Origin of the sequence: Streptomyces sp. NPDC057445, from assembly GCF_042802855.1 — a bacterium.
GTDB lineage: Bacteria > Actinomycetota > Actinomycetes > Streptomycetales > Streptomycetaceae > Streptomyces.
The window spans coordinates 56,902-172,244 of record NZ_JBHVDH010000001.1 but is presented as its reverse complement, the minus strand read 5'-3'; the positions used below and the strand labels follow the sequence as shown (position 1 = coordinate 172,244).

Annotated in this window: 94 protein-coding genes, 3 pseudogenes and 1 riboswitch (2 of these 98 only partly in view); of the genes and pseudogenes, 49 read left to right on the top strand and 48 right to left on the bottom strand. The window is 71.0% G+C overall.

Features of this window, described 5'->3' with window-relative positions; all coding sequences use genetic code 11:
* On the top strand, positions 1-1,416 hold the end of the coding sequence (gene pulA, locus ACFU5O_RS00750) for a pullulanase-type alpha-1,6-glucosidase (RefSeq protein WP_384234680.1). The gene continues 3,978 nt to the left of window position 1, outside the view; 1,416 of the gene's 5,394 nt are visible here — the last part of the coding sequence; the start codon falls outside the window, past its left edge; its stop codon occupies positions 1,414-1,416.
* A 45-nt stretch (positions 1,417-1,461) separates the two neighbouring features.
* Here the strand turns inward: pulA and ACFU5O_RS00745 are convergent, their stop codons facing one another.
* Complete coding sequence (locus ACFU5O_RS00745) at positions 1,462-2,208, bottom strand: TetR/AcrR family transcriptional regulator (RefSeq protein WP_384234677.1); 747 nt, start codon at positions 2,206-2,208, stop codon at positions 1,462-1,464.
* Between the two features lie 52 nt (positions 2,209-2,260).
* On the opposite strand from ACFU5O_RS00745, the gene ACFU5O_RS00740 reads away from it, so the two are divergent.
* Positions 2,261-2,689, top strand: coding sequence for a hypothetical protein (locus ACFU5O_RS00740; RefSeq protein ID WP_384234675.1), 429 nt, complete (start codon positions 2,261-2,263; stop codon positions 2,687-2,689).
* A gap of 217 nt (positions 2,690-2,906) precedes the next feature.
* Here ACFU5O_RS00740 and ACFU5O_RS00735 read toward each other — a convergent pair whose 3' ends face one another.
* Both ACFU5O_RS00735 and ACFU5O_RS00730 read right to left on the bottom strand, forming a co-directional pair.
* Positions 2,907-4,853 carry a hypothetical protein gene (locus ACFU5O_RS00735; RefSeq protein WP_384236328.1) on the bottom strand — a complete coding sequence of 649 codons (1,947 nt, stop codon included), beginning with the start codon at positions 4,851-4,853 and terminating at the stop codon, positions 2,907-2,909.
* Positions 4,854-5,006: 153 nt separating this feature from the next.
* Entirely contained in the window at positions 5,007-8,171 is a 3,165-nt protein-coding gene (locus tag ACFU5O_RS00730; RefSeq protein ID WP_384234672.1) for an alpha-N-acetylglucosaminidase, read from the bottom strand.
* A gap of 168 nt (positions 8,172-8,339) precedes the next feature.
* Here ACFU5O_RS00730 and ACFU5O_RS00725 point away from each other — a divergent pair, with 168 nt between their 5' ends.
* On the top strand, positions 8,340-8,756 hold the full coding sequence (locus ACFU5O_RS00725; protein WP_384236325.1) for a hypothetical protein: 417 nt from the start codon (positions 8,340-8,342) through the stop codon (positions 8,754-8,756).
* 230 nt (positions 8,757-8,986) lie between these two features.
* Here the strand turns inward: ACFU5O_RS00725 and ACFU5O_RS00720 are convergent, their stop codons facing one another.
* Entirely contained in the window at positions 8,987-10,558 is a 1,572-nt protein-coding gene (locus tag ACFU5O_RS00720; RefSeq protein ID WP_384236323.1) for a DUF1996 domain-containing protein, read from the bottom strand.
* A 313-nt stretch (positions 10,559-10,871) separates the two neighbouring features.
* Entirely contained in the window at positions 10,872-11,870 is a 999-nt protein-coding gene (locus tag ACFU5O_RS00715; protein WP_384234669.1) for an NAD-dependent epimerase/dehydratase family protein, read from the bottom strand.
* Positions 11,871-11,984: 114 nt separating this feature from the next.
* Here ACFU5O_RS00715 and ACFU5O_RS00710 point away from each other — a divergent pair, with 114 nt between their 5' ends.
* Both ACFU5O_RS00710 and ACFU5O_RS00705 read left to right on the top strand, forming a co-directional pair.
* Positions 11,985-12,644, top strand: a complete 660-nt coding sequence (locus tag ACFU5O_RS00710) for a hypothetical protein (protein ID WP_384234667.1) — start codon at positions 11,985-11,987, stop codon at positions 12,642-12,644.
* 51 nt (positions 12,645-12,695) lie between these two features.
* On the top strand, positions 12,696-14,153 hold the full coding sequence (locus ACFU5O_RS00705) for a PepSY-associated TM helix domain-containing protein (protein WP_384234665.1): 1,458 nt from the start codon (positions 12,696-12,698) through the stop codon (positions 14,151-14,153).
* Here ACFU5O_RS00705 and ACFU5O_RS00700 read toward each other — a convergent pair.
* The 4 genes from ACFU5O_RS00700 to glnII all read right to left on the bottom strand — a co-directional run bounded on the left by ACFU5O_RS00700 (position 14,135) and on the right by glnII (position 17,127).
* Positions 14,135-14,755: a winged helix-turn-helix domain-containing protein gene (locus ACFU5O_RS00700; protein ID WP_384234662.1), complete on the bottom strand. Its 621-nt coding sequence runs from the start codon at positions 14,753-14,755 to the stop codon at positions 14,135-14,137. The genes ACFU5O_RS00705 and ACFU5O_RS00700 overlap by 19 nt on opposite strands.
* Before the next feature lie 99 nt (positions 14,756-14,854).
* Positions 14,855-15,034 carry a hypothetical protein gene (locus ACFU5O_RS00695; RefSeq protein ID WP_384234659.1) on the bottom strand — a complete coding sequence of 60 codons (180 nt, stop codon included), beginning with the start codon at positions 15,032-15,034 and terminating at the stop codon, positions 14,855-14,857.
* Positions 15,035-15,088: 54 nt separating this feature from the next.
* Positions 15,089-16,003, bottom strand: a complete 915-nt coding sequence (locus ACFU5O_RS00690) for a DUF6891 domain-containing protein (RefSeq protein WP_384234656.1) — start codon at positions 16,001-16,003, stop codon at positions 15,089-15,091.
* A gap of 83 nt (positions 16,004-16,086) precedes the next feature.
* On the bottom strand, positions 16,087-17,127 hold the full coding sequence (gene glnII, locus ACFU5O_RS00685; RefSeq protein WP_384234653.1) for a glutamine synthetase: 1,041 nt from the start codon (positions 17,125-17,127) through the stop codon (positions 16,087-16,089).
* 536 nt (positions 17,128-17,663) lie between these two features.
* Between glnII and ACFU5O_RS00680 the strand changes: the two genes are divergently transcribed.
* Positions 17,664-18,587 (top strand): Gfo/Idh/MocA family protein, encoded by a 924-nt coding sequence (locus tag ACFU5O_RS00680; protein ID WP_384234650.1) that lies wholly within the window; start codon positions 17,664-17,666, stop codon positions 18,585-18,587.
* Between the two features lie 28 nt (positions 18,588-18,615).
* On the opposite strand, the pseudogene ACFU5O_RS00675 reads toward ACFU5O_RS00680, so the two are convergent.
* The 3 genes and pseudogenes from ACFU5O_RS00675 to ACFU5O_RS00665 form a co-directional block, all read right to left on the bottom strand.
* A pseudogene (locus ACFU5O_RS00675) lies at positions 18,616-18,948 on the bottom strand (hypothetical protein); the annotation flags it as partial.
* Positions 18,949-18,966: 18 nt separating this feature from the next.
* Positions 18,967-19,581 (bottom strand): annotated as a pseudogene (locus ACFU5O_RS00670) (hypothetical protein); the annotation flags it as partial.
* A 479-nt stretch (positions 19,582-20,060) separates the two neighbouring features.
* Positions 20,061-20,420 (bottom strand): arsenate reductase family protein, encoded by a 360-nt coding sequence (locus tag ACFU5O_RS00665; protein WP_384234647.1) that lies wholly within the window; start codon positions 20,418-20,420, stop codon positions 20,061-20,063.
* Positions 20,421-20,539: 119 nt separating this feature from the next.
* On the opposite strand from ACFU5O_RS00665, the gene ACFU5O_RS00660 reads away from it, so the two are divergent.
* Complete coding sequence (locus ACFU5O_RS00660) at positions 20,540-20,875, top strand: hypothetical protein (RefSeq protein WP_384234645.1); 336 nt, start codon at positions 20,540-20,542, stop codon at positions 20,873-20,875.
* A gap of 101 nt (positions 20,876-20,976) precedes the next feature.
* On the opposite strand, the gene ACFU5O_RS00655 is transcribed toward ACFU5O_RS00660, so the two are convergent.
* Both ACFU5O_RS00655 and ACFU5O_RS00650 read right to left on the bottom strand, forming a co-directional pair.
* Complete coding sequence (locus ACFU5O_RS00655) at positions 20,977-22,329, bottom strand: DUF1254 domain-containing protein (protein WP_384234642.1); 1,353 nt, start codon at positions 22,327-22,329, stop codon at positions 20,977-20,979.
* 384 nt (positions 22,330-22,713) lie between these two features.
* Positions 22,714-24,717, bottom strand: a complete 2,004-nt coding sequence (locus ACFU5O_RS00650) for an ABC transporter ATP-binding protein (protein ID WP_384234639.1) — start codon at positions 24,715-24,717, stop codon at positions 22,714-22,716.
* Between the two features lie 215 nt (positions 24,718-24,932).
* Here ACFU5O_RS00650 and ACFU5O_RS00645 point away from each other — a divergent pair, with 215 nt between their 5' ends.
* The 4 genes from ACFU5O_RS00645 (at position 24,933) to ACFU5O_RS00630 (ending at position 30,045) form a co-directional block, all read left to right on the top strand.
* Entirely contained in the window at positions 24,933-26,087 is a 1,155-nt protein-coding gene (locus tag ACFU5O_RS00645; RefSeq protein WP_384234636.1) for a S1 family peptidase, read from the top strand.
* A gap of 352 nt (positions 26,088-26,439) precedes the next feature.
* Entirely contained in the window at positions 26,440-27,309 is an 870-nt protein-coding gene (locus tag ACFU5O_RS00640) for an arpA protein (protein WP_384234634.1), read from the top strand.
* A gap of 64 nt (positions 27,310-27,373) precedes the next feature.
* Positions 27,374-28,219, top strand: coding sequence for a class I SAM-dependent methyltransferase (locus ACFU5O_RS00635; RefSeq protein WP_384234631.1), 846 nt, complete (start codon positions 27,374-27,376; stop codon positions 28,217-28,219).
* Positions 28,216-30,045, top strand: a complete 1,830-nt coding sequence (locus tag ACFU5O_RS00630) for a choline/carnitine O-acyltransferase (protein ID WP_384234628.1) — start codon at positions 28,216-28,218, stop codon at positions 30,043-30,045. The genes ACFU5O_RS00635 and ACFU5O_RS00630 overlap by 4 nt, the downstream gene beginning before the upstream one ends.
* 282 nt (positions 30,046-30,327) lie before the next feature.
* On the opposite strand, the gene ACFU5O_RS00625 is transcribed toward ACFU5O_RS00630, so the two are convergent.
* On the bottom strand, positions 30,328-31,068 hold the full coding sequence (locus ACFU5O_RS00625; RefSeq protein ID WP_384234625.1) for a DJ-1/PfpI family protein: 741 nt from the start codon (positions 31,066-31,068) through the stop codon (positions 30,328-30,330).
* Between the two features lie 402 nt (positions 31,069-31,470).
* Positions 31,471-32,880: a type I glutamate--ammonia ligase gene (gene glnA, locus ACFU5O_RS00620; protein WP_384234622.1), complete on the bottom strand. Its 1,410-nt coding sequence runs from the start codon at positions 32,878-32,880 to the stop codon at positions 31,471-31,473.
* Between the two features lie 220 nt (positions 32,881-33,100).
* On the opposite strand from glnA, the gene ACFU5O_RS00615 reads away from it, so the two are divergent.
* Positions 33,101-33,568, top strand: a complete 468-nt coding sequence (locus tag ACFU5O_RS00615) for an RDD family protein (protein WP_384234619.1) — start codon at positions 33,101-33,103, stop codon at positions 33,566-33,568.
* Between the two features lie 289 nt (positions 33,569-33,857).
* On the opposite strand, the gene ACFU5O_RS00610 is transcribed toward ACFU5O_RS00615, so the two are convergent.
* The 4 genes from ACFU5O_RS00610 to lipB all read right to left on the bottom strand — a co-directional run bounded on the left by ACFU5O_RS00610 (position 33,858) and on the right by lipB (position 36,929).
* On the bottom strand, positions 33,858-34,562 hold the full coding sequence (locus ACFU5O_RS00610; protein ID WP_384234616.1) for a DUF4191 domain-containing protein: 705 nt from the start codon (positions 34,560-34,562) through the stop codon (positions 33,858-33,860).
* Positions 34,563-34,581: 19 nt separating this feature from the next.
* The gene (locus tag ACFU5O_RS00605; protein ID WP_384234614.1) at positions 34,582-34,785 is read right to left on the bottom strand and encodes a hypothetical protein; all 204 of its coding nucleotides are present in this window, start codon (positions 34,783-34,785) and stop codon (positions 34,582-34,584) included.
* 232 nt (positions 34,786-35,017) lie between these two features.
* Positions 35,018-35,995, bottom strand: a complete 978-nt coding sequence (lipA, locus tag ACFU5O_RS00600) for a lipoyl synthase (protein ID WP_384234611.1) — start codon at positions 35,993-35,995, stop codon at positions 35,018-35,020.
* 103 nt (positions 35,996-36,098) lie between these two features.
* On the bottom strand, positions 36,099-36,929 hold the full coding sequence (lipB, locus tag ACFU5O_RS00595; protein ID WP_384234610.1) for a lipoyl(octanoyl) transferase LipB: 831 nt from the start codon (positions 36,927-36,929) through the stop codon (positions 36,099-36,101).
* A 208-nt stretch (positions 36,930-37,137) separates the two neighbouring features.
* Between lipB and ACFU5O_RS00590 the strand changes: the two genes are divergently transcribed.
* Complete coding sequence (locus tag ACFU5O_RS00590) at positions 37,138-38,589, top strand: regulator (protein WP_384234608.1); 1,452 nt, start codon at positions 37,138-37,140, stop codon at positions 38,587-38,589.
* A 504-nt stretch (positions 38,590-39,093) separates the two neighbouring features.
* Here the strand turns inward: ACFU5O_RS00590 and ACFU5O_RS00585 are convergent.
* Both ACFU5O_RS00585 and ACFU5O_RS00580 read right to left on the bottom strand, forming a co-directional pair.
* Positions 39,094-40,458, bottom strand: coding sequence for an FAD-dependent oxidoreductase (locus ACFU5O_RS00585; protein WP_384234606.1), 1,365 nt, complete (start codon positions 40,456-40,458; stop codon positions 39,094-39,096).
* Between the two features lie 165 nt (positions 40,459-40,623).
* Positions 40,624-41,523 (bottom strand): TIGR01777 family oxidoreductase, encoded by a 900-nt coding sequence (locus ACFU5O_RS00580; protein WP_384234604.1) that lies wholly within the window; start codon positions 41,521-41,523, stop codon positions 40,624-40,626.
* A gap of 25 nt (positions 41,524-41,548) precedes the next feature.
* Between ACFU5O_RS00580 and ACFU5O_RS00575 the strand changes: the two genes are divergently transcribed.
* Positions 41,549-42,058: a GNAT family N-acetyltransferase gene (locus ACFU5O_RS00575; RefSeq protein ID WP_384234601.1), complete on the top strand. Its 510-nt coding sequence runs from the start codon at positions 41,549-41,551 to the stop codon at positions 42,056-42,058.
* 63 nt (positions 42,059-42,121) lie between these two features.
* Here the strand turns inward: ACFU5O_RS00575 and ACFU5O_RS00570 are convergent, their stop codons facing one another.
* Positions 42,122-42,640, bottom strand: a complete 519-nt coding sequence (locus ACFU5O_RS00570) for a DUF4240 domain-containing protein (RefSeq protein ID WP_384236321.1) — start codon at positions 42,638-42,640, stop codon at positions 42,122-42,124.
* A gap of 110 nt (positions 42,641-42,750) precedes the next feature.
* Between ACFU5O_RS00570 and ACFU5O_RS00565 the strand changes: the two are divergent.
* Positions 42,751-43,670 (top strand): annotated as a pseudogene (locus ACFU5O_RS00565) (SDR family oxidoreductase).
* Here ACFU5O_RS00565 and ACFU5O_RS00560 read toward each other — a convergent pair.
* From ACFU5O_RS00560 to ACFU5O_RS00535, 6 genes are all read right to left on the bottom strand, one after another.
* Positions 43,661-44,641, bottom strand: coding sequence for a helix-turn-helix transcriptional regulator (locus ACFU5O_RS00560; protein ID WP_384234599.1), 981 nt, complete (start codon positions 44,639-44,641; stop codon positions 43,661-43,663). The pseudogene ACFU5O_RS00565 and the gene ACFU5O_RS00560 overlap by 10 nt on opposite strands.
* A gap of 106 nt (positions 44,642-44,747) precedes the next feature.
* A complete protein-coding gene (aceE, locus tag ACFU5O_RS00555; RefSeq protein ID WP_384234597.1) occupies positions 44,748-47,420 on the bottom strand; it encodes a pyruvate dehydrogenase (acetyl-transferring), homodimeric type in 2,673 nt (890 codons plus the stop codon).
* A 967-nt stretch (positions 47,421-48,387) separates the two neighbouring features.
* A complete protein-coding gene (locus ACFU5O_RS00550) occupies positions 48,388-49,011 on the bottom strand; it encodes a GntR family transcriptional regulator (protein ID WP_384234594.1) in 624 nt (207 codons plus the stop codon).
* Positions 49,012-49,120: 109 nt separating this feature from the next.
* Complete coding sequence (gene sucB, locus ACFU5O_RS00545) at positions 49,121-50,944, bottom strand: 2-oxoglutarate dehydrogenase, E2 component, dihydrolipoamide succinyltransferase (RefSeq protein ID WP_384234591.1); 1,824 nt, start codon at positions 50,942-50,944, stop codon at positions 49,121-49,123.
* Positions 50,945-51,000: 56 nt separating this feature from the next.
* Entirely contained in the window at positions 51,001-52,389 is a 1,389-nt protein-coding gene (gene lpdA, locus ACFU5O_RS00540) for a dihydrolipoyl dehydrogenase (protein WP_384234588.1), read from the bottom strand.
* Positions 52,390-52,794: 405 nt separating this feature from the next.
* Positions 52,795-54,345, bottom strand: a complete 1,551-nt coding sequence (locus ACFU5O_RS00535; RefSeq protein WP_384234585.1) for a leucyl aminopeptidase — start codon at positions 54,343-54,345, stop codon at positions 52,795-52,797.
* A 435-nt stretch (positions 54,346-54,780) separates the two neighbouring features.
* Between ACFU5O_RS00535 and ACFU5O_RS00530 the strand changes: the two genes are divergently transcribed.
* The gene (locus ACFU5O_RS00530; protein ID WP_384234583.1) at positions 54,781-56,844 is read left to right on the top strand and encodes a hypothetical protein; all 2,064 of its coding nucleotides are present in this window, start codon (positions 54,781-54,783) and stop codon (positions 56,842-56,844) included.
* Between the two features lie 110 nt (positions 56,845-56,954).
* Here the strand turns inward: ACFU5O_RS00530 and ACFU5O_RS00525 are convergent, their stop codons facing one another.
* On the bottom strand, positions 56,955-57,740 hold the full coding sequence (locus ACFU5O_RS00525) for an adenosylcobinamide-GDP ribazoletransferase (protein WP_384236319.1): 786 nt from the start codon (positions 57,738-57,740) through the stop codon (positions 56,955-56,957).
* A gap of 77 nt (positions 57,741-57,817) precedes the next feature.
* Here ACFU5O_RS00525 and ACFU5O_RS00520 point away from each other — a divergent pair, with 77 nt between their 5' ends.
* On the top strand, positions 57,818-58,588 hold the full coding sequence (locus ACFU5O_RS00520; RefSeq protein ID WP_384234581.1) for a hypothetical protein: 771 nt from the start codon (positions 57,818-57,820) through the stop codon (positions 58,586-58,588).
* On the opposite strand, the gene ACFU5O_RS00515 is transcribed toward ACFU5O_RS00520, so the two are convergent.
* The 4 genes from ACFU5O_RS00515 to ACFU5O_RS00500 form a co-directional block, all read right to left on the bottom strand.
* Positions 58,525-59,226: a hypothetical protein gene (locus tag ACFU5O_RS00515; RefSeq protein ID WP_384234578.1), complete on the bottom strand. Its 702-nt coding sequence runs from the start codon at positions 59,224-59,226 to the stop codon at positions 58,525-58,527. The genes ACFU5O_RS00520 and ACFU5O_RS00515 overlap by 64 nt on opposite strands.
* Positions 59,223-60,959, bottom strand: coding sequence for a phosphatidylglycerol lysyltransferase domain-containing protein (locus ACFU5O_RS00510; RefSeq protein ID WP_384234576.1), 1,737 nt, complete (start codon positions 60,957-60,959; stop codon positions 59,223-59,225). The genes ACFU5O_RS00515 and ACFU5O_RS00510 overlap by 4 nt, the downstream gene beginning before the upstream one ends.
* Positions 60,960-61,037: 78 nt before the next feature.
* Positions 61,038-62,129: a nicotinate-nucleotide--dimethylbenzimidazole phosphoribosyltransferase gene (gene cobT, locus ACFU5O_RS00505; RefSeq protein ID WP_384234574.1), complete on the bottom strand. Its 1,092-nt coding sequence runs from the start codon at positions 62,127-62,129 to the stop codon at positions 61,038-61,040.
* Positions 62,130-62,314: 185 nt separating this feature from the next.
* Complete coding sequence (locus ACFU5O_RS00500) at positions 62,315-63,520, bottom strand: bifunctional adenosylcobinamide kinase/adenosylcobinamide-phosphate guanylyltransferase (RefSeq protein ID WP_384234572.1); 1,206 nt, start codon at positions 63,518-63,520, stop codon at positions 62,315-62,317.
* A gap of 97 nt (positions 63,521-63,617) precedes the next feature.
* Between ACFU5O_RS00500 and ACFU5O_RS00495 the strand changes: the two genes are divergently transcribed.
* Entirely contained in the window at positions 63,618-63,827 is a 210-nt protein-coding gene (locus ACFU5O_RS00495) for a hypothetical protein (RefSeq protein ID WP_384234570.1), read from the top strand.
* Positions 63,828-64,025: 198 nt separating this feature from the next.
* Here the strand turns inward: ACFU5O_RS00495 and ACFU5O_RS00490 are convergent, their stop codons facing one another.
* The 4 genes from ACFU5O_RS00490 to ACFU5O_RS00475 form a co-directional block, all read right to left on the bottom strand.
* Complete coding sequence (locus ACFU5O_RS00490) at positions 64,026-65,087, bottom strand: S1C family serine protease (RefSeq protein WP_384234568.1); 1,062 nt, start codon at positions 65,085-65,087, stop codon at positions 64,026-64,028.
* Between the two features lie 154 nt (positions 65,088-65,241).
* The gene (locus ACFU5O_RS00485; protein ID WP_384234567.1) at positions 65,242-67,035 is read right to left on the bottom strand and encodes an ABC transporter ATP-binding protein; all 1,794 of its coding nucleotides are present in this window, start codon (positions 67,033-67,035) and stop codon (positions 65,242-65,244) included.
* 63 nt (positions 67,036-67,098) lie between these two features.
* Positions 67,099-67,833 carry a class I SAM-dependent methyltransferase gene (locus tag ACFU5O_RS00480; protein ID WP_384236316.1) on the bottom strand — a complete coding sequence of 245 codons (735 nt, stop codon included), beginning with the start codon at positions 67,831-67,833 and terminating at the stop codon, positions 67,099-67,101.
* A 59-nt stretch (positions 67,834-67,892) separates the two neighbouring features.
* Positions 67,893-68,489, bottom strand: coding sequence for a DUF3043 domain-containing protein (locus ACFU5O_RS00475; RefSeq protein ID WP_384234565.1), 597 nt, complete (start codon positions 68,487-68,489; stop codon positions 67,893-67,895).
* Between the two features lie 323 nt (positions 68,490-68,812).
* Here ACFU5O_RS00475 and ACFU5O_RS00470 point away from each other — a divergent pair, with 323 nt between their 5' ends.
* The 5 genes from ACFU5O_RS00470 to ACFU5O_RS00450 all read left to right on the top strand — a co-directional run bounded on the left by ACFU5O_RS00470 (position 68,813) and on the right by ACFU5O_RS00450 (position 75,896).
* Positions 68,813-69,598: a PspA/IM30 family protein gene (locus ACFU5O_RS00470; RefSeq protein ID WP_384234563.1), complete on the top strand. Its 786-nt coding sequence runs from the start codon at positions 68,813-68,815 to the stop codon at positions 69,596-69,598.
* A gap of 12 nt (positions 69,599-69,610) precedes the next feature.
* Positions 69,611-69,889 carry a hypothetical protein gene (locus tag ACFU5O_RS00465; protein ID WP_384234562.1) on the top strand — a complete coding sequence of 93 codons (279 nt, stop codon included), beginning with the start codon at positions 69,611-69,613 and terminating at the stop codon, positions 69,887-69,889.
* Positions 69,890-70,646: 757 nt separating this feature from the next.
* A complete protein-coding gene (locus ACFU5O_RS00460; RefSeq protein ID WP_384234560.1) occupies positions 70,647-71,882 on the top strand; it encodes a sensor histidine kinase in 1,236 nt (411 codons plus the stop codon).
* Entirely contained in the window at positions 71,879-72,565 is a 687-nt protein-coding gene (locus ACFU5O_RS00455; protein ID WP_384234558.1) for a response regulator, read from the top strand. Before ACFU5O_RS00460 ends, ACFU5O_RS00455 begins: the two co-directional genes overlap by 4 nt.
* Before the next feature lie 178 nt (positions 72,566-72,743).
* Positions 72,744-75,896 (top strand): efflux RND transporter permease subunit, encoded by a 3,153-nt coding sequence (locus ACFU5O_RS00450; protein WP_384234556.1) that lies wholly within the window; start codon positions 72,744-72,746, stop codon positions 75,894-75,896.
* An 835-nt stretch (positions 75,897-76,731) separates the two neighbouring features.
* On the opposite strand, the gene nadA is transcribed toward ACFU5O_RS00450, so the two are convergent.
* Positions 76,732-77,919: a quinolinate synthase NadA gene (nadA, locus tag ACFU5O_RS00445; RefSeq protein WP_384234554.1), complete on the bottom strand. Its 1,188-nt coding sequence runs from the start codon at positions 77,917-77,919 to the stop codon at positions 76,732-76,734.
* 298 nt (positions 77,920-78,217) lie between these two features.
* Between nadA and ACFU5O_RS00440 the strand changes: the two genes are divergently transcribed.
* On the top strand, positions 78,218-78,574 hold the full coding sequence (locus ACFU5O_RS00440; protein ID WP_384234552.1) for an iron-sulfur cluster assembly accessory protein: 357 nt from the start codon (positions 78,218-78,220) through the stop codon (positions 78,572-78,574).
* 72 nt (positions 78,575-78,646) lie between these two features.
* Here the strand turns inward: ACFU5O_RS00440 and ACFU5O_RS00435 are convergent, their stop codons facing one another.
* Together ACFU5O_RS00435 and ACFU5O_RS00430 are read right to left on the bottom strand one after the other, a co-directional pair.
* Positions 78,647-80,080 carry a hypothetical protein gene (locus tag ACFU5O_RS00435; protein ID WP_384234550.1) on the bottom strand — a complete coding sequence of 478 codons (1,434 nt, stop codon included), beginning with the start codon at positions 80,078-80,080 and terminating at the stop codon, positions 78,647-78,649.
* Positions 80,081-80,176: 96 nt separating this feature from the next.
* Positions 80,177-80,383, bottom strand: a complete 207-nt coding sequence (locus ACFU5O_RS00430) for a hypothetical protein (protein WP_384234548.1) — start codon at positions 80,381-80,383, stop codon at positions 80,177-80,179.
* Between the two features lie 132 nt (positions 80,384-80,515).
* Here ACFU5O_RS00430 and ACFU5O_RS00425 point away from each other — a divergent pair, with 132 nt between their 5' ends.
* Positions 80,516-81,490 (top strand): carbohydrate kinase family protein, encoded by a 975-nt coding sequence (locus ACFU5O_RS00425; RefSeq protein ID WP_384234546.1) that lies wholly within the window; start codon positions 80,516-80,518, stop codon positions 81,488-81,490.
* Positions 81,491-81,550: 60 nt separating this feature from the next.
* On the opposite strand, the gene ACFU5O_RS00420 is transcribed toward ACFU5O_RS00425, so the two are convergent.
* A complete protein-coding gene (locus ACFU5O_RS00420) occupies positions 81,551-82,915 on the bottom strand; it encodes a cysteine desulfurase/sulfurtransferase TusA family protein (RefSeq protein WP_384234545.1) in 1,365 nt (454 codons plus the stop codon).
* Between the two features lie 271 nt (positions 82,916-83,186).
* Here ACFU5O_RS00420 and coxB point away from each other — a divergent pair, with 271 nt between their 5' ends.
* The 4 genes from coxB (at position 83,187) to ACFU5O_RS00400 (ending at position 87,702) form a co-directional block, all read left to right on the top strand.
* Positions 83,187-84,188, top strand: a complete 1,002-nt coding sequence (gene coxB / locus ACFU5O_RS00415) for a cytochrome c oxidase subunit II (protein WP_384234543.1) — start codon at positions 83,187-83,189, stop codon at positions 84,186-84,188.
* Positions 84,185-85,933, top strand: coding sequence for a cytochrome c oxidase subunit I (gene ctaD, locus ACFU5O_RS00410; RefSeq protein WP_384234541.1), 1,749 nt, complete (start codon positions 84,185-84,187; stop codon positions 85,931-85,933). Before coxB ends, ctaD begins: the two co-directional genes overlap by 4 nt.
* Positions 85,930-86,328: a cytochrome c oxidase subunit 4 gene (locus ACFU5O_RS00405; protein WP_384234539.1), complete on the top strand. Its 399-nt coding sequence runs from the start codon at positions 85,930-85,932 to the stop codon at positions 86,326-86,328. Before ctaD ends, ACFU5O_RS00405 begins: the two co-directional genes overlap by 4 nt.
* Positions 86,329-86,448: 120 nt before the next feature.
* On the top strand, positions 86,449-87,702 hold the full coding sequence (locus tag ACFU5O_RS00400; protein ID WP_384234537.1) for an Ig-like domain-containing protein: 1,254 nt from the start codon (positions 86,449-86,451) through the stop codon (positions 87,700-87,702).
* A 21-nt stretch (positions 87,703-87,723) separates the two neighbouring features.
* Here ACFU5O_RS00400 and ACFU5O_RS00395 read toward each other — a convergent pair whose 3' ends face one another.
* Complete coding sequence (locus tag ACFU5O_RS00395; protein ID WP_384234536.1) at positions 87,724-88,125, bottom strand: hypothetical protein; 402 nt, start codon at positions 88,123-88,125, stop codon at positions 87,724-87,726.
* A 192-nt stretch (positions 88,126-88,317) separates the two neighbouring features.
* On the opposite strand from ACFU5O_RS00395, the gene ACFU5O_RS00390 reads away from it, so the two are divergent.
* From ACFU5O_RS00390 to ACFU5O_RS00365, 6 genes are all read left to right on the top strand, one after another.
* Positions 88,318-88,938, top strand: coding sequence for a heme-copper oxidase subunit III (locus tag ACFU5O_RS00390; protein ID WP_384234535.1), 621 nt, complete (start codon positions 88,318-88,320; stop codon positions 88,936-88,938).
* Positions 88,939-89,003: 65 nt separating this feature from the next.
* The gene (locus ACFU5O_RS00385; protein WP_384234534.1) at positions 89,004-89,813 is read left to right on the top strand and encodes a c-type cytochrome; all 810 of its coding nucleotides are present in this window, start codon (positions 89,004-89,006) and stop codon (positions 89,811-89,813) included.
* A complete protein-coding gene (locus ACFU5O_RS00380; protein ID WP_384234532.1) occupies positions 89,810-90,862 on the top strand; it encodes a Rieske 2Fe-2S domain-containing protein in 1,053 nt (350 codons plus the stop codon). The genes ACFU5O_RS00385 and ACFU5O_RS00380 overlap by 4 nt, the downstream gene beginning before the upstream one ends.
* Complete coding sequence (locus ACFU5O_RS00375) at positions 90,859-92,484, top strand: cytochrome bc complex cytochrome b subunit (protein ID WP_384234530.1); 1,626 nt, start codon at positions 90,859-90,861, stop codon at positions 92,482-92,484. Before ACFU5O_RS00380 ends, ACFU5O_RS00375 begins: the two co-directional genes overlap by 4 nt.
* A 126-nt stretch (positions 92,485-92,610) precedes the next feature.
* Positions 92,611-93,675 (top strand): anthranilate phosphoribosyltransferase, encoded by a 1,065-nt coding sequence (gene trpD, locus ACFU5O_RS00370; protein ID WP_384234528.1) that lies wholly within the window; start codon positions 92,611-92,613, stop codon positions 93,673-93,675.
* A 109-nt stretch (positions 93,676-93,784) separates the two neighbouring features.
* A riboswitch (SAM riboswitch) is annotated at positions 93,785-93,902 on the top strand.
* A gap of 199 nt (positions 93,903-94,101) precedes the next feature.
* A complete protein-coding gene (locus ACFU5O_RS00365; RefSeq protein WP_384234527.1) occupies positions 94,102-95,589 on the top strand; it encodes an aminotransferase class V-fold PLP-dependent enzyme in 1,488 nt (495 codons plus the stop codon).
* Positions 95,590-95,945: 356 nt separating this feature from the next.
* Here the strand turns inward: ACFU5O_RS00365 and ACFU5O_RS00360 are convergent, their stop codons facing one another.
* Positions 95,946-96,227 carry an Lrp/AsnC family transcriptional regulator gene (locus tag ACFU5O_RS00360; protein ID WP_384234525.1) on the bottom strand — a complete coding sequence of 94 codons (282 nt, stop codon included), beginning with the start codon at positions 96,225-96,227 and terminating at the stop codon, positions 95,946-95,948.
* Positions 96,224-96,961, bottom strand: coding sequence for a rhomboid family intramembrane serine protease (locus ACFU5O_RS00355; protein WP_384234524.1), 738 nt, complete (start codon positions 96,959-96,961; stop codon positions 96,224-96,226). Before ACFU5O_RS00355 ends, ACFU5O_RS00360 begins: the two co-directional genes overlap by 4 nt.
* Before the next feature lie 113 nt (positions 96,962-97,074).
* Here ACFU5O_RS00355 and ACFU5O_RS00350 point away from each other — a divergent pair, with 113 nt between their 5' ends.
* From ACFU5O_RS00350 to ACFU5O_RS00330, 5 genes are all read left to right on the top strand, one after another.
* Positions 97,075-97,317 (top strand): hypothetical protein, encoded by a 243-nt coding sequence (locus ACFU5O_RS00350; RefSeq protein ID WP_384236314.1) that lies wholly within the window; start codon positions 97,075-97,077, stop codon positions 97,315-97,317.
* 43 nt (positions 97,318-97,360) lie between these two features.
* Positions 97,361-98,719: an NYN domain-containing protein gene (locus ACFU5O_RS00345; RefSeq protein ID WP_384234522.1), complete on the top strand. Its 1,359-nt coding sequence runs from the start codon at positions 97,361-97,363 to the stop codon at positions 98,717-98,719.
* A 331-nt stretch (positions 98,720-99,050) separates the two neighbouring features.
* The gene (locus ACFU5O_RS00340) at positions 99,051-100,079 is read left to right on the top strand and encodes an NlpC/P60 family protein (protein ID WP_384234520.1); all 1,029 of its coding nucleotides are present in this window, start codon (positions 99,051-99,053) and stop codon (positions 100,077-100,079) included.
* A gap of 213 nt (positions 100,080-100,292) precedes the next feature.
* Positions 100,293-101,339, top strand: coding sequence for an NlpC/P60 family protein (locus tag ACFU5O_RS00335; protein ID WP_384234518.1), 1,047 nt, complete (start codon positions 100,293-100,295; stop codon positions 101,337-101,339).
* A gap of 24 nt (positions 101,340-101,363) precedes the next feature.
* Positions 101,364-102,590, top strand: a complete 1,227-nt coding sequence (locus ACFU5O_RS00330; RefSeq protein ID WP_384234516.1) for a hypothetical protein — start codon at positions 101,364-101,366, stop codon at positions 102,588-102,590.
* A gap of 291 nt (positions 102,591-102,881) precedes the next feature.
* Here the strand turns inward: ACFU5O_RS00330 and ACFU5O_RS00325 are convergent, their stop codons facing one another.
* Positions 102,882-104,234, bottom strand: coding sequence for a glycosyltransferase 87 family protein (locus ACFU5O_RS00325; protein WP_384234514.1), 1,353 nt, complete (start codon positions 104,232-104,234; stop codon positions 102,882-102,884).
* Positions 104,235-104,345: 111 nt separating this feature from the next.
* On the opposite strand from ACFU5O_RS00325, the gene ACFU5O_RS00320 reads away from it, so the two are divergent.
* The 3 genes from ACFU5O_RS00320 to ACFU5O_RS00310 all read left to right on the top strand — a co-directional run bounded on the left by ACFU5O_RS00320 (position 104,346) and on the right by ACFU5O_RS00310 (position 107,741).
* Entirely contained in the window at positions 104,346-105,488 is a 1,143-nt protein-coding gene (locus ACFU5O_RS00320) for a glycosyltransferase family 4 protein (RefSeq protein WP_384234512.1), read from the top strand.
* A gap of 364 nt (positions 105,489-105,852) precedes the next feature.
* Positions 105,853-107,478 (top strand): GMC oxidoreductase, encoded by a 1,626-nt coding sequence (locus tag ACFU5O_RS00315; protein WP_384234510.1) that lies wholly within the window; start codon positions 105,853-105,855, stop codon positions 107,476-107,478.
* Complete coding sequence (locus ACFU5O_RS00310; protein ID WP_384234508.1) at positions 107,475-107,741, top strand: hypothetical protein; 267 nt, start codon at positions 107,475-107,477, stop codon at positions 107,739-107,741. The genes ACFU5O_RS00315 and ACFU5O_RS00310 overlap by 4 nt, the downstream gene beginning before the upstream one ends.
* A 3-nt stretch (positions 107,742-107,744) precedes the next feature.
* Here the strand turns inward: ACFU5O_RS00310 and ACFU5O_RS00305 are convergent, their stop codons facing one another.
* Positions 107,745-109,541 (bottom strand): AMP-dependent synthetase/ligase, encoded by a 1,797-nt coding sequence (locus ACFU5O_RS00305; RefSeq protein ID WP_384234506.1) that lies wholly within the window; start codon positions 109,539-109,541, stop codon positions 107,745-107,747.
* Between the two features lie 237 nt (positions 109,542-109,778).
* Between ACFU5O_RS00305 and ACFU5O_RS00300 the strand changes: the two genes are divergently transcribed.
* The 6 genes from ACFU5O_RS00300 to ACFU5O_RS00275 all read left to right on the top strand — a co-directional run bounded on the left by ACFU5O_RS00300 (position 109,779) and on the right by ACFU5O_RS00275 (position 115,162).
* The gene (locus ACFU5O_RS00300) at positions 109,779-110,540 is read left to right on the top strand and encodes a metallophosphoesterase (RefSeq protein ID WP_384234504.1); all 762 of its coding nucleotides are present in this window, start codon (positions 109,779-109,781) and stop codon (positions 110,538-110,540) included.
* A 64-nt stretch (positions 110,541-110,604) separates the two neighbouring features.
* Positions 110,605-111,060, top strand: a complete 456-nt coding sequence (locus ACFU5O_RS00295) for an SRPBCC family protein (RefSeq protein WP_384234502.1) — start codon at positions 110,605-110,607, stop codon at positions 111,058-111,060.
* 11 nt (positions 111,061-111,071) lie between these two features.
* On the top strand, positions 111,072-112,361 hold the full coding sequence (locus tag ACFU5O_RS00290; RefSeq protein WP_384234500.1) for an ArsA family ATPase: 1,290 nt from the start codon (positions 111,072-111,074) through the stop codon (positions 112,359-112,361).
* Positions 112,362-112,422: 61 nt separating this feature from the next.
* The gene (locus ACFU5O_RS00285; protein WP_384234498.1) at positions 112,423-112,851 is read left to right on the top strand and encodes a DUF5304 domain-containing protein; all 429 of its coding nucleotides are present in this window, start codon (positions 112,423-112,425) and stop codon (positions 112,849-112,851) included.
* A 61-nt stretch (positions 112,852-112,912) separates the two neighbouring features.
* Positions 112,913-113,854, top strand: a complete 942-nt coding sequence (locus ACFU5O_RS00280; protein WP_384234496.1) for an ROK family glucokinase — start codon at positions 112,913-112,915, stop codon at positions 113,852-113,854.
* 546 nt (positions 113,855-114,400) lie between these two features.
* A complete protein-coding gene (locus ACFU5O_RS00275) occupies positions 114,401-115,162 on the top strand; it encodes an endonuclease/exonuclease/phosphatase family protein (protein WP_384234495.1) in 762 nt (253 codons plus the stop codon).
* A 52-nt stretch (positions 115,163-115,214) separates the two neighbouring features.
* Here ACFU5O_RS00275 and ACFU5O_RS00270 read toward each other — a convergent pair whose 3' ends face one another.
* Positions 115,215-115,343 carry the final stretch of a hypothetical protein gene (locus ACFU5O_RS00270; RefSeq protein WP_384234493.1) on the bottom strand. It continues 465 nt past the right edge of the window, so the window shows 129 of its 594 coding nt (coding positions 466-594); its start codon lies off the right edge, out of view; its stop codon occupies positions 115,215-115,217.

The window sequence follows — 115,343 nt, the reverse complement described above, 5'->3', positions numbered from 1 at the left end:
GTCATGGACGTCGTCTACAACCACACCGTCGCGAGCGGACAGGCCGACAAGTCCGTCCTCGACCGGATCGTGCCCGGCTACTACCAGCGGCTCCTCGCCGACGGCTCCGTGGCCACCTCCACCTGCTGCGCCAACACCGCGCCCGAGAACGCCATGATGGGCAAACTCGTCGTGGACTCGGTCGTCACCTGGGCCAAGGAGTACAAGGTCGACGGCTTCCGCTTCGACCTCATGGGCCACCACCCGAAGGCCAACATCCTCGCGGTCCGCAAGGCTCTCGACGCGCTGACCGTGGAGAAGGACGGCGTGGACGGGAAGAGCATCGTCCTGTACGGGGAAGGCTGGAACTTCGGCGAGATCGCCGACGACGCCCGGTTCGTCCAGGCCACGCAGAAGAACATGGCGGGCACCGGTGTGGCCACCTTCTCCGACCGGGCGCGGGACGCGGTCCGCGGCGGCGGCCCCTTCGACGAGGACCCCGGCGTCCAGGGCTTCGCCTCGGGCCTCTACACCGCCCCCAACGCCTCCAAGGCGAACGGCACCCCGGACGAGCAGAAGGCCCGGCTGCTCCACTACCAGGACCTGATCAAGGTCGGGCTGTCCGGCAACCTGGCCTCTTACACCTTCACCGACACCCGCGGCCGCACGGTCAAGGGCTCGGAGGTGGACTACAACGGCTCCCCGGCGGGCTATGCGGCCGTCCCCGGTGACGCCCTCGCCTACGCCGACGCCCACGACAACGAGAGCCTGTACGACGCGCTCGCCTTCAAGCTGCCGCAGTCCGTGACGGCAGCCGACCGGGCACGTATGCAGGTGCTCGCGATGGCGACGGCCGCCCTCTCCCAGGGGCCCGCGCTCTCACAGGCGGGTTCTGACCTGCTCCGGTCCAAGTCGCTGGACCGCAACTCCTTCGACAGCGGCGACTGGTTCAACGCCATCCACTGGGACTGCCGGGACGGCAACGGCTTCGGCCGTGGCCTGCCGCCCGCCGCCGACAACAAGGCGAAGTGGCCCTACGCCAAGCCCCTGCTGGCCGCGGCCGCGCAGAAGCCCGGGTGCGCCGAGATCTCCGGGGCCTCCGCGGCGTACGGCGATCTGCTGAGGATCCGTACGACCGAGCCGGTGTTCGGCCTCGGCACGGCGGGCCAGGTGCAGTCCGCGCTGTCCTTCCCGCTCTCGGGCACGGACGAGACACCGGGCGTGATCACCATGCGCCTGGGCGACCTGGTCGTGGTCTTCAACGCCACACCGGAGCGGCGGAGCCAGCGCGTCGAGGCACTCGCCGGGACGGCGTACGCCCTGCACGCGGTGCAGGCGGGAGGCGCCGACGAGATCGTGAAGTCGGCGTCCTACGCGCGCGATTCCGGAACCTTCACGGTCCCCGCCCGCACGGTCGCGGTCTTCGGCCGGGGCTGACCGGCGCAGCTCGCGACGGGCAGCGTGCCTGGGCCTTCCTTCGGCTCAGGCACGCTGCTCCGGCACTCGCACCGCACGCGGTACGAGTGCCGCCATCCGGCCGACGAGGTCACCGAGGGGCCCGTTCGCCGGTTCGTTCTCGAGGATGCGCAGCAGTACGCCCGCCATCTCGCGGTCGTACGCCGCCGGCACCGCGACCAGCGCCGCGAAGTCGTGCACCAGCTGCAGCTCCAGCTCGGCGCGCGGAATCTCCCGTCCGTCCAGCCAGATGAGCGCGGTCGACTCGGCGAGCGACACCCAGGACCGTACGACCAGCCGCAGCCGCGCCGGGGGTTCCGTGATGCCGAGATGCGCCATGATCTGGTCGTACGCGGCCTGCCTGACCTCGTCGATCATGGCGTTGGCCGTGTTCGCTGTGCCCAATGAACAGGCTCCGCCCGCGGTGACGGCGGGACCGCCGCGCATCAGCGCAGAGAAACCCGGCCCGTGCTCGTCCACGAAGTCGAAGAACCGGCGCATGACGCGCAGCAGCCGTCCGCCGAGCGGCCCTTCGTGCTTCTCCATGAACCGTTCGGCCAGTTCGTCGGCGGCCCGGCGCAGCGCGGCCTCGTACAGGCTCTGCTTTCCGGGGAAGTAGTGATAGACGAGCGGGCGCGATATGCCCGCGGCAGCCGCGATCTCATCGATGGACACCTCGTCGGGGGAGCGGTGGCTGAACAGTTCCAGTGCCACTCCGATCAGCTGTTGCCTGCGCTCCTCGACGCCCATCCTGCGGCGAACCCCGGTCGTCATACGAACAGCGTAACGGGCGGCCCTCCGGCGGGGTCCGATACGCTCCGGGGATATGACCGCATCTGACCAGGAGACACCGGTACCGGAGCCGGCATCGGTACGGGCGCCGGTACCGGTACCCGAGTCGGCAACGGTGCCGGAACCGGTTCCGGCACCGGAGACGGCAACAGTTCCGGAGCCGGCTCCGGAGCTGCTCTCCGAGCCGGTGCAGGCACCGGAGCACGAGGGCATGACCCCGCGGCAGGCGAGGACGCTCCGGATCGTCGTCGCCTCGGTCCTGCTCGTGGCACTGGCGGCGGTTCTGGCGGTGCGGCTGGCCAGTCGCACGTCCGTCCTGGTGGTCGGGGTGTACGGACTGGCCATGATCCTGTGCGGAGTTGTCATCGAACTGAGCCGGCACGGCCGGACCAGGCTGGGCACCTGGCTGCTGGGCGCGGGCCTGGTGGCGGCGCTCGCGGCCGACTGGCTGCTGCTCCCCTGACGGGCTCGGAGGGCCGGACGGGCCGGTCGCCGGGGCCGTGAAGGGCTCCAACGGAAGCTCCCGCCCCTTCGGGCGGAGCCCGCGCCACCGCGTTCCATCAAGCCGTGGGGGCCCCAGCAGGGCACGGCTGTTCCGGTGGCATGGACTTGAGGAAGGCGAGGTCCGGCAGCCCCGACTCGTCCTGCGACGCGACGACGCTGCCCCCCTCGCCCGGGATTCAGCGCAGCGCCCCGAGTCTCGTGCCGTCGGCGAGGCGGCCGCCGAGTTCCGCCTGTGCGCCCTGCGACGCCCGCACGGCAAGGAGGTTGCCCCGGGCACTGCCCCGCACCCCGCCGGAGGCGATCAGCGAGGTGAACTGCTCACTGCCCGCCGCCAGGAGGTACCACTGTCCGGCCCGGGACTTCCACAGGGCCCCCGCCAGTACCCGGGGATCGCGGGGACCGCAGGCCGCTGAGCCCAGGGAACCGGCGGCGATCGCGGCGGGGGCGTCGGCCGGTTCGCGCGACGAAGGGGCCTGGAACTGGGCCAGGGTACGGCTGCCCGTGCCGCGCCACGTCTCCGCGCGGGTGCACAGCCAGGCGGCGGTGCCGTTCCTCTCCGGAAGGTCCTGGCGCGCGTACTCCCACGAGTTGACCGTGCGCACGCCGTGCGCGCTCATCGAGGGCAGCAGGCAGGCGGTGCGCGCCCAGGCGGCCCGGGCCTCCTTCGCCGCGCCCGGCACATCGGTCGGTGCCGACGGCGGGCCCCAGGTCAGCCGGGCCGGGGCGAGTTCGCCGAGATCGGCCACGAGCCGGGAGGCGTCGGCGTCCGTCAGCTCCAGCGCGTTCCAGGATCGGCAGTCCCCGTCCCGCGTCGCGGGGCTCGCCAGTGGATCGGTCACTCCCTGGGCGTCCCGCCGTAAGGCCCGCGGCGGCGCCGCCGGGTCAAGCAGATCGCTCGCCGAGACCCTGGTCACCCAAGGCGCCGTCAGATAACGGACGTTGCCCTGCCCCCGGCCCACGACCACCGCACCGGACGACGGCGCGTCCGCCCCGTCGACGCGCGCGAAGTCGAGGGCCGCGCCGCCCGTGGTGCCGTCTCCCGGCTCGGCGTACCGCACGATCCGCAGCCCGTCGTGGAACAGCACCACGTGCGACCGGTCGACGGCCCCGGCGAACAGCAGCTGCGGGGCGCCCATGGGCGGGCCCGGCGGGGTGCCGGGGGTCGCCGACACCTGCACCAGGCTGCCCGGCCGCGCCCAGACGGCGAGTGCCCGCCGCAGCAGGGCGCTGTCGCCGGTCAGCGTTCCGCGCGCCGGCCAGACCGAGAAGTCGGTTCTGGCGGAACTCTGCCAGGCCGCCGGCGCGACGCGGTGCAGCCTGCCCGGGTCCAGGGCGGCCTCGGCCGCCGGGTTGCGGGCGTACGGCGGGGCGGCCGCGCCGTCCGGGCTCCAGCCCTCGCCCGGCAGCCCGAGCAGGGTGCCGCACACCAGCAGCGCGGCGACCGCCGCGAGCGCCGCTTTGGCGTGCTGGCGGCGGCGCATCAGATCGGTCGGGCGCGCCTGCAGGGAACAGGGGTCGAACTCGGGGGAGTCGAGCAGTGCGGTCGTGCCCGCTCCCTCCGGCGCGGCGCCCTCCGCGTCGAGGAGCGCGGCACCGGGGTCCGCGACACCGGCCTCTGCGAGGACCTCCAGTACGTCCCCGTCGGGCAGCCGCTCGAGTCCGCGCAGGACGTACGCGGCCCGCGCAGGCCCGGAGAGCGCGGACAGCCGCTGGTCCAGGGCGAGTTCGTCGGCGCCGCCCGAACGCGGGAACAGCCGCAGCCCCCACACCTGAGGAAGCAGCGGCGGGAACCGGGCCCGTCCCGGCCAGGCCCACCGCCACAGCGGAAGCCCCGCCTCAAGCGTCTGCCGCAGCACTTGTCCCCGGACATACACATATCCGGGCGCGGCGGCTCCGCGCCCCACCGGCATCGGCCCTGCGACCATGGTTCCCGTCCGGCCGCGCGGCAGCGAGCGCTGCACGACGGAATGCGCCGTCAGCACCCGGCGGTTGCGGCCGAGGGACGGAGGCAGCACGAGATACGCGATCCGCACCAGGCGGGGGTAGTGCTCGACGAGCGCTGCTTCGGCCTGCTCGACATCGACAGAGACGGGGGCGAGTTCCTGGGTGCTCACGTTCAGCAGAACGAGGGAATCGTCGTATAGTCACCGGCCATCACGCCGGCGCCGCTGTCGGTTTGCGCCGCCCGGTCGCCCTGGCTCGCGCGCCCGGGCCTCAGCAGCCGGGCGGGCCCCGCGGCCCGCCCGCCGTACGCACGCTGCGCGACGACGCACGCCTCAGGCAGAGGGCCACCCCCGCAGCATGCCGAACTCGACCGTGCCCCGCGCCCCGGTCCCGCCGTGTGCGGCCGTCATGAACAGGCCCGCGTCCTGGACCGCAGAGACGCCCGGAACGGAGACCGTGGCGACCGGGCGCCAGGTGGTTCCGTCGTCCGTGGACAGCTCGCCGTCGAAGGAGGTGCCCGAGCGTCTCAGCCGCAGCAGCACAGGCGCCTTCACGCCCGCGACGCGCCGGTGGCTGTCGATCCTGCCGTCGCCGTCGCTGTCGTACGAGAGCGACACCCCGTTCGCCGGGGTGACCGCGAGGTTGAGGAACCCCGGTGAGCCGGCCGCCCCCAGGCTGTTGCGGACGGCGATGCCCGCCCGCGCCCAGGGCCCGGTCGCCGGCTGGGTGTCGACGCGGACCGTCAGGCTGCCGCCGTCGCCCAGCGCGGCCTGCCGGAAGACCGTGCCGAACTGCTCGGTCGTCCGCCACAGGTCCGCACCGCCGCCGTTGATGGAGAAACGCCCGCCCAGCTGTCCGAACAGGGCCGAGTTGCTCGCATACGTACGCCACTGCGCGTCCAGCGGTCCCGCCATGTGCAGGGCCCCCTGCTGGACGGCGGTGACCGCCTCCTCGCCCTGCGGGCCGTAGGAGGCGCGCAGTTCGTACGGGAGCGGCTGCAGCGGGGAGGTGAGCGGGCCGGACGGGGCCTGGAACGTCCAGCCCACGGCCGCGGAACCGGCCGCCGGCACGGACGCCAGCGACCGGCCGGGCTGCTCGCCGAGCCCGGCGACGGTGATGCCGACACGGCCGGTGGCCCGGAATCCGCTGGCGTTGCGGAAGGCCGCGGTGACCTCGGCGGTGCCGCCGGGCTGCACGGCCGGGGGCTCGGCCGTGACGGTGACCGTGCCCTGGTAGGGCGCGCGGGACAGTACGTCGTACACCCGGCGGGCGGTCCGGTACGGATCGTGCGGAGGCCGCAGCGGATACGCGTCACGCTCCCGGGTCCACGGCTCCTCCGTCGCGTACCAGTCGAAGGACTTCGGGGGCCGGCCCTGAGCCGACGCGTCCTCCAGCTCGTCGAGGAACGCCTGCCACTGCGGCAGATGGAAGTCCCCGATCAGCCCCTGCCAGTCGCGGTTCGCATAGTTGGCGAGCCGTCCGCCGTCCGCCGTGCCCCGGTCCGCCCAGGTCGTGACGAGGACACGGGCGGTGCGCTCCAGCTGCTCCCTCTCGGTTTCCGAGCCCACCATGCGCTTGGCGTCCTCCAGCCAGGGGCCGAGCAGGAACGCGCGATGCGACCCGGACATCTCGTCGCTCAGCCTCATCAGCCTCAGCCACAGCCGGGCCAGGGTGCGGAAGGTCTCCAGATCGCCGCGCCCATGGGCGGACTGCAGATGCGGCAGCAGCTGCCAGGACCGATTGGCGAGAACCTGCCGGCCGAGGTCGGTGAGGTCGTAGCGGTACGCGTCCGAGCCGCGCAGCGAGGGCCCCACGTCGAGCAGCGCCGCGAAGGCCCGGTCGACCGCCCCGGGGTTGTAGGCGGGGGTATGGGTCGCGTAGTACGTACCGGAGGCGGCGGTCAGCGACGGACGCGCGGCGAAGAGCGAGTCGTGCGGGCGGCCGTCACGACTGCTGATCCGGTAGACGGAGTCCCGCAGCGCGGCGAACGCCTCGCGTGCCGCCTCGTCCCGGCCGCCGTAGCGCAGGTCGGCGTACGACGCGAACCATTCCTCGCGGTCGACCGGCTCCGCCCGCCACGCCAGCTCGGAGAACAGCTCCAGCGCCACCGGGTCGCGCTCGGCCGCCTCTGGCATGTAGGCGGTGCCGGCGAGCGCCGAGCCCGGCTTGTCGCGCCAGGCCGTGAACCGTTCGGTCCAGGTGTGGGTCTTGGCACCGAGGGTGGTCCGGCCGCCGAAGTTGGGGATGGTGCCGAAGGCGTACGGCGCCCCTCCCCAGTCCTTCTCGCGGTCCTTGACGGTCTCGAGGTCGGAGAGGCCGTCGACGACGAGGACAAGCTCTCTGTCCAGGGCGTCGAGCAGATCACGGCGCGGGTTCGCCTGCCAGCCCAGGATCATCCAGAGTGCTCCTGGGCGTGCCGTCCGCAGGGCACGCTCGACGGCGCGGGCGGCGTCCGGCACGGGAACATCGCCGGGCGACCCGCCTTCGTGCAGCAGGTCCATCTTGAAGTGGTGGGCCTCGCCGAGCAGTTCCCGCTGGTGACGGTAGAACGCCGCCGCGACCTCCTGGAAGGCGTCGGTACGCGGATCGAGCCAGTCGGGGCGCCGCAGGCCCGACCAGCTGCCCTGGGGGACGGTGCGGGCGCCGGGGTTGCGGTCGGCGAACCCGTCGGGGACGGTCCCGAAGTAGCCGGGCATGACCGGGGACATACCGAGCTCACGCAGACGCCCGGCGATGCGGCGGCCCAGCCCGGCGCGCTCGCCGATCAGCCCGGGGCTCATCGGGCCGCCGTATCCGCTCATGTTCTGCAGAAGCCACCAGGGCTGGTGGGACGGGGCGGGCAGCCAGGCACGCGCCTCGGTGTCGGAGTAGCCGAAGTCGAGCAGCAGCCGGTGGTACACGGCCTCCTGGCCGGTCGTCACCAGCACTTCGTTGCAGCCGTGGAGGGCGAGGACGTCGATCATCCGCTCCCAGCGGGGCCAGTCGGCGTAGGGGGCGGTGTAGCCGTCGTGCGTGTCGTTGAAGGCGAACCGGTGCGGGACGGTGGCCGAGCGTTCCAGCGGGCGGTCAGGGGCGGGGAGCAGCAGTGGGAGGTCCAGCTGGGTTCCCGACCAGGAGATATGGGCTCTGCATACGTATTTGAGATACCAGTGGACGCCGGTGAGCAGAACGGCCGGGCCGGTGCCCTCGACCTCGATACGGCCCGGGGCGCCCGACACCCGGAAGCGCTCGGAGCCGTGGGGGTCGCGCCGGCCCGCTTCCCGGCCGCCGGGGAGAGCCGGAAGGACCGTGAGCCGGAACTGGGCGGCGTGGTGGGGGAGCAGCCGCCGCAGCGCCGCCCTGGCCGGGGCGGTGACTTCATACGGACCTTGATCCGGTTCCGTGCCGTTGCTCGCGCTCATCGAGGCTCCCGAGGCGGGGGACGGGACTGCGAAGGCCGCACCCGATCCGACGGCTCCCGCGGCGGCCAGCAGCGAACGTCTCGACAGTCCGGTCATCGGCGCTCCTCCATGTTGCTCGCGAGACAACAGGTGCGTGTGCGTCGCGGCGCACGTTACCGGGCGTTCCCGATGACACCGGGGTGCCGGGCGGGGCAGGATGGCCAGATGCGTACGGAACGACGGCGAACCACCCCGATAGCCCTGGCCGCGCTCGCCGTGACGGCCATGACGGCCCTCACGGCCTGCGGGGCCGGCGAAGAGAAGGCCCCCGATGTGCCGAAGACGGCGACGGGATCCCTGGAACAACTGGCGGCCAAGGCGGAGTGCGAGCCCAACGTCTCCACGGATGCGAAAGAGCTGCGGCAGGCCAACTGCAGGACGAAGGACGGCAAGTATGTGCTGACCACCTTCGCCACCGACCGCGGCCAGCGCGAGTGGATCAATGAGGCCAACGACTACGGCGGCTCCTATCTCGTCGGCCGGAAGTGGGTCGTGAGCGGCGAGGAGAAGGTGGTCTCGGCACTGCGCGGCCGGCTCGGCGGGACGGTGGAGACCGGCACGTCGCACGACGGGCATTCGGGCAGCCACAGTGGTGACGGAGGCGGCGAGACCGGGCATTCCGGCCACGACGGGCATCACTGATCCACGGTGTGACACCCGGACGTTCCGGGACCTGCGCGCGGGTCCTGGAACAGCCGGACCCGAACGATGCCCGGTAGCGGTAGCGGTAGCGGTAGCCGCAGGCGCAGGCGCGCCGCACGCGGTCGTAGCCGACGGTGGCGACGGACCGGCCGGGCCGCCGTCGGTCGCCGGAGACGCGAAACGGCCCGCCGGGGGAACCCGGCGGGCCGCTTTCTTCGGCTCTCTCTTGGTCAGCGGCACTTACGGCCGGTGTTGATGCAGTTCACCACCTTGTTCATCAGGTTGGCGTCGAAGACGTTGATGAAGTCGCCGTGATCGGTGACCGGCTTGTGCAGCTGCTCCGGGAAGGAGTCGACGGCGAACACACTGGGGTTGTCCCCGCCGAACTGGGGCGGCGGCACGTTGTAGACGATCCGCTGGACCAGCTGCGGAATGGCCTTGAAGCCGTTCTGGCAGCGGCCGTTCTGGTCGGCGAAGGCGACATGCGTGCGGTGGTTCGCGCTGTCCGTGTTCTGACCGTCCCAGCAGCTCTGGAACTTGAAGCTACGGACCACCTTGCTGCCCTGGGGGCAGATCGGGTACTTGTCCTTCAGTTGCCGGTTCTCGAAGCCCGTGCAGCTCCAGGAGGCATTGGCGTTCGCGTTGCCGTTGACGAAGGCCTTGGCGTCACCGGTGATGATGCGAAGGAGACGCGGCATGGCCGTGACCTTGCCGACAGGGCTTCCGACGAAATTCAGCGTGACCTGCGACGGAGTCTGGATCTCTCCGACGTTCTTGTCCTTGCCGCCGCCGTCGGCCTGGACGTCACCCTCGTCCTGACCGTTCTGCACTCGCAGCACGGGCCAGTAGTAGGTCGACTTGTCGCCCTGGTTACGGCACGTGGTGTCGCCGTTCGCAAGGTCGTCGTCGCTGGCGAAGGCGTCGTTGGCCTGGTTGCCGACGTAATCGTGCATATGGTGCGCGCCGTTGCTCACACCCGGTGCGACGATGACGTTGTCCGGATTGAACTTGCCGTTCGCGTTGACACCGCAGTCGGTGGTGAAGGTGCCCCGGGAGGCGCCCCGGAGCTTGCGCGGGTTCTGGACGTTCGGCTGGACCGACTGGATGTCGACGAAGTCACCCTGGTCGGGGCCGTTGCCGGCCTGACCGCCGGCGTTCTGGCCCTGGCCCTGATCCTGGCCCTGATCCTGGCCCTGACCTTGGTCCTGGCCCTGACCTTGGTCCTGGCCTTGGTCCTGACCCTGGCCGGCGTCCTGACCCTGACCGGCGTCCTGACCCTGTCCCTGGTTCTGACCGCCGTTCTGGCCCTGGTCCTGACCACCGTTCTGGTTGTCGTCGCCGCGCAGGGTGCACGGGGCCATCGCTTCGAGGCCTTGCGGTTTGGCGGCCTGCTGCTGGAGGAGCGCCACGATCCGCTGGATGATCACCTGCCGCTCGTTTCTCAGCGGCGTGAGGATCTGCTGCTCGCCGTAGGTGCGGCTGCTCTGGACCCGCTCCCGGTTGTCGGCGAACCGCTTGTAGGCCGTGGTGATCTGGGTGTCCAGCGTGGCCAGTTCGCGGTCGACGGATCCACGTACCCCCTGGGGCACCTGCGGGATTTCGTTGCCGACATCCGGGCAGTCGATCGTCGAGGCCGTCTGCCAGGCGTTCTTGGTCTGGGCGGGAGTCTGGGCCGTCCACCCTTCTCCTGCGGATGCGTAGTAATTGACCGCTACCAGCCCACCCCCGCCCAGAATGAGGGCAGCCGAGGCGGCGATCGCTCGGTTTGCCAGCGTTGAGCGTTTGCGTGATGTGCGTCCCATGGAACTCCAATCCCGGGGGGGCGTAGCGCCGTTCCATACGGGCACCGTCCGCACCGTGTTCAGCCGTCGTCGGAATTCGTAGAATTCTCCATCGGCAAAACGGGCGGACCGCGTGAGACCGTGCAAGATCGCGTGAGATCGTGCGAGAACGGCAATCGCGCGCTCGGGATGGGGCAGTTCGACAGGCTCCTGCCGGATCATGCCCGGCCGCGGCACGAGGTAACCGGGCCTTTTCGCGGAGCCCGGCACCTCGTATCGCCCGGACCGGCTGGACCGGCCGGAGGGGCCGGAGGGGCCGGGCCCGACGTGTCTGTCAGGAGTTGGGAAGCAGCGCCTTCTCCTGCTCGCGGGAGAGGCCCGCAGGGCTGCGGACCGCGCGCAGCGGGGGTTCGCCGTCGAGGGAGCGGAGCCATGCCCAGGTGTCCGCGACCGTCTCCGCCGCGGGGCGGCAACTCAGGCCCGCCGCGAGCGCCTTGGACACGTCCGCCTGGTGCATCGCGTCGTGCCCCTCGCCACGCGGGATCCAGATCGGCAGGTCCGTCCAGGGCTCGACCCCGGCGGCGGCGATCGTCTCCTCGTCCAACCAGCGCAGTTCCGCGTCCGCGCCGGTCACCCGGACGCATTCCTCCAGCAGTTCGCCCATGGTCGTGTGCCCGGGCGGACCGACCATGTTGTAGGCGCCGGCCAGTCCCTGCTCGGACGCGTGGAGGATCCACTCCGCCATGTCGCGTACGTCGATGTACTGCAGCGGCAGATCGTGCGGCCCCGGCGCGGGAACCGGACCACCCCGGGCCACCCGGTTCAGCCACCACGGCAGCCGGCCCACGTTCTCCCAGGGGCCGAGGATCAGGCCGGCCCTCACGAGCAGCGAGCGCTCCTCGCCGAAGGCCTCGACGGCGGCCAGCTCGCCGCCCAACTTGTCGCGGGCGTAGTCGGTGGCGGCGGCACCGGGCTGCGCGCCCTCCACGAGGGCGCCGTTCTCGTCCAGCCTCGCGCCCGCCGGCCACGCGTACACGGAGCGGCTGGACACATACGCATAGCGCCCCGCGCGCTGCGCGAGCAGCCGCGCGGCCTCCTGTACCGCGGAGGGCGCCGACGACCAGGTGTCGACGACGAGATCCCAGTCGCCGTCCGCTTCCGCGAGTGCCTTCAGCCCGCCGGGCGCCTCCCGGTCGCCGTGCAGAACGGACACGCCCTCCGGCGCCTTGTGCTGCCCACGATGAAAGACCGTCACCTGCCAGTCGCGCGCGAGCGCCGTGTCCACGACCGCCCGGCCCACGAATTCGGTCCCGCCCAGAATCAGAAGCTTCATGATCATGACTCTGCCTTCCCCGGGGCCGTGATGTCGTACTTTCCGCTGCTGGGGAAATCGGATTGTGCGGCCGTCTGCCGCCCCCGGCGCACGGGATGGCACCATGTTCCGGACATGACGGATGCCCGGTCGCCGATGCGCGCCCTGCGAGCCGCACTCTTCGCGGCGATATGCGCGGTGTTGGCCGCTGTGGGGCATTCCTCCCTGTCCGGGCATGATCTCCCGGCCGTCGTGGTCGTCCTCGCCTTCGCCGTGAGCGGGGCCGCGGCCTGGCTCGCGGGGACGAGGCGCAGGGGAGCGCTGTGCATCGGCACAGGACTCCTCACCGTCCAGGGCGCGCTGCATCTGCTGTTCGCGGGCGCCGATTCCCACACCGCACCGCCCCACGATGCCGACGGCCACCCCATGGGCACGGGCGCAATGGCGGCCGACCCCATGGGGCCCGAGGCCATGGAAGCGGGTGTCACTGCCGGCTCGGTCCACACCATCGGCATGCTGGCCGCGCATGTCCTCGGGGCCGTGCTGTGTGCGCTCTGGCTCGCGCACGGCGAAGCGGCCTTCTTCCGGCTCGCCCGCACGATCGGCACCCTCGCGTTCGCACCACTGCGACTGCTGCTCACGGCGGTACGGGTGCCGGAACCGCTCCCGCGCCCGGTGCGCCCCCGTCCGCACACCCGGCGCCTCCACGGCGCGGTCCTCACGCACGCACTGTCGCGCCGAGGGCCCCCAAGGCTGTCCTTCCCCCGCGCCACGGCCCCCGGAGCGAACGTCTGACCCGGGGACCGCCCCTCCCCATGTCAACGTGCATCAACACCTAGGACAGCCATGGCCATTGACGATTCCGTCAAGCCGGACGAGCCGGCGACCGGTTCGGGAACCGACTCCGGGCCCACCTCCACCTCCACCTCCACGTGGAGCGCGCTGCGCCCGCTCGTGCTGCGCATCCACTTCTACGCGGGCGTGCTCGTCGCCCCGCTCCTTCTCCTCGCCGCTGCCAGCGGACTGCTCTACGCGCTCTCCCTGCCGGCGGAGAAGGTCCTCTACAGCCACGAACTGACCACCGACTCCGGCGGCAGCACCATCCCGCTCGACACCCAGGTCGCCGCGGCCCGCGAGGCTCACCCGCAGGGCACGGTGTCCGCCGTGTGGCCCTCGTACGAGGACGGCGCCACCACCCGGGTCCTGATGGAGAGCCCCGAGGTCGCAGAGGAGAAGAACCTCACCGTCTTCGTCGACCCCTACACCGGGAAGGTGCGCGGACAGCTGGAGACCTCCGGCGACGCACTGCCGATCCGCACCTGGCTCTCGGGACTCCACTCCAACCTCCAGCTGGGGGAGACCGGCCGGATCTACAGCGAGATGGCCGCCAGCTGGATGTGGGTCGTCGCCCTCGGCGGCCTGCTGCTCTGGATCGGGCGCAGGCGGGCGGCCCGCAAGGCGCTGTTCCTGCCCGACCGCGCCGCGACCGGCCGCCGCAGGACCCTTTCCTGGCACGGTTCCGTCGGCCTGTGGGCCGTCGTCGGTCTCGTCGTGCTCTCCGCCACCGGTCTGACCTGGTCGACGTACGCCGGCGCGAACATCGACAAGATCCAGTCCCAGCTCGGCGGGGCCACTCCGTCCGTCACCGCCACGCTCGGCGGCGGTGAGCAGGGCGGTGGCCACGAGGGCCACGGCGGCGGCCACGGCAGCCCCAAGCCCGCCACCGGCCCGGACGTCGGCCTCGACAAGGTCGTCGAGGCGGCCCGCGCCAAGGGCGTCGACGACCAGATCCAGATCACCCTGCCCGCCGAGGGCGAGGGGTACGTGGTCAAGGAGCGCGACCGGCAGTTCCCTGTGCATCTCGACTCGGTGGCCGTCGACCCGGCCGACGGACGGGTCATGGACACCCTGAGGTTCGAGGACCATCCGCTGCTCGCCAAGCTGACCCGCTTCGGCATCGACGTCCACATGGGCTACCTCTTCGGTCTGCTCAATCAGCTCGCCCTCGCCGCCCTCGCGGTCGCGCTGATCCTCCTCGTCGTCTGGGGCTACCGCATGTGGTGGCTGCGCAGGCCGACGAAGGAACGCAGGCTGAGCGCCGGCCGGCCGATGCCACGCGGCGCCTGGCGCAAGGTGCCGGTCACCGCGCTGATGCCGCTGATGGCGGGGACGGTTCTGGTGGGCTGGTTCGTCCCTCTGCTGGGCATCAGCCTGCTCGTGTTCCTGGTCGCCGACATCGCCCTGGGCCTCGTGGCGCGGACCAGGGCCGGCTCCCGGGCGTCATCTCACGGGGCGTACTTGTAGCCGACCCGCCGCACGGTCTGGATCGTGTGGCGGTGCTCGGCGCCCAGCTTGCGGCGCAGCCGCGCCACATGGACGTCGACGGTGCGCCCGTCGCCCACGTGCCCGTAGCCCCACACCGTTGTCACCAACTGGTCGCGGGTGTGCACCCGGTGCGGGTGCCCCACCAGATGGGCGAGCAGCTCGAACTCGAGGTAGGTGAGATCGAGCGCCCGTCCGTCGACCTGGGCGGTCCGCCGGGACGAGTCGATCGTCACCGGCCCCGCGCCGTCCCCGCCCGGACCCTCGCCCTCCGCAGGGGACTCCTGGGGCAGGCCCGGTACGGAAGGGGCGAGCCGGGGCGGCTGCTGGTCCGCCGGAACGAGGACCAGGTATCCGACCATCGGCGGACGGCCCGGCAGGGTGGGCAGCGTGTGCTGGGGCGCGGGCAGCCAAGTGGCGCCCGGCGGGAGGAAGTCCGCGACGTGCACCACCTCGTCCGGGTCGACGGCCCGCAGCCGGTGCCTGTTCGGGCCGGTGACCGCGGGGGACGCGCTGGTGGTCGAGGTTGCGGCGCTCGCGGTGTTCCTGGCGGTCGCAGCGGAGAAGGATCGGGTGTTCGCCATGAGAGGTCAGCTCTTTCGCGCGGAGGAGTCGTCGGTGGTGACGGACGTTCGTCCTGCGCGTCGGCCGAAGGCCTGGGACCCCGGAAGGGGCGAGGGGCTTTAGAGGGCCGACGCGTTCCTCGCGCGGCAACACACCCGGTCGAAGTCGTGGTGCTGACGGGAAGGCCAGAACGGCTCGAGGTCGCTGCGACCTGTCGCGATGTTCCGAAGGCTGGCCATTGCCCCATTCAAGCAGATGAGGGGCCCTGGCAGCAGACCCCTCTCACAGGGCGGACGCATACTTGGCGTGATCTTGACGGCTCCTGGCGAACTCCGCCGCCCACCGGCGCCGTCTCACCCCACCAGGCGCTTGCGCCAGTCCAGGGACGTCACCGTGATGGCCTGACCGGGATCACCGTCCCACTCCGTGGCCAGTTCCACATCGGCGAGCGCCGCCACGACCTCCCGCCCGATGACCGCCGTGGTCTCGGCCGAGCCGTCGAACCCGCCGTACAGCAACATCAGTCCGTGCCCCGCCGCCGCCGAATCCGTGCACTGCATATGGAAGTAGACGAAGCCGCGGGCGTCGGGCGACCCGGCCGCGCCGATCTCGGATAGGCCGCAGCTGCGGCAGCAGGTGAAGTTCTCCCGGGCCGTGATGCCGCGGGCCTCCAGTGCGTCGAAGGCGCGGGTGATCCGCTCCGGGTCCGTCTCGCCCTCCCAGCCGCCCTGCTCGGCCACCCTCTCCAGCCACAGCCGGTCGACCAGCTGTCGCGCCTGCTCCGGCGAGACCGGTCGGTGGTCCCCGTCGACGAGATACTCCTCCGCCGTCTCGGCCAGTTGTCCGCGCGTGCCGTAGCCGCCGATCAGCAACTCGCGCACCCGCTCCTCGAGCTGCTCGCGATCACCGGGGTCGAGCTCGGGCGCGGGTTCCGGCGCAGGCCCCATGTCCAGCAGGGTCCAGTCCAGGGCGGCGTCCCAGCCGGCTTCGAGCCGCGCCCAGCCCAGCATCGCCTCCACCACGGCGTCCGGGGTGTCGAGCCGCACCTGGAAATGCCGGTCGTGCCCGCCGTCACGGTGCTCGAGCGTGTAGTCGCCGCCCGTCTCGTGCCACACCTGGATGAAGACATCGGGCAGGTCCGGTATCCGCTGGACCACGAGGAACTTGTCGCCCGCCGCACCGATCCTGTGCACGAGCTCGCGGAGCTGATCCGCCGTCGCCCGCGCATGCCTCTGCCAGTTCTCTGTCTTCACGGTGATCGCAAGCATGCGCATCACGATGACAGAGCCCTCTGACAGCGAAGGGGGGCGCCCCCGGTTCCGGCGGGCGCCCCCACGAGCGGTCGTGCGGATCAGACCTGGCCGGCCTTCTCCAGCGCGGTGCAGCAGGTGTCGACGATCAGGCGCGTCACCATGTACGGGTCCACGTTGGCGTTCGGACGGCGGTCCTCGATGTAGCCCTTGCCGTCCTTCTCGACCTGCCACGGGATACGGACCGACGCGCCGCGGTTCGAGACGCCGTACGAGTACTCGTTCCACGGAGCCGTCTCGTGCAGGCCGGTCAGCCGGTCGTCGATGCCCGCACCGTAGTTCTTGACGTGGTCGAGCGGCTTGGAGCCCTCACCGAGCGACTCGCACGCGGTGATGATGGCGGCGTAGCCCTCAGGTCCTTCGCGCATCGCCTTCGTCGAGAAGTTGGTGTGCGCCCCCGCGCCGTTCCAGTCGCCCTTCACCGGCTTGGGGTCGAGCGTCGCGGAGACGTTGAAGTCCTCGGCGGTGCGGTAGAGCAGCCAGCGGGCGATCCACAGCTGGTCGGCGACCTCCAGCGGCGCCAGCGGACCGACCTGGAACTCCCACTGGCCCGGCATGACCTCGGCGTTGATGCCGGAGATGCCCAGACCGGCCTGCAGGCAGTTCTCCAGGTGGGCCTCGACGACGTCACGACCGTGGATCTCGTCGGCGCCGACACCGCAGTAGTAGCCGCCCTGCGGAGCGGGGAAGCCACCGACCGGGAAGCCGAGCGGACGGTCGCCGTCGAAGAACGTGTACTCCTGCTCGATACCGAAGATCGGCTCCTGGTCCGCGAACTTCCCGGCGACCTCGACCAGCTGCGCGCGCGTGTTGGACGGGTGCGGGGTCATGTCCGTGTTCAGGACCTCGCACAGGACCAGTACGTTGTCGCCGCCGCGGATCGGGTCCGGACAGGTGAAGACCGGCTTCAGCACGCAGTCGGAGGCGTGGCCCTCGGCCTGGTTGGTGCTGGACCCGTCGAAGCCCCAGATGGGAAGGTCCGCGACGTCGGCGGCGGAGTCCGTCAGTATCTTCGTCTTCGAGCGAAGCTTCGCGGTCGGCTCGGTGCCGTCGATCCAGATGTACTCAGCCTTGAAGGTCACGGGGCCTCATCCTTTGCGGGTGCAGCGGGGTATGAGGCGCAGCTTCGCAACAGGGGATTTCCCGTCGGTTGCCCGGTTGTGAACCCCGTGTTACTCGGGTTTCCTTCGCTTGTCGTGATCTTCGGGAGACGGCGTGGGCGTCGAGCAGCGAACCGGATCCGGCATTCCGGATGCGCCGGACGAGCTCGTCGCAACTGCTCCCCGGCGCCTCCGTGGTGCGTTCCAGGCGCCGGCCGCCGTACGCCGAAACCGTCCGTGTCGTATACGGGGTTGCGCTGCACCCGGGTCCGGCGGTCCGGGACCTCTCCCGATGCCCGGTCCGCCTCCGGGGCGGCGTGCACGGGCGGTCGATCGTGTTCGGCGCCTCGTGCCTTGGGACCTCCGCGCGTCGTCCCTTTCGGCAGGGGCGCGTACTTCCGGCTCACGCGGCACCTCGCCCGCAGGCCCCGGGCCGGCGCCGTCGCGTACACCGGCCGGTGGTCGACCAGTACGTACTCGTGCGGAGAACTCTTCGGCCCGGGTGCACACTGGGCCGCATGACGAAGCTGCGCATCGGACTTCTCGGCACGGGCCCCTGGGCGGAGCGCACCCAGGCACCGGCGCTCGCCGCGCACCCGGATGTCGTCCTCTGCGGGGTGTGGGGGCGGCGCCCGGAGGCGGCGTCCGCGCTGGCCGCCGCCCACGGCGTCACCGCGTACGAGGACGTGGACGCCCTCATCGCGGCGAGCGACGCCGTCGCGTTCGCCCTGCCGCCCGACGTCCAGGCGCCGCTCGCGGCACGGGCGGCCGCCGCCGGACGCCACCTGCTGCTGGACAAGCCGGTGGCCACGACGGTCGCAGGCGCACACGAGGTCGTGGCGGCGGCCGAGGACACGGGCGTCGCGTCCGTCGTCTTCTGCACGCTGCGCTTCGCCCGGGAGACGGGCCCCTGGATCGCCGAACAGGCCGCGGCGGGGGGCTGGTTCACGGCCCGTGCGCAGTGGCTGGGCTCGCTCTACGCGGCGGGTTCGGCGAGCCCCTACGCGGCCTCGCCGTGGCGGCGTGAGAAGGGCGGACTGTGGGACGTGGGCCCGCACACGCTGTCCGTCGTGCTGCCGGTGCTCGGGGACGTCACGAGGATGACGGCGTTGCGCGGTCCGGGCGACACCGTGCATCTCGCGCTGCGGCACGCCTCCGGCGCGTCGAGCACCGCGACGCTGAGCCTGAGCGCGCCACCGGAGGCGTCCGGTACGAGCATCGAGTTCTACGGCGAGCGGGGGCGGGTGGGCATGCCGTCGTGGAGCGACGCGGTCGGCTCGTTCCGTTCGGCGGTCGACGCGCTGCTGGACTCGGTGCGTACCGGGGAAGCGCACGCGTGCGACGCACGGTTCGGGCTGCGGATCACGGAGATCCTCGCGGAGGCGGAGTCCCTGGCCGGAACGGACTCACCGGCGGACGTGGCGGAGGGGCGGCTGTCGTAGCCGCCCCTCCCTCACCCGGTCGCCCGGATCAGCCGACGCGCTCGATACGCGCCTTGCGGATCAGGAACTTGCCGGGCTCGCGTACCTGCTCGAACGCGGCGTTGTTGAGCAGGGCGCAGCTGCCGGAGGTCGAAGTGACCTCGACGGTGGTGGACTTGTTGTTGTCGAGGTTGGTCACCTTCAGCTTGGTGCCGATGGGGAACTGGCCGCTGGAGGCGGCCGGCGCGCCGGCCTCGCCGGAGAGGGTCACGGTCGAACCGGCACAGACGACCTCGCCGACGGCACCGCCCTGGTCACCGCCGTTTCCGGCACCGCCCGCGGGGGGCTGCTCGGCCGGCGGCGCCTGGTCGGCGGGGGGTGCCTGCTCGGCCGGCTGCCCGCCGACGCGCTCGATGCGCGCCTTGCGGATGAGGTTCTTGCCGGGTTCGCGTACCTGCTCGAACGCGGCGTTGTTGAGCAGGGCGCAGCTGCCGGAGGTCGAAGTGACCTCGACGGTGGTGGACTTGTTGTTGTCGAGGTTGGTCACCTTCAGCTTGGTGCCGATGGGGAACTGGTTGCTGGAGGCGGCCGGGGCGCCGGCCTCGCCGGAGAGGGTCACGGTCGAACCGGCGCAGACGACCTCGCCGGCCGCCTCACCGCCGCCCGCAGGGGGCTGTCCTGCCGCCGGGTCCTGGGCGGCCGGTGGCTGGGCCGGAGCCGCTGCCTGGTCTCCGCCGCCCGCGCCCTCCTCGCAGCCCGCCGCCTTCTGCTGGACGTTGATCTGCTTGATCACGGCTTCGCGGTTGGCGATCCGTGCTTCCGACTGGGCGTCGGGATTGGCCCGTTGACCGGCGATGAAGTTCTCGTTGTTCCGAATCGCCTGGGCGAGTCCGTCGCAGGCCACAGAGGCCTGACTTGTCCCGGTCATGACAATCGCGGTACCGCCTACCAGCGCCGCGGCGCTGACGAGCAGGGCGATCTTCTTCTTGCCGGTGAGGGTCTTCTTGCGGGACACGTCTGAGCTCCTGTCCCCGGCCGTGAACGGCGGCCGGATCGGTTCCGTGTGCCGTTACGTACGAGTAGGCCCGCGGCCGTGCTCAACCGTCTCAGGGTCACTTCCTTAACTGAGACTTAAGTTTTCGCAGGTGGGGGCCTACCTGGGGATTTATGGCAGGGCGAACGAAGTGCGCCGGGCGCCTCGGTGAACGGGCCCGCGGCGTCGGCCTCGCTCCTCGCGCACCGGGTCGTGCGGGCCGAGCCGCCGGGGCGGCCGACCGGCTCGTCGTGCCGGGGAGCCGGGCCCGAGGGCGGCGCCGGGACGGTCACGCACCACACACGTGTGCCGCCCGCGCCTGAGGTGACGCCCGGCCCGACCGCCGGTCACCCGGCGGCCGAAGGGCACGGCTCGGGGACGTCTCAGCGGCCCGCGCCTGAGGTGACGCCCGGCCCGACCGCCGGTCACCCGGCGGCCGAAGGGCACGGCTCGGGGACGTCTCAGCGGCCCATCGCGTCCCGGACCGCCTCGTCCGTGCGTGCCACCACCGCCGTGCCGTCCTCGGCCGTGATGATCGGACGCTGGATCAGCTTCGGGTGTTCCGCCAGCGCTGCGATCCAACGGTCGCGTGAGGCCTCGTCGCGCGGCCAGTCCTTCACACCGAGCTCTTTCGCGACCGCCTCCTGGGTGCGCGTGATGTCCCACGGCTCGAGTCCGAGCCGCCCGAGCACCTCGCGGATCTCGTCCGGGGTGGGCACCTCCTCCAGGTAGCGGCGGACGGTGTACGAAGCGCCCTCCTCGTCCAGAAGGTGCAGTGCGCTGCGGCACTTCGAGCACGCAGGATTGATCCAGATCTCCATCCCGCCACAGTACTCCCACCCGCCCCTCAAACACCCTCTGGCCAGCAGCGATTGTCAGTGGTCGGCGGTAAAATCGAACTAGTTCGTGAGGGTCCAACCACCGCGCCAGGAGGTCGCCGATGGCCGTTGCCGCAATCACGACGATGCCGCAGCAGAAGCAGAGGTCGAAGCAGGGTCCGAAGTCCGTGCCGGGGCCGGCGAAGGCGCCGGCGAAGGCGCCGGCGAAACTGAAGAAGCGTCCACTGCCCGCCGGTCTTCCGCGCGAGTGGTACGAGTCGCACAACCGCCGGCTCAAGGCCATGCGTCTCGCCATCGCCCTGCTCGACACGGGCATCTACCACCCCGCCAACGCCAGCAACCGGCGGATACGTACGACCGCCGAGCGCATCGGCATCCACCCGCCGTCCGACACCACGTGCAGCATGGTGCGATCGCTCATCCACTGCGCCGACTGACACCGCGAGCACCACAGGCGCCGGAGACGTGAGAGACGCCGGCGGCCTCCACGCACCGCGGGGGCCGGGCCCGGGGCCACCCCGGTCCCGGGCCGACGGCATCATCCACCGGGCGGCTGCCGCGGTTCGATCCGCGGCAGCCGGTAACTCCCGTCCAGTACGACGTCCTTGGGCTGGTAGAGGCGGGCGATCGGCCGGAAGTCGCCGGGCGGGGCGGGCAGCCAGTTCGCGGCCCGCCCCGCTTCCTCCGGCCGTTCATGCTGGATCCAGACCGTGAGGGAGCCGTCGTCGGCGTGGACGAGACCGGGGGTGCGATCGCCGATCGAGTACCGCCCGAGTGGATTGGGCACCAACTGGTGCTCCTGTGCGTCGTACATCGTCACCGACCAGAACGCATCGACCGGCGGCGGCTGTTCGAAACGCAGGGTGTACTCCTTCGAGCCGTTGAGCCGCTCGCCCCTGGAGTCCGTGGAGACATCCGCGTACACGGACTCGTAGCCGTGGACGCCCCACAGCCTGTGCCGCGCCGCCACGGCCCGAACGAGATACGACTCCTCCCGGTCGGCCACCTTCCACTGCGGGGAGTCCAGCGTGCCGGCCCCGAAGTGGTCAAGGTTGTAGTCGCAGGCGTGCGGATCGAGCTGCCACTCCCCGGCCGCGGATTCCCGGGGCCGGGCCGCCTCCTCGACCAGCGCACGGCCCTCGGCGAGCCCGTCCTCGAGCGCCATCGCGAGCCCGGGATCGGGATCCGCATAGGGCGATGGCCCCTCCTCCAGTAGCCCGAGCGGCTGGAACCGTTCCTGGTACGCGGCGTCCGCGGCCGCCGGCGGGAAGTCGGCCAGCCACACCCGCAGTTTCTCGAAGAACCCGAGTGATTCCTCGACCCCCGGTTCCGGCGTCGGCAGCCCCGTCCGGTGCACCTCCGCGTCCAGCCGCTCGATCGTGAGCCTTTCCTGAAGGGCCCTGACCCGAGGCAGGTCCGCGGGCCCGTCGCAGGCCCACCGCCCGACGACCGACACCACGGCGGTCGGTGCGTCGATGACCCCGCGCACTCCTTCCGGCTCCCTGCCTGCCCAGCCGGGCGGCGCGATCAGCCACCGGCCCTCCTCGGTGCCGGTCGCGCGGGTGCCGACGTACGCGAAGCTGTTGGTCCAGGCATCCACGAACTGCAGCACGTAGTACGCCCCGTCCGCGTTCGGCACATGCAGCACCAGCGGGCCGCCGGAGAGGTCGAGCTGGGCGACCGAGGGCACGATGTCGTTGTTGACCGAGGGGAAGCCGTCATGGGGCTCCGCGAGCTTCCTTACGTGCGCGAAGGTGTTGAACGGCGCGGGCGGCAGTGCCCGGAGGCCTTCGTCGACGCATGCCCCGGCGACCGTGAACTCGTACACCAGCGGATACCCGTACACGTACGCCTCGGCGGCGAGTGCACCCGTCACCGTCTCATCGGTCATCGAGCAGCCCTTCCGGACAGGGGCCTATGCCCCATTTGAGCGATTGATCCGCATCCGGAGTCTAGGGCCTCTCGTTCGGGTCTTGCCTGGTTCGCGCGCCCTGGCGCCGTATCTCGCTGCGTTGTCGTCGGTCGCCGACGTCCCCCGGCGGCCGCTGGGAGGTGCCCCGCCGGGATCGCCGCCGTCGGGCCCGCGCGTACGCCACGAAGGCGACCCTGGGACACGAACGGGGCGCCCCCGGCCCGGGCCGTCCGGACGGACGGCCCGCCCGGAGCCGCCCGCACGAGCAGACCGTGTCGAGGCCGGAGGTCCCGGTCCGCCCGGACGGGACCTCCGGCCTCCCCACCGGGCGGCGGCGCTCGCACGCCGGCCCGCACGTCCGCGTTACGTGCTGCCGTCGCGCGGCGCCGGGACGCCCCGGTCGTTCTGCAGCTGCCACAGCTCCTGGAACAACCCCGGGGCCTGCACGAGTTCGTCGAAGGTGCCCTGCTGGATCACTCGACCGTGGTCGAGCACGACGATCCGGTCCGCGACGGCCACGTTCGCGAGACGGTGGGTCACCAGGACGACGGCACGGTCCTGGGCGATCTTCCGGAGGCCGGTGAAGATACGGTGCTCCGCGCGCGGATCGAGTGCGCTGGTCGGTTCGTCCATGACGAGAAGCCCGGCGGGGCGGTGGAAGGCACGGGCGATGGCGATGCGCTGCCACTGGCCGCCGGACAGTTCGACGCCGCCGAACCACTCGCGGGCGAGGAGCGTGTCGAGGCCGCTGCGCAGCCCGTCCACGACCTCGGCGGCGCCGGACCGCTCGGCCGCGCGGGTCACGGCCTCGTCGCCGCCGTGGGGCTGGCCGAGGGTGATGTTCTCCCGGGCCGACATGGGCCAGCGGGCGAAGTCCTGGGGGACGACGGCGGTACCGGACCACAGGGCGTACGCGTCGAGGTCGCGGGTGTCCCTGCCGTCCCAGGACACCCGGCCCTCGCCCGGCAGATAGAGGCCGGAGAGGAGCTTGCTGAGCGTGGTCTTGCCCGACCCGTTCTCGCCGACCAGGGCGAGGACCTCCCCGCGGCGCACTTCGAGACTGACCTTCTCCAGGGCGGGGGCGTCGGACGCCGGGTAGGTGAAGGTGACCGCCTCCGCCCTGACGGTCGCCGGGGGCGGGGGCGCGACGGCTCCCCGGCTGATGCGGTGCCCCCCGGCCTCCTGGGTGAACTCGACCCAGTCGTCGAAGTAGAGGCCCGTACGGAACAGGCGGGTGCCGTAGCCGACGATGCCCTGGAGCGATGTACCGACCGTACGGAGCGCGAAGACGGCCGTACCCGCAGAGGCGACCGACATCCGGCCGGTCGCGAGCAGCAGTCCGAGGGAGACCCAGAGCAGACCGGAGGCGACACCCCCGGCGAGCGCGCCGACGACCGCGTACCGAGCGCCACGGTGCACGGCCTTGTCCGTGGCGGCGTCGACCCGCGCGCCGATGGAGCGGTAGCGGCCGAGCAGGAAGTCGGCCATCGTGCCGGACCTGAGCTGGTCGGCCGTGAGCTTGTCGGCGATGTACCAGCGCAGATGCGAGAGGGTACGGCGCTCGGCGGCCATGGCGCGGCTGGTCTCGTAGTGCACCCGGGCGCCCTTCATGCTGGCGATCCCCTGCGGGAGCACCGCGAGCGCGAGCAGCGGCAGCAGCACGGGGTGCAGCACGGTGATGACCCCGGCCGCCGCGACGACCGATGCCACGCACGCCATGACCTGCTGCGACTCGGTGATCAGATCCTGAGCCACCTCGGCGCCGCGATCGGCGTTCTCCCACTTGTCGTTGAAGCCGGGGTTGTCGTACGCGATCAGCTCCGTGTGCACGGCGGCGTCGAGCATCTCCAGCTCGGCCTCGCGTGAGATCCGTGGCGAGAGCCGGCTGGAGATACTCGTGACGGCGATCGCGAGCAGCGCACGGAGCCCGGCCGCCACCGCGAGCAGGGAGATGGCGGGGAGGGCGCCGACCAGCCGTTCCTTGATGTCGCCCGAGGAGATGAGGGCGGTGATGGTCTGTGTCGTGGCGATCAGCCCGAAGGCCTCAAGGGCCGCGGACAGCGCCTGACAGGTCAGCAGTGCCGCCACGGCCCTGCGGTCGATGCGCCAGGCGAGCGCGAGCGCCCGGCGCACCAACTGGGGGAGCCTTCGGGCCATCTCCCATGTGGTGACGGGTCGCCGCTCGACGGTGGCCGTACGGGACGAGCGGTAGCGGAATTCCTCGGCGGACAGGGGAGGAGGGGTGGGATTCGCGGTCGGCGCGGTGGGTTCGGTGGGCTGCGCGGGTTCGGTGGGCGCGGTGCCCTCGACGGGCTGCGCGGGTTCGGTGGGTTCTGCGGTCGGCCTGCTGGTGTCCTCGGCAGTCAACTCGGCCCCTTCCGGACGCTGTTCGGGCAGGTCAGCGTGCAGCTACGAGTATCCGTACGCGCCGTGAACGGATCCACACCACCCGATCGTGTCCCGGCACGGGCGGCGGATTCCGGCTCTGGGCAGCGGCCGAGGGAGCCCCTACGCTACTGAGAGCGCTCTCAGTACCTGATGTTCCACCCCCACGACACGGAACAACAGAAGGGATCACCGCCATGAGACGCGGAACGACCCGCTTACGCACCGCTCTCCCCGCCCTCTGCGCACTGCTCCTGCTCGCTGCCGGGGGCGGCGCCGTGTTCACCCCGTCCGCCGCAGCGGCCCAGAAGCCCGAACTCCCGGCGTCGGCCGGACTGGTCTCCGCCATGCAGAAGGATCTCGGCCTCACCGAGGATCAGGCGCGTGAGCGCCTCGCCCAGGAAAAGGCGGCGTTCGCCGTCCAGGGCAAGGCGGAGCGCGCGGCCGGCAGCGCGTTCGCCGGGACCTGGTTCGACGCGGACAGCGGAAAGCTGACCGTCGCCGTGACCAGCCGTCAGAAAGCGGACGCCGTACGGGCGACCGGGGCCGCCACCCGCATCGTCACCCACACCGCCGCGCGGCTCGACGCCGTGAAGCGGCGCATCGACCGTCAGGCGGCCCCTGCCGGTGTGAGCAGCTGGCACGTCGACCCCGTGTCCAACCGCGTCGTCATCAGAGTCGTCGCCGACCGGAGCGCCGACACCGAGGTCAGGGCCTTCGTCGACCGGGCCCGGCGCACCGGTCCCGTACACGTCGAAACCGCGAGCCAGGCCCCGGCCACCTACGCCGCGGGTGTCGTGGGCGGCGATCCGTACTACACCGGCAACGTCCGCTGCTCCATAGGCTTCTCGGTGTACGGCGGCTTCGTCACGGCCGGCCACTGCGGCGGGCCCGGAAGCTTCGTCCGCGGCTGGGACGGCTCCGACATGGGCTGGTTCCAGGGCTCGTCCTTCCCGGGCAACGACTACGCCTGGGTGAGCACGGGCTACGGCTGGTGGACCGTCCCTGTCGTCCTCGGCTGGGGCGCCACCCCCGACCGGCTCGTGCGCGGCTCCTGGGAGGCCCCGGTCGGTACGTCGATCTGCCGGTCGGGCTCGACGACCCACTGGCACTGCGGCACGGTGCTGGGCCGCAACGAGACCGTCCACTATGCCCAGGGCGATGTGTACGAGATGGTCAGGACGGACGTCTGCGCAGAGGGCGGCGACTCGGGCGGCTCGTTCATCAGCGGCGACCAGGCCCAGGGTGTGACCTCGGGCGGCTGGGGCAACTGCGGCTCCGGCGGCAACACCTGGTTCCAGCCGGTCAACGAGATCCTGGGCCGCTACGGGCTCACGCTCCACACGGCTTGACCTCTGCGCACGGCTTGACCTCTGCGCACGACCCGACCTCGCACCCGGTCCTACACCCCCACCCGCCTGACCCCGCGCACGGCCTGCCTCCTCGGCCCCGCGCATCGGCGGAAGCCGCGTCCGCGCACACCGCGGGCGCGGCTTCCGTTTCTGCCGGATCCGGCCCGCACGGCGCGAGTGAGCCGCTGTGAGTAAACAGTGCGCCTGGTCACAGACAACCCGGCGACGCTCGTGGGAGCTTCAACTGTGTTATTTCTCGGTTGAGTTGTGGAAGATCCGAGAGTGGCGGCCGGACGGCGGGGCGGAGCGCGTCGACGGCCGGACCGGTCTGCCCGCACGTGGAGAGGATCGAATGAGCGCTCTGGAAGCCATGACGCTCGACCAGGTGGTCGACACCGACCTGTACCCCCTGTCGGAGCCGGAGAGCGCCGAAGGGCAGGCCGTGCTCTCCCGCGCGCGGCACGAACTGCTGACCGTCGGCTGCACCGTACTGCCGGACTTCATCCGGCCCTCGCTCCGCGATGTCCTGCAGGAGGAATGCTCGGCCATCGCCCCCGGGGCGCACTTCGACGTGGAGACGGTCAACGTCTACAACATCGCCGTCGATGCGGACCTCCCCGAGGAACACCCCGGGAGGAAGACATTCCGGCGGGGCAACGCGTTCGTCGCGCGGGACCGCATCCCCGCGGACTCCCTGATCAGCCGGCTCTACGCCGACGACGTGTTCCAGCGCTTCATCGCCCGCTGCTTCGGGCTGCCGCAGCTGTACGAACTGGCCGACCCGCTCTCCGGGCTGGTCCTCAACGTCGTCGCCCCCGGCATGGAGCACCCCTGGCACTTCGACACCAACGAGTTCACGGTGAGCATGCTCACCCGGGGGGCCCGGCTCGGCGGCGACTTCGAGTACTGCCCGAACATCAGATCCGCGCACGACGAGAACTTCGGCGACGTCCGGGACGTGCTGGAGGGCCGGGGCGGGCGGTTGATCCGGCGGCTCCCGCTGCACCCGGGTGATCTGCAGCTTTTCAAAGGCCGCTACTCCCTGCACCGGGTGAGCCCCGTCCGGGGCGACGCCGCGCGCCACTCGGCGATATTCGCGTACAGCGAGCGCCCCGGCGTCATCGGGAGCGTGGCACGGACCCGGCAGCTCTTCGGCCGGGTGCTGCCCGAGCACCTGGCGGCCGAGGGCCGGGCCGTCAGAGGTGACCGGCTGCTGGACTAGCGCGCGGGGAGGGCGTGCAGCGTAGACCGTTTCCCACTCTGCGATCCACGGAGGAGCAACCCCTGTGCGTTTCGACGCGACCGGAAAAGTCTCGCTCGACGACATCTACACGCAGCCCGATCCGCGTACGTACTTCAACGTGCTGCGCCCGCTCGGCTACTGCGTCCCGCAGCAGGCCAAGCCCTACTTCGCGAAGCTCGTCAAGGAGTACCGGGAAGCCCGGCACATCGCCGAGCCGACCGTGCTGGACATCGGCTGCTCGTACGGGATCAACGCCGCGCTCGTGAAGTACGACACCACCATGGACGAGCTGTACGCGCGCTACGTGGACCAGGCGCGCGAGGGGGACAGCCGCGCCGACCTGCTGACCCGTGACCGGGAGCTGTCCCGGTCACGGCGGCCCGCGCAGCCCATCCGCTTCGTCGGTCTGGACGCCTCCGGCAGCGCCTTGTCGTACGCGCTCGAGGCCGGGTTCCTGGACGACGCGGTTCACGCCGACCTGGAGAACCACGAGCCCACGGCCCGGCAGCGGGACCAGCTCTCCGGGACCGACCTGGTGATCTCGACGGGCTGCCTCGGTTACGTCACCGAGCGGACGCTGACACGGGTCGTACAGGCCCAGGGCGGACGTCGGCCGTGGATGGCGCACTTCGTGCTGCGGATGTTCCCGTTCGACCCCATCGAGCGCGCGCTGGACGGGCTGGGGTACGAGACGGTCCGCGTCGACGAGGTGTTCAGACAGCGACGGTTCGCCTCCCCGGAGGAACAGACCCTCGTACTCGGCAACATGGCCGCGGCCGGAGTGGATGCGCGGGGCCTGGAAGCGGAAGGCTGGCTCTACGCACAGCTCCACCTTTCCCGTCCGTGTGACACCGCAGATCCCAACGATCCGAATCGAGAACAGAATTGAATGACAGTCAGGGTGCGGCAGGCGGCACGACCTTCTCCCGGGAGGACAGCCTGCCGCGCGTCCCGCTGCCGACGCTGGAGGCGAGCTGCGAGCGGTTCCTCGCCTGGTGCGCGCCGCTGCTGACCGCCGAAGAGCGGGCGGCGACCGAGGCGGAGGTCGCCGCGTTCCTCCGGCCCGGCGGCCCGGGGCGGGTTCTCCACGCGGCACTGGAGGAGTACGACGCCACGGAAGGCGTCCAGAGCTGGCTCGACACGTTCTGGCCGTACCGTTACCTGGGCCGCCGGGACCGGATCGCCCTCAACGCCAACTTCTTCTTCCTGTTCCAGGACTCGGGCCAGGCACAGGTGGAACGGGCGGCAGGGCTGATCGCCGGCGCCCTCGACTACAAGCGGCAGCTCGACCGGGAACTCATCGCGCCGGTGGTGCAGCGCGGAGTGCCGCAGTCGATGGTGCAGAACAAGTTCCTGTTCTCCACCACCCGGATCCCCGGGGCGCAGCAGGACACCGTCCGCGCCCCCTACAGCACGGAACGGCCCGGTCCCTCCACGGCACGGCACATCGTGGTGTTCTTCAGGGGCTCCATGTTCCGGATGGACGTGCTCGGTGCGGACGGCGTCCCACACAGCCTGGACGACCTCGAAGCGGGCCTGCGCGCCGTCATGAAGGCCGGGGCCGAACCGGCCGGCGTGGACACCTCGGTGGGTCATCTCACCACCATGGCCCGCGCGGAGTGGGCTGCGGCCAGGGAAGCCCTGCTCGCCTGCCATCCGCGCAACGCGGACGCGCTGGACGACGTCGAGACCGCGCTCTTCTGCGTCTGCCTGGAGGACTTCGCGCCCGAGGACGTCCAGGGCGCCTGCGACCAGCTGCTCCACGGCGACCGAGGCAACCGCTGGTTCGACAAGGCGGTGTCCCTGATCGTGTTCGCCGACGGCAGGGCGGGCATCAACGTCGAGCACTGCGAGCTGGACGGGACCACCATCCTCAGTTTCACGGACGCGCTGCTCAGCACCCCGGCCGAGGAGCACTCCCGTCGCTCCGGAGCCCGCTCCCAGGGACTGCCGGTGCTGGAGCCGATCGCGTTCGAGCTGGACGACGCGCTACGGGCCCAGGTGCGCGCCGCGGCCGACGCGTTCGCCGCGTACGGGGAGGCCACGGCGACCACCACCGTGTCGTTCGCGGACTTCGGCAGCAGCACGGCCAAGGCGCTGGGGGTGTCGCCGGACGCGTTCGTCCAGGTGGCGTACCAGCTCGCCCATCAGCGCGCCAAGGGGCACCTGGGTGCCACGTACGAATCCATCGCCACCCGGCAGTACCGCAACGGGCGGACCGAGGCGATGCGCGTGGTCACGCCCGAGATGCAGCGGTTCGTGGCGGCGATGGAGAACCCCTCGGCGAACACGGCCACCCGACGCGCCGCCTTCCAGGCCGCCGCCGGGGCCCACGTGGCCCGCGCCAAGGAATGCCAGGCCGGTCAGGCGCCCGAGCAGCACCTGTGGGAGCTCGAGCTCATCCAGCGGCGGCGCGGGACGGAACTGGGCGTGACAGAACAGCCCGCGCTGTACCGGACGCCCGGCTGGCTGAGGATGCGGGACGACTATCTGAGCACCAGCTCCGCGCCGTCCGACAACATCCAGTACTTCGGTTTCGGTTCGACCAGCAGCCGCTGCATCGGAGTGGCCTACGTGCTGCTGTCCGAACGCTTCAACGTCTACCTGAGCACTCCGCTGACGGTGGCCGACCAGATGCGCGTCTTCGCCGACCGCCTCCGGGAGGCCGTCGCGGAACTGCGCGAGCTGCTGGCGTCGGAGCGGCCCGTGGACTGAACCGGTCGTCCGCCCGCCGGACCGCAGGGCACTGTGGTCCGGCTGGCGCTCACGATTGCGGCCTGCGTGATCCTCGGCGGCGGCAGACGGGCATGCCGCCCAAGCACCTGATCGCGAACGATCCGCACCGGGCGATGTGTCCGACAAGGATGGCGAAGACTCAGGCGGCCGACCATGCTGGGCGGGATCTTCCGCGGCCGGGCCGGGCGGCTCAGCCACCGGCCCGGCCCGGACTCCCTCAAAGCGGCCGACCAGCGGCCTTCGTCCGCACGGAGCGCAGAGCTACGCCGATGAGGACGCCTGCCAGACGGTTCCACGCGCTTCGTACTCCAGCATGGTTTCCACGCCTGTCGCGGCGTCCGCCCCGAGTTCGCGTCTGACGAGCCAGAGGCCCAACTCCAGCCCTGAGGTGATGCCGCCGGCGGTGACGAGGTCACCGTCGTCGACCACGCGGGCGTTCTTGATGACACCGCCCTGTTCTTCGAGGTACGCCTTGGCACCGTGGTGAGTGGTGCAGGGGCGCCCCTTGGTCAGGCCGGCCGCGGACAGCAGCACCGCCCCGGTGCAGAGCGAGCTGATCGTCAGCCCCTTGCGGGCGGCTGCGGCGAGTGCCCGGGGGAGGACGCCGCTGCCGATCTCCGCCCAGATGCCGGGGCCGTTGCGGCGGGTGTAGCCGCCGCCGGGCACCACGATCAGATCTGCTTCTTCCGGAGCCCAGCGATGTCCTACCTGAAGCTGTGTGCCGTAAGCGGCGCGTATCAGTCTGGGCCGTCCTGTGGTGACGTACCGGACCGTGACCCCGTTCGAACCGTGCATGGCAGCAGCTGAGAAGACCTCGTAGGGGGCGATGCAGTCCAACTCCTCGACCCCGTCGAACATCACGATGTCAACGCGCAGCGGCCCCGTCCGTCGCGGCGCGGCAGCCGCTGCCCCGGTGCCCAAGGCCGTGGCCGTCAGCGTCCCTGCCCCGAGAGTTGCCGCGCCCGCGGCTGTGGTCCGGCGAAGAAATTGCCTGCGTTCCAACGGTCTTCCTCCGTGTCTGTCCGGGTCGGCCGTGCCGGGGCAGTGATGTGGCGTGTGTGCGCAGCACGGGTGTGCCGTGCGCACACCGTCCTGTGCGGTCGTCGCGGCTGTCCCGGAGCGGCTGGTGACGCCCACGATCCCTGCCGTGGGTGAGCCTCTGAACCGAAAGGCGATCGGCGAACTGCCCACGAAGCAGTAGTCGTTCGGGGTGACGATCGAGTTCCCGCACTGTTCGGCAGGCGCGGGCGGCGGACGCAACCGGCCCGCGGACGACCAGCGACTGCCTGCCGGTACGTTCGCGAAGCACGAAGGCCGTCGGCCGCGCCACCCGAGGGGGAGGCAGCGGCCGACGGCCCACAGACGGCCCAGGCGAGCGGAAACCCGCTCTGACCTGGGGTCTTCCTAGATGTCGAAGTACAGCTCGAACTCGTGCGGGTGCGGACGCAGCTGGATCGGCGCGATCTCGTTGGTCCGCTTGTAGTCGATCCACGTCTCGATCAGGTCGGACGTGAAGACGCCGCCCGCCTGCAGGTACTCGTTGTCCGCCTCGAGGGCCTCGAGGACCGCCGGGAGGGAGGTCGGGACCTGCGGGACGCCCGCGTGCTCCTCGGGGGCGAGCTCGTAGAGGTCCTTGTCGATCGGCTCGGCCGGCTCGATCTTGTTCTTGACGCCGTCGAGGCCCGCGAGGAGCAGCGCCGAGAACGCCAGGTACGGGTTCGAGGACGGGTCCGGGGCGCGGAACTCGACGCGCTTGGCCTTCGGGTTCGAGCCCGTGATCGGGATACGCATCGCGGCCGAGCGGTTGCGCTGCGAGTACACCAGGTTGACCGGCGCCTCGAAGCCCGGGACCAGGCGGTGGTACGAGTTCACCGTCGGGTTCGTGAAGGCCAGCAGCGACGGGGCGTGCTTCAGGATGCCGCCGATGTAGTAGCGGGCGGTGTCAGAGAGGCCCGCGTAGCCCTGCTCGTCGTAGAAGAGCGGCGAGCCGCCCTGCCACAGCGACTGGTGCACGTGCATGCCGGAGCCGTTGTCACCGAAGATCGGCTTGGGCATGAAGGTCGCCGTCTTGCCGTTGCGCCAGGCGACGTTCTTCACGATGTACTTGAAGAGCATCAGGTCGTCGGCCGCGGCGAGCAGCGTGTTGAACTTGTAGTTGATCTCGGCCTGGCCCGCGGTGCCGACCTCGTGGTGCTGGCGCTCGACCTGGAGGCCGACGTTCTCCAGCTCCAGGGAGATCTCGGCGCGCAGGTCGGCGAAGTGGTCGACCGGCGGGGCCGGGAAGTAGCCGCCCTTGTAGCGGACCTTGTAGCCGCGGTTGTCCTCGAGCGCACCCGTGTTCCAGGCGCCGGCCTCCGAGTCGATGTGGTAGAAGCCCTCGTTCGCACTGGTCTGGAAGCGCACGCTGTCGAAGACGTAGAACTCGGCCTCGGGACCGAAGTACGCGGTGTCCGCGATGCCGGTGGAGGCGAGGTAGGCCTCGGCCTTCTTGGCGATGTTCCGCGGGTCGCGGCTGTACTGCTCGCCGGTGATCGGGTCGTGGATGAAGAAGTTGATGTTCAGGGTCTTGTCACGGCGGAACGGGTCCAGGCGCGCCGTCGACAGGTCCGCGCGCAGCGCCATGTCGGACTCGTGGATCGCCTGGAAGCCGCGGATCGACGAGCCGTCGAAGGCGAGCTCATCAGACGGGTCGAACGCCGTGGCCGGAATCGTGAAGTGCTGCATCACACCCGGAAGGTCACAGAACCGGACGTCGATCATCTTCACGTCGTTGTCCGCGATGTACTTCTTGGCTTCGTCGGCGTTCTTGAACATCCAACTCCTCCTACTCCCACCCGGGGAGGGGCGGGGTTGTCACTCGGTCGTGCGGCCAGTGCGGTGGCACACTCTGCACCCGACCCTAGGCAGGCGGGATTTCTCCAGCATGACTCATTTGTTTCGCGGAAGTTAACCGGACCGGTGACGCGTCGTGCTCCGACGCGGCCGCGCGGACCCGGGCGCCGGAGATCGAAAGCGTGCCCAGTACCGTGGACGGGTGGACAACAGGCAAGCAATCGGTTCGTGGCTCTCCGGCCCCCGCGCGGCCGCCGAGGACATGGGCGCCGACTTCGGCTACCGGGGTCAGCGGCTCGGCCTGCCGGAGGAGGGGCCGGGCGCGATCGCCCCGCTCGGACGGCGTTTCGGGGCCCTCTTCGTCGACTGGGCCATGTGCATGCTGATCGCATACGGCCTGTTCGCGGCGGGCGACCAGCAGACCGCAGGCAACGTGGCGCTGCTGATCTTCCTGGCACTGAGCGTACTCACCGTCGGCACCGTAGGCAGTACGCCGGGTAAGCGCCTCTTCGGCCTCCGGGTCGTCGCCGAGGACGGCGGACGGCTGGGCATCGGACGGGTGCTCGTACGGAGCGTGCTGCTCTGCCTCGCCATCCCGGCGCTCGTCTGGGACCGCGACGGGCGCGGGCTGCATGACCGCTTCTCCCGAGCGGTGCAGGTGCGTATCTAGGAGCCGCGTGCGGCGTCCGGCGCGACGGGGACACCGTCCGGGGCCGACGCTGCTGCGACACGACGCCGAGGATGCCACGAGGGGCGGTCCACCGCCGTGCCGTGGCGCGCAGGCGGGTCGAGCCCGGCGGCGGCCGGCGTGGCGGCACACACAGCGGCGGCGGACCCGGCCACCGCGACATACGAGCGGACCCGGCCACCGCGACATACGAGAAGGGGCGCCCCGGTCGGTCGGGGCGCCCCTTCTCATACCCGGCGCGCGACTCGTATCGCCACGCGTCCGGGAGCGTTCAGCGCGTCTTTCCGCCGCGCGGCATACGCATGCCCTTCGGCATGGGGCCCTTGGGCAGCGGCATGTTGGTCATCAGGTCGCCCATGGCGCGCAGTCGGTCGTTCGTCTGCGTCACCTGCGGGCCGCTGAGGACCCGAGGCAGTTTGACCATCGTGGTCCGCAGCTTCTTCAGGGGCACCTGGCCCTCACCGTTGCCGACGACGAGGTCGTGCACCGGAACGTCCACGACGATCCGGGCCATTTTCTTCTTCTCGGCCGCCAGAAGTGTCCTGAGCCGGTTCGGGTTGCCCTCGGCCACCAGCACGATGCCCGCCTTGCCGACGGCCCGGTGGACGACGTCCTGGCTGCGGTTCATCGCGACCGCGGGGGTCGTCGTCCAGCCACGCCCGATGTTCTGCAGGACCGCGGCCGCGGCACCTGGCTGTCCTTCCATCTGCCCGAAGGCGGCCCGCTCGGCGCGGCGTCCGAAGACGATCGCCATCGCGAGGAAGGCCAGCAGGAAGCCCAGGATCCCCAGATAGATCTGGAGGTCGATCAGGAAGCCGATCGCAAGGAAGACACCGAAGGTGACGATTCCCACAGCCGCGATGACAAGACCGATCTTGGGATCGGCTCGCCGGGTCATCTTGTACGTGAGAGCGATCTGCTTGAGTCGCCCGGGGTTCGCAGAGGCAGCAGTCTCTGCCTGTTCCTTCCTCGCCATGCTGTGAAGTTTACGTGGCTCAGGAGGTGCGGGTCAGCGCGGCCTCCAGTACGTGCTCGGCCTCGACCCGGTCCTTGGCCCGGCGCCGGTCCTCGAGCACCGCGGTCCAGGCGTTGCGACGGGCGGTGCGCTGGCCGCCGCGCAGGAGTACGGACTCCACGGCGCGGAGGGTCTGGGTGAAGGACGGGAAGGCATTGGCGCGTACGGAAGTCGCGGCCTGCATGGTGGCTGTCTCCCTCGGGGGCGGTGTGGAAGAACGGGAGTGTGCGTGCTCTGCGTAAAGCAAGAGTCACTGATTGGTGTTACCAGGGCGTGACTGGTCGGTCAAACACTGATGAAACCTTTATTCAGAGTCGCGGAAACTTGACGCAGCCCGTACGCGTCTCCCACCTGCGGAGAGCGTACGGGCCGCGCCGATTCGGCCATTACTGGCCAGTAGTATCTTGTGCGAGAGTTCACACAGTTTCCGGAGCGGCCTGACCGGCCGCGACCTCACCGCGCTTCTCCATGGCCTGCTGGAACAGTCGTCCCGCGCGGTACGAGGAACGGACCAGCGGACCCGACATCACACCGGAGAAGCCGATCTCCTCGGCCTCCTCCTTCAGTTCCACGAACTCGTGCGGCTTCACCCAGCGCTCGACCGGGTGGTGGCGGACCGAGGGCCGCAGGTACTGGGTGATCGTGATGAGTTCGCAACCCGCGTCATGCAGATGCTGCAGCGCCTCGCTGACCTCCTCGCGGGTCTCGCCCATGCCGAGGATGAGGTTCGACTTGGTGACGAGTCCGGCCGCGCGGGCCTCGGTGATCACCTTGAGCGAGCGCTCGTAGCGGAAGCCGGGACGGATGCGCTTGAAGATGCGCGGCACGGTCTCCACGTTGTGGGCGAGCACCTCGGGCCGGGAGGAGAAGACCTCGGCCAGCTGGTCGGGCTCCGCGTTGAAGTCGGGGATCAGCAGCTCGACCTTGGTCCGTCCGGCCTCACGGCCGGCCGTCTGCGCGTGGATCTGGCGCACGGTCTCCGCGTACAGCCATGCACCGCCGTCCTCCAGGTCGTCGCGGGCGACGCCGGTGATGGTGGCGTAGTTCAGGTCCATCGTGACGACCGACTCGCCGACGCGGCGCGGCTCGTCACGGTCGAGGGCCTGCGGCTTGCCCGTGTCGATCTGGCAGAAGTCGCAGCGCCGGGTGCACTGGTCACCGCCGATGAGGAAGGTCGCCTCGCGGTCCTCCCAGCATTCGAAGATGTTCGGGCAGCCGGCCTCCTGGCACACCGTGTGCAGACCCTCGCTCTTCACGAGCTTCTGCAGCTGGTTGTACTCGGGGCCCATTTTCGCCCGGGTCTTGATCCACTCGGGCTTGCGCTCGATGGGGGTCTGGCTGTTCCGGACCTCCAGGCGCAGCATCTTGCGTCCGTCGGGTGCTACAGCGGACACGACCGGCTCCCTACCACTTCGATTCCTCGGCGCACACCAGGGTACGCCCGTTGATTGTGATGCCTTTACGCCTGGCCAACCTCTGGCCAGAGGGAGGCATTCCTCAGGGGGCGGGCACGGCGGCCGGCTCGGGGGAGGGCCCGGTCCCGGGCTCGACGGAGCGCGGCCTCAGATCCGCGTTCTCCAGCACTGTACGGAGGTGCTTCTCGGCGACCGGCAGGACCTCGGCGATCGTCACGTCCCGGCCCAGTTCGTTCGCGAGCGAGGCGACGCCCGCGTCCCGGATCCCGCAGGGCACGATCCGGTCGAACCAGGTGTTGTCCGGGTTCACATTGAGCGCGAAGCCGTGCATCGTCACGCCCTTGGCCACCCGGATGCCGATGGCGGCGAGCTTGCGGTCCTCGCGGCGCTGGCCCGCGTTGGACGGGGCGTACTCGGGCCCGCTGAGCCGCGGATCGAATTCCTCGTCGTGCAGCCGTGGGTCGAAGTCGAGGGACAGTCCGGAGACGGACGGGCGCTGCTCGACCGGGTCGCCCAGCACCCAGACGCCGCTGCGGCCCTCGACCCGGCTGGTCTCCACGCCGAACTCCGCACACGTACGGATCAGCGCCTCTTCAAGCCGCCGCACATGGGCGACCACGTCCACGGGCCGCGGCAGCTGCATGATCGGGTAGCCGACGAGCTGGCCGGGGCCGTGCCAGGTGATCTTCCCGCCGCGATCGACGTCGATGACCGGGGTGCCGTCCAGGGGGCGCTCGCTGTCCTCCGTGCGCCGCCCCGCCGTGTACACGGGCGGGTGCTCCAGCAGCAGACAGGTGTCGGGGATCTCGCCGGCGAACCGGGCCGCGTGCACGCGGCGCTGCTCGTCCCAGGCCGCCTGGTACTCGACGGCGTCGCCGCCGAAACCCAGACGGACAAATCGCAGCTCGCTCACCGTTGGCCCTCCTAAAGCTTTCACGGTGCACTCAACGCGCCCCCGGCCACTGTACGACTCGTGTCGCACCCGTCAGCGCCGCCCTCAATCCTCACACGATCGGATGAATGCGGGGTCAAGGTCACAGTTGGGTCGGTTAGGCCCGCTAAATTCGCGCCGTTCCATTGGGCTGCACCCCGGGCCCGGAAGGCAGGAGACCGCACAGCTGATGACGGAACGACCCCCGCAGCGCACGCCCAACCGACAGCTCGCCGCGCTCATCGCAGAAGCCGGATTCTCCAACGCGGGGCTCGCCCGCCGGGTGGACCAGCTCGGCCTGGAGCACGGACTCGACCTGCGCTACGACAAGACCTCGGTGACCCGGTGGCTGCGCGGCCAGCAGCCGCGCGGCACGACGCCGGCCCTGATCGCCGAGGTCTTCACCCGGCGGCTCGGACGACGGCTGTCCGCGCAGGACCTCGGGCTCGACGCATGTGCGCCGGTCTACGCGGGGCTGGAGTTCGCGGCCACTCCCGAGGAGGCCGTGGACATCGTCGGCGGCCTGTGGCGCAAGGACTCCGGCAGCCATGCCGAGCTGCGGAAGATCGCGTTCACCCCGGCGGGGCTGGTCGTGCCGAGCCGGGACTGGCTGATCGGACGGGCCGACGAGCGGGTCGGCCGCCTGGACCCGGCAGCGGCCCCCCAGGGACCGGCGAGGGTCCCTCTCCAAGGCCGGGTCTCCGTGCCCAGGCAGCGCGGTACGGACCGCGCCCCCGGCCAGAAGGTCACCACCGGGGACATCTCGGCGCTGCGCTCGGTCGGCGAACTCTTCCGCACGCTCGACCAGGCCTACGGCGGCGGCCATGCGCGCCAGGCACTCGTCCGCTACCTGGAGCACGAGGCCGAGCCGATGCTGCGGGGCACTTACGGGGAGACGACGGGACGGCAGCTGTTCGCGGCCGCGGCCGATCTGACCCGGCTGGCGGGCTGGACGTCGTACGACATCGCCGCGCACGGCCTCGCCCAGCGGTACTTCGTCCAGGCGCTGCGTCTCGCCCAGGCGGCCGGGGACCGGCTCTACGGGGCCTACGTCCTGGTCACCATGGCGCGGCAGGCCGTCTATCTGAGCCACGGGCGGGAGGCGGTCCAGCTGACCCGTGTCGCCCAGCAGGGCGTGGGCTCCTCCGCCCCACCCACGGTCCAGGCCCTCCTCCACGCCGTCGAGGCGCGGGGGCACGGCGTTCTCGGCGAGGTCCGGGCCTGTACGGCATCGCTCGTCCGGGCAGAGCGGGCGCTGGAAGCGGCCCGGCCCGGCGACGACGTGCCGCACTGGGCCCGCTTCTTCGACGAGGCGCAGTTGGCGGACGAGTTCGGGCACTGCCACCGCGACCTGCAGCAGTACCGCGCCGCGGTCCAGCACGCGGAGCGCTCCCTGCAACTGCGCGCCCCCGGGTACGCCCGCAGCCGCCTTTTCTGCCGCGTGGTCCTCGCCTCGGCCCGTCTTGGCCTCGGCGAGCTCGACCAGGCCTGCGTGCTCGGCGCCGAGGCCGCCCAGCAGGCCTCGGAAATGCGATCGGCCCGCGCGGCGGACTACATCCGCGACTTCGAACGCCGTCTGGAGCCGTACCGGGACGCGGCGGCGGTGCGGGGGTACCGCGACCGTGTGGCGGCGATCGGCTGACACGGGGCGCCGCCGCGGGTGCGGTGCGTCCTTCGCGGCTTCGCGGCTTCGCGGCCTTCTCCGGGCCGCCCGAAGGCCGTGGGGACGCCCCGGCGCGTCCGTCCGCGGGGGCCGGACCTGTCCCGCCGGGGACCCGGAGCCCGTGCGGAGCCCGTGCGGAGCCCGGGCCGGGCGGGCCCGGCGGGATCGGCGCGGCTGTGAGGCCTGCGCACCCGCATCGCCACGGAGCCGGGGTCTGATCGGAGCCCGGGCCGGGCGGACCCGGCGGGATCGGCGCAGCTGCGGAGCCTGTGAACCTGCATCGCCACGGAGCCGGGGTCTGGCCGGAGCCCGGCCGGATCGGCGCGGCTGCGGAGCCTGCGCACCCGCATCGCTGCGGAGCACCCGGCGGGACCGGCGCGGCTGTGAGGCCTGCGCACCTGCATCGCCACGGACCCGGAGCCGTGCCCGGAGCCCGGCCGGGCTCGGTGCAGGGCGGCTCGCCGGAACCCGGGACGTGACGATTCAGGCGGCGGCGCTGATCAGCGGGGCCGTCGCGTACCCCGGCTGGATGCCGAAGTCGCGCAGGATCGCGTGCGCCGCCCTGCGGCCTGAGAACAGCGCGCCCTGCACGGTGCTCGTGTCCCGGTGGTCGCCGCAGACGTAGAGCCCGGCGAGGACCCGTACCGCCCGGCGGGGATCGTGCGGTGTCGGCGTCGCGGGAACGGCCTCCGGCTCGTGGTGCACCGCGAGCAACTCCCAGTCGTCCGTGGGCGAGCCGTACAGCGCGGCGAGGTGGGCGCGTACACGGCGGTCCGGATCGGCGGGCGGACGGCCGAGAACGGTGGAAGTGATCAGCGCACGGCCGTGCGGGGCGCGTGAGGGATCGACCTCGCTCATCACCGCGGTGTGCGAGACGGGGCCCGAGCGGTCGGCGTCCAGAAGCAGGGCCGGCTCACGCAACGGCGTGGCGGGCGCGGCGTGATGAAGGACCGTCACGGGGTGGTGCGCAGGTACGCGCAGGCCGGGGAGCAGCTCGGCGGCGCTGCGCGCACCGGTCGCGAGGAGCAGCGAGCGGCAGCTGATCCGGCCGAACTCCTCGGTGGTGACGGAGCTGATCGAGGCGTCCGTGACGCGTACACCGGTGTGGACCGTGCCGGGCGGCAGGGCCTCCGCCAGGCGCTCGGGCAGCGCGGCGGCGCCGCCCGCGGGCACGCACAGCCGGCCGCGGACGAAGCCGCGCAACGCCAGGTCGGCGCAGCGGCTGGAGCCGGAGAGCTCCGGGTCGAGGAGCAGGGCGGAAAGCAGGGGGTGGAGGAAGCCGTTGACGCTGCGCGCGGGGAATCCACGGGTGTGCAGGGCTTCCAGGGCGGGGAGTTCCGGGCGCCCGAGGAGACGGCGGGACGGAGTGGCCGCGAGGCGGCCGAGCGCCGCGGCGAGGCGGGCCTGATCGAAGGCCTCGCCCAGCGGAGTGCGGGGGGCGCTTGCGAGGGCGCGTGCGGCGGTGAGTGCTCCCCCTACGCCCCTCGGGGCGTGCCGTACGCCTGCCCTGTGGTGGCGGCCCTCGCTGTGCACGAGCACGCCCGGAGAGAACGTACGCAGTTCGAGGTCCCCGAGGCCGGGAGTGCGGCGGAGTTCGGGGTACGAGGTGCTGAGCAATTGTCCGATCCGGTCGAGCCGGAACCCGTCGACCCGTTCCGTGGCCATCCGGCCGCCGACCCTTGGTTCGGCCTCCAGGACGGAGACGGTGACTCCTGCGCTGGTCAACCGGTGAGCCGCCGACAGACCGGCGACGCCGGCCCCGACGATGACGACGTCCGCGTGGCGTGCGCTGCTGAGCACGTGCCCCTCCCCGAGGTCGGCGCGGCTGTTGTGGGTGTGGGGCCTCATTCCCCCAACCGGTCTGTGCAATCCGGTGGTCCGGGTGGAGAGTAGAAACCCTGCCGTCCGCTGCCCGCCAGCGGCGCACGTCGGGCGCCCGGCAGCACGGAGTCGCACGTGTGTGCGCCTCCTTTGTCCGGCCGGTGCCGCCGGTCCGCGGACGGCTCCTCGTGCTCAGCGCAGCGCTGCGCGGATCGCTCCGTCGATCGACGGGTACTCGAAGGTGAAGCCCGAGTCGAGGAGCTTCCTGGGGATGACGCGCTGGCTGCCGAGGACGTCCTCGGAGAAGTCGCCCAGCGCGACGCGCAGGGCGGCCGGCGGGACGGTGAAGAGCGTGGGGCGGTGCAGGACGCGCCCCATCGCCGCAGTGACCTCGCGATTGGTGAGCGGGGTGGGGGCGGTCAGGTTGACCGGGCCCGAGATGCCGTCGGTGTCGACGATGTGGCGGAGCGCGGCGACCTCGTCATGGAGGGAGATGAAGCTCCAGTACTGGCGGCCGTTGCCGAGCCGGCCGCCCAGACCCGCCTTGAAGACCGGGAAGAGACGGCCCCAGGCACCGCCCTCGCGGGCCACGACCAGACCTGTGCGCGCGAAGGCGACCCGGATGCCCGCCTCCTCGGCCGGGGCCGCCGCCGCCTCCCATGCTTCGCACACCGACGCGAGGAAGCCGGAGCCGGGCGGGTCGCTCTCGTCGACGGTCCGGTCGCCCGTGTCGCCGTAGTACCCCACCGCGGTGCCGCAGACCAGCACCCGAGGCGGCGTCTCCAGCGAGGCGACGGCCTCCGCGATCGTGGCCGTGCCGAGCACCCTGCTGTCGCGGATCTCCCGCTTGTACGCCTCCGTCCAGCGGCGCTCGCCGACGCCCGCGCCCGCCAGGTGGACGACCGCCTCGCAGCCGATGAGGCCCACCGCGTCCACGTACTGGCGGGCCGGGTCCCACTCCACCTCGTCCGCGGCGCGCGCCGGCCGCCGCACCAGACGCACCACCTCGTGCCCGTCCGCGAGCAGGGACCGTACAAGTGCCGTACCGATGAGCCCGGTCGAGCCGGTGACCGCAATGCGCATGCGTACCATCCTGCCCTCATGGCACAGTGCCGTCATGTCCGAACCCCGCGCGCCCCACGCGATACGTCCCGCTCGCGACTCGGACGCGGACGCTCTCGGCGAACTCGACCGGGCCACCTGGTCCACGCTGCACTCGGTACAACCGCGGCCTGTGCCGCCCTACGAGCCGTTCTTCGACGAGCGGCACCGGCCCGACGGCCATCTGGTCGCCGAGTCGGACGACGGCCGGATCAACGGGTACGTCCGCCTGGGCTTCTCCACCCCGCTCGCCTGCAACCGGCACGTCCGCCAGATCCAGGGGCTCGCGGTGGCGGGCCGGGCGCGCGGTCAGGGGCTGGGACGGGCGCTGGTGCGCGCCGCGGGCGACGAGGCACGCCGACAGGGCGCGGTCCGCATCACCCTGCGCGTACTCGCCCACAACACGACGGCCAGAAAGCTGTACGAGTCCGAGGGCTACGCCGTCGAAGGCGTCCTGCCCGGCGAGTTCTTCCTGGCCGGACGGTACGTCGACGACGTACTCATGGGCCGCTCACTCACCCTCTAGCGGACTCCGCCCTTCAACGGGGGCCTCCGGTCCACCGGTTCTCCCGGTTCCGGATACGGGCCGTCAGATCCCGAAACGATCCCAGAGCAGCGGGAAGCGCTCCGCCAGCGCGCGGTCGTCGTCGAAGTCGAACGGCGTGCCCTCCGGCTCCGCGGCCTGCGCGGGAATCCCCAGATCGGGTGCGACCGCTCCGGTGAGCTGCTCGTACGCCTCGTCCGCCGCGTACCCCAGCTCCTCCCCGTCCCCGTCGATCTCCTCGTCGAAGTCTTCCAGCAGATCGGCGAGCGCGTCGGGGTTGTGCACCGCGCCCTCGAAGACCTCCCGCCCCTGGCCGATCAGCCAGCACCGGAAATAGTCGAAGGCGTCGTCGCTCGCGCCCCCCAGCAGCACGGCCGCCCCGCCCCACAGATCCCAGCGGTACGCGCGGTTGTAACGCGACTCGAAGTGGCGTGCGAAGTCCAGCACGGAGTCGGGATCGAGTTGCAGCAGCCGTTCGACGAGCAGATCTGCGTGGTCCTCGGGGTCGCCCTCGGCGGCCTCGCGGGTGCTGTCGATGATCTCCCAGAACTCCGTCTCGTCCATCACGGGACAAGCATCGGGGTTGGCGCGGGGCCGCGCACGTGGAGCGGCCGAAATGCTGCCTTTCGGAAATGTGGACAGAGGGTATCGGATTTCAGTGCGACCGTCGCACCATGACGACCGACACAGCACTGCAGGGGAGGATCGCGCTGGTGGCGGGCGCGACCCGGGGCGCGGGCCGCGCCATCGTCGTACAGCTGGGCGCCGCGGGCGCGACCGTCCATGTGACCGGACGCACGACGAGGGAACACATCAGCGAGGTCGGCCGGACGACCGAGACCGTCGAGGAGACGGCGGAACTCGTCACCGAGGCGGGCGGCGAGGGCATCGCCGTACCCACCGACCATCTGGCGGTGGACCGGGTCAGGGAACTCGTCGGCCGCATCGACCGCGAGCAGGGGAAGCTGGACATCCTGGTCAACGACCTCTGGGGCGGCGACCACCTCCTCGAACGGAACACGAAGATGCGGGACACCGACCTCGAGAGCGGGCTGCGCCTGCTGGAGCCGGGCGTCCGCAGCCATGTCATCACCAGCAGCTGCGCCCTGCCGTTGCTCGTACGCAACCCCGCCGGGCTGCTCGTCGAGATCACCGACGGCACGGCCGAGTACAACCGCCGCTTCCGCGAGAACTTCTCCTACGACCTCGCCAAGAACGCCCCGATCCGCATGGCCTTCACCCTCGGGGGGACCTGTTGGACGTCGGCTGCACCGCGGTCTGTGTCACCCCCGGCCTTCTCCGCTCCGAGCAGATGCTGGACAACCTCGGGGTCCGCGAGGAGAACTGGCGCGATGCCGTCGCCCGGCAGCCGCACTTCGCCGTGGCCGAGTCGCCCGTCTATGTGGGCCGGGCGATGGCGGCCGTCGCCGCTGACCCCGACCGGGCACGGTGGAACGGCCGGTCGCTCTCCAGCGGACAGCTCGCCGAGGTGTACGGGTTCACGGACGCCGACGGAAGCAGGCCGGACGCATGGGGGTACTTCCTGGACATCGTCCACAGCGGCAAGGAGGGATCGGTGGAGGACTATCGCTGAGCGTCTTCGCCCGCCGCCGCGTACAGGGCGTGCATACGGGCCGCCGCCTGCGCGAACCGCTCGCGCAGGCCTGCCGGCTCCAGCACCTCCAACTCGGGGCCGAGGGAGAGCAGCTGGCTGAACGCCACCTCCTCGGACTCGACGGGCAGGGTCACGATGACGCGGCCCTGCTCGTCGGGCGGCCCTGCGGCCTCCAGAGCGTCATGAGCGGCGGCGCGGTCCGTGGCGTGGGGGAGACGGCGGGCGCCGTCGGGAGCGAGCCGGATCACCACCTCGGCGCGCAGGATCGAGCGGGCGAACTGCGCGGCGCGCTCCTCCCAGAAGGCGGGCAGGTCGAAGGACTCGTCGCGCTCGAAGCGGTTCGCGGTGAGGGCGACGCCGGTGAAGCGGTCGATGCGGTACACCCGGAAGGACGACCCGTCGGCCCGTGCGCACAGGTACCAGACACCGGCCTTCAGAACGAGTCCGTACGGCTCGAGCTCCCGCTCCGTCTCCCCGTAACGCGCGCAGACCATTCTGTCGTCCCAGACGGCCTCGGCGACGGCCGGAAGGAGTTCCGGGGTCTCAGGCTCCTGGTACCAGCCCGGAGCGTCCAGATGGAACCGCTGGGCCGCCGAGCGTGACGCGTCCCGCAGCGACGGCAGCAGCGCGGCGGACACCTTGAGCCGCGCCGCGGAGGCCGCGTCCTCGAGACCCATCTCGCGCAGAGCCCCCGGCAGTCCCGACAGGAACAGCGCCTCCGCCTCGCTCCTGGCCAGTCCGGTCAGCCTCGTCCGGTACCCGCCCATCAGCCGGTATCCGCCCGCCCGGCCCCGGTCCGCGTACACCGGAACGCCCGCCTCCGACAGCGCGAGCGCATCACGTGTGATGGTCCGCTCGGACACTTCGAGCTCCTGGGCGAGCTCGGCGGCGGTCATGGACGGCCGCGACTGGAGCAGCAGAACCATCTTGATGAGCCTGGCAGCACGCATGCACCCCATGATGCGGCCCGGCCCGCCCGCGTGCCCGGTACCGGGCACGAAGGCGTGACGCCCCCCCGCCGCCCGGGGGCGACGGGGGGCGCGACGGCCTCTGATCTCAGAAGCCGTACCGCTCGCGCGCGTCCTTGACCGCGGAGGCCGGGACCTCGCCGCGGCGGGCGAGCTGGGCCAGGGCGGCGACCACGATCGACCGGGCGTCCACGCCGAAGTGGCGCCGGGCCGCCTCGCGGGTGTCCGACAGACCGAAGCCGTCCGCGCCGAGCGAGGACCAGTCCTGCTCCACCCACTGGGCGATCTGGTCCGGGACCTGGCGCATGTAGTCGCTGACCGCGAGCACGGGACCCTCGGCACCCTCGAGCGCCTGGCGTACGTACGGGACGCGGGACTCGCCGCGCAGCAGCGCCGCGTCCGCCTCCAGGGCGTCGCGCCGCAGCTCGGTCCAGGAGGTGGCGGACCAGACGTCGGCCGTCACGTTCCAGTCGGCGGCGAGCAGGTTCTGCGCCTCCAGGGCCCAGTGGATCGCCGTACCCGAGGCCAGCAGCTGGATACGGGGGTCGTCCGCCGCGCCCTCGCCCGCCTTGAAGCGGTACAGACCGCGGACGATGCCCTCGTCGACGCCCTCCGGCTTCGCGGGCTGCGGCATCGGCTCGTTGTAGACGGTCAGGTAGTAGAAGACGTCCTCGGCATTCTCCCCGTACATCCGGCGCAGACCGTCCTTGACGATGGCCGCGACCTCGTACGCGAACGCCGGGTCGTACGTCAGCGCCGCCGGGTTGGTCGCCGCGATCACCGGTGAGTGGCCGTCCGCGTGCTGCAGACCCTCACCCGTCAGCGTCGTACGGCCGGCCGTCGCACCCACCAGGAAGCCCTTGCCGAGCTGGTCGGCGAGCTGCCACATCTGGTCGGCGGTCCGCTGCCAGCCGAACATCGAGTAGAAGATGTAGAAGGGGATCATCGTCTCGCCGTGCGTGGAGTACGCGGTGGAGGCGGCGATGAAGTCGGCCATCGAACCGGCCTCGGTGATGCCCTCGTTGAGGATCTGGCCGTTCTTGGCCTCGCGGTAGTACATCAGCTGGTCGCGGTCGACCGGCTCGTACGTCTGGCCCTTCGGCGAGTAGATGCCGAGCGAGGGGAACAGCGACTCCATGCCGAAGGTGCGGGCCTCGTCGGGGACGATCGGCACCCAGCGCCTGCCGGTCTCCTTGTCCCGGATCAGATCCTTGATCAGCCGGACGAAGGCCATGGTTGTCGCCACCGACTGGTTGCCCGAGCCCTTGTCGAAGGCGGCGAAGGCCTTCTCGGCGGGCGCGGGCAGCGGGGCGACCGGGTGGACGCGGCGGGCCGGGGCCGGGCCGCCGAGCGCCGCGCGGCGCTCCTGGAGGTAACGGACCTCGGGGGAGTCGGCGCCGGGGTGACCGTAGGGCACCTGGCCGTCGGCGAACGCGGAATCGGCGATCGGCAGCCCGAGCAGATCGCGCATGTCCTTGAACTCGTCCACCGTCAGCTTCTTCATCTGGTGGTTGGCGTTCTTGGACGCGAAGCCCTCGCCGAGCGTGTAGCCCTTGACCGTCTGGGCCAGGATCACGGTCGGGGCGCCCTTGTGCTCGACGGCGGCCTTGTACGCGGCGTACACCTTGCGCGGCTCGTGGCCACCGCGCGAGAGGTGGAAGCACTCAAGGATCTTGTCGTCGCTCAGCAGCTTCGCCATCTCGACGAGCGCCGGGTCCGAGCCGAAGAAGTCCTGGCGGATGTAGGCGGCGTCGCGGGTCTGGTACGTCTGGACCTGTGCGTCCGGGACCTCACGCAGGCGGCGGACCAGAGCGCCGGTGGTGTCCAGCTTGAAGAGCTCGTCCCAGGCGTTGCCCCACAGCGTCTTCACCACGTTCCAGCCGGCACCGCGGAACTGGGCCTCCAGCTCCTGCACGATCTTGAAGTTCGCGCGGACGGGGCCGTCGAGACGCTGCAGGTTGCAGTTGATGACGAAGGTCAGATTGTCCAGGCCCTCGCGGGAGGCGAGCGCGAGTGCCGCGGTCGACTCGGGCTCGTCCATCTCGCCGTCGCCGAGGAACGCCCAGACGTGGGACGCGGAGACGTCCTTGATGCCGCGGTTGGTCAGATAGCGGTTGAAGCGCGCCTGGTAGATCGCCGAGAGCGGGCCGAGGCCCATGGAGACGGTCGGGAACTCCCAGAGCCAGGGGAGACGGCGCGGGTGCGGGTAGGACGGCAGACCGTCGCCGGCGGACTCCTGGCGGAACTTGTCGAGGTGGGCCTCGGTGAGGCGTCCGTCGAGGAAGGCACGGGCGTAGATGCCGGGGGAGGCGTGGCCCTGGATGTACAGCTGGTCGCCGGAGCCGTCCGCCTCCTTCCCGCGGAAGAAGTGGTTGAAGCCGGTCTCGTAGAGCCAGGCCGCGGAGGCGAAGGTGGCGATGTGACCGCCCACGCCGTACTTGGAGCCGCGGGTGACCATCGCGGCGGCGTTCCACCGGTTCCAGGCGGTGATCCGGCGCTCCATCTCCTCGTCACCGGCCGGGGAGGGCTCGGCGGCGGTGGGGATGGTGTTGACGTGGTCCGTCTCCAGAAGCTTGGGCAGATCGAGCCCGGACACACCCTCGGCGTGCTGGAGGGTGCGACGCATCAGGTACGCGGCGCGGTGCGGGCCGGCAGCCTTGGTGACGGCGTCGAGGGAGGCCGCCCATTCGGCGGTCTCCTCGGCGTCACGGTCCGGGAGCTGGTCGAGCTCGCTCGGAAGCTTTCCTACGGGGTCGGTCATGATCGCCGCCTTCCGGAGAGGAGGGGGGTGGAGAAAGGGGCCTGTCTGGCAGGACGGGGCCGTCGGACTGGTGAGTCCGGATCGAACTCTAAGCCGACGATCGATGATCGATCAAAGCGTTGAGGGAAAAACTTCTCCAGATCGAGAAAGTCGGCACAGGGTGCCGCGAATCCGGGCACGCGGTGCCGGGTTTCTTGCGGCGGGGTTCCACCCCACCGGCCCCGGCGCGGCGGCCCCGGGACCCCCAGCGGGGGCGGGTCACGGGGTTGGCCGGTGCCGTGACGGTTGCCGGGGTGTCCGTCCTCAAGGGCCGGACGGGCTTGGTGTGCGGGCCGGTGCCGTGACTGCGGCCGGGGTGTCCGTCCTCAAACGCCGGACAGGCTCAGGTGGTCGGGGTGGGCGGTGCTGTGACGGTTGGCCGGTGTGTCCGTCCTCAAACGCCGGACGGGCTGGGTGGTCGGGGTTGGCCTGTGCCGTGACTGCGGCCGGGGTGTCCGTCCTCAAGCTCCCCCAGACTTCGTCCGGGGGGACCCCCAACGGGCTGGGTTCACGGGGTTGGCCGGTGCGGTGGCGGCGGCCGGGGTGTCCGTCCTCAAGCGCCGGACGGGCTTTGGTGCGGGGCCGACCCTGCACGGCCCCGCCCCTGGCGCGTTGCCGACTGCCCCCGGTGGGGGTTCACCCGACACACGGCGATCGGCCCACCACCTCCCGCCCCGAGGGGGGCCGTGGAGGGGTCGTGTCCGGGACACTAAAGCGTGATTTGTGGCGCGGCGCGGGCGTCGCCGATGTGGTGCCGGTCAGCGCGCCGTAAATCATGCCGTCCCGGATGCGAGCCCCGGAACGGCCCCCGACGTCAACCAAGAGGTCCGGGCCGACCCCGACAACCCAGCCCGTCCGGCGTTTGAGGACGGACACACCGGCCACCAACACGGCACCGGCCAACCACGACAACGACACGCGCCGCAGGCTAAGCGCGGGGCGCGCAGCCCAGGACGTGGGCCTTGACCAGCGCGCCGATCTGCGGATCGCGGCGGCGGAAGGCAGCAACCAGCGCCTCGTGTTCCTCGGCGTACGACTTCTGCACCGTGCCCAGCCAGCGGATGGACAGCGCCGTGAAGACCTCGATGCCGAGGCCCTCCCAGGTGTGCAGGAGCACGCCGTTCCCCGCCGCCTGCACCAGCTCCCGGTGGAAGGCCACCGTGTGCCGCACCTGGGCCGTACCGTCCGCCGCGCGGTCCGCCTCGTACAGCGCCGCCACATGCGGCTCCAGGGCCGAGCAGTCGGCAGCCAGCCGCTCCGCGGCCAGCTCGGCCGCGATCTGCTCCAGGCCCGCCCGGACCGGGTAGCTCTCCTCCAGGTCCGCCGCCGTCAGGTTCCGCACGCGTACGCCCTTGTTCGGCGCGGACTCGATCAGGCGGAGCGACTCCAGCTCGCGCAGTGCCTCGCGTACGGGCGTCTGGCTCACCGCCAGCTCCGTCGCGATGCGGCGCTCGACGATCCGCTCGCCCGGCTTCCACCGGCCGCTGACGATGCCCTCCACGATGTGCTCGCGGATCTGATCGCGAAGCGAGTGGACGACGGGGATGGTCATGGAGCGCTCCTTCAAGAAGAGAAGACTCCTAGACAATACGGCGGCGCCCCTGTCCGGAAGTACTCCCGGGCAGGGGCGCCGCTGGTGAGGCTGGTTACAGCCGGGCAGCTCAGAGGCCGAGCTCGACCTCGAACTCGCCGGCCTCCAGGATCCCCTTGACCGCCGTCAGGTAGCGGGCGGCGTCGGCGCCGTCCACCAGGCGGTGGTCGTAGGAGAGCGTCAGGTACGTCATGTCGCGGACGCCGATGACCGTGCCCTCGGCGGTCTCGATGACCGCCGGACGCTTGACCGTGGCACCGATGCCCAGGATGGCGACCTGGTTCGGCGGAACGATGATCGTGTCGAACAGCGCACCGCGCGAGCCGGTGTTGCTGATGGTGAAGGTCGCCCCGGCCAGCTCGTCCGGGGTGATCTTGTTGCCGCGGACCTTGGCCGCCAGCTCGGCGGTGGCCTTGGCGATACCGGCGATGTTCAGGTCGCCCGCACGCTTGATGACCGGCGTCATCAGCCCCTTCTCGGAGTCCACGGCGATGCCGATGTTCTCCGAGTCGAAGTAGCTGATGGTGCCCTCGTCCTCGTTGATCCGGGCGTTGATGACCGGGTGGGCCTTCAGCGCCTGGGCCGCCGCCTTGACGAAGAACGGCATCGGGGACAGCTTGACGCCCTCGCGGGCCGCGAAACCGTCCTTGGCCTGGGCGCGCAGTTTCATCAGCTTGGTGATGTCGACCTCGACGACCGAGGACAGCTGGGCCTGGCCGTGGAGCGCCTTCATCATGTTGTCGCCGATGACCTTGCGCATGCGGGTCATCTTGACCGTCTGGCCACGCAGCGGGGAGACCTCGAGGGCCGGGGCCTTCTTCGCGGCGGGTGCGGCGGCCGGAGCCGGCGCGGCGGCGGCCGCCTTCGCGGCCTCTGCGGCGGCGACGACGTCCTGCTTGCGGATGCGGCCACCGACGCCGGTGCCCTTGACCGTCGACAGGTCGACACCGTTCTCGGCCGCGAGCTTGCGGACCAGAGGCGTGACGTACGCACCCTCGTCCGTGGCCGACGTGGCCGACACCGGGGCGGCGGGCGCCACGGGGGCGGGGGCCGGAACGGTCGGTGCCGGAGCGGCCGGAGCCGGAGCAGCCGCGGCGGGCTGAGCCTGGACCGGCGCAGGCGCAGGCGCAGGCGCCGGGGCCGGGGCCGCCGGAGCGGCGGGCGCGGCCGGGGCAGCAGCGGGAGCCGGAGCCGGAGCCGGAGCCTCGGCCGCCGGGGCCGGAGCCGGGGCGGCAGGCGCGGCGGGCGCGGCCGGAGCGGCACCCGCGGCACCGATCACGGCGAGCTTCGCGCCGACCTCGGCGGTCTCGTCCTCGCCGACGACGATCTCCAGCAGCACACCGGAGGTGGGCGCGGGGATCTCGGTGTCGACCTTGTCCGTGGAGACCTCGAGCAGCGGCTCGTCCTCCGTGACCTCCTCGCCGACCTGCTTCAGCCAGCGGGTGACGGTGCCCTCGGTGACCGACTCGCCGAGCGCGGGCAGCACGACGTCGGTGCCGGAGGCGCCGCCGGCCGGGGCCTCGGCCGCAGCGGCCGGAGCCTCGGCGGGAGCCGGAGCAGCGGGGGCCTCGGCCGCAGGAGCGGCAGCGGGAGCCGGGGCAGCCTCGGCCGGAGCCTCGGCGGCGGCCGGAGCAGGGGCGGCGGCGGGCGCGCCCGTGCCGTCGTCGATGACGGCCAGCTCGGCGCCGACCTCGACGGTCTCGTCCTCTGCGACCTTGATCGAGGCCAGGACACCGGAGGCCGGTGCGGGGATCTCGGTGTCGACCTTGTCGGTCGACACCTCGAGCAGCGGCTCGTCGGCCTCGACGTGCTCGCCCTCGGCCTTCAGCCAGCGGGTGACGGTGCCCTCGGTGACGCTCTCTCCGAGCGCCGGAAGGGTTACGGAAACCGGCATGGTTTCGGTTGCTCCTTACGAATGTGCGGTAGTGGTCGTCGCGCCCGTTGACTGAATCAGTCGTGGGAGTGGAGGGGCTTGCCCGCCAGGGCCAGGTGGGCCTCGCCGAGCGCCTCGCTCTGGGTGGGGTGCGCGTGGATGAGCTGCGCGACCTCGGCCGGCAGAGCCTCCCAGTTGTAGATCAGCTGAGCCTCACCGACCTGCTCGCCCATACGGTCACCGACCATGTGGACGCCGACCACGGCACCGTCCTTGACCTGGACGAGCTTGATCTCGCCCGCGGTCTTCAGGATCTTGCTCTTGCCGTTGCCGGCGAGGTTGTACTTCAGTGCGACGACCTTGTCCGCGCCGTAGATCTCCTTGGCCTTGGCCTCGGTGACACCTACGGAGGCGACCTCGGGGTGGCAGTACGTCACCTTCGGGACACCGTCGTAGTCGATCGGAACGGTCTTCAGACCGGCCAGACGCTCCGCCACCAGGATGCCCTCGGCGAAGCCGACGTGCGCGAGCTGGAGGGTCGGGACGAGGTCGCCGACGGCCGAGATGGTCGGAACGTTGGTCTGCATGTACTCGTCGACCAGGACGTAGCCGCGCTCCATCGCGACGCCCTGCTCCTCGTAGCCCAGGCCCTGCGAGACCGGACCGCGGCCGACGGCGACCAGCAGCACCTCGGCCTCGAAGGTCTTGCCGTCGGCGAGGGTGACCCGCACACCGTCCTCGGTGTACTCGGCCTTCTCGAAGAAGGTGCCGAGGTTGAACTTGATGCCGCGCTTGCGGAAGGCGCGCTCAAGAAGCTTCGAGCTGTTCTCGTCCTCGACCGGGACGAGGTGCTTCAGGGCCTCGATGATCGTGACGTCGGTGCCGAAGGACTTCCACGCGGAGGCGAACTCGACGCCGATGACTCCGCCGCCCAGCACGATCGCGGAGTTCGGCACGCGGTCCAGGACCAGCGCGTGGTCGGAGGAGATGATGCGGTTGCCGTCGATCGTCAGACCCGGCAGCGACTTCGGCACGGAGCCGGTGGCGAGGAGGACGTGGCGGCCCTGGATGCGCTGACCGTTGACGTCGACCGAGGTGGGGGAGGACAGCCGGCCCTCACCCTCGATGTACGTGACCTTGCGGGAGGCGATCAGACCCTGCAGGCCCTTGTACAGGCCGGAGATCACCTCGTCCTTGTACTTGTGGACGGCCGGCACGTCGATGCCCTCGAAGCTGGCCTTGACGCCGAACTGCTCGCTCTCGCGGGCCTGATCGGCGATCTCGCCCGCGTGCAGCAGGGCCTTGGTGGGGATGCATCCACGGTGCAGGCAGGTGCCGCCGACCTTGTCCTTCTCGATCAGGGCGACGTCCAGGCCCAGCTGGGCTCCGCGCAGTGCCGCGGCGTAACCGCCGCTACCACCGCCGAGGATCACTAGGTCGAAAACGGTGCTGGCGTCGTTCGCCACGTCACGTCCTCCATGCATGTGCGCCGGGCGCCGGTCGTCGCCGACCCACGCGGCGGCTGGTGTTCGGCCGCTTTTCTTCGGCCCTGTGGTGGGGGCCCTGTCCTGCCGAGAACCCATCTTCGCACTTGTCGGCGGAAGGCGGGACGCGGGGCCGGGGTCTGGGACGGCGGTTCTGTCGTCTCCGGCGACTACCTGCCCGTACGGACCTACGGATTTCGTCGAAGGCGAACGGTGGGGCGCCGCCCCTTGTTCCATGTTCCCGGAGGTCGGCGCTCCGCCGGGGCGATTCGGCGGCCCCCGGCGGCCCCTCGTGTCCGGACCTCCGCGCGGTCCGTCCGTCGACGTGGTCCCGCCCCCTCCGGCTCGCGTCCGGGGCCGGGTGGCCCGGCCCCGGACGCACAGGCGTCAGCCCAGGTCGCCCGACGCGGTGCGCTCGGCGAGCTTCACCAGGGTGCGGACCGAGGAGCCGGTGCCGCCCTTGGGCGTGTAGCCGTACGGCGCGCCCTCGTGGAAGGCCGGGCCCGCGATGTCCAGGTGGGCCCAGGTGATGCCCTCGCCGACGAACTCCTTCAGGAACAGGCCGGCGACCAGGCCGCCGCCCATCCGCTCGCCCATGTTCGCGATGTCGGCGGTCGGCGAGTCCATGCCCTTGCGCAGGTCCGACGGGAGCGGCATCGGCCAGGAGTCCTCGCCGACCTCCTCCGCGATCTCGTGGACGGACGTACGGAACGCGTCGTCGTTGGCCATGATGCCGAACCGGCGGTGGCCCAGCGCCAGCACCATCGCGCCGGTCAGCGTAGCCACGTCCACGATCGCGTCCGGGTTCTCCTCCGACGCCTTGGTCAGTGCGTCGGCCAGCACGAGACGGCCCTCTGCGTCGGTGTTCAGCACCTCCACCGTCTTGCCGCTGTACATGCGCAGCACGTCACCGGGGCGGGTGGCGGTGCCGGACGGCATGTTCTCTGCGAGCGCCAGCCAGCCGGTGATGTTCACCTGCAGTCCGAGCCGGGCGCCCGCGACGACGGCGGCGAACACCGCGGCGGCGCCGCTCATGTCGCACTTCATCGTCTCGTTGTGACCGGCGGGCTTCAGCGAGATGCCGCCCGAGTCGTAGGTGATGCCCTTGCCGACGAAGGCCAGGGACTTCTCCGCCTTGGGGTGCGTGTACGTCAGCTTCACCAGACGCGGGGCGTGGGCAGCGCCCTGGCCGACGCCGAGGATGCCGCCGTAGCCGCCCTTGGCGAGGGCCTTCTCGTCGAGGACCTGCACCTTGATGCCGTGCTCCTTGCCGACGGCGGTCGCGACGGCGGCGAAGGACTCGGGGTAGAGGTCGTTCGGCGGGGTGTTGATCAGGTCGCGGGCGCGGTTGATCTCCTCGGTCAGCGCGACGGCGCGCTCGGCCGCGGCCTTGTAGGCCTTGTCGCGCGGCTTGGCGCCCAGCAGGGCGACCTCGGCCAGCGGCTGCTTCTTCCCGTTGCCCTTGGCGTCCTTGGCGTCCTTGGCGTTGCCGGTCGTCTGGTACGCGGTGAAGGCGTACGAGCCCAGCAGGGCACCCTCCGCGATCGCCTCTGCGTCCTCGGAGGCCTCGACCGGCAGCGCGAACGCGGCCTTCTTCGTGCCGGCCAGCGCCCGGGCCGCGGAGCCCGCGGCGCGGCGCAGGGACTCCGCGCGGTAGGCCTCGCCCTTGTCCGGGGCGGCGCCGAGACCGACGGCCAGCACGACCGGGGCCTTCAGGCCCGACGGCGCCGGCAGCTTGGTCACCTCACCCTCGGCACCGGAGGCGCCGAGGGTCTCCAGGACGGTGGCGAGCTTTCCGTCGAACGCCTTGTCCACGGCCTCGGCGCCGGTGGCGACGACGAGCCCGCTGCCGCCCTTGGGGCTCTTCGCGACGCCCACGACGATCGCGTCGGCGCGCAGCGTCGCAGCGCCGGCAGTGCTGAGAGTGAGAGCAGTCACGGTGGTGAAATCTCGCTTCCGTTGAGTTCGGTGGCCGAAGAGGTCGGGTCGGCCGTGCCCGGCGCATCGTAGATCGAGCGAGCCGGCGTGCCGGAACGAGCCTACGCGCGCCTGGGATGTTCGCTCACGCCAGCGGTGGTTCACCCGTTCGTGGCGTCTCCCGCCACGATCACCGTGCGGGGGGTGTGGCCTGGGTCACACTCGGTCGGAACGTGCAAGGGAGCGGGCCGCTCCTTTGCATGATTTCCACAGTTCCTCCCCGGATTCTTCGCAGGGGAGGTCTCCGAGGGGTGGGGATGCGCCATGGCGTACGGATTAGGTGAGAGCAGCGACGCGAGCAGAGATGCGAGCAGTCGTACGAGCAGACACACGAGCAGTCGTACGAGCGGGGCCGCGAGCAGTCTCGCGCAGCGGACCGGCACGAGGGGGGCGTACGTGAGAAGCACCGGCACGAGGGGACCGGGGAGGCTTGCCGGCCGGGCGGCGGTGGCGCTCACCACGTCGGCGCTCCTCGCGGTGGCGCTGCCGGCGTCGACCGCCGCGGCCGCGGACCCGGCGCCGCGGATCGACCTGAAGGTCCTCGTCGTCGACGACGGCGGCGAAGCGGTGGCCGCGGTCACCTCCGAGCTGCGCGGCACCGGGGTCCCGTACAGCGTCGTCGACCTCGACGACCCGGACCGTCCGCAGATCAGTGCGGCGTTCCTGAGCGACACCGTGGGCGGCCGGCCGCGGGCCAGGTACCAGGGCGTGGTGCTCCCGAACGAGGCACCGTTCGGGACGGACCCCGCCGGCGCCGCCGAGCAGGCCGCGCTCGCCGCGTACGAGACGACCTTCGGCATCCGCCAGGTCGACGCGTACACCTGGGCCCATCCGGGCGTCGGGCTCGACTACACCAGCGACGGCGGCTGGTCGGGTCCCCTGGACGGGACCGCGGCCGCCGTCACCGCCGCGGGCCGCTCCGGACCCTTCGGCTATCTCGACGGCGCGCTCGCCTTCGAGGACAACGCACCGGACGTCGCCGAGAGTTACGGCTTTCTGGCGCGTCCGCGCGAAGGGTTCACCAGTTACGTCGACGCGCCCGTCCCGGAAGGCGAGGGCCGCGCCAGCCTGCTGGGCGAGTACGCCCACGACGGGCGCCGCGAGCTCGTGGTGACGTTCGCGTACAACCAGCACCAGAGGCAGTTCCGCCTGCTGGCCCGCGGCATCGTCGAGTGGCTCACCCAGGGCGTCCATCTCGGACGGAGCCGCAACTACTTCTCGGTCCACGTCGACGACGTCCTCGCGCCCGACGCCCGCTGGGACAAGGACCGCAACTGCACGCCCGGCGACATCGACTGCGGCGACGGCGGCGAGGACACCACGCCGGAGATCCGGATGACCGCCGCCGACGCGCAGTACGCCGCCCAGTGGCAGCAGACCAGCGGATTCACGCTCGACATGGTCTACAACGCGGGCGCCGGCGAGGAGTGGAAGGCCGAGCACGGCGGCAGCGACGCACTCACCGCGCAGCTGCTCGCCGACCGGGCGAAGTACCGCTGGATCAACCACACCTGGACGCATCTGTTCCTCGGCTGCGTCCAGGACGTCTCCGTCGTCCCGTGGCAGTGCACGAAGGACGCCGCGGGCAACACGCGGTACATGAGCCGGGCCGAGATCTCCGCCCAGATCCGCGACAACCACAACTGGGCGGTGAACAAGGGCATCTCCGTCGACCGCGCCGAGCTGGTCACCGGTGAGCACTCGGGTCTCAGGACGCTTCCTCAGCAGCCGGCGGACAACCCCAACCTGGCCTCCGCGCTCGCCGACAACGGCGTCAGGTGGATCGCCAGTGACAACTCCCGCGAGCCGCAGCAGCGGGCCGTGGGCAGCGCCCTCACCGTGCCCCGCCACCCGATGAACGTGTACTACAACACGGGCACCGCGGCGGAGATGGCCGACGAGTACAACTGGATCTACACGTCCCGGGCGGACGGCGGCAGCGGCATCTGCGAGAGCAATCCGGCCTCCACCTGTCTGGACGAGCCGCTGGACGAGCAGACCGGCTACGCGGCGTACATCGTCCCGCAGGAGGTGAGGATCGCCCTCGGCCATGCCGTCGCCAACGACCCGCGCCCGCACTACGTCCACCAGTCCAACCTGGCGGAGGGGCGCATCCTCTACCCGGTGCTCGACGGGGTCCTGGCCGGCTACGGCTCGCTGTTCGCCGACAGCGCGCCGCTGGTCAACCTCCGCCAGGGGGACATCGGTACGGAGCTGAGCCGACGTTCCGCCTGGCAGAAGGCCCTCGACGGCGGAAGGGTCACGGCGTACCGGATCGGCGGCACCGTCACGGTCCAGGCCCCGTCAGGCGTCGACGTGCCCGTCACCGCCCCGGAGGGTACCCGCAGGCAACTCCTGCTCGGCACGGCCGCCTTCGGCACCCCGTACGCGGGACAGCGGTCGGCCTGGACCGGTCCTGACCTGCTCCAGTCCGCCGTCACCCTGCGGCTGCCCGCCTGATCCACGCGCCCGAACCGGGAGACCGGGCGCATCGCAGACGCACCCCGGCCGGTGAGGCCGGGGTGCGTCGGTCCCACCGGGAGTGCCCCGGTCCCGGACCGTCCGACCCGTCAGCCCAGCGTCAGCGCGATCAGCGCCGCCGTACCCGCCGTCTCCGCCACCGCTCCGAACACATCGCCCGTCACGCCGCCGAAGCGCCGCACGCAGTGCCGCAGCAGCAGGTGGGCGGCGGCGAGTGCGAGCACGGCCGCCAGCGCGTGGTGCACCGCACCGCCCCTGCCGAACAGTGCGCCCGCGCCGGCGCACGCCGCGATGACGAGGAACGCGGCCGCCGCCGCGGAGCGGGCCGGCACGGTCCCGGCCACGGCGGCACCGAGGCCCTCCGGACGGGCCGCGGGTATGCCGCTGCGCGAGGCGAGGGTGAGGGCGAGGCGGGCCGTGACTCCCGCGAGGGTCGCGGCGACCGCGCCCCGGGCCCAGTCCCCGCCCCCGTAGAGCTCGTACAGCGCCCCGACCTGGGCCAGCAGCACGAGGACGAGGGTGATGACACCGAACGGCCCGATGTCCGACTGCTTCATGATCCGCAGAGCGTCCTCCGCGGGCTTGCCGCTGCCCAGCCCGTCGGCGGTGTCGGCGAGCCCGTCCAGGTGCAGCCCGCGGGTGAGGGCGGCCGGCAGGGCGGCGGAGGCCACCGCGGCAAGCAGCGGGCCCGCGCCCAGTGCCATCAGCAGCACGCCCGCCGCCGCCGCGTCCAGGCCGACGACCAGCCCGGCGAGCGGAGCGCACAGCATGCCCGCGCGCGCCGCGTGGCGGTCCCAGCGGGTGACCCGTACCGGCAGCACGGTGAGGGTGCCGAAGGCGAACCGTATGCCGGTGACCGGGCCGGCTGTCGTCATGGAGCTCACGGCGCGCAGAGTAGTCGGTGCGCTCCGGCGGTAAATTGCGCATGACGGACAAAAAGGGAGCGAGTGGCATGGGTCACTGGTTTTACCGCAACATCGTGGAACCGGGAAAGCTCCCGCTGCTGCTCGCGCTGGCCGCGTTCGTCCTGACCTTCCTGATCACCCGCACGGTCACCCGGCTGATCCGGGCCGGAAAGGGCCCGTTCGGCAACGTCAGCTCCGGCGGCCTCCACATCCATCATGTGGTGCCCGGCGTCGTCCTCACCGTGGTCGGCGGCTTCGGATCGGTCGCCAGCAGCCAGCAGACCGGCGCCGGCACCGCCGTCTTCGCGGTGGTCTTCGGCATGGGGGCAGGGCTCGTACTCGACGAGTTCGCGCTGATCCTCCATCTCGACGACGTCTACTGGACCGAGGACGGCCGCAAGAGCGTCGAGGTCGTGGTCCTCACCGCCGCCCTGCTGCTGCTGGTCCTGGGCGGCTTCGCGCCGCTCGGCGTCAACGACCTCAGCGAGGACGAGCGGGACGACCGGCGGCTCTTCCTGCTGTTCCTGGCCGTCAACTTCTGCTTCGTCCTGGTCTCGCTGTTCAAGGGCAAGCTGCGGATGGCGATCATCGGCACACTGGTGCCGTTCGTGGCGCTCATCGGCGCACTCAGGCTGGCACGCCCCGCCTCACCCTGGGCCAAGCGGCTCTACCGGAGCCGCCCGCGCTCCCGCGCGCGGGCGACACTCCGGGCCTTCCGCCACGACAAGCGCTGGAGCGGTCCCCGCCGCAGATTTCAGGACCTGATCGGCGGCGCGCCCGACCGGCTGCCCGCAGCCCGTGACCCCGATCCCCGATGACGCAATGCCGTCGCCGCGCAGGCCACCAGCACCGCCGCGATGGCCGCCAGATGCTCCTTGCCCGCCAGATTGTTCTTGACCAGGACCTCGACGACCATCGCCACGATCACCAGGTACAGCGTCAGCCGGGCCCGGTGGAGGTAGCAGACGTAGACGGCGAGGCCGACGACCGCGGCCGAGGGGCCGGTGTCCACGACCTGGGCGTCAGAGGCGGGCAGCCCCAGCGGATTCTCCGGGCCGACCGCGATCGCGATCCGCGCGTACATCGTCCCGGCCAGCGTGGACACGTACGCGATCACGAGCGCACGCCTGCGCCCCAGGCAGATCTCGGCGATACCGAAGACCACCAGGATCTGCGCGAGCGCCCCCCATACCGGGAGATCGAGTGCCGGGACGAAGAGGGAGAGCGGTGTGCGCAGGAGGGCGAGCCACAGAGGGTCCTCTGCCCGCACCGAGCCGATGTGCTGCACCGGCTGATAGCCCCAGGACTGGTTCTGGACGAACTGGAAGAGCCCCGTGAGACAGACGGCCGCGAGGGTCATCGGGACGGCCCGCCATCCCTTCACGACGAGCGCGGTGCGGACGGTCGTGGCGAGCGGTCCCCACTCGTGGCGCGCGACCGCGCGCGCCCGGTTCACCGCCGGCTCTCCAGGTGCTTGCGGTGCACCCACTTGGGCAGGCCCGGGGCTTCCAGGAAGCCCTCGGCGCGGCCTGCGGCGAGGCCGATGCGCAGAAGGTCGGCGCTCTTTTCGAAGAGCATGAATCGCGGCTCCCAGATCGGTCGGTACTTGGCGTTGGCGCGGTACAGCGACTCGATCTGCCACCAGCGGGAGAAGAAACTCAGCAGCGAGCGCCACAGCCTCAGCACGGGACCCGCCCCGAGCTTCGCGCCACGTTCGAAGACCGACCTGAACATCGCGAAGTTCAGTGACACCTGAGTGATCCCGATCTCGCGGGAGCTCCGCAGCAGCTCGATGACCATGAACTCCATCAGCCCGTTCCCGGAGTCCCTGTCGCGGCGCATGAGGTCGAGGGAGAGCCCGGCCGGCCCCCAGGGGACGAAACTGAGCAGCGCCCGCAACTCGCCCTCGGCGTCGCTGCATTCGAGCATGACGCAGCGCCCGTCGGCCGGGTCGCCGAGCCTGCCGAGCGCCATCGAGAAACCCCGCTCGGTGGCGCCGTCGCGCCAGTCGTCGGCACGCCGCAGCAGCTCGGCCATCTCGTCGGCGGGTATCTCCTCATGGCGCCGGATGCGCACCTCGTAGCCGGAGCGCCGCACCCGGTTGTGCGCCTGCCGTACGGTCCGCATCGCCCGGCCCTCGAGACTGAACTCGTCGGTGTCGACGATCGCCTCGTCGCCCAGCTCCAGGGCGTCCATGCCGTGCCGGGCGTAGACCGTTCCGGCCTCCTCGCTCGCGCCCATCACCGCCGGGATCCAGCCGTGCTCGCGGGCCTCGGCCAGCCAGGGCTCGATCGCGCCGGGCCAGGCCTCGGGGTCGCCGATCGGGTCGCCGGAGGCGAGCGAGACCCCGCCGACGACACGGTAGGCGACGGCGGCCTTCTCGCTGGGCGACCAGATGACGCTCTTCTCGCGGCGCAGCGCGAAGTAGCCGAGCGAGTCACGCTCACCGTGCCGGTCGAGCAGCTCGCGGAGCCTTCTCTCGTCGTCCTCGGTGATCGGGTCCACGGCGCGGCGGGAGCGGAAGGCCGCGAACAGCACGGCGAAGAGGAGAAGGGCGGACAGGACGTTGATGGTGACGTCCACCCAGCCCGGTGTGGCGACCCCGGGGAGCCTGTCCTCGTCGGCGGCGAGCGACACCAGCCGCATCGCCCCGTACCGCCACCGCTCCAGGAAGGTGGAGCCGCCGGCCGCGGTGTTGGTGGCGGTGACGAGAACCGCGGAGAGGAGCGAGGTGACGAGGAGCCCACCGGTCGCGACGGCCGCGGCGAGCCGGGGGTTCGAGCGGTCACCCTTCGCGTAGAACTCGCGCCTGCCGAGGAGGAGGGCGACCACGAAGGCGGTCGTCAGGGCGAGCGACACCCAGTTCTGCGGACACCGCCGGAACTCCGGGAAGAACATCGCGAGCACGAAGAGGCCCAGCAGAAGCCCGCTGAGCACCAGGTTGAGGATCCAGGCGGCGCGCTTGCGGCGGCGCATGGTGATCGCGAGGAACAGGGTGAAGACGCCCGGGGCGAAGCCCGCGGTGAGCAGATACGGAGTGAAGTACTCGTCCGTGTTGTGACGGCGGAGGTCCTGGCCGAGCGATACCCAGACCGCACTCAGGAAGTTGACGAACGTGACGGCGCGCAGATACCAGACGGCGCATGCCGCGCTGCGGCGCGAACGGGCGGACAAGCGGACCACTCCCATGACACGTGAGCTCGTACGGCATCACGTGACACGGAGATGGGTGCGGCAGGGCACATGGCCCGACCGCACCCGGGCGCGTCAGTCCGTGTCCGTACTCTCCGCGCTCTCCGCACCCTCGACGTCCTCCTCGCGCTCGGGCAGCTCGGCGGCGAGCGCCGCGGCGGCCTGGACGAGGGGGAGTGCAAGCAATGCCCCGGTTCCTTCGCCGACAGTGACGCCGTGGTCGAGCAGGGGGTTGAGCGCCATCCGGTCCAGCGCCTTGGCCTGGGCCGGCTCACCGCTGACCTGGCCCGCGAGCCACCAGTCCGGCGCACGGAACGCCGCACGCTGCGCGACCAGCGCACATGCCGCGGACACGACGCCGTCGAGGATCACCGGCATCCGGCGTACGGCGGCCTGCAGCAGAAAGCCCGTCGTCGCGGCGAGATCCGCGCCGCCGACCGCCGCCAGCAGCTGGAGCTGGTCGCCCAGCACGGGGCGCGCACGGCGCAGCGAGTCACGGATCGCCGCGCACTTGCGCATCCACGCGAGGTCGTCGATCCCGGCGCCGCCCCGTCCGGTGACGACCGACGCGTCCGTTCCGCACAGCGCGGCGACGAGTGCGGACGCGGAGGTGGTGCCGCCCACACTGAGGTCTCCGAGGACCACGAGATCGGTACCGGAGTCGGCCTCCTCGTCGGCGATCGCCATGCCGAGGCGCACGGCCTCCTCCGCCTCCTCCGCGGTGAGGGCGTCCTCGACGTCGATCCGTCCGCTGCCCCGGCGCACCCGGTGGCGCACCACGTCCGCCGGGAGCAGCGCCGGGTCGCAGTCGAGCCCCGCGTCGACGATCCGCACCGGGACGTTCATCCGCCGTGCCAGCACGGCTACCGGGCTCGCGCCCTCCAGCACGGACCGCACGAGCTCGTACGCGGTGCCCGCGGGCCGCCCCGAGACTCCAAGCTCCGCGACCCCGTGGTCCCCGGCGAACAGCACCACCCGCGGCTGTTCCACCGGCCTCACCGGAACGGCCCCCTGCGCGGCCGACAACCACTCCCCGAGCTCGTCCAGCCGCCCCAGCGCCCCGGGCGGCACGGACAGCCGCTCCCGGCGTTCCTCGGCGTCGCGCCGCATACCGCTGTCGGGGCGCTCGATCAGATCGGAGAAGTCGTCGAGATTCAGCGAGCTCATTCGCCGAACAGTACCGGCAGCAGGCCTCCTTGTCGGTGCCGGGCCGTCTCCCCCGCAGCCCCCGGGCGCGACGGTCCGGGCGCCCCGCGCCGATGACACGGTCGACCACCGCCGTGCCTGCGCCCGACGGCGCGGCGACCCCGAGATCCGCGGACGCCGTCGCCGCCGTCACCGCGGGCGCGGCGTCAGCCGCGCAGCGGCAGTGCCTGGCCCGCGACGACCAGCAGCAGGTGCTCGCACTCCGAGGCGAACGCCGCGTTCAGACGGCCCAGTTCGTCGCGGAAGCGGCGGCCCGAGGCCGTGGCGGGGACGATGCCCGAGCCGACCTCGTTGGTGACCGCGACGACGGTGCGGTGTGTCGCGCGGAGCGCCGCGACGAGTTCCGCCGTGCGCCGGTGGACGGCCTCGCGGCCGGAGGTCTCCCACAGCTCGTCGTCCCACGCCCCCGCCCGGTCCATCGCGTCCGTCAGCCACAGCGCCAGACAGTCGATCAGCAACGCGGGCCCGGTCTCCTCCGCCAGCAGCGGCACGAGATCGCAGGTCTCGACCGTCCGCCAGGAACCCGGCCGGCGATCGCGGTGTGCCGCGACCCGGGCCTTCCAGTCGGGGTCGTCGGCGCGGGTGCCGCTCGTGGCCACGTACAGCACATCGGGATAGGCCTCCAGCCGCCTCTCCGCCTCGAGCGACTTCCCTGACCGCGCCCCGCCCGTGACGAGCGTGCGCCGGGGCACGTCCGGTACGTCGCGGTACTCGCCGACGTACACCGTCGTGCCGTCCGGAACCGTCCGTGCCCCTGCCGCCGCCAGCCGCCGCTCCAGCTCCGCACCCGGCGGCACGTCGTGGTCGATGTGGACGGCGATGACGTCCGTCGTCGGACCGACCGCCCCCACCGCCCGCAGCCGCGCCAGCCCGTCGGGCCGTCCGACGACATCGCCGACGACCATCTCGTACGGAGGCGTCGGCCCCTCCGCGAGCCCCGCGGGTGCCGCGCCGGGCGGCATGTACAGCAGCCGCTCGCCGTCCGGCGAGGTCACCTCGTACCCCGTGCCCGGCGCGTCCATGGCCACCGCCCGCACCCGGTGCCCGCTGATGAGCGTCAGCTCCTGGCCGTCCGGCACGCGCCCCGCCGTCGGCAGTCCGGCCGGCAGTTCCATCGCGGGCCCGTCGTGCGGGTGCGTCAGCAGCACCTGCCGCACCCCGACGAGCGAGTGCCCGGAGCGGGCCGCGGCCAGCGCGGCCCCCGGGGTCAGGTCGAGCAGCAGCGCCCCGTCCACCAGCAGAGCGGTCGCGGCGCGTGCCTGCGTACCGCGGGCGGCGGCGCAGACGGCGCAGGGGCAGTCGGGGCGGGGCAGGCCGCTGGGGGCACCTGTGCCGAGCAGAGTCAGTTCCACAGGACGATCCTCCCGCGTCCCCGTCGGCGGTGCGCGCCCGGCTACGCTGCGGGCAGCAACTGATCAGCTGGTGGGACCCGACACCCGGGAGGCGCACATGGCGTGGACGTGGCGGTTCGAGAAGTCCGACGGGACGGAGGTCCAGCCGGCCGTGGAGCCGGAGGAGTTCAGCACGCAGGGGGACGCCGAGTCCTGGATCGGTGAGGTCTGGAAGGAGCTGCTCGAGGGCGGCGCGGACCGGGTGTTCCTGTTCGAGGACGGCAGCGAGATCTACGGGCCGATGAGCCTGCACGCCGAAGAGGCCTGAGCGGCAACGAGGCTGTGCCGGGCCGGGGGCGACCCGCTCGTCCCCGGCCTCCGGGCCCGATCCGCAGGACAGGGTCTCCGGGCCTGAACCATCCGCAGGACAGGGTCTCCCGGGCCTGAACCATCCGCAGGACAGGGTCTCCGGGCCTGAACCTCCGCAGGGCAGGGTCTCCGGGCCTGAACCTCCGCAGGGCAGGGCCTAGACCTTCCCCAGCCTGACCTCAGCCGTCCGCTGTTTCCCGTCCCTCTGGTACGTCACCTTCACCTTCTGCCCCGGCCGGTCCGACGCCAGCGCCTCCGCGAGCGAGGTGATCGTCGTGATCTCGTCGTCACCCAGTCTGGTGATGATGTCGCCGATCCGGAGTCCGGCCCTGTCGGCGGGACCGTCCTTCGCCACCTCGACCAGGGCCACGCCGGACGGCTCGTAGCCGTTGCCCAGAACCGTGCGGACCCGGACGCTCAGCGCCGCCCGCCCCGAGTCGGTGACCTTTCCGTACCTGATGATCTGGTCGGCGACGGTCCTCACCATCGACACCGGTATCGCGAAGCCGATGCCCGGCGCCGGGGCGTCGCCCAGGCCCGGGTCGGTCGCGGCGAGCGTCGGGATGCCGATGACCTCGCTGTTCAGATTGACCAGCGCGCCCCCGCTGTTGCCGGGGTTGATCGCCGCGGATGTCTGCACCATGTTCCCGATGGTGGCCCCCACGCCGCCGCCTTCCGGCGTCTCGCTCACCGTACGGCCCACGGCCGAGACGATCCCCTGCGTCACGCTGCCGGACAGGCCGAGCGGGGAGCCCATGGCCAGCACGATGTGCCCGACCTCCACATCGGCCGAGTCCCCGAACCTCGGCGGCTTCAGCCCGGCCGGCACACGGTCCAGTCTGACGACCGCGAGATCCTGCTCCGGGTACGCCGCCACCAGGCTCGCGGCCACCGGCTCATCGCCGGTGGCGAGGGTGACCTTGAAGTCCTTCTCGCTGTCGATCACATGGGCGTTGGTGACGATATGGCCGTTGGCGTCGTACACGATGCCCGAGCCCACACGGTCGCCCGCCTCGATCTGGACGACGGACGGCAGCACGTTCCTGATCACGGTCCGGTAGTCGGTCTCCAGTCCGCTCTCGCCGCGGACGGCAGGTGGCGCGGCCTGTGTCGTCGACTCGGGTCCGGCGGTACGGCCGCCGTAACAGCCACCGGCCAGTGCGACCGCGCAGCCCCCTGCCACCATGAGCGCGACTGCGCGGGCACGGGATATGTCCATGCTCGGAGTTTCCTTCGGCCGGGGCCGCGCGGCCTGTTATGCACCCCCGATCAGGGATCCGCCCGTCGAACGGACTCCCTGCCCCGGCCGGTCTCCCAGCGACGGCCGGCCCTCTCGCGGACTCTCCACGTCCTCGGTCGGCCCGCGCGCGGCCTCACGGCGCCGAAGCCAGGAGCTGCGTCGCCGCCAGCTCCCCGTACAGCGGGTCCTCCGCCACCAGCTCGGCATGCGTCCCCACCGCCCGCACCCGGCCGGCGTCCATCACCACGATCCGGTCCGCCAGCGTCACCGTCGACAGCCGGTGCGCGACCACCAGGATGGTCATCTCACGTGCCGCCTCGGCGACGACATCCCGTAGCGCCATCTCGTTGACGGCGTCCAACTGCGACGTCGCCTCGTCGAGCAGCAGCAGCCGGGGACTGCGCACCAGCGCCCGGGCGATCGCCACTCTCTGCCGCTCACCGCCCGACAGCTTGGAGCCGCGGTGCCCCACCAGCGTCTCGAGCCCGTCCGGCAGCCGGTCGACCAGCGCGTCAAGTCTCGCCCGCACGAGCACATCCCGGATCTCCTCGTCGGTCGCGTCCGGCGCGGCGAAGACGAGGTTCTCCCGCAGGGTCCCCGCCAGTACCGGGGCGTCCTGCTCCACATAGCCGATGGAGGCCCGCAGCTCCGGCAGGTCCCAGTCGCGCACGTCCTTGCCGCCCACCAGGATCCGGCCGCCGGTCGCCTCGTAGAACCGCTCGATCAGCCCGAACACGGTGGTCTTGCCCGCGCCCGAAGGACCGACGAACGCCGTCATCCCTGCGCCCGGCACCTCGAAGCTCACTCCGTGATGGACGTACGGCAGATCCTCGCGGTACCTGAAGGTCACGTCCTCGAACCGCACGGACGCGGGGCGGGTGCCCACCGACGTCCCGGCCGGACGGACCGGCCCCGCCTCCAGTGGCTCCGTCTCCAGCCGCTCCGCCTCCGCGATCCGCGCGATCGCCGCCGAGCCCACCTGATACTCGGAGACCGCGTCCACCAGCTTCGACACCGGCTCGATCAGGAAGAAGAGATAGAGCAGGAACGCCATCAGCGTCGATACGGATATCGCACCCGACGCGACCCGCGCCCCGCCGATCCCCAGCACGGCCAGGAACGACACCTGTACCGCGAGACCGACCGACGACCAGGCCACCGACTGCCACTTCGCGGTGCGCACCCCGTGCCGCCAGGCCCGCCGAGCCGCCGCTTCGACGATCGACGCCTCCCGCGCCTCGGCACCCGACGCCTTTACGGTGCGGAACGCACCGAACACCCGCTCCAGCACCGCCGAGATCTCCCCGACCGCCTCCTGGGACTGCCGGGTGGCCCGCGCGATCCGTGGCATCACCAGGGCGACGGCGCCACCGATCAGCACGATCACGACCAGCGTGACACCGAGCAGGACCATGTCCATCACCGCCATCATCACGATCGCCGCGATGAAGGCGAGCCCGCCCGTGACGGCCGAGACGATCGACCGCGTGGTGACCGCGCGCAGCAGCGTCGTGTCCGAGGTGACCCGGGACATCAGATCGCCCGGCTGTGTCCGCTCCACCTCCGGCAGCCGCAGCCGCAGCAGCCGCCCGATCAGCGTCCGTCGCGCGGCCAGCACCACCGACTCCGCAGTGCGCTCCAGGAGGTACGCCCCGGCCGCCTCGATCACGGTGCCGATCACCACGAGCGCGGTGAGCACCAGCAGAACGCCCATGATCGGCTCGTCGTCCCCGAGCCGGTCGACCAGGGTCTTGGCGGCGAGCGGCTGGAGCACCCCGCTCGCGGCGGCCGCGAGCGAGAACAGGGCGCCCAGCGCGACGGTCCACCTGTGCGGGCGGAAGTGGCGGTACAGCGCCCGGAAGGTCTCGCGTGCGGGCAGGCGGGCCGCTGTGTCGTCCGGCGTGGACGCGTCCGATGCAGTTGTCACGCCGGAAAGGACGCGAGCGGGGCTCCACCACCTGACCGGCGGGCGGAGCTCACACCGAACGCCTCAGCCCCGGACCCCGCACAGATGGAGCAGCGCGGCCACCGCGCGGTAGGGATCCGTCCGCCCCGCCCTGTCCTCCGCCGCCAGCAGCTGTTCGAGCTCGTCGCCGACGGGCGGTTCCGCCTCGTTCGCGACGTTGTCCGAGAAGACCCGCACCCCGTACCAGGCCTGAAGCGGCGCCGCGATCCCCGCGAGCGTGGCCGTCAGGGAGGCAAGCCGGTCGGCGCGGACGGACAGGCCCAGTCGGTTCGTGTAGACGTCAGTGTCGAAGGCCGTCAGCGCCGCGGACCAGTCACCTGCCAGCCCCGGACGCATGGCCAGCGCGTCCCCGTTGCGTACGAGCAGGGAGAGCAGACCGCCGGGCGCGAGCATCCGCGCCAGGCCCGCGAGCATCGCGTCGCGGTCCTCGACGTACATCAGCACCCCGTGGCACAACACCACGTCGAACGAGCCGGGCAGGAAGTGCACCCCGGTGTCGCGCCCGTCGCCCTCGAGCATCCGGAAGCGCTCGCGGATACCCGCAGGCTCGTCCGCCAGCGCCTCGCGGGCCACCGTCAGCATCCCGGCGTCGGACTCCAGGCCGGTCACCGTGTGCCCGGCCCGCGCCAGGCGCAGCGCCTGGGTGCCCTGGCCCATGCCGACGTCGAGGATCCGCAACCGCCTGCCCACCGGGAAGCGCCCGGCGATCTGCTCGTCCAGCTGACGCGCGACGAGCTCTTGTCGAACGGTGTTGCGCAGCCCGCCAAGGCCTTCGAGCCAGGCAGCCGCACCGTCACCGAACCGGGAGACGTCCGCGCTCAGGGCCGCTCTCCGCGCTTGACCTGAGGCTTCGGCAGACGCAGTCGGCGCATCTGGAGCGTGCGCATCAGGCCGTACGCGAGGGCGCCGCGCTTCGGCTCGTTCGGAAAGCGCTCGTTCAGCTGCTTGCGCAGGCGGAACCAGAGGCCGATCGAGTCGATCACGATCATCACGATGACGCCGAGCCACAGCAGCAGGGCGATGTTCTGCAGCTGGGGCACCCGGATCATGGAGAGCACCAGGATCACCACGGCGAGCGGCAGGAAGAACTCCGCGATGCTGAAACGCGCGTCGACGTAGTCGCGCACGAAGCGGCGCACCGGCCCCTTGTCCCGGGCAGGCAGATAACGCTCGTCACCGCCGGCCAGTGCCTCGCGCTGCTTGGCCAGATCGGCACGGCGCGCTTCACGCTGACGGCGCATGGCGTCCTTGCGGTCGGCAGGTGCCGACTGCGCACGCCGACGCTGGGTCTGGGCCTCACTCCGCTTCGGGGTCGGGCGGCCCTTCGGGGCCTCGGGGTCGCGGGGCTGCTTGGAGAGGTCCGCCGTCACCTTGTCGGTGGGGGCCTTCTCTTCCTTGGAACGGCTACGGAACACAAAACCCAAGGGTACGGGGTGCCACCCCCGGACCCCAGCCCCCTGGGGAACGATCCGGCAACGGCGAGCGTCTGTAGGGGGCAGAAGCAGGCACGACAGACCGCGGAAGAGACCGAGTGCCGACGCGGAACGACACCGCGACCGGCATCCCTGACGGCCACCTACTCCTTGCGCCGGATCGGAGCCGTCAGCAGGTCGTTCTTGGGGAGGAGCGCATCCGCGCCCGAACGGTGCGGTAATGGATGCAGGGCCCGTACTGTGGGTTCTGGAGTAGCTGGAGCCAGTCCGTCAGAAGGGGGCGCGCGAAGCCCATGAGCGGTGTCATGAAGCGTATGGGGATGATCTTCCGCGCGAAGGCAAACAAGGCCCTTGACCGGGCCGAGGATCCGCGCGAAACCCTCGATTACTCGTACCAGAAGCAGCTGGAGCTGCTGCAGAAGGTGCGCCGTGGCGTCGCCGACGTGGCGACCTCCCGCAAGCGCCTCGAGCTGCAGCTGAACCAGCTCCAGGGCCAGTCCACGAAGCTGGAGGACCAGGGCCGCAAGGCACTGGCGCTCGGCCGTGAGGACCTGGCGCGTGAGGCGCTCTCCCGCCGCGCCGCTCTCCAGCAGCAGGTCACGGACCTGGAGACGCAGCACCAGACGCTGCAGGGCGAGGAGGAGAAGCTCACCCTCGCCGCCCAGCGGCTGCAGGCCAAGGTCGACGCCTTCCGCACGAAGAAGGAGACCATCAAGGCCACGTACACAGCGGCCCAGGCACAGACCCGGATCGGCGAGGCCTTCTCCGGCATCTCCGAGGAGATGGGCGACGTCGGCCTGGCGATCCAGCGCGCCGAGGACAAGACCGCACAGCTGCAGGCCCGTGCCGGCGCGATCGACGAGCTGCTCGCCTCGGGTGCTCTGGACGACCCGACCGGCATGGCGAAGGACGACATCGCTGCCGAGCTGGACCGGATCTCCGGTGGTACGGACGTCGAGCTGGAGCTGCAGCGCATGAAGGCCGAGCTGGCCGGGGGCAGCAGCTCCCAGCAGCAGGCCATCGAGGGCGGTAACGGCGCCGCGCAGGACCAGGCGGGGGACCGGACCCAGCACAAGTTCGACAAGCAGTAGGGACGGCGCGTCATGATCGTACGGATCATGGGGGAGGGCCAGTGGAGGGTCGACGACGGACATTTCGGCGAGCTGAACAAGCTGGACGACGAGCTGCTCGCCGAAATGGAGTCGGGTGACGAGGACGGCTTCCGCCGCACTCTCTGCGGTCTGCTCGACGCGGTCCGCCGGCTCGGCGCCCCGCTCCCTGACGACTCCCTGGAGCCGTCCGAACTGATCCTCCCGTCGCCGGACGCGACGCTCGACGAGGTCCGGGAGATGCTGAGCGACGACGGCCTCATCCCGGGCTGACAGCCCGGCCACCGGCTTGACGGCCCGCGCCCGGACCATGCTCCGGGCGCGGGCCGTCGCGCTGCCCCGGGCCGACGGGGCGGTCGCCGGGCACCCGCCGAGCGTGCTTGCGCGCGGGCGTGCCGGTGAGGCGGCGGGGCGTGGGTGCGGGTGGCGCGCGGGTTGCCGTTCCGGCAGGGCGCGTGTCCAGTGGCGGGACCGTGCGCCGGGGCGCGCGTGTCCGGCCCGTGCCGGTCCGCGGGAGTACCTGACCGGGCTGCCCGGGCAGCCCCCGTTCCGCCGCAGGGCTGAGTGTGCTGCGCGGGTTGCCGGTCGGGCTGTGGGCGTCAGCATGCGGGCTGCGGGCTGCGGGCTGCGGGCTGCGGGTTTGCGGGCTGCCGGTCGGGCCGCGGGGTACCTGACGGGCCGGGGTGCCTGCCCGAGCCGGGCGTGCGTGTCCGGCGTGGGCTGTTCCGTCGCGGGCGTGCGTGTGCTGCGCGGGTTGCCCGTCCGGCCGTGGGCAGCATCATGTCCACCGGCGGGCTGCCGGTCGACGCGCGGGGGTAGCGGGGGTACACGCGGGGGGTACCTGACGGGCCGGGCGTGCGTGTCCGGCGTGGGCTGTTCCGCCCAAGGAGTGCCTGTGCTGCCATGTCCACCGGTCGGCTGCCGGTCCGGTCGCGGGGTGCCTGTACGCCTGCGGCGGCCCGCCCGGCGCTCCGTGCGCCGGAGGCCGGAGGCGGATCCCCGGCACCGCCACCCCGTACCGTTGCATGTCGTGACCGCACCTCTGACCGGCCTCACCGGGCTCGCGCACACCCGCTGCTGGCTGCGTGCGCATCCGCTCGCGTTCGACGCCGCCCTCGCGTTCGCCGTGCTCGTCTGCATGGTCTGCGCGTCGTTCGTCGATCCGCACGGACCGCACGGACCGGCCTTCGGCGCCCGCACCCCCGCGCTGTCGAGCGTGCTGCTGATGCTGCTCTCGGCGGGCGCCCTCGTCCTGCGGCGCAGCCGGCCGAAGACCGTACTGGCCGTCACCGGGGCGCTGTCCGTGACGGAGCTCGTCACGAGCGATCCGCCCGCGCCGGTCGTCATGTCCGCGGTGATCGCCCTCTACACCGTCGCCTCCTGCACCGACCGCCCCACCACGTGGCGGGTCGGCCTGCTGTCGATGACCGTGCTGACCGGGTCCGCGATGCTGTTCGGGTCGGCTCCCTGGTACAGCCAGGAGAACGTCGGCGTGTTCGCGTGGACCGGGATGGCGGCCGCCGCGGGTGATGCCGTACGCAGCCGGCGGGCGTTCATCGACGCGATACGTGAGCGCGCGGAGCGGGCAGAGCGGAGCCGGGACGAGGAGGCGCGGCGCCGGGTCGCCGAGGAGAGGCTCCGGATCGCCCGCGATCTGCACGACGTGGTCGCCCATCACATCGCCCTGGTCAATGTGCAGGCAGGAGTGGCCGCGCATGTCATGGACAAACGCCCTGACCAGGCCAAGGAGGCACTCGCGCATGTGCGAGAGGCCAGCCGCTCGGCCCTGAACGAACTGCGTGCGACCGTCGGCCTGCTCCGCCAGTCCGGCGACCCGGAGGCGCCGACGGAACCGGCGCCGGGACTCGCCGTGCTCGACGCGCTGCTGGAGACGTTCCGCAACGCCGGTCTGCCGGTGGACCTGGCCCGCACCGACGACGCCACGGAACTTCCCGCGGCCGTCGACCTCGCGTCGTACCGGATCATCCAGGAGGCACTGACCAATGTGCAGAAGCACGCGGGGACGGCGGCCAAGGCGGAGGTCAGCGTCGTCCGGGTGGGGCGGACGGTCGAGGTCACCGTGCTCGACAACGGCGTACCGGACGGCGCCGCACCCGCGGGCGACGGCGGCGGCCACGGCCTCATCGGTATGCGGGAGCGCGTGATGGCACTCGGCGGCACCCTCAGCGCGGGCCCCCGCTACGGCGGTGGCTTTCGCGTACAGGCGATACTGCCGCTCAAGGCCCATGTGGAGGGGGACGCATGACGATCAGAGTGCTGCTCGCCGACGACCAGGCGCTGCTGCGCAGCGCGTTCAAGGTGCTCGTGGACTCCGAGCCCGACATGGAGGTCGTGGGGGAGGCGGCGGACGGTGCGGAGGCCGTCGCCCTCGCCCGTTCGGAGCAGGCCGACGTCGTCCTCATGGACATCCGCATGCCCGGCACGGACGGACTCGCCGCCACCCGCATGATCAGCGCCGATCCGGCGCTCGCCGGCGTGCGGGTGGTGATGCTGACGACGTTCGAGGTGGACGAGTACGTCATCCAGTCGCTGCGCGCGGGGGCGTCCGGCTTCCTCGGTAAGGGGGCGGAACCGGACGAACTGCTCAGCGCCATCCGGATCGCGGCGGCCGGCGATGCGCTGCTCTCGCCCGTCGCGACCAAGGGCCTCATCGCCAAGTTCCTCGCACAGGGCGGCAGTTCGGAGCCGGGCCAGGACTCGGGGGCGTACTCGGAGCGGCTCGCCGCGCTGACGGGACGCGAACGCGAGGTCCTCGTCCTCGTCGGGGGCGGTCACTCCAACGACGAGATCGCGGAACGGCTGGAGGTCAGCCCGCTCACGGTCAAGACCCATGTCAACCGGGCGATGGCGAAGCTCGGGGCCCGCGACCGGGCGCAATTGGTGGTAATCGCGTACGAATCGGGCCTGGTACGCCCAAGGGTGGAGTGAGTCTCCACCCTGGAGTACTCCAGTCGGAGTATGCGCGGGATAAGGATCTGGACCTGCGGGCGACGGATTCACCCTGGCGGATGGCTGATCGTATGAGTGTGAGTGGGCACCTGACCCCGCCCGCATCCTGCGTCAGCGAAGCATTGGCGCCAGCCGCACGCCACAGAAGAGAGACCCCATGTCCTGGCTGTCCAGATTCAGCCTCGCACAAAGGGCCCTGATAGGGCTGATGTCGATCGTGGCGATCGTCTTCGGAGCGATCGCCATCCCGCAGCTCAAGCAGCAGCTGCTGCCCTCCATCGAACTCCCGATGGTGTCCGTGCTGGCCCCCTACCAGGGCGCGTCCCCCGACGTGGTCGAGAAGCAGGTCGTCGAGCCGCTCGAGAGCACCATCAAGGCGGTCGACGGCATCAAGGGCGTCACCTCCACGGCGAGCGAGGGCAACGCGGTCATCATGGCCACGTTCGACTACGGGGACGAGGGCACCAAGCAGCTCGTCGCCGATGTCCAGCAGGCCGTCAACCGCGCTCGCGTCCAGCTCCCCGACGACGTCGACCCGCAGGTCGTCGCCGGCTCCACCGACGACATCCCGACGGTCGTACTCGCCGTCAGCTCCGACAAGGACCAGCAGGCGCTCGCCGACCAGCTGGAGCGGACCGTCGTCCCCGCGCTCGAGGACATCGAGGGCGTCGGCCAGGTGACCGTCGACGGCGTCCAGGACCTCCAGGTCTCCGTCACCCCTGACGACAAGAAGCTCGCCGCGGCCGGGCTGAACACGATGGCCCTCTCGGAGGCGCTCAAGGCCGGCGGTGCCACCATCCCGGCAGGCTCCTTCTCCGAGGCGGGCAGCAGCCGTACGGTCCAGGTCGGTGGCGGCTTCACGTCGCTGAAGCAGATCGAGGACCTGCGCATCGCGCCGCAGGGCGGCCCGGAGGCGGGCAAGGGCGGCAAGCCGGTCAGGCTCGGTGACATCGCCACGGTGAAGCAGGACGAGTCGCAGCGCGTCGCCATCACCCGTACCAACGGCCGGCCCAGCCTCGCCGTCATGGCCACGATGGACAAGGACGGCAGCGCCGTCGCCATCTCCGACGCCGTCAAGGACAAGCTGCCCGAGCTCCGCAAGGACCTCGGCTCCGGCGCGGAGCTCTCCGTGGTCTCTGACCAGGGTCCGGCCGTCTCCAAGTCGATCTCCGGTCTGACGACGGAGGGCGCGCTCGGTCTGCTCTTCGCGGTCGTCATCATCCTGGTCTTCCTGGCCTCGATCCGCTCGACGCTGGTCACCGCGGTCTCCATCCCGCTGTCCGTCGTCCTCGCGCTGATCGTGCTGTGGACCCGCGACCTGTCGCTCAACATGCTGACCCTGGGCGCGCTGACCATCGCCATCGGCCGCGTCGTCGACGACTCGATCGTCGTCCTGGAGAACATCAAGCGGCACCTCGGCTACGGCGAGGAGCGTCAGACCGCGATCCTGACCGCGGTGCGCGAGGTGGCGGGCGCCGTCACCTCGTCCACCCTCACGACGGTTGCCGTCTTCCTGCCGATCGGCCTGGTCGGCGGCATGGTGGGCGAGCTGTTCGGCTCCTTCTCGCTGACGGTCACCGCGGCGCTGCTGGCGTCCCTGCTGGTCTCCCTGACCGTCGTTCCCGTCCTGTCGTACTGGTTCCTGCGCGCGCCGAAGGCCGTGCGGGACATCGACCCGGACGAGGCGCGCCGCAAGGCGGAGGAGAAGGAGGCGCGCAGCCTGCTGCAGCGGATGTACGTCCCCGTGCTGCGGTTCGCGACGCGCCGCCGCGTCACCAGCGTCGTCCTCGCGCTCGTCGTCCTCGTCGGCACCTTCGGCATGGCCCCGCTCCTGAAGACCAACTTCTTCGACCAGGGCGAGCAGGAGGTCATGTCGATCAAGCAGGAGCTGAAGGCCGGCACCAGCCTGGAAGCGGCCGACGCCTCCGCGAAGAAGGTCGAGAAGGTTCTCGACGGCATCGACGAGATCAAGGACTACCAGGTCACCGTCGGCTCGTCCGGATTCATGGCGGCCTTCGGCGGCGGCACCGGTGCCAACCAGGCCTCATACCAGATGACCCTCAAGGACTCGGCGTCCTACGAGAAGACCCGCGACCTCATCGACGAGGAGCTGGGCAAGCTCGACGGCATCGGCGACACGACCATCGCGGCCGGCGACGGCTTCGGCAACCAGGACCTGAGCGTCGTGGTGAAGGCGGCCGACGCGGACACGCTGCGCAAGGCGGCAGAGGAGGTACGGGACGAGGTCGCGAAGCTCGACGACGTCACCGACGTCCAGAGCGACCTGTCACAGTCCGTGCCGCGGATCTCGGTCAAGGCGGGGCCGAAGGCGGCGGAAGCCGGCTTCAACGACACCACCCTCGGCCTTGCCGTCGCGCAGGCGGTGCGGGGCACGCCGGCGGCGAAGGCGATCCTCGGCGACAGCGAGCGCGACGTCGTCATCACGTCGGCCAAGCCGGCGAGGACGATGGCCGAACTCAAGAAGCTGCCGCTGGGCCCGGTGAAGCTCGGCGACATCGCCGAGGTGAAGCTGGTCCCCGGCCCGGTCTCGATGACCCGGATCGACGGCTCGCGTGCCGCGACGATCTCGGCGAAGCCGACCGGTGACAACACCGGCGCGGTGAGCGCGTCGCTCCAGTCGAAGATCAACGCGCTGGACCTGCCGGAGGGTGCGACCGCGTCGATCGGCGGTGTGTCCGAGGACCAGGACGAGGCCTTCGCCTCACTGGCCCTCGCGATGCTGGCGGCGATCGCGATCGTCTTCATGCTGCTGGTCGCGACGTTCAGGTCGCTGGTCCAGCCGCTGATCCTGCTGGTGTCGATCCCGTTCGCGGCGACGGGCGCGATCGGGCTGCTGATCGCGACGGGAACGCCGATGGGTGTCCCGGCGATGATCGGCATGCTGATGCTGATCGGCATCGTGGTCACCAACGCGATCGTGCTGATCGACCTCATCAACCAGTACCGGGCGCAGGGCCTGGGCGTGGTCGAGGCGGTCGTCGAGGGTGGACGCCACCGTCTGCGCCCGATCCTGATGACGGCTCTGGCGACGATCTTCGCGCTGCTGCCGATGGCGCTCGGCGTCACGGGCGAGGGCGGCTTCATCGCCCAGCCGCTGGCGGTCGTCGTGATCGGCGGTCTGGTGACGTCCACGCTGCTCACGCTGCTGCTGGTGCCGACGCTCTATGCGGTGGTCGAGCTGCGCAAGGACCGGCGCCGGGCCAAGCGGGCGGCGAAGCGTGCGCGCAAGGCGGGGGAGGGGTCGCCCGAGGTCAGCGAGACGGAAGCCCCGGCTCCGGCCAACGCGTAGCGCCTCCGGCGGGCTTGACCCACCACGCACCACCACCACCCGGTACCGGTTCACCCGGTGCCGGGTGGTGGGCGTTTTCGTGGTGGGCCGGTGCCGGTTCGCTGGCGCGGGCGGTTCGGGTGTGGTTGTCGTGGTGGGCGGTGCCGTGGTGTTGGCCGGGGTGTCCGTCCTCAATCTCCCCCAGACTTCGTCCGGGGGGACCCCCAACGGGCTCAGGTGGTCGGGGTCGGCCGGTACCGGGTCGCGTGGCGTTGGTGTCCGTTCCGGGGCTCGCATCCGGGACGGCATGATTTACGGCGCGCTGACCGGCACCTCAAAGGACAGCGCCTGCGCCGCGCCACAAATCACGCTTTAGTGTCCCGGACACGACCCCTCCACGGCCCCCTTCGGGGCCGGGGGTGGGGGCCGGTCGCCGTGGTCGCGTGTCTGTTGCCCACCCACCGGGCGGCAGTCGGCAACGCGGCCGGGGCGGGGCCGTGCAGGGTCGGCCCGCAGGGGACGGCGGGACTACTGGCTGCCTGCGAGGTGGGCGGTACGCCGCCGTCCCCGAGGAGTCGAGCCCGGAGGGGCCCCGCCCCACCCCCACCGACAGCCCCCGCATTGAGCCGGTTGGGGGTCCCCCCGGACGAAGTCTGGGGGAGTTTGAGGACGGACACCCCGGCCGCAGTCACGGCACAGGCCAACCCCGACCACCTGAGCCTGTCCGGCGCTTGAGGACGGACACACCGGCCGCCGTCACGGCGCGGGCCGACCACGACAACCGAACCGCCCGCGCCAGCGACCGGCGCCTGCGGCGATCGACAATCACGTCCACCGCAGGAGGCGCCACGCCTCGTTAGGGGAGCGCCAGCATGCGCTCGAGAGCCAGCTTCGCGAAGCTTTCCGTCTCGCGGTCGACCTGGATCTGGTTGACCAGGTTCCCCTCGGCCAGAGACTCCAGCGCCCAGACCAGGTGCGGCAGGTCGATGCGGTTCATCGTGGAGCAGAAGCAGACCGTCTTGTCGAGGAAGACGATCTCCTTGTCTTCGTCGGCGAAACGGTTCGCCAGACGCCGCACGAGGTTCAGCTCGGTGCCGATCGCCCACTTGGAGCCCGACGGAGCCGCCTCCAGCGTCTTGATGATGTGCTCCGTCGAGCCCACGTGGTCCGCCGCGGCGACGACCTCGTGCTTGCACTCGGGGTGGACCAGGACGTTCACGCCCGGGATCCGCTCGCGGACGTCGTTCACGGAGTCCAGCGAGAAGCGGCCGTGCACGGAGCAGTGGCCCCGCCACAGGATCATCTTCGCGGCGCGCAGTTCCTCCGTCGTCAGCCCGCCGTTCGGCTTGTGCGGGTTGTAGACGACGCAGTCGTCCAGGGACATTCCCATGTCCCGGACCGCGGTGTTGCGACCGAGGTGCTGGTCAGGCAGGAAGAGGACCTTCTCCCCCTGCTCGAAGGCCCAGTCGAGCGCCCGCTTCGCGTTCGACGACGTGCAGATCGTGCCGCCGTGCTTGCCGGTGAAGGCCTTGATGTCGGCGGAGGAGTTCATGTACGAGACGGGTACGGTCATGTCCGTGATGCCCGCGTCGGCGAGGACGTCCCAGCACTCGGCGACCTGCTCGGCGGTGGCCATGTCGGCCATCGAGCAGCCGGCCGCCAGGTCCGGGAGGACGACCTTCTGGTCGTCGGTGGTCAGGATGTCCGCCGACTCGGCCATGAAGTGCACACCGCAGAAGACGATGTACTCGGCCTCCGGACGCGCCGCCGCGTCCTTGGCCAGCTTGAAGGAGTCACCGGTGACGTCCGCGAACTGGATGACCTCGTCGCGCTGGTAGTGGTGACCGAGCACGAAGACCTTGTTCCCGAGCTTCTCCTTGGCCGCACGGGCGCGCTCCACCAGGTCCGGGTCGGACGGGGACGGGAGATCGCCAGGGCATTCGACGCCGCGCTCGCTCTTCGGGTCGGCCTCGCGGCCGAGCAGCAGCAGGGCGAGGGGCGTCGGCTGGACGTCCAGGGGCTGGGCGGTGGTCACGTCACGCACCCTTTCTTCTCTGCGGTCAGCGCGGCGAAGCCGCTCCGGTGGATCCGGGGCCTGCGCCGGGAGCCTTTTCGTCTATTTGACGCTATCTATCATAACCCCTTCACGTCACTTTGACGACGGCGATAGCGTCGATGTGACGCAATTCCCCGATGTCTGCCTGTTCACATGTCGGTGCCCCCACCGGAGCGCGTGTGCGAGCATGAAGGGGAAAGACCAGGGCCGGCTCGGAATGAATCCGGGGCCCCGCCGGTTGCAGAACGTCGGCAAGCAGTCTCCGTACAACCCGGGAGAGAAGCAGATGTCCGTATCGGACGAGACCACCACCGTGAACGACGGCATCCTCCTGTCCGACGCCGCCGCGGCCAAGGTCAAGGCCCTGCTGGACCAGGAAGGCCGGGACGACCTGGCACTGCGCGTCGCCGTTCAGCCCGGCGGCTGCTCCGGCCTGCGCTACCAGCTGTTCTTCGACGAGCGTTCGCTCGACGGCGACGTCGTCAAGGACTTCGGCGGCGTCAAGGTCGTGACCGACCGTATGAGCGCCCCGTACCTGGGCGGTGCCTCGATCGACTTCGTCGACACGATCGAGAAGCAGGGCTTCACGATCGACAACCCGAACGCGACGGGCTCCTGCGCCTGCGGCGACTCCTTCAGCTAAGTCGTCCGAAAACGCCGGAGGGCGGCGGCCCCGATCGAATCGGGTCCGGCCGCCCTCCGGCGTGTCGCCGTTCTACCGGCGGGGTACCGCCTCACCCGTCACCGTGTCGACGACCTTCCGGTCGCCCAGGGGCCGGTCCAGGGTCACCTTCTCGGTGAGTTCCTTGGCGATCAGGATGCAGACCTTTCCGGGATCGGGCCGGGTCTCGGTGATCCGTACCTTCACCTCGGTGCCGCTCTCCTCCGCCTCGCCCGCGTAGTCGCTGCACACCCCGCCCCAGAAGCGCAGGGTGAGTGTCCGGCCGTCGCCCGAGACGGCGTACGACTCGACGTGGCGCTTGGACGTCTCGGGCTGCTGGGTCGGATCGGGTGACGGCAGCTTCTCCGTCGGCGCCTGCCTGAGGTGCTCGGGGGCGACCGCGGGATGCGTGATCGTGAAAGGCCGGGCGTCGCCCTCGGGGTCCACCTGGAACAGCCAGGACGGTACGAGTACCGGCCGGCCCTCGGCGGAGTGCACCGCGAGCCCGAAGACCGCCTTGCTGATCGTCACCGGCTTCGCGGCGTGCCGCTCGGGCTTGCAGGGTGCGGACGGCTCGTCCGCGGGTACGGGAGTCGCGCAGCCGCCGATCGCCGGCCCGCTGCCGGCCTTGTTCAGCTGCTTGAGCGCCTCCTCGGCCCCGATCACCGGATACTCCGCACCCTTCACCGGCTTCGACAGCTGCCCGCTGCCGCCGACCACCCGGCCGTCGGTGCCGATCTGGATCCCGGTCGTCCAGCCGTACGTCGGAAGCCCGCCGACCACCGGCTCCGCGTTCACCACCCGGACCGAGCCCATCGTCTGCGTCGCGTCCAGTCGCGCATCGCTCTGACCCACCGCCGCCAGCACCGGTGCCGCCGCCTTCCTGGCAGCCGCCTCGCTCACCGCGGGAGCGGCCGGGTCACCGCTCGTGCCCGGGGCGCCGCCGCCGGGGCAGGGCTTGCCCTTCGGGCAGTTGTCACCCTTCGGAGGTCCGAACTGCGCGAAGGTCCAGGTGCCCGGGGCGTTGCGTTTCACCTGGAGCACCGGTCCGCCGGAGTCCCTGTCCGTACCGATCTTCCACACGTCACCGGTGGCCCTCGGGGTGCCCGGCACCCCGAGGGCCGCGGCCAGACGGGTGACTTCCGGCGCGTCGACCGAGCCCTCCGCGCGGTAGACCGGGGCGGAGCCGGGGCCGTCCGGGAGGTCGCCGGCGGCGCGGTAACGTGCGCCGTTCGGGTCGGGCTCACCCGGGGCGATGCCCGGGGAAGTGCCGCTCTCCGAATGGCCGTCCAGGGACAGCGGCGGGGGCGTGCGCCCGGCGCCGGGGGAGGTGCCCGTGGCGCTCCCGCCTCCGGACGCCGTGGTGGCCCAGTACGCGCCACCTCCACCGACGAGCAGGACCGCCGCGGCCACCGAGGCGACGGCCAGCGGGGAACGCCGCAGTCGCGGGCCGTCCTCGGTCTTGGGGGGCCGCTCCGTGCTGTTCACCGCATCGCTCCTTCGGGACCCGTAACAGGGGACACCACTGTGACGGGATGGGGGAGCGCACGGTTCCCCGACGGGGCGGAAGGGGTGTGTCGACGATCAGTCGCCGTACACGGACATGGCGCCGACCAGTCGCGCGGAGGCCGGGGACACGACCACGCCGTGGATCAGCGACGGCGGCACCGGCGCGGAGGCGATGGCCGGCGGCACGGCCCAGTGCGGGGCCATCCGTGCGCTGTCCCCGCGCAGCTCGGCCAGGCTGATCTCGGTGTCCCGCAGCTCGCGCGGGGCGATGTTGTTCGGCATACGGGCACCGTACGCACGGCAGCGTGACGGAAAAAGGCCTACTATCGGGTAGTTTTCGCACTTCAGGGCGGCCCCGCGGACCCGGTAGCGTTAACTGTCAACGCTGCCTCCCCTCTTCTGGAGCACCTCGCCGTGCGAATCGCAGTCACCGGCTCCATCGCCACCGACCACCTGATGACCTTCCCCGGCCGCTTCGCCGACCAGCTGGTCGCGGACCAGCTGCACACGGTTTCCCTCTCCTTCCTCGTCGACAACCTCGACGTGCGCAGAGGAGGGGTCGGTGCCAACATCTGCTTCGGCATGGGCCAGCTCGGCGCCCGCCCGATCCTGGTCGGGGCGGCCGGCTCCGACTTCGACGAGTACCGCGCCTGGCTGGACCGGCACGGCGTCGACACGGCATCCGTACGGATCTCCGAGGTGCTGCACACCGCGCGCTTCGTCTGTACGACGGACGCCGACCACAACCAGATCGGCTCCTTCTACACCGGGGCGATGAGCGAGGCCCGCCAGATCGAGCTGAAGTCGGTCTCCGACCGGGTCGGCGGCCTGGACCTGGTGCTGATCGGCGCCGACGACCCAGAGGCGATGCTGCGGCACACCGAGGAGTGCCGCTCGCGCGCGATCCCCTTCGCGGCGGACTTCTCCCAGCAGATCGCGCGGATGAACGGGGACGAGATCCGGATACTGCTGGACGGGGCGACCTACCTCTTCTCCAACGAGTACGAGAAGGGGCTCATCGAGTCCAAGACCGGCTGGACCGACGAGGAGATCCTGGGGCGCGTCGGCCACCGGGTCACCACGCTCGGCTCACGCGGCGTCCGCATCGAGCGCGCGGGCGAGCCGGGCATCGAGGTCGGCTGCCCCGAGGAGGAGTCCAAGGTCGATCCGACGGGAGTGGGCGACGCCTTCCGCGCGGGCTTCCTGTCGGGCCTGTCCTGGGGTGTGGGCCTCGAGCGCTCCGCCCAGGTCGGCTGCATGCTCGCGACCCTGGTCATCGAAACCCTGGGTACCCAGGAGTACACCCTGCGCCGCGCCCACTTCATGGACCGTTTCACCAAGGCCTATGGCCACGACGCGGCCTCCGACGTCCGCGCCTACCTGTCCTGAGCCACCGGGGGCGGCGGGGGACTCCCGCTGCCCCTCCCGGTGCCTGCGCGGGTACCGGTGTCAGTCCCGTCGGCGCACCGTGTAGGCCGTGCCCCGCTCCGCCTTCTCCTCGCCCACGTACTCCTGGCCGCGCATCTCGCACCACACCGGGATGTCCAGGCGGGCCGCCTCGTCGTCCGAGAGCACCGTGACCGTGGCGCCGACGGGGACCCCGCCGATGACCTTGGCGAGTTCGATGACCGGGATGGGGCAGCGCTTGCCCAGGGCGTCGACGACGAGCGGGGCCGCTTCGGCGGAAGGCTCCGCCGCGACCGGCGCGCCGAGGCGCCGACGGGTGTCGGCGACGACCCCGGGCAGGACCTCCAGGAAACGGTCCACGTCCTCCTCGGTCGTGCCCGGCGGCAGGGAAACCCTCACATTTCCCTCACTCAGGACCCCCATCGCGCGAAGGACATGGCTCGGAGTGAGGGTGGAGCTCGTGCACGAGGAGCCCGAGGAAACGGAGAAACCGGCACGGTCCAGCTCGTGCAGCACCGTCTCCCCGTCGACATAGAGACAGGAGAAGGTGACGAGATGGGGGAGCCGCCGCACCGGGTCGCCGACGACCTCGACGTCCGGGACCAGCTCGGGGACCCGGGTGCGAATCCGGTCGACCAGCGCGCGCAGCCGCCGGGCCTCCCGCGTCGCCTCCTCCCGTACCGCCCGCAGCGACGCGGCGGCGGCCACGATCGCCGGGATGTTCTCGAAGCCGGGCGCACGCCCGGACTCCCGTTCGTCCGCGGGGTCCTGGGACGCGAACCGGACACCCTTGCGGACCACGAGCAGTCCGACGCCGGCCGGACCGCCCCACTTGTGGGCGCTCGCGGTCAGCAGCGACCAGTCCCCGGTCACCGGCCCCCACGCCAGCGACTGCGCCGCGTCGACGAGCAGCGGCACCCCGGCGGCCCGGCACACCGAGGCCACCTCGGCGACAGGCTGTTCCGTACCCACCTCGTGGTTCGCGGACTGGAGGCAGGCCAGCGCCGTGTCCTCCCTGAGCGCGGCGCCGAAGGTTTCGGGCGACACCGCGCCCCAGCGATCCACGGGTACCTCGGTGGTCTCCCTGCCCTGCGCGGCGTGCAGCACAGCCGAGTGCTCCACCGCCGACACCACCACATGGCTCCCGACCCGGCGGCGCCCCGCCGTCGCGCCCGCCATCCCCGTATGAATGGCCCGCGTTCCCGAAGTGGTGAAAACCAGCTCGTCCGTGCGGCACCCCGCAGCCTCCGCCGCCGCCTCGCGCGCGGCGTCCAGCAGCAGTCGCGCCCGCCGCCCCTCGCGGTAGAGCCGGGCGGGATCGGCCCACCCCTCGTCGAGGGCGGCCTGCAGGGCCTGCCGTGCGACCGGGTGCAGCGGAGCGGACGAAGCGGCGTCGAAGTAGGGCACGTCGTCACGCTAACCCGACGCCGCGAAAAAGGCGTCAGAAGGCCCTCGAGGGCAGGTGGTCGAGGCCCCGGAGCAGGCCCCGGAACCGCACAGTCCACCCCTTCGGGTCGTCGGACGGCGCGTTGGGCACCCTCCCCGCGCGACCCCAAATAGCGTCCAGTAGGGTTTGGTCCGCATAAACATCCAAACCCCTGCCCGCGCCAGGGCCGGCGACCGACCAGCGAGACGGCCGCAGCCGGCCGCGCGGGCGAGACTCTCGGGAAGGCGCTACGTGAGTCCCAACGGCTCCGACCTCCCCCGCAGCCAAGGCGCGGGTGGTACCCCCACGTCGCGGCGCCCGATGCGGCGGAAGCTGCCGCAGGTGCTGACTGCGGGCTTGATCGTGGCAACCGCCACTGGTTGCTCCCCCACTTGGAGGGACTTCCCCCGCCTTGGAATGCCCACCCCTGTCACGGAGGAGGCTCCGCGGATCCTCTCCCTCTGGCAGGGATCCTGGGCGGCCGCCCTCGCCGTGGGTGTGCTGGTATGGGGCCTGATCCTGTGGAGCGTCGTCTTCCACCGGCGCAGCCGGACCAAGGTCGAGGTTCCTCCGCAGACCCGGTACAACATGCCCATCGAGGCGCTGTACACGGTGGTTCCGCTCATCATCGTCTCGGTGCTCTTCTACTTCACCGCGCGTGATGAGTCGAAGCTCCTCGCCCTCTCCGCCAAGCCCGCCCACACCGTCAACGTGGTCGGCTACCAGTGGAGCTGGGGCTTCAACTACCTCGAGGACGTTGACGGCAACCCCGCCACCGGCGACGCTCAGGCCCAGAAGGAACTGAACGCGATTCCGGACAAGTACACCAACGACTTCCCCAAGGGTGCCGAGGGCGTATACGACGCCGGTATCCCCGGCGACCGGAACCCGCAGACCGGAAACCCCGGCCCCACCCTGTGGCTGCCGAAGGGCGAGAAGGTCCGCTTCGTGCTGACCTCCCGTGACGTCATCCACTCCTTCTGGGTGGTCCCCTTCCTGTTCAAGCAGGACGTCATCCCCGGTCACACGAACGTCTTCGAGGTGACTCCGTCCCAGGAGGGCACCTTCCTCGGCAAGTGTGCCGAGCTCTGCGGTGTCGACCACTCCCGGATGCTCTTCAACGTCAAGGTCGTCTCCCCGGAGCGCTACCAGCAGCATCTGAAGGAGCTGGCCGAGAAGGGGCAGACCGGCTTCATCCCGTCGGGCATTGAGCAGGCGGACCCGGCCCGGAATGCGGAGAAGAACCAACTGTGAGCATCCTCAACGAATCCCAGGGTGCCGGCGGGGCAGACGCGTCGCGCACCGATGCGTACGAGAACGAGCTCCCGGTCCGGCGCAGGAAGCCCGGCAGTGTCGTGGTGAGCTGGCTGACCACCACCGACCACAAGACCATCGGCACGCTCTACCTGGCCACGTCGTTCGTGTTCTTCGTGATCGGTGGCGTCCTGGCACTGTTCATGCGCGCCGAGCTGGCCCGTCCGGGCACGCAGATCATGTCGAACGAGCAGTTCAACCAGGCGTTCACGATGCACGGCACGATCATGCTGCTGATGTTCGCGACGCCGCTGTTCGCCGGATTCGCGAACTGGATCATGCCGCTGCAGATCGGCGCGCCCGACGTGGCCTTCCCGCGGCTGAACATGTTCGCGTACTGGCTGTACCTCTTCGGCTCGATCATCGCGGTGGCCGGCTTCCTCACCCCGCAGGGTGCGGCCGACTTCGGCTGGTTCGCCTACTCCCCGCTGACGGACGCGGTCCGCTCGCCGGGTGTCGGCGGCGACCTGTGGATCATGGGTCTGGCCTTCTCCGGCTTCGGTACGATCCTCGGCTCGGTCAACTTCATCACCACGATCATCTGCATGCGTGCGCCGGGCATGACCATGTTCCGCATGCCGATCTTCACCTGGAACGTGCTGCTGACCGGTGTGCTGGTCCTGCTCGCCTTCCCGGTGCTGGCCGCCGCGCTCTTCGCGCTGGAGGCGGACCGCAAGTTCGGCGCCCATGTCTTCGACGCGGCCAACGGCGGCGCGTTGCTGTGGCAACACCTCTTCTGGTTCTTCGGACATCCAGAGGTGTACATCATCGCCCTGCCGTTCTTCGGAATCGTGTCGGAGATCATTCCGGTATTCAGCCGCAAGCCGATGTTCGGTTACATCGGCCTGGTGGCCGCGACCATTTCGATCGCCGGTCTGTCCGTGACCGTGTGGGCCCACCACATGTACGTCACCGGCGGAGTGCTGCTGCCGTTCTTCTCCTTCATGACCTTCCTGATCGCGGTACCGACCGGTGTGAAGTTCTTCAACTGGATCGGCACCATGTGGAAGGGCTCGCTGTCCTTCGAGACCCCGATGCTCTGGACGATCGGCTTCCTGATCACCTTCACCTTCGGTGGTCTGACCGGTGTGATCCTGGCCTCGCCCCCGATGGACTTCCACGTCTCCGACTCGTACTTCGTCGTCGCGCACTTCCACTACGTCGTCTTCGGCACCGTGGTCTTCGCGATGTTCGCCGGATTCCACTTCTGGTGGCCGAAGTTCACCGGCAAGATGCTGGACGAGCGGCTCGGCAAGATGACCTTCTGGACGCTGTTCATCGGCTTCCACGGCACGTTCCTCGTCCAGCACTGGCTGGGTGCCGAGGGCATGCCGCGCCGTTACGCGGACTACCTGGCCGCCGATGGCTTCACCGCGCTGAACACCATCTCCACGATCAGCTCGTTCCTGCTGGGCATGTCGCTCCTGCCGTTCTTCTACAACGTCTGGAAGACCGCCAAGTACGGCAAGAAGGTCGAGGTCGACGACCCGTGGGGCTACGGCCGTTCGCTCGAGTGGGCGACGTCCTGCCCGCCGCCGCGGCACAACTTCCTCACCCTGCCGCGGATCCGCTCCGAATCCCCGGCGTTCGATCTGCACCACCCGGAGATCGCGGCCCTCGACCAGCTCGAAAACGCCGGTCACGGTGGCAGCGCCATCGCGACTGACAAGGAGGCCGGCAAGTGAAGATCCAAGGCAGGATGTTCCTCTGGCTGAGCATCTTCATCCTGGCCATTGCCGTCCTGTACGGCGTGTGGTCGAAGGAGCCTGCCGGTACGACGGCGCTGTTCCTGGCCTTCGGCCTGTGCGTGATGATCGGCTACTACCTGGCCTTCACGGCCAGGCGTGTCGACGCCATGGCCCAGGACAACAAGGAGGCCGATGTCGCGGACGAGGCCGGTGAGGTCGGCTTCTTCTCGCCGCACAGCTGGCAGCCGCTGTCCCTGGCCATCGGCGGTGCCCTCGCCTTCCTCTCGATCGCGATCGGCTGGTGGCTGCTGTACTTCTCGGCCCCGGTGATCCTGGCCGGCCTCTGGGGCTGGGTCTTCGAGTACTACCGCGGAGAGAACCAGAACCAGTAGCCCGCGAGCTGCTCCGCACTGCACAGGGGCCCGGACACTCACCCGAAAGGGTGGTGTCCGGGCCCCTCGTTTGCAGTCGTCCGGCGCGCCGTCGCGGGACGTTCTTCGTAGCGTGTGCTCATGAACGACATATCGCGCAGGCCTGTTATGGCGAGCTGCACCGTGCTGGTCCTGTCCCTGGGAGTGGGGATGACGGCGTGCGACGGGCCCGGCAGCCACCCGCTGTCGGCGAGGCCCTACGACGCGGCTCAGCAGGTCGCTCTCAACGCACCCTCCGGGCACGCCAAGGCGGACCCGGAGAAGACCCTGGAGGTCACCGCCAAGGGCAAGGACGGCCGAATAACCGACGTCACCGTCGTGGACGCCGCCGGGCACTATCTGGCGGGGGAACTCGCGGCGGACGGCAGCAGATGGCGCTCCACAGGCCCTCTCGCGGCCGGTGCGCGTTACACCGTCAAGGTCGCCACCGAGGACAAGGGCGGCTCCCCGGGGGCCCGTACCCAGACCTTCGAGACGGCTGCCGCCAAGAACCTGCTCAAGGTTCAACTGGGACCGAAGCCCGGCACCTACGGAGTCGGCCAGCCCATAACCGTGGAGCTCAGCGCACCGGTGCGGGCCAAGGAGGCCAGAAGCGCCGTCGAGCGCTCGCTCACCGTCCGCTCCGAGCCCGCGGTGTCCGGCACCTGGCACTGGGTGGACGACAAGCAGCTGCACTACCGCCCGAAGGAGTACTGGCCCGCTGGCGCCCACGTACGGGTGAGCAGCAACCTGGAGGGCATCAAGATCGGCGACAAGCTCTACGCCGGCGCCGTGAAGCCGCTCGATCTGACCATAGGGGACCGAATAGAGGCCATAACCGACGCGAGCACGCACCACATGACGGTCCTGCGCAACGGAGAGGTGATCAACACCATTCCGGTGACCACCGGCAAGCCGGGCTTCTCCACCCGCAACGGCGTCAAGGTGGTCCTCAGCAAGGAGTACTTCGTCCGGATGCGCGGCACCAGCATCGGCATTCCCGAAGGCACGTCCGACTCCTACGACCTGCCCGTCTACTACGCGACGCGGGTCACCTGGAGCGGTGAATACGTCCACGCCGCACCGTGGTCCGTGGGCTCCCAGGGGTACGCCAACGTCAGCCACGGCTGTACCGGGATGTCGATGAGCAACGCGGCCTGGTTCTTCAACACCGTCCACGAGGGGGACATAGTGAAGGTCGTCAACAGCCTCGGCAGCACGATGGAGCGGTTCGGCAACGGCTTCGGCGACTGGAACCTCGCGTGGGAGGAGTGGCGCGACGGCAGCGCCCTTCTGGCCGGTACCCGGGAGGGCAGCGGCCTCGCCGACGCGGCCCGTCTGCAGCCACAGTTCTGAGCCGCCTCCTGGAAACCGGCCTCAGTGATTCGCGCCGAGCCTCGTACGCAGCAGGGCGGCCAGTGCCTCCGCGAACTCCACCGGCTCGACCGGAAGTGTCACCGCGGCGTCCGCACGGCTCCAGGTGGCCAGCCAGGCGTCCTGAGGGCGTCCCATGAGCACCAGCACCGGCGGGCAGTGGAAGATCTCGTCCTTGATCTGCCTGCAGACGCCCATACCGCCCGCCGGGACCGCCTCGCCGTCCAGCACGCAGACGTCGACACCGCCCTTCTCCAGCTCGGACAGGACCGCGGGCAGCGTCGCGCACTCGATGAACTCGACCGGCGGAACATCGGCGGCCGGACGGCGGCCCGTGGCGAGCCGCACCTGTTCGCGCGTACCGGCGTTGTCGCTGTACACCAGCACCGTGGCGGTCGACTGCATGGTTCCTCCGGTTCGTCGGGGAGATCGTCGAGGAGAACGCGGCGTGCTACCGATGCGCGGGATGCTACCCCTCCGGGCGCCCTGTCAGAACCGCAAACGACAGCCTTTCGATGGGCCGTTCGGGCTGGACACGGGGTACTGACACACCGAACGGCACCCCCCGGAGTGAGGGCTGGATAAGCGACCGACATAATGTCGGTCGTGGCGACAGCAACGACAGTAGAAACCGGGCACGCGCACCCGTCGGTCAATCGGCCGAACCTCACCAGCGTCGGAACCATCATCTGGTTGAGTTCCGAGCTGATGTTCTTCGCGGCCCTCTTCGCGATGTACTTCACCCTGCGATCGGTGATGGGTGCCGAGTACTGGGCAGAGAAGGCTTCGGCCTTGAACTTCCCCTTCTCGGCGACCAACACCACGATCCTGGTGCTCTCCTCCCTCACCTGCCAGCTCGGCGTCTTCGCCGCCGAGCGCGGTGACGTGAAGAAGCTCCGCACCTGGTTCGCGATCACATTCGTGATGGGTGCGATCTTCATCGGCGGCCAGGTGTTCGAGTACACCGAGCTGGTCAAGAAGGACGGCCTCTCGCTGTCCTCCGACCCGTACGGCTCGGTCTTCTACCTGACCACCGGCTTCCACGGTCTGCACGTGACGGGCGGTCTCATCGCCTTCCTGCTGGTTCTCGGCAGGACGTACGCGGCCAGAAGGTTCACCCACGAGCAGGCAACCGCCGCCATCGTCGTGTCCTACTACTGGCACTTCGTCGATGTCGTCTGGATCGGCCTCTTCGCCACGATCTACATGATCAAGTAGCCGGGTCCGTACCCGCACCCATTCCAGAAGCATCGACGCAGAAGATCCTGACACCGGGGTAATCCGTGAAAAAGCTCTCCGCACGACGACGCCATCCGCTGGCGGCGGTCGTCGTCCTACTCCTCGCGCTGGCGGCCACTGGGGGGCTGTACGCCGCGTTCGCGCCCGCGGACAAGGCGCAGGCAGACGAAACCGCCCAGTCCCTCGCCATCGAGGAGGGGAAGAAGCTCTACACCGTCGGCTGCGCCAGCTGCCACGGAAAGGGCGGTCAGGGCACCTCTGACGGCCCCTCCCTGGTCGGCGTCGGTTCCGCCGCCGTGGACTTCCAGGTCGGCACCGGCCGGATGCCCGCGCAGCAGCCGGGCGCCCAGGTGCCGAAGAAGAAGGTCATCTACACGCAGGCCGAGATCGACCAGCTCGCCGCGTACATCTCCTCGCTCGGACCCGGGCCGGTCACGCCCACCGAGAAGCAGTACAGCCCCAACGGGGCCGACATCGCCAGGGGCGGTGACCTGTTCCGCACCAACTGCGCGCAGTGCCACAACTTCACCGGTGAGGGCGGCGCGCTCACGCACGGCAAGTACGCGCCGAGCCTCGAGGGCGTGGACCCGAAGCACATCTACGAGGCCATGGAGACCGGCCCGCAGAACATGCCCTCCTTCCCGGACGGCGTCATGCCGGAGCAGGAGAAGCGGGACATCATCGCCTACATCCAGACCGTCAACAGCGGCGAGACGGAGAACCCGGGCGGCCTGAGCCTGGGCAGCCTCGGTCCCGTCACCGAGGGTCTGTTCGCCTGGATCTTCGGTCTGGGCTCCCTGATCGCAGTCGCCATCTGGGTCGCGGCCCACACCGCTAAGGCCAAGAAGTCATGAGTAGCCAAGACATTCCAGAAGAGACCCTGCCTTCCGAGCAGGAGCGCGCGCACGGAGAGGTAGCGGTCGCCGACGATCCGTTCGCCGACCCGGGCCTGCCGCCGCACAAGCCGCGCATCCAGGACATCGACGAGCGGGCCGCCAAGCGGTCCGAGCGTGCCGTCGCCCTGATGTTCACGCTGTCGATGCTGGCCACGATCGGCTTCATCGCGTCATACGTGATCTTCCCGGTCGACAAGATCGTCTACATCTGGCCGTTCGGCCACATCAGCGCCCTGAACTTCGCGCTCGGTATGACGCTCGGCGTCGCGCTGTTCTGCATCGGCGCGGGGGCGGTCCACTGGGCCCGCACCCTGATGTCGGACGTGGAGGTCGCGGACGAGCGTCACCCGATCGCCGCCGACCCCGAGACCAGGGCCAAGGTGATGGCCGACTTCGCGGCCGGCGCCGAGGAGTCCGGCCTCGGCCGGCGCAACCTGATCCGTAACACGATGCTCGGCGCGCTGGCCATGGTGCCGCTCTCCGGTGTGATGCTGCTGCGCGACCTGGGCCCGCTGCCCGAGGAGAAGCTGCGTCACACGCTGTGGGCCAGGGGCAAGCAGCTCATCAACATGAACACGGACGAGCCGCTGCGTCCCGAGGACATCGCCGTCGGTTCGCTGACGTTCGCCATGCCCGAGGGGCTGAGCGAGCACGACCACAACTTCCAGACGCAGATCGCCAAGGCCGCCCTGATGATCGTCCGTATCCAGCCGGACGAGATCAAGGACAAGCGCGAGCTGGAGTGGTCGCACGACGGCATCGTGGCGTACTCGAAGATCTGCACCCACGTCGGCTGCCCGATCTCCCTGTACGAGCAGCAGACGCACCACGTGCTCTGCCCGTGCCACCAGTCCACCTTCGACCTCTCCGACGGCGCCCGCGTCATCTTCGGCCCGGCCGGTCACCCTCTTCCGCAGCTGCGGATCGGTGTGAACGACGAGGGCTTCCTCGAGGCGCTCGGCGACTTCGAAGAGCCCGTCGGCCCTGCCTTCTGGGAGCGCGGATGAGTACTGCAAGTGACGCAAAGCGCAAGGCGCCCGCAGGTGAGCGGGTCGCCGACTGGGCTGACGGCCGACTCGGGATCTTCTCCCTGGCCAAGTCCAACATGCGCAAGATCTTCCCGGACCACTGGTCCTTCATGCTGGGCGAGGTCGCGCTCTACAGCTTCATCATCATCATCCTCACGGGTGTGTATCTGACGCTGTTCTTCCACCCGTCGATGAACGAGGTGGAGTACCACGGCACGTACGCGCCGATGCAGGGTGTCCTGATGTCGGAGGCGTACGCCTCGACGCTGGACATCAGCTTCGACGTCCGCGGTGGTCTGCTCATCAGGCAGATCCACCACTGGGCGGCGCTGATCTTCCTCGCGGCGATGTTCGTGCACATGATGCGCGTCTTCTTCACGGGCGCCTTCCGCAAGCCGCGTGAGATCAACTGGCTGTTCGGCTTCCTGCTGTTCGTCCTCGGCATGTTCACCGGTTTCACCGGCTACTCGCTCCCGGACGACCTGCTCTCGGGCACCGGTGTCCGCTTCACGCAGGGCGCGATCCTGTCCGTGCCGGTCGTCGGCACGTACATCTCGATGTTCCTGTTCGGCGGGGAGTTCCCCGGCGGCGACTTCGTCGCCCGGTTCTACTCGATCCACATCCTGCTGCTGCCGGGCATCATGCTCGGTCTGCTGGTGGCGCACCTGATCCTGGTCTTCTACCACAAGCACACGCAGTTCGCGGGTCCCGGACGGAAGAACAGCAACGTCGTCGGCATGCCGCTGCTGCCGGTCTACATGGCCAAGGCCGGAGGCTTCTTCTTCCTGGTCTTCGGCGTGATCGCGATCATCGCGGCCATCGCGCAGATCAACCCGATCTGGGCCATGGGTCCGTACCGTCCGGACCAGGTGTCCACCGGCGCCCAGCCCGACTGGTACATGGGCTTCGCCGAGGGTCTGATCCGCTTCATGCCGGGCTGGGAGATCAACCTCTGGGGGCACACGCTCGTCCTGGGTGTGTTCATCCCGCTGGTGCTCTTCCCGCTGGTTCTCGGCCTGATCGCGATGTGGCCGTTCCTCGAGTCCTGGGTCACCGGCGACAAGCGCGAGCACCACATCGCGGACCGGCCGCGCAACGCGCCGACCCGTACCGGGTTCGGTGTCGCCTGGATCACGGCGTACATGGTCATGCTGATCGGTGGTGGAAACGACCTCTGGGCGACCCACTTCAACCTGTCGATCAACTCGATCACCTGGTTCGTACGGATCTTCTTCATCGTCGGACCGGTCGTCGCGTTCATCGTCACCAAGCGGATCTGCCTGGGTCTGCAGCGACGGGACCGGGACAAGGTGCTGCACGGTCGCGAGAGCGGCATCATCAAGCGGCTGCCGCACGGTGAGTTCGTCGAGATCCACGAGCCGCTGTCGCAGGGCGCGCGGTACACACTGACCGCGCACGAGCAGTACAAGCCGCTCGAGATCGGCCCGACGGTCGACGAGAACGGCGTGGAGCGCAAGGTGCCCCGCATGGAGAAGCTCCGTGCGAGCCTCAGCAAGGGCCTGTTCGGCGAGGGAAACCAGATTCCCAAGCCCACGCCCGAGGAGTACAAGCAGATCGAGAGCGGCCACGGCCACCACTGATCCGCCCCGCTGATCCGAGCGATCGCCACGGCTGGAGCCCCGTCCACTCGATGGACGGGGCTCTTTGCCGTCCATCCGGGTGGATAGGGTGGTGCCATACCTGTACGTACGGACCCAGGAGCGGCCATGAGCGCTGTGACCCCCGCAGGAGGACCTACCGCGGCGGGCCGTTCCTGGCCCGAGGTACTGGACTCCCTGCTGTACGGACGCGACCAGAGCGCCGACGCCACCGCCTGGGCCATGGACCGCATCCTCCGGGGGGAGGCGACCGACGCGCAGATCGCCGGGTTCGCCGTCGCACTGCGGGCCAAGGGCGAGACCGTCGAGGAGATCTCCGGACTCGTACGGACGATGTACGACCACGCCAGGGTGATCGAGGTGCCCGGGCGGACCGTCGACATCGTCGGCACGGGTGGTGACGGTGCCAAGACCGTGAACATCTCGACCATGTCCGCGATCGTGGTGGCCGGCACCGGCGCGAAGGTCGTCAAGCACGGCAACCGTGCCGCGTCCAGCGCGAGTGGTGCCTCTGACGTGCTGGAGAAGCTCGGCGTCAATCTGGAGTTGACCCCGGAGCGGGTCGCCGAGGTCGCGGAGGAAGCGGGCATCACCTTCTGCTTCGCGGTGAAGTTCCATCCCGCGCTGCGGCACGTCGCCGCGGCCCGCAAGGAGCTCGGCATCCGGACGACGTTCAACTTCCTGGGGCCGCTCACCAACCCCGCCCGGGTGAGGGCCCAGGCCACGGGCGTCGCCGATGCCCGGATGGCGCCCATCATGGCCGGGGTGCTGGCCGAGCGGGGATCCAGCGCGCTCGTCTTCCGCGGGGACGACGGCCTGGACGAGCTCACGACGACCGCGACCTCCCGGGTCTGGGTGGTACGCGACGGCTCGGTGCGCGAGGAGGCCTTCGACCCCCGGGACGTGGGCATCGAGCCGGTCCCGGTGGAGGCACTTCGCGGCGCCGACGCCTCGTACAACGCGGATGTCGCGCGCCGGCTGCTGGCCGGCGAGACCGGCCCGGTCCGGGACGCGGTCCTGCTCAACTCGGCGGCGGCACTGACCGCGCTGGAACCGGGCGAGGGCACTCTGGTGGAGCAACTGCGGGCCGGTATGGCCAAGGCGTCGGAGTCGATCGACTCGGGCGCCGCCCGACGTGCACTGGAGCGGTGGGTGGCGGCGAGCAACCGCTGACACCGGGCATCCGGCATCCGGCCGGGGCCACGGCTCCTGACGCAGGGCGCAGTCCAGAGTGCGGACTGCGCCTTGCGCGTTCCCCGCCGTATGGCAGGATGCTTTCCAAGGTCATGAGTGACAGCGATTACGGCCCCGGCCCGCTGTCCGGCAACCCTCCGTCCGTGGCGGGGTGCCCCGGGTGAAGACCAGGCCGTGGGCAGCGAGGTCCGCGGCAAGCGCGGACCCCTTGCCACCCCTGGGGTCCTGGTCCTCGAGGGAGCAGTTCTCGTGAGCAAGCGAATGCGCTAGGGCCTCTCGGCCCCCTTCCCACCCTCCGCACGGCGTCGCCGTGCGTCGAGGCAACACCCGCATGCCGGACGGCAGTTCTGCCGCCGCGCGGGTTCGTCACAGCCAATTCGCCTTTGTCTGCCGGGAGATACCGCCATGTCCGCACGCCTGAACGCGACCGCCACCGCCACCGCCACCGCCACCGCCACAGCAACCGTCGCCGCACCTGCCACCGCCGCTGTCGCCTCCGTCGCCGTCCCCACCACCGACACCGACCCCTGCTGCGCCGCCCCGCTGCCCGTACTCGGCCGGGACGTCACCGTTCCGCTCGTGACCGGTGGCGAGGTCACGTACGCCGCCCTCGACTACGCGGCCAGCGCGCCGGCCCTGCAGCGGGTGTGGGACGACGTGGCCGCCTACGCCCCCTACTACGGCAGCGTGCACCGCGGCGCCGGGTATCTCTCGCAGCTGTCCACCGATCTGTTCGAGAACAGCCGGGTGACCGTCCATGAGTTCCTCGACTGCCGGGAAGACGACCAGGTCGTCTTCACCCGTTCGACGACGGACTCGCTGAATCTGCTCGCCTCCGCCCTCCCCGACGACTGCCAGGTCTTCGTCTTCGAGTCCGAGCACCACGCCTCGCTGCTGCCGTGGGGGACCGGCGCCCGCGTGACCTGCCTCGACGCGCCGCGCACACCGGGCGACGCGGTGCGGACCCTGGAGCTCGCCCTCGCCGGCCGCGACCGTTCCCCCGGCTCCTCGAGCTGGGGAGACCCGGTCGGGCCCGCGCTGGTCTGTGTCACCGGCGCGTCCAATGTGACCGGTGAGCTCTGGCCGGTGCGGGAACTCGCAGCCGTCGCCCACGCCCATGGCGCGCGGATCGTCCTGGACGCCGCCCAGCTCGCGCCCCACCACCCCGTCTCCGTAAGGGATCTGGACGTCGACTGGGTCGCCTTCTCCGGGCACAAGCTGTACGCGCCCTTCGGTTCCGGTGTGCTCGCGGGACGTGCGGACTGGCTGCGGGAGGCGGAGCCGTACCTCGCGGGCGGCGGCGCTTCGCGCAGGGTCGCGCGTCGTGCCGACGGCGGGGTGGACGTGGACTGGCACACCACCGCGGCCCGCCATGAGGCCGGTTCGCCGAACGTCATCGGCGTCCATGCGATCGCGTCCGCCTGCAGGGCGCTGACGGAGGCCGGGTTCGACGCGCTCGTCGCGCGTGAGCAGCACCTCGTCGCCGCCGTCCGCGCGGGCCTCGCCGAGGTGCCGGAGGTCAGGGTGCTGTCGCTGTTCGGCGACGATGCTCCTCGAGTCGGCGTCATCTCGTTCGTGGTGGAGGGCTGGAACAGCTCGCACTTCGCCGCGGCGCTCTCGGCCGAGTACGGCATCGGCGTACGGGACGGGCTCTTCTGCGCCCATCCGCTCCTGCGCACCCTGCTCGGGAGCGACCCGCAGGACGTGGGCGAGTGCGGTGCCCCGGAGGCGGAGCCGGGCGAGAGGTCCCTCAACGCGATCCGGGTCAGCTTCGGGGCCGGTACACCGGACGAGCACGTGGAGCGTTTCGTACGGGCGGTGAAGGAGCTGGTCCGCGACGGTGCGAAGTGGAACTACCGTACCGAGGACGGCAGGTGCGTCCCGGCGGTATGAGAAGGCGTCCGGTGGGCCGTGGCGGCGGAGCCCCGCCGTCGCGGCCCGCTCCCCGGTGCGGCCCGGCCGAACGTGCCGGGCTTCGCGGGCGCCTGGCGTCTCCGTGCCCGGGGCACGGGAGGGGGTTGAACGCGGCAGCGAAGGGGCCTCTCGACTGCGGCCCTTCCGGGTGGGTGGGCTTGTCGGGTCCCGAGGTTCCTCCAGAGCTCCGCCCGGGCCGCGGCGTTGCCGGACTCCAAGTACGTCGAGTACGGGGGCGACCCGACCTTCCCCAGCCTCCGGGCGGGCGCCCACCGTCGTGCGATGCACCGCACCCGACGCCGCGGGCCGGTCCTCGAAGGCCGCCCGGACACGGTCTACGCGTCGAGGCCGATCGCGAACGCCGCCTCGAGGTCGTGCTGCGAGTACGTACGGAACGCCACGTGCGTGTCCGTCGCCTCGACGCCCGGGATCTTGCTGATGCGCCCGGGGATGACATCCGCGAGATCGTCGTGCTTGGCGACCCGGACCATCGCGATGAGGTCGTACGTACCCGTGACCGAGAAGACCTCGCTGACGCTGTCCAGCGAGGCGATCGCCTCGGCGATCTCCGGGATGCGGTCCACGCTGGTCTTGATGAGCACGATCGCGGTGATCACGGCTGGTTGTCTCCCTCGGTGGCCGTGGCTTGGGCTTTCACTCTAGCCCCCTGCCGGAAACGGCCCCACGCGTAGAGAAAGCCGATCACGAAGCCCACGAGATGGGCCAGATACGCCACCCCCGGGCCCGACGACGTGCTCTGCGCCTCCGCCAGCCACTGCAGGACGAACCAGAAGAGCAGCACGATCCATGCGGGGAACCGCAGCGGCAGGAAGAAGAGGAAGGGGAAGAGACTCGTCACCCGTGCCCGCGGAAAGAGGCAGAGGAAGGCGCCGAGCACTCCGGAGATCGCCCCGGAGCCCCCCACCAGTGTCTGTGCCGACTCCGCGTTCGCCGCCGCGTACGCGAGGAGCGCCAGATAGCCGCAGCCGATGTAGAAGAGCGCGAACTCCAGATGCCCCATCCGCTCCTCCGCCATCGCGCCGAAGACATAGAGGAACAGCATGTTGCCCAGCAGGTGCAGCCAGCTGCCGTGGACGAACAGCGCGGTCAGCGGGGTGAGGAGCGCGCGGGGGGAACTGCGCATCAGTTCGCTGGGGATCACGCCCCAGCGTTCGAAGTAGGACGTCGTCGACACGAGCAGGGTGTCCCCGGTGCCGTACGAGGGGTTGAGCCCGGAGACCGGACCGGCGACGAACAGCAGGCAGCACAGGCCGATCACTCCGTACGTCACCGCCGGGCCTCGCACCGCGCCTCCGACCGTGTCCCCGACCGCCCTCCGCCACTCGATCATGTCCAGAGCATGGCGTACCGGGACGGGTGGGAAGCAGCGCCTCGCCGTGTCGTGGCACGCCCCCGAGGTCGTAGGGTTACGGGCAGTACGCGCGACGAGACGAGGACGGCATGATGACGACGGTGCCCACACCGACCGCCACCACCCGGTGGCGCTGCACGCTCTGTGGCAACCTCACCCGCTTCGATGTGACCCGTTCGTCCAGAGTCGTCGAATACGTCCATCTGGACCTCGCGGGTGAGCCCACGGTGGAGGAGCGCGAGGTGGTCAGTGAGACCATCGAGTCGGTCCGCTGCCGCTGGTGCAACGCGGTGGACCAGATCGAACTGGTGGACAGGCCGGGCGCGGGCTCCTGACGGCAGACGCCCGGACGCACGGAGACAGTAGGGGTGACGGATCGTGGAGCAGCCTGACAGCGCCGGACCGGCCGGTGCGGCCGGCGGCGCGGCCGAGGCGCTCGACCGCCCGCTGCCCGAAGGCGTACGGCGACGGGTCGTCGCCCTGGTGTCGGACGCGTTCGGCGGGCTGACCGTCAGCGACCTCCCCGCCCAGCTGCGGCAGTACGCACGGTTCACCCCTACGCGCCGCGCCAAGTTCGCGGGCAACGCCATGGCCGCCGCTCTCGAGGGGGACGCGGTGTTCCGCCAGCGCATCGGCGAGTGGCTGCGCGATTCGCAGCCGGAGCTGGCCCGGGCGCTGGAGTCGGGGACGCCGCCCGCGGCCGCCGACCCCGTCGACGTGGCCGCGGCGGCCTATGTGCTGCGCCCGGTCGGCTGGGTGAAGCTGGTGGCCGCGGCGGGCGAGGAGGCCCAGCGCGCGGACGCCGAGCGCGCCGACGAGGAGTCCCGGCGTGAGCTGGACCGGCTGCGCGAGGAGAACGACCGGCTCAAGGCACAGGCCAGGGCCGAGACCGAGCGGCTGCGCACCGAACTGGAGACCGCCCGCAAGGAAGCCGAATCGCTTCACCGCAAGCTGCGCAGTGCCCAGAGCGATGTGAAGCGCGGTGAGGCCGCCCTGCGTCGCCTGGCCGCCGAGACCGAGGCGGCGAAGGCGGAGGCGCAGGCCCAGGTGTCCACGGCCGAGAGCGAGGCGCGGCGGCTCAGGGCCCGCCTCGCGGAGGCCGAGTCGGCGGTCGAGGCGGGCCGCAGGGCGGCCCGCGAGGGCCGCTCGATCGAGGACATGCGGGTACGGCTGCTGCTGGACACCGTCCTGGACGCGGCCCAGGGGCTGCGCCGGGAACTGGCGCTGCCCCCTGCGTCGCTCCATCCCGCCGACACCGTGGACGCGGTCGAGCCGGGCCGGATGACGCCCAAGGACATCGCCGCACGGGCGCTGTCCGAGACCGATCCGGCGCTCCTCGACCAGTTGCTCTCGCTGCCCCAGGTCCATCTCGTGGTGGACGGATACAACGTCACCAAGACCGGCTATCCGACGATGCCGCTGGAGAAGCAGCGGCTGCGGCTGCTCGGCGGTCTCGCGATGCTCGCCGCCCAGACGGGCGCGGAGATCACCTGTGTCTTCGACGGGGCCGAACTGGCGGCTCCCGTGCTGCTCGCGCCGCCGCGTGGCGTGCGCGTGCTGTTCTCCAAGCCGGGGGTGACCGCGGACGAGCTCATCCGGCAGCTCGTACGGGCCGAGCCGCCCGGCCGGCCGGTCGTCGTGGTCTCCACCGACCGCGAAGTCGCCGACGGTGTCGCGAAGGCGGGCGCGAGGCCGGTCGCCTCCGCCATGCTGCTGAAGCGGCTTTCGCGCGTCTAGTCCGATTGGCCCGTCTCGTAACTGCTGGGCTTAATGCCCGATTTCGCGGAACGTAGTGTCAAGTGGCCATCACTACCTGTGCGATGAGTGTAAAAAATGTGCTGCGAGCGACAGTTTTTTCTCATGAGGATTTGAACTGATCACAGTGAGGTCACTAGGGTCAGGCCTCGAACCTTCGCACGGTTGATCATCCATCGGGGATGGCAGCGAAGGAACCGCCGATTTCGTGCAGTTCAGCCCAATTTTGCGGGGGAGCTGAAGCCTGCGCGGAGCCGGGGAATCAACCCCCCACTGCCCGGTAGGCGGCTCGAGGAAGAAGGAGCTCGCCTTCGTGGCGTCCCACCGTCGTCCCAAGCAGCCGAGCCGCACCCGCGTGACCGTGCTCACCGCGACCGCCGCCGCGGCCGTCGCCCTGACCTCCCAGGCCGCCCAGGCCGCCCCGGCGAAGCCGAGCAAGGACGAGGTCAAGGCGAAGGTCGACGCGCTCTACGAGGAGGCCGAGAAGGCCACCGAGGAGTACAACGGGGCCAAGGAGCAGCAGACCAAGCTGCAGAAGCAGGTCGACGCGATCCAGGACAAGGTCGCCCGCGGCCAGGACGAGGTCAACGCCCTGCGTGACAGCCTGGGTTCGGTCGCCAGTGCCCAGTACCGCTCCGGCGGTATCGACCCCGCCGTCCAGCTCTTCCTCTCCTCCGACCCGGACACCTACCTCGACAAGGCGTCCGCGATCGACCAGCTCGGTGCCAAGCAGACCGACGCCCTGGAGAACATCCAGTCGAAGCAGCGCACCCTCGCCCAGCAGCGCGCGGAGGCGGCGAAGAAGCTCGCCGACCTCGAGGACGTGCGCAAGACGCTGGGCGAGAAGAAGAAGTCGTTCCAGGGCAAGCTCGCCGAGGCGCAGAAGCTCCTCAACACCCTGACCGCCGCCGAGCGGGCGAAGTTGCAGGAGCAGGAGCAGCGCGCGAGCCGCGACGCGGGTGAGCGCGTGGACCTCGGCAACGAGGTGCCGGCCTCGCAGCGCGGCGCCGCCGCCCTGAACGCCGCAGCCACCCAGCTCGGCAAGCCCTACGTCTCCGGAGCCGAGGGCCCCAACTCCTACGACTGCTCCGGCCTGACGCAGTGGTCGTACCGCCAGGCGGGCGTGGGCATCACACGCACCACGTACACCCAGCAGAACGACGGTGTGAAGATCGGCCGCAGCCAGCTCAAGCCGGGCGACCTGGTCTTCTTCAACGGCCTTTCCCATGTGGGACTTTACGCGGGCAACAACCAGATCCTGCACGCCCCGAAGCCGGGTGCGGTGGTCCGCTACGAGTCGATGGACTACATGGGCACCTTCCAGTTCGGCGTCCGGATCTGAGGCCGGACTCCCGAGGGCCGGAAAAGGCGCCCATTCGGGCGAATTGCGGAATCCGCAGCTGACGGTACGCCCCGCCGGTGACCTCGTGGTCTCCGGCGGGGCGTCACTGTTCCCGGCCCGTAAGGCTTTTGGCCGCCCCGTAGTCGCACGGCTACTCTCTGCCGCGCAATGGCTGACAGGCCGTTGTGTCCAGCGGAAGGGAGTGCGGCTCCTGTGGCGTCCCATCGCCGACCCACCTCGTCATCGGGATTCTCCGGTTTCCACCGTGGTGCCCGGGTCACTGTTCTGTCGGCCGCGGCGGCCACCGCGGCGGCCGCGTTCGGAGCGGCACCGGCCGGCGCCGACCCGCGCGACACCCCCGGGGCCGCGCGGGCCGAGGTGGACCGGCTGTACGAAGAGGCCGAGAAGGCCACAGAGCAGTACAACAAGGCCGACGAGCGTGCCGACCGGCTGCGCGAGGAGGTGGCCGCCGTGCAGGACAGCGCGGCGCGCGGCCAGGAGAGCATCAACCGGATGCGTGAATCGCTCGGTTCGGTGGCGGGGGCCCAGTACCGCTCGGGCGGTATGGATCCCGCCCTGGCGCTGCTGCTGTCCGACGACCCGGACTCCTACCTCGACAAGGCCGCGCTCCTCGACCGGCTCAGCGAGCGCCAGACGGCCGCCCTGCGTGACCTCGGGCGCGCCCGGCACAGCCTGGGTCAGGAGCGCGCGGAGGCCAGGCGCAAGCTGGCAGAGCTGGAGCTGACCCGGTCCGCGGTCGCTCGCCACAAACGGACCGTGGAGGGAAAGCTGGCCGCGGCCCGGCGTCTGCTGAACTCCCTGCCCTCCGCCGAGCGCGACGCCTACGGCCGCACCTCCCGCTCCGCTCGCGCCGACCTGCTGCCGGACATCCCCTCGGGCCCGGGCCCAGCGTCGTCGCGGGCGGCGGCCGCGGTCACGGCGGTGAAGAGCGTGGTCGGCAGACCGTACATCTGGGGCGCCAACGGACCCAACGGCTTCGACTGCTCCGGACTCACACAGTGGTCGTACGCGCAGGCGGGCGTCGGGCTGCCGCGCACCTCCCAGGCGCAGCGCTACGCGGGGCAGCAGGTGTCCCTGTCGGAGGCGAGACCCGGGGACCTCGTGACGTACCGCTCCGATGCCAGCCACGTCGCGATGTACGTCGGCAACGGGCAGGTCGTCCACGCGCCCTACCCCGGGGCCTCGGTGCGCTACGACCCCGTCGCCATGATGCCGATCGCCTCCGTGACCCGTCCCTGACGACGGGACCGTACGATCGGCAGGGTGGCTGGTCAGGGGTTTCGTGAGCGCGGGACGACACGGCGGCGGGCGTTGGCGCTCGCCGCCGCCGCCGGGCTGCTCCTGGCGGGCGGCGGTTGCGCAGAGCCCCCGCCGGACACGACGGCCCGAGACATCCAGCAGGTGCTGGACGGACGGGCCGCGGCGGTGCTCGGCCACGACGAGGCGGGCTTCGTGGCCGCTCTCGACGGGAAGCTGCGCGCCGCCGGGCGCACGGAGTTCGCGAACCTCGCCGATGTCCCGCTGCGGTCGTGGGAGTACCGGCTGACCGGTGTGCGCCGCGAGGGCGACCGGGCCAGGGCCGATGCCCAGCTGCGCTACCGGCTGGACGGCTACGACAGCGCTCCCGTGACCATGGACCGCACCCTCGAGCTGTCCGAGCGGGACGGCCGCTGGTACGTCGTGGCCGACCGTGCCCGCGGCGGCGCCCAGCAGCTCTGGCAGCAGGGCGACGTCGAGGTCGTACGCGGCAGCCACAGCCTGGTGCTCGGGGTGGGCCAGGACAAGGAGCGGCTGCGCCGGATCGCGGCGGACGCCGATCGTGCCGTGCCCGCGGTCTCGGCCGCCTGGCCGGGGAGGTGGGCGGGCCGTGTGGTGGTCCTGGTGCCCGGCTCGCTGGAGGCGATGGGCAGGCTGCTGGGCTCGCCCGCCGCGGGGTACCGGGGGATCGCGGCAGTCACCACGGGCGAGACCAGGGGGAGCGGATCGGCGCCTGCGGACCGGGTGATCGTGAACCCCGAGGCGTACGGAATGCTCGGCGACTTCGGCCGCCGTGTGGTCCTCACACACGAGACCACCCATGTCGCCACCCGCGCCCAGACCTCCCCGGCGACCCCGATGTGGCTGTCGGAGGGCTTCGCCGACTGGGTCGCCTACCGTGCCACGGGTCGCACGGCCGCCGAGGCCGCCCCCGAACTGCGGCGAGCGGTCCGCGCCGGTGACCTGCCTTCCCGGCTCCCGGCCGACGACGCCTTCCGCTTCGGCACCGACGCGGAGGCCCTCGGCCGCGCGTACGAGGGCGGCTGGCTGGCGTGCCGGCTGATCGCAGAGCGCTGGGGGACGGAGGCCCTGGCCGGCCTCTACCGGGCGGTCGGCACGTCGGCGCGGCGCGAGGACGCGCTGGAGCGCGCGCTGCACGAGGTCCTGGGCACGAACCTGGAGGCGTTCACCGCGGACTGGCGGGAGTACGTGAGCGCCCGGCTGGGCGGCTGAGCGGGAGTACGTGAGCGCCCGGCCGGGCGGCTGAGCGGGCGTACCTGACGGCCGTCCACGGGGCCGAGGAGGAGACACCGGCCTCTCATGTCGCGGTCGGATCCGCGATCGCTCCCGGCCGGTGCCCCTCCTCGGTGCCCGTCGCCCGGGCGATGCGGAACAGCCCCGGCGGAAGGGCCGTCGGTCTCCTCCGCGCGGACGGGGGAGACGTCGCGGTGGAAGAAGCTCGCGGGGGTGTCCTCGGATCTCTCGCATCACCGTGGCCGGAGCCCTCCTCCGACTGCCCCTCGCCTACGGACTGTCGGGCCTCGGGCTTCCTTGGGCCCGCCTCGCGACGGCCCTGGCCGTGGCGGGCCGCTGCGCGGCGCTCGCCCGTCCGTTCCGGCGGGTCGTCCCCGTACCGCCGCCCGGGTACCTGAGCAGCTCGTTGTCGCGCACCGGCTGAGCCAGCGGCCCACGGCGCCCGTGCCGCCACGGCCCGGACACCGTCCCCGTCCACAGCCGCCGGCAGGCGAGCAGCGTGGCCGCCACCAGCAGGCCGTTGCGCAGGGCCAGCAGAGCGATGCCCAGCGGGTGGCCGGCCACGACATGGGAGAACCAGACCGGGAACTCGAGGAACGTGACGCCGGTGGCCGCCAGCACCAGGACGGCGGGCAGAGCCATCCTGCTCGACCTGAACGCGAGACACACGGCGCCCGTACCGACCAGCCAGATCATGTACTGCGGGCTGATCACGCGGCTCGTCGTCGTGAACAACAGCACCGCCGTGAACGCCGCGTCCGGCGCGGTGCCCGTCGTGAACTCCGTCGCCCGCAGCCGCCACACCAACAGCCAGCCCAGCGCGAGCACGGTCAGTGCCATCGCCACCCCGCTCACCAGCGGGACGTACGGGCCGAGGAACTCCATCGAGCCGTAGTTCAGCAGCACCTGACCGTCCCACCACCCCGCGTACCGCGCCACATGGAAGACCAGCGCACCCAGCGACTCGATCTCCGTGCCCCGGTCGCGCTGGAACGTCAGGAACGCCAGTGCCCCCGGCGCGGCCACGGCGAAGAGCAGCAGCAGCGCGCCCGCTGTGAACGCGGCGGTTGCCCAGGTGCGCCGTTGCCGCACACCGGCCAGCAGCAGCACCGGCCACACCTTCAGCAACGCCCCGAAGCCGACGAGGGCGCCGGCGGCCACGGGCCGGCGGGCGGCGGCCAGCAGGGCCGCCACCGCGACGGCCGTCACCATCAGGTCGTATCGCGCGTACGCCGTCGGCCCGAGCAGCGGCACCCCCGCGACCCAGGTCCAGGCTCCTCTCAGCGACCTGCCGGGCCGCCTCCCCGCATGGAGCAGCAGCCCGAGCGCCACCGCGTCGCAGACCAGTGAGAGAACGAAGAAGGCCGTGACATAGCCGAGGAAGGGGAGGAGGGCGGGGGAGAGGATCGCGAGAGCGGCGGCGGGCGGGTACTGCCAGGTGACGTCGTCCACCGGGTATGTGCCGGTCCTCAGCACCTCGTACCAGCCCCGGTAGATCACGGCGACATCGCTGGTCACATCAGGACCGCGGACGAGGATCACCTTCAGGACGCAGAGCAGGAGCGCGGCCCTGGTGAGGACCCACATCGCGACGGAGAGGGATACGCCGGCGGCGCTCTTCATGTCCACCTCGTCTGTATTTTCGACGTTTCATTCGGTTCTGGCCTGTCATGATGCCCGGCAGGGGCGCGCACCGGCGAAGAGGCATGGCCGCCATTGGTACTGTCGGCGGCGATGGACAAGACCCTGATCGTGACCAATGACTTTCCGCCGCGGCCCGGCGGCATCCAGGCGTTTCTCCACAACATGGCGCTGCGCCTGGACCCCGAGCGGCTGGTCGTCTACGCCTCCACCTGGAAGCACGGCAGGGAGGGCATCGAGGCGACGGCCGCGTTCGACGCCGAGCAGCCCTTCACGGTGGTCAGGGACCGTACGACCATGCTGCTGCCCACGCCGCGCGTCACCCGGCGGGCCGTGGGGCTGCTGCGGGAGCACGGCTGTACGTCGGTGTGGTTCGGGGCCGCCGCCCCGCTCGGGCTGATGGCGCCCGCGCTGCGCAGGGCGGGCGCCCGGCGGCTCGTCGCCACGACCCATGGCCATGAGGCCGGATGGGCGCAGCTGCCTGTGTCCCGGCAGCTCCTGCGCAGGATCGGCGAAGGCACGGACACGATCACCTACCTCGGTGAGTACACGCGCTCGCGGATCGCCCGCGCGCTCACGCCCCAGGCGGCGGGACGGATGGTGCAGTTGCCGCCCGGCGTCGACGAGAAGACCTTCCATCCGGACTCGGGGGGCGACGCCGTGCGGGACCGGCTCGGGCTGGCCGACCGCCCCGTGGTCGTCTGTGTGTCCCGGCTCGTACCGCGCAAGGGCCAGGACACGCTGATCCTCGCCATGCCCTCGATCCTGGCGAAGGTTCCGGACGCCGTACTGCTGATCGTCGGCGGCGGACCGTACGAGGCCGAACTGCGGGGGCTCGCTCGGTCGACGGGCGTGGCCGCGTCCGTCCGGTTCACCGGCTCCGTCCCCTGGGAGGAGCTGCCGGCGCACTACGGCGCCGGTGACGTCTTCGCCATGCCGTGCCGTACGCGGCGCGGGGGGCTGGACGTGGAGGGCCTCGGCATCGTCTACCTGGAGGCGTCGGCGACCGGCCTCCCGGTCGTCGCCGGTGACTCGGGCGGCGCGCCGGACGCCGTCCTCGACGGCGAGACGGGCTGGGTGGTCCGTGGCGGCGCCCCGGAGGAGTCGGCGGAGCGCATCGTGACCCTGCTCCAGGACCCCGAACTCCGCCGCAGGATGGGCGAGCGCGGACGGGAATGGGTGGAGGAGAAGTGGCGCTGGGATCTCCTCGCGGACAAGCTCAGGACCCTGCTCTAGAGCGTGCACCGGACGCCGCAGGCCCTGTCCTGCGGGCGGACGGCGCTGCTTCGCGGACACGACCTGGCCGTGCGGCTGCGCCCGGGTGCCGGTGATCCGGACCGGCACGTCTCCGGCCTGTCCGCTGTCCGCTGTCCGCTGTCCGCTGTCCAGGGGGGCACCGGGCGCGGGGACGGTACGAGGTACGTCGATACCGGGGTCTCCGGGCGCGCGGTGGCCGTACGGGATGCGTCGGACGAGCCCGTCGGAAGTTCGAGGCGGACGCCCTCCGGTCCGTCCTGGCGCAAACGGCACTCTTGCGCCCCACAGAAAAAGCCCTGCGCAGCAGATAGGCGGAATCGAATAATCCGCCCATGCTGCGCACATGACATCAAATCTGACGCGCCGTCACCTCCTGGGTCTCGGCGCCCTCCAGACCGCCGCTGCCCTCGGCCTGACCCGCATCACGCTCACCCCGGCCCGGGCGGCGGCCCGCCCCGCCGGGACGGCCGACAACCACACCCCCGCCCTCGTCATCGGATCCGGCTACGGCGCGGCCGTCGCCGCCCTGCGCCTCGGTGAGGCCGGAATCCGTACCCTCGTCCTCGAAATGGGCCGCCTGTGGGACACCCCCGGGCCCGACGGAAAGGTGTTCTGCACCACATCCGCCCCTGACCGGCGCTCCATGTGGTTCCGCACCCGCACCGAGGCACCGCTCGCCCAGTTCCTCTGGCTCGATGTCGTCAACAAGAACATCAGCCCGTACCCCGGCGTCCTCGACCGCGTCCACTACGACAACATGTCCGTGTACGTGGGGCGCGGTGTCGGCGGCGGATCGCTCGTCAACGGCGGAATGGCGGTCACCCCGCAGCGCGCGTACTTCTCCCGGATGCTGCCGGGCGTCGACGCGGCCGAGATGTACGACACGTACTTCCCGCGCGCCCGGCAGATGCTGGGCGTCAACACCGTCAACCCCGCGTGGTTCGAGGCCACCGAGTGGTACCGCTTCAGCCGGATCTCGCGGAAGCACGCCGCCAACGCCGGTCTGAGGACCACCTTCGTGCCCAATGTGTACGACTTCGGGTACATGGAGCGCGAAGCCGCCGGCCAGGCCACCAGGTCCGCCCTCGCCGGGGAGGTCATCTACGGCAACAACCACGGCAAGCGCAGCCTCGACCGTACCTATCTCGCCGCCGCGCTCGGCACGGGCAACGTCACCATCGAGACCCTGCACCGGGCACGCGCCGTCCGCAGACAGCCCGACGGCACCTATGTCGTCACCGCCGACCGGATCGACCTGACGGGCAAGGTCGTCGCCACCGGCGAGTTCGGCTGCGACCGGCTCTTCCTCGGCGCGGGCAGCCTCGGCACCACCGAACTCCTGCTGCGCGCCCGCGAGTCGGGAGCACTGCCCGACCTCAGTGCCGACGTCGGCACCGGCTGGGGCACCAACGGCAATGTCATGACGGCCCGCGCCAACCACTTGTGGGACACCGTCGGAGCCAACCAGGCGACCATGCCGGTCATGGGCATCGACGACTGGAACAACGCGGCCAACCCGGTCTTCGCGGAGATCGCCCCGCTGCCCATGGGCTTCGAGCACTGGATCAGCCTCTACCTGGCGATCACACAGAACCCGGAGCGCGGCACGTTCACCTACGACGCCGCCACGGACTCGGCGCGTCTCAACTGGGCCCGCGCACAGAGCCAGCCGTCCGTCAGCGCGGCCAAGAGCCTCTTCGACCGCATCAACAGAGCCAACGTCACGATCTACCGCTACGACCTCTTCGGCGGCAACAGGACCTTCGCCGACGACTTCACGTACCACCCGCTCGGCGGCTGTGTCCTCGGCCGGGCCACCGACAACTACGGCCGGGTCAGAGGCGCACCGGGCATCTATGTCACCGACGGGGCCCTCGTCCCGGGCTCCATCGGTGTCAACCCGTTCGTTACGATCACCGCGCTCGCCGAGCGGAACATTCAGCGAATCCTCGAGGAGGACACGCGGTGACCGACCGGCCGTGCAGACGCAGGACGCAGCCTTGCGGGTGTCCCACGAACAGGAAGGACCGGCTCTGCGCCGCCTTCGTCTGGGGTGCGGCGTTCGCCTTCGCTGCCGCGCTCGGGCGGCTCACCGGTCTTGTCGCCGTGACCGGCGCCGCCGTCGCGTTCGTCGTGCTGTGCACCGCCGTGCTGCTGCTCCGCGGCCATCGCGCAGGCTGCGCGACGACACGCGGAGCGCGCGCCCTGGTCCGGGTCACCGACGGGTTCTGACCCTCAGGCCCGGTAGATCGCCTCGATCTCGTCGGCGAAGTCCTTCGCCACCACATTCCGCTTCAGCTTCAGCGACGGCGTGATGTGGCCGGCTTCCTCCGTGAACTGGGAGGTGAGGATGCGGAATTTCCGCACCGATTCCGCCTTGGAAACCGCGGCATTGCCCTCGTCCACCGCCCGCTGGACCTCCGCCAGCAGATCCGCGTCGTCGCGCAGCGAAGCGGCCGTCGAACCGGCCGGCTTGCCGTTGTCGGCGGCCCAGCGGGCCAGGAACTCGTCGTCGATCGTGACCAGCGCGCCCACGAACGGCCGCCCGTCACCCACGACCATGCACTCCGCGACCAGCGCGTGCGCCCGGATGCGGTCCTCGATGACCGCAGGGGCGACGTTCTTGCCGCCCGCCGTCACCAGGATCTCCTTCTTCCGGCCCGTGATCGCGAGGTAGCCGTCCTCGTCGAGCGTGCCGATGTCACCGGTGTGGAACCAGCCGTCGGCCAGCGCGTCGGCGGTCGCCGCCTCGTTGTTCCAGTAGCCGCTGAAGACGTGCTCGCCGTGTACCAGGACCTCGCCGTCGTCGGCGATCCGTACCACGGAGCCCGGCAGCGGCTGCCCGACCGTACCGATCTTCTGGCGGTCCCAGGGGTTGAACGCCGTGGCCGCACAGGTCTCGGTGAGGCCGTACCCCTCGAGCACCGTGAAGCCGATGCCACGGTAGAAGTGGCCGAGGCGCTCGCCCAGCGGTGCGCCGCCGGAGATGGCGAACTCGCCACGGCCGCCCAGCACCGCACGCAGCTTGCTGTAGACGAGCCTGTCGAAGACCTTGTGCTTGAGCTTCAGCCCGAACGACGCGCCCTGCGGGGTGTCGAGCGCCCGGCTGTACGCGATGGCCGTGTCGGCGGCCTTGTCGAAGATCTTGCCCTTGCCGTCCGCCTGGGCCTTCGCCCGCGCGGAGTTGTAGACCTTCTCGAAGACGCGCGGCACACCGAGGATCAGCGTCGGCCTGAACGAGGCCAGTTCGTCGGTGAGGTTCTTGATGTCCGGCGCGCAGCCGAGTTTGATCGGCGCCATCGCGGGCGCGAGCGCGACCATGCGGCCGAACACATGGGCCGCGGGCAGGAACAGCAGCACGGAGCTGTGACCCGTGCGGAACAGCGGCTTGAGACGCTCGACCAGATTGCCGCACTCCGCGAAGAACGCGCGGTGGGTGAGCACACAGCCCTTGGGGCGGCCGGTGGTGCCCGACGTGTAGACGATCGTCGCCGGGTCGTCGGCCTTGGCGACGGCGCTGCGCTCGTCGACCGTCCCGTCGGAGACCTGCGCGCCGGCGGCGGTCAGCTCCTCGACCGCTCCGTCCTCGATCCGCCAGATCTGCTTCAGGGCCGGCAGGCCCTCCCGTACCGACTCGACGGCGGCGGCGTGCGCGTCGCTCTCCACGATCACCGCGACCGCCCCGGAGTCACCGAGGATCCACTGCACCTGCTCGGCGGAGCTGGTCTCGTACACCGGCACGGTCACCGCGCCGGCGCTCCAGATCGCGAAGTCCAGCTGGACCCACTCGTAGCGGGTGCGGGACATCAGGGCGACCCGGTCGCCCGGCTGCACGCCGGCGGCGATCAGGCCCTTGGCGGCGGCCCGCACCTCGGCCAGGAACTGGGTGGCCGTGACGTCCGTCCAGACGCCTGCGACCTTTCTGCCCATGACTGCCACATCCGGATGCTGCGTGGCATTGCGGCGGATGAGATCCGTCAGATTGCCGTCCGTAGGGACCTCGTACAGGGCCGGAAGGCTGAACTCGCGCAAGACTGCTGCTCCTCATCGGGCGCCGGCGCCACGGCTCTGTGTGAACGCACCGGGGACTGCCCGGACGTTACCCATCAGTACTTGGTTCCGGATAGGGGGTCCCGGCCAGATGTTCTGTGCGTCACATCGGTGTGACGTCGCATCGTGAACCCTATTCCACCCGTCGGAGCACTCGGTAGTAACCGCAGGTCCAGCCGCCTCTACCCACCGTCGGCCGACGACCCTAGGGTGATCGGCATGCGAGTTCATGTGGTCAGCGACGTGCACGGGAACGCAAAGGATCTGGCCAGGGCCGGCGAAGGGGCCGACGCCCTGATCTGCCTCGGTGACCTGGTGCTCTTCCTCGACTACGCCGATCACTCGCGCGGCATTTTCCCCGACCTCTTCGGCGTCGAGAACGCCGATCTGATCGTCGAACTCCGCACCGCCCGCCGCTTCGACGAGGCCCGCGCGCTCGGGCAGCGGCTCTGGGCGGGACTCGACCGCGACGCGGCGATCCTCTCCGCGGTGCGCAGACAGTACGCCGAGATGTTCGCCGCCCTCCCGACACCGACATACGCCACCTACGGCAATGTCGACATCCCCTCCCTCTGGCCGGAGTACGCGGGCCCCGGCACCACGGTCCTCGACGGCGAGCGCATCGAGCTCGACGGACGGGTCTTCGGCTTCGTCGGCGGCGGACTGCGCTCGCCGATGCGCACGCCCTTCGAGATCTCCGACGAGGAGTACGCCGCCAAGGTCGAGGCCATCGGCGAGGTCGACGTCCTGTGCTCGCACATCCCGCCCGACGTGCCGGAGCTGACCTACGACGTCGTTCCGCGCCGTTTCGAGCGCGGCAGCCGGGCCCTGCTGGACGCCATCCGCCGGACCCGGCCGCGGTACGCCCTGTTCGGACACGTCCACCAGCCGCTGGCGCGCCGGATGCGGATCGGCTCGACCGAGTGCGTGAACGTCGGGCACTTCGCCGCGACGGGGAGGCCGTGGGCCCTGGAATGGTGACCGGTCCGGTCACGGTAGATTGCACAACGCAACCCCGTCCGGACAGCACTGGAGGAGCCCGGCGATGGCGGAACACACCAGCTCGAGCATCACCATCGACGCGGCACCGGCCGATGTGATGGGGGTGATCTCCGATTTCGCGCGTTACCCGGAGTGGACGGGCGAGGTGCAGGAGACCGAGGTCCTGGAGAAGGACGACCAAGGGCGCGCGGTGCAGGTCCGGCTGGTGCTCGACGCCGGGGCGATCAAGGACGACCACACGCTCGCGTACACCTGGACCGGTGAGAACCAGGTGTCCTGGACCCTGGTCAAGTCGCAGATGCTGCGCTCGCTGGACGGCTCGTACACGCTGGCGCCGGTCGACGGAGGCAAGCGCACCGAGGTCACGTACCAGCTGACCGTCGACGTCAAGATCCCGATGCTCGGCATGATCAAGCGCAAGGCGGAGAAGGTCATCATCGACCGGGCCCTCGCGGGCCTGAAGAAGCGCGTCGAGTCCGGCGCCGGTCCGAAGGCCTGACCCTTCCTCCCATGCGCACCGTTCTCGTGACCGGGCCCGGAGGCTCGGGCCGCACCACCGTCGCCGCCGCGACCGCGCTCGCCGCGGCGCGGCGCGGGAAGCGGACGCTGCTGCTCTCCGGCGAGGCCGACGCCGCGCTGGGCGTCACGGTCGGCACCGGACCGGGCCGGGTGACCGACCGGCTGTGGGCCGCACGGACCGACTCCGGTGCGCACTTCCGCGGCGAACTCCTCGCCTTCCAGGAGCGCAGCTCCGCGGCGCTCGATCTGCTCGGTGCGCACAAGCTGGAGGACGAGGAGCTCACCGAGCTCCCCGGCAGCGAGCAGTTCGCGCTGCTGCGAGCACTGCGGGACCTGCGCGGCGGCGACTGGGACGTGGTCGTCGTCGACATGCCCCCGGCCCGCGAGACGATCGCGCTGCTGGGCCTGCCCGAACAGCTCCGCCGCTATCTGCGCCGGCTGCTCCCGCCCGAGCGGCAGGCGGCCCGCGCGCTGCGTCCGGTGCTGGCCCAGCTCGCGGGCGTACCCATGCCGGGGCAGTGGCTGTACGAGACCGCCGCGCGCTGGGAGTCGGAGCTCTCCGCCGTGCAGGAGCTGATCGAGGACCGGAACACGACGGTACGGCTCGTCGCCGAGCCGGGGCCCGCGGGGGAGACCGCCCTGGGCACCGCCCGACTGGGCCTCGCGCTGTACGGGATGCGTACCGACACCGTCGTACCCAACCGGGTCCTGCCGCCCGCATCGCCCGACCCCTGGCTCACGGGACTCCACGCCCAGCAGGAGAAGGTCCTCAGGGGCTGGTACGAGGAGTGGCTACCGGAGTCGTCGCTCTGCGAGGTCCGCCACCTCGGCCGGGATCCGCGCGGACTCGACGACCTGACCGCACTCGACACCGAGTCGTCGTGCACCACTTTCGAGGCGGCAGGCACGGGCGGCGGTCTCTTCCCCGGCGACGGCCTCGCCGTCGAGCTGGAGCCCTCGCCGCCAGGGCGGACCGAACCGTGGGAGATCCAGGGTCCCGGCGGCTTCCGGGGGGTGGAGACCCTCCAGGAGGACGGCATGGACGGCAAGGTGGGCGACGACGAGTTCCACTGGGTGCTGCCGCTGCCCGGCGCGGTCAAGGAGCAGGTCCAGCTGGTCCGCAGAGGCGACGAACTGCTCCTGGTGGCCGGACCGTTCCGGAGGATCGTTCCCCTGCCCTCCGCCCTGCGCCGGTGCACCGTCTCGGGCGCCGGCCTCAAGGACAGCGAGCTGAGGGTCAGATTCACACCGGACCCGGGCCTGTGGCCGCGGGCCCGCTGAACAGCCACGCCCCGTTCGGGTACCGTCGGCAGTACGCAGACCCGTTCCCCAGGAGTACGCCATGAGCGATGCCAGTGAGCGTCCCGTCGACCCCGACGCCTGGGCCGATGCGTGTGCAGAGGACCTGGCGTCCGAGCGGGCCCGCCGCCGCGAGCGGTACGGCCCGGGGCCCGGTTCCGCGTCCGAGGAGCTGCGCAAGCTGATGGACGTGGTCGCGGAGAAGATGTCCTCGCTGCAGAATCCGCTCTTCGGCGTGGCCGCGCAGGGTGCCGTGCAGCAGCTGATCAGCCAGGCGAAGTCGGCCGTCGAACCGGTCATCGAGCGCAATCCGCAGGTCTTCGACCACCTGGCGGCGGCGGGCAACGAGCTGCTGGCCGCGTACCGCTCGGCCGTCGAGGGCCATGAGCGGCGCTGGACGCGCGACGAGACGGCCCACGACCCCCGGGACGGCCGTGACGACGGCCCGAGCGAGAAGATCGACCTGGACTGAGGCGGGCAGTCCCTCCGGTACCGTTGGCCTTAGCGGGGCTCGACCGAAAACTGAGGGACACATGGGACTCACCATCGGCGTCGACATCGGCGGCACCAAGATCGCGGCGGGCGTGGTCGACGACGCGGGCGCGATTCTGGACACACACACCGTGCCCACTCCGCCGACCGCAGAGGCCATCGTGGACGCGATCTCCTCAGCCGTCACCGCAGCCGGTAAGGGGCACAGCATCGAAGCGGTCGGCATCGGCGCCGCCGGCTACGTCGACGAGAAGCGTGCCACCGTCCTCTTCGCACCGAACATCGACTGGCGGTACGAGCCGCTCAAGGACAAGGTCGAGCAGCGCGTCGGCCTCCCCGTCGTCGTGGAGAACGACGCGAACGCCGCCGCCTGGGGCGAGTACCGCTTCGGCGCGGGCCAGGGCCACGAGGACGTCATCTGCATCACGCTCGGCACCGGTCTCGGCGGCGGCATCATCATCGGCAACAAACTGCGGCGCGGGCGCTTCGGCGTGGCCGCCGAGTTCGGCCACATCCGGATGGTTCCGGACGGTCTGCTGTGCGGCTGCGGCAGCCAGGGCTGCTGGGAGCAGTACGCGTCAGGCAGGGCCCTCGTCCGCTACGCCCGCCAGCGCGCGAGGGCGACCCCCGAGAACGCGGCCATCCTGCTCAGTCTCGGCGACGGCACCCCCGAGGGCGTCGAGGGCAAGCACGTCAGCGCCGCGGCCCGGCAGGGCGACCCGGTCGCGATCGACTCCTTCCGTGAGCTGGCCCGCTGGGCGGGCGCGGGTCTGGCCGACCTCGCCTCGCTCTTCGACCCGTCCGCGTTCATCGTCGGCGGCGGTGTCTCGGACGAGGGGGAGCTGGTCCTCGACCCGATCCGGAAGTCCTTCCGCCGCTGGCTGATCGGCGCCCAGTGGCGCCCCCACGCGCAGGTCCTCGCCGCCAAGCTCGGCAACAAGGCCGGCCTCGTCGGCGCGGCGGACCTGGCCCGCCAGGGCTGACACAGCTCCGCACCTCCACGCGTGTGCCCGCCGCGCCCCTCCAGGGGCCGGCGGGCACACGCGTCCCGGGCCGACGGCCCGGCAGGGTCCCGGCCCCCTGCCCGTGCCGACCGGCGCACGCCGACTCGTCTGCCTGCATCAACCTGCCTGTGCGATGTGCCCGCGGATCACTTCTCGCCCGCCCACCTTCCCCTGACCGGCGCGCCGCCCCGGACGCCGCGCCCTCCATCGCCTGCATGCATCGCGGGCGGGTCCGGGCCGGACGGCGCTCAGGGCCGCGGGCTCGCCGGGGGCGTTGTGCCTCGACCGCCGGCGGGGTTGTGCAGGGTTCCCCGGAGTCCGCGCCCAGAACGACGGCCGTTCCAGGTCACAGTGCCCGGCCTGGGACGGCGGGATCGGGTTGCCGGGCTCCGCCCCTGGCCCGTGTCTCCACGGCCTGCGGGGAGAAGCCCCGCCCCGGGAAGGGGGCGCCCGGGAAGGCGCAGCGCGGCGCGCCCCGTGGCCGGGCCGATGGCAACGGGCCCGCGGCCCGTTATCTTGATCCGCATGGCGACGTCCGAGACGCAACCGCTGCCCAACTCCCGCACCGAGCCCGATGGTTCGGCCATCGTCAGGGTGCTGAGCTACAACGTCCGCTCGATGCGGGACGACGAGGACGCGCTCGCCCGGGTGATCCGGGCGTGCCGGCCCGACCTCGTGTTCGTACAGGAGGCGCCCCGGTTCTTCCGGTGGCGCAAGCACGCGGCGAGGCTCGCCGCCAAGAGCGAGCTGGTGGTGCTGAGCGGGGGTGCGACCGCCGCCGGGCCGCTGCTGATGTGCTCACTGCGCGCGACCGTGGAGCGCACCGAGGACGTGCTGCTGCCGCTCACCCCCGGTCTGCACCGCCGGGGCTTCGCCACGGCCGTCGTACGGTTCGGCCGGGCCCGGACGGGGCTGCTCAGCTGTCATCTGAGCCTGCGGAGCGACGAGCGGTACGCCCAGGCCGGGATGCTTCTCGACCGGCTCGCGGCGATGGACGTGCCGCACGCGATCGCCGCGGGTGACATCAACGAACGGCCGGGCGGCCGCAGCTTCCGGCGGCTCGCGGGTCAGCTCCAGGACTGCTGGGCCGTCAGCCCCTGGGGCGGTGAGCACACCTTCTCGCCCGCCGACCCGCGCCGGCGCATCGACGCCGTCTTCGCCACTCCCGGCATCGAGGTCCTCGGCTGCGGTGTGCCGTCCGGCCTGCCGGGCGTCAGCGCCCACGACCTGAGGGCCGCCACCGACCATCTGCCCGTGCTCGCCGCCCTGCACGTGCCCGCGGTCTGAGAGAGGAGCAGGGGTCCGGGCCGCCGGACCGGCCCGGCGGCCCATGCGTTGCTCAGACCACCGCGCCGCGGCCCGGATCGTCGTCGTCCTCGTCCTCGCCGTGGGACATACGGGCCACCAGTGTGGCGAAGCCGCCGAGGAATCCGCCGACCCCGAGCGTGGTGAGCCACCACGTCATCTC

Coding starts and splice junctions, on each gene's coding strand:
- ACFU5O_RS00690 (WP_384234656.1), bottom strand. CDS start 16,003: ATGCTTGCGATCACCGTGAAGACAGAGAACTGGCAGAGGCATGCGCGG.
- ACFU5O_RS00430 (WP_384234548.1), bottom strand. CDS start 80,383: ATGCCGAACAACATCGCCCCGCGCGAGCTGCGGGACACCGAGATCAGC.
- ACFU5O_RS00725 (WP_384236325.1), top strand. CDS start 8,340: ATGACGGCCCTCACGGCCTGCGGGGCCGGCGAAGAGAAGGCCCCCGAT.
- ACFU5O_RS00700 (WP_384234662.1), bottom strand. CDS start 14,755: ATGGCGAACACCCGATCCTTCTCCGCTGCGACCGCCAGGAACACCGCG.
- ACFU5O_RS00680 (WP_384234650.1), top strand. CDS start 17,664: ATGACGAAGCTGCGCATCGGACTTCTCGGCACGGGCCCCTGGGCGGAG.
- ACFU5O_RS00280 (WP_384234496.1), top strand. CDS start 112,913: ATGGGACTCACCATCGGCGTCGACATCGGCGGCACCAAGATCGCGGCG.
- ACFU5O_RS00695 (WP_384234659.1), bottom strand. CDS start 15,034: ATGCGTCCGCCCTGTGAGAGGGGTCTGCTGCCAGGGCCCCTCATCTGC.
- ACFU5O_RS00715 (WP_384234669.1), bottom strand. CDS start 11,870: ATGAAGCTTCTGATTCTGGGCGGGACCGAATTCGTGGGCCGGGCGGTC.
- ACFU5O_RS00395 (WP_384234536.1), bottom strand. CDS start 88,125: ATGCAGTCGACCGCCACGGTGCTGGTGTACAGCGACAACGCCGGTACG.
- ACFU5O_RS00605 (WP_384234614.1), bottom strand. CDS start 34,785: ATGCAGGCCGCGACTTCCGTACGCGCCAATGCCTTCCCGTCCTTCACC.
- ACFU5O_RS00730 (WP_384234672.1), bottom strand. CDS start 8,171: ATGACCGGACTGTCGAGACGTTCGCTGCTGGCCGCCGCGGGAGCCGTC.
- ACFU5O_RS00490 (WP_384234568.1), bottom strand. CDS start 65,087: ATGGACATATCCCGTGCCCGCGCAGTCGCGCTCATGGTGGCAGGGGGC.
- ACFU5O_RS00390 (WP_384234535.1), top strand. CDS start 88,318: ATGTCGGTCGTGGCGACAGCAACGACAGTAGAAACCGGGCACGCGCAC.
- ACFU5O_RS00575 (WP_384234601.1), top strand. CDS start 41,549: ATGTCCGAACCCCGCGCGCCCCACGCGATACGTCCCGCTCGCGACTCG.
- ACFU5O_RS00300 (WP_384234504.1), top strand. CDS start 109,779: ATGCGAGTTCATGTGGTCAGCGACGTGCACGGGAACGCAAAGGATCTG.
- ACFU5O_RS00745 (WP_384234677.1), bottom strand. CDS start 2,208: ATGACGACCGGGGTTCGCCGCAGGATGGGCGTCGAGGAGCGCAGGCAA.
- trpD (WP_384234528.1), top strand. CDS start 92,611: ATGAGCGCTGTGACCCCCGCAGGAGGACCTACCGCGGCGGGCCGTTCC.
- ACFU5O_RS00570 (WP_384236321.1), bottom strand. CDS start 42,640: ATGGACGAGACGGAGTTCTGGGAGATCATCGACAGCACCCGCGAGGCC.
- ACFU5O_RS00610 (WP_384234616.1), bottom strand. CDS start 34,562: ATGGCGAGGAAGGAACAGGCAGAGACTGCTGCCTCTGCGAACCCCGGG.
- ACFU5O_RS00380 (WP_384234532.1), top strand. CDS start 89,810: ATGAGTAGCCAAGACATTCCAGAAGAGACCCTGCCTTCCGAGCAGGAG.
- ACFU5O_RS00705 (WP_384234665.1), top strand. CDS start 12,696: ATGGCCATTGACGATTCCGTCAAGCCGGACGAGCCGGCGACCGGTTCG.
- ACFU5O_RS00290 (WP_384234500.1), top strand. CDS start 111,072: ATGCGCACCGTTCTCGTGACCGGGCCCGGAGGCTCGGGCCGCACCACC.
- ACFU5O_RS00440 (WP_384234552.1), top strand. CDS start 78,218: ATGTCCGTATCGGACGAGACCACCACCGTGAACGACGGCATCCTCCTG.
- ACFU5O_RS00350 (WP_384236314.1), top strand. CDS start 97,075: ATGACGACGGTGCCCACACCGACCGCCACCACCCGGTGGCGCTGCACG.
- ACFU5O_RS00580 (WP_384234604.1), bottom strand. CDS start 41,523: ATGGTACGCATGCGCATTGCGGTCACCGGCTCGACCGGGCTCATCGGT.
- ACFU5O_RS00320 (WP_384234512.1), top strand. CDS start 104,346: ATGGACAAGACCCTGATCGTGACCAATGACTTTCCGCCGCGGCCCGGC.
- ACFU5O_RS00655 (WP_384234642.1), bottom strand. CDS start 22,329: ATGACCGATGAGACGGTGACGGGTGCACTCGCCGCCGAGGCGTACGTG.
- ACFU5O_RS00365 (WP_384234527.1), top strand. CDS start 94,102: ATGTCCGCACGCCTGAACGCGACCGCCACCGCCACCGCCACCGCCACC.
- aceE (WP_384234597.1), bottom strand. CDS start 47,420: ATGACCGACCCCGTAGGAAAGCTTCCGAGCGAGCTCGACCAGCTCCCG.
- ACFU5O_RS00585 (WP_384234606.1), bottom strand. CDS start 40,458: ATGAGGCCCCACACCCACAACAGCCGCGCCGACCTCGGGGAGGGGCAC.
- ACFU5O_RS00720 (WP_384236323.1), bottom strand. CDS start 10,558: ATGGGACGCACATCACGCAAACGCTCAACGCTGGCAAACCGAGCGATC.
- ACFU5O_RS00325 (WP_384234514.1), bottom strand. CDS start 104,234: ATGAAGAGCGCCGCCGGCGTATCCCTCTCCGTCGCGATGTGGGTCCTC.
- ACFU5O_RS00560 (WP_384234599.1), bottom strand. CDS start 44,641: ATGCGTGCTGCCAGGCTCATCAAGATGGTTCTGCTGCTCCAGTCGCGG.
- ACFU5O_RS00520 (WP_384234581.1), top strand. CDS start 57,818: ATGGGTCACTGGTTTTACCGCAACATCGTGGAACCGGGAAAGCTCCCG.
- ACFU5O_RS00285 (WP_384234498.1), top strand. CDS start 112,423: ATGAGCGATGCCAGTGAGCGTCCCGTCGACCCCGACGCCTGGGCCGAT.
- ACFU5O_RS00355 (WP_384234524.1), bottom strand. CDS start 96,961: ATGATCGAGTGGCGGAGGGCGGTCGGGGACACGGTCGGAGGCGCGGTG.
- glnA (WP_384234622.1), bottom strand. CDS start 32,880: ATGTTCAAGAACGCCGACGAAGCCAAGAAGTACATCGCGGACAACGAC.
- ACFU5O_RS00315 (WP_384234510.1), top strand. CDS start 105,853: ATGACATCAAATCTGACGCGCCGTCACCTCCTGGGTCTCGGCGCCCTC.
- ACFU5O_RS00665 (WP_384234647.1), bottom strand. CDS start 20,420: ATGGAGATCTGGATCAATCCTGCGTGCTCGAAGTGCCGCAGCGCACTG.
- sucB (WP_384234591.1), bottom strand. CDS start 50,944: ATGCCGGTTTCCGTAACCCTTCCGGCGCTCGGAGAGAGCGTCACCGAG.
- ACFU5O_RS00640 (WP_384234634.1), top strand. CDS start 26,440: ATGAGCGCTCTGGAAGCCATGACGCTCGACCAGGTGGTCGACACCGAC.
- ACFU5O_RS00645 (WP_384234636.1), top strand. CDS start 24,933: ATGAGACGCGGAACGACCCGCTTACGCACCGCTCTCCCCGCCCTCTGC.
- ACFU5O_RS00470 (WP_384234563.1), top strand. CDS start 68,813: ATGAAGCGTATGGGGATGATCTTCCGCGCGAAGGCAAACAAGGCCCTT.
- ACFU5O_RS00275 (WP_384234495.1), top strand. CDS start 114,401: ATGGCGACGTCCGAGACGCAACCGCTGCCCAACTCCCGCACCGAGCCC.
- ACFU5O_RS00525 (WP_384236319.1), bottom strand. CDS start 57,740: ATGACGACAGCCGGCCCGGTCACCGGCATACGGTTCGCCTTCGGCACC.
- ACFU5O_RS00710 (WP_384234667.1), top strand. CDS start 11,985: ATGACGGATGCCCGGTCGCCGATGCGCGCCCTGCGAGCCGCACTCTTC.
- ACFU5O_RS00550 (WP_384234594.1), bottom strand. CDS start 49,011: ATGACCATCCCCGTCGTCCACTCGCTTCGCGATCAGATCCGCGAGCAC.
- ACFU5O_RS00495 (WP_384234570.1), top strand. CDS start 63,618: ATGGCGTGGACGTGGCGGTTCGAGAAGTCCGACGGGACGGAGGTCCAG.
- ACFU5O_RS00375 (WP_384234530.1), top strand. CDS start 90,859: ATGAGTACTGCAAGTGACGCAAAGCGCAAGGCGCCCGCAGGTGAGCGG.
- ACFU5O_RS00450 (WP_384234556.1), top strand. CDS start 72,744: ATGTCCTGGCTGTCCAGATTCAGCCTCGCACAAAGGGCCCTGATAGGG.
- ACFU5O_RS00740 (WP_384234675.1), top strand. CDS start 2,261: ATGACCGCATCTGACCAGGAGACACCGGTACCGGAGCCGGCATCGGTA.
- ACFU5O_RS00660 (WP_384234645.1), top strand. CDS start 20,540: ATGGCCGTTGCCGCAATCACGACGATGCCGCAGCAGAAGCAGAGGTCG.
- ACFU5O_RS00400 (WP_384234537.1), top strand. CDS start 86,449: ATGAACGACATATCGCGCAGGCCTGTTATGGCGAGCTGCACCGTGCTG.
- ACFU5O_RS00455 (WP_384234558.1), top strand. CDS start 71,879: ATGACGATCAGAGTGCTGCTCGCCGACGACCAGGCGCTGCTGCGCAGC.
- ACFU5O_RS00510 (WP_384234576.1), bottom strand. CDS start 60,959: ATGGGAGTGGTCCGCTTGTCCGCCCGTTCGCGCCGCAGCGCGGCATGC.
- cobT (WP_384234574.1), bottom strand. CDS start 62,129: ATGAGCTCGCTGAATCTCGACGACTTCTCCGATCTGATCGAGCGCCCC.
- ACFU5O_RS00295 (WP_384234502.1), top strand. CDS start 110,605: ATGGCGGAACACACCAGCTCGAGCATCACCATCGACGCGGCACCGGCC.
- ACFU5O_RS00590 (WP_384234608.1), top strand. CDS start 37,138: ATGACGGAACGACCCCCGCAGCGCACGCCCAACCGACAGCTCGCCGCG.
- ACFU5O_RS00465 (WP_384234562.1), top strand. CDS start 69,611: ATGATCGTACGGATCATGGGGGAGGGCCAGTGGAGGGTCGACGACGGA.